Source organism: Rhizobium sp. GCM10022189 (assembly GCF_042656325.1).
Classification (GTDB): domain Bacteria; phylum Pseudomonadota; class Alphaproteobacteria; order Rhizobiales; family Rhizobiaceae; genus Rhizobium.
In genome coordinates this window covers 219073-329126 of sequence record NZ_JBHSOR010000057.1, presented here as the reverse complement: position 1 = coordinate 329126, position 110054 = coordinate 219073, and the positions used below count along the sequence as shown (strand labels likewise).

The window sequence follows — 110054 nt, the reverse complement described above, 5'->3', positions numbered from 1 at the left end:
ATGCCGGGGATCGTCTGGAACTGCTTGATCAGCGGTGTCGCCACCGATGTCGCCATCGTCTGCGGCGAGGCACCGCTCAGCTGCGCCGAAACGTTGATGGTCGGGAAGTCCACCTGCGGCAGGGCCGCCACCGGCACGAGCCGGTAGCCCGCCAGACCCGCCAGGATCACGCCGATCGCAAGCAGGGTCGTTGCGACCGGGCGCTGGATACAGAAATTCGGGATCATTGCTCGGCCCCCACCGCGATCGTTTCGGCCTGCGCATTTTGCCGAGGCTCGTCGGCGGAAGCGACATCGAGTGTCTTGTCGTTGAACTGTTCGTTGATCGCCTGCTGGTCGCTGAGCTGGCCCTGGCCCTCGACGACCACATGCTCGCCCTCCGAAAGCCCGGAGGCGATGGCGGTGAATCCGCCATTGGCGCGCGCGACGGTCACGGGCGTCAGGTGCGATTTGCCGTCCTTGGCGACGAAGGCGAAGAAACCGTCGGGGCCGGGGCTGACGGCGACGGTGGGAACGACCACCTGCTGTTCGTCATTGTTGAAATGCACGACGAGATTGACCGACTGGCCGGGCCACAGGGCGCCGGAGGCGTTTTCGAACTTCGCCTTGGCAAGGATCGTGCCCGAGGCGGTATCGACCGTATTGTCGTAAAAACTGATCTCGCCCTTGCGCACCTGCCCCTTGGTGGAATCGGGCGCCGTGCTGACCTCGACCGGGCCGGAGGCGAGCGCCTTCTTCAGCTCCTGCAGGTAGCGCTCCTGCAGGTGGAACTTCACATAGATCGGATCGTATTTGGCGATGGTGACGATGGCCGCGCCGGCATTGACGAAGGCGCCCTTGCTGAGCGCGATATCGCCGAGCCGGCCGTCGAAGGGGGCGCGGATATCGGTATTTTCCAGCGTCACCTGGTCGGAGGCGAGCGTGGCCTTGTCGGCCTCAACGGTCGCGGCGGCGGTATCGCGGGCGGCCCTGGCCTGGTCGAGGCTCTGCTGCGTGCCGGCCTTCTGGTCGAAAAGGTCCTGCGCGCGGGTCAGCGCCGTCTCGGATTCGGCAAGGGTCGCCGTATCGCGCACGATCATCGCATTGTCCTTGTCGACGGCGGCCTTGGCCGTGCGGTCGTCCAGCTTGGCGATCAGGTCGCCCTGCTTGACGGTGGCGCCGTCCTTGGCCTCGATGCTGACGACCAGCCCCTGTTCCTGCGCGGCGATCGTCGTATTGTCGTCGGCGTCGGCCCAGCCGGTCGCCGTCACGTCCATCGGCAGGGCCGCCTTCACGGCGGCCACGGTCTTGACCATGGTGGGGCCGCCGGCGCCGCGGCGGCGCCCGCCGCCCTGCTGCTGCCCGGACCCGCCCTGGGCCGGATCGGCCTGCGCCTGCCGGCGGCCGCCGTTCTGGCCGGCGTCCGTCTTCTTGATGAACTGCGACAGGTAGGGGATATCGGAAGCATAGGGGACCTTGTCCCCGAACTGCCAGAAGCCGACGGCGGCCACGGCGACAATGCTGACGGTGATCCAAAATTTCTTCATGGGCGAGACCGGTCTTGTCCTCGGAAGATTGCGTGATTTTCGGCTGCGATTGAGCCGCCTATATTGCGGCGCAAAAAAGACATAATCACCCCCCGGACGATCACTAACCGGTTATAACGGCTTAAATTTTCGTAATGAACATTCCGTAATATTCAAACTATACTAATATATAGTCAGACAGGCGGCGTCGCCCATTTGCGCCGCCTGCCGGCGCAGGCTCCATTGGCGAAACACTATTTGATCCGCATCGCAGGCCCTGCGCGAGACAGAAGGTGCAAACCGCGGAGGCAGACAGTCATGGCCGAATTGAATGCCGGTGAACTTCGCTCACTGATTACCAACATTTTTCCGGAGCTTACGGCTTCCGTCTTCAGGCTGGCGACGCCGGGCTGGGATTCGGTGGCCATCGATGTGGACGACAGGCTGATCTTCAAGTTTCCGCGCAATCCGGGCGCGGAGAGGGCGCTCATCAGGGAGGCGGCCCTTCTCGGCATCATCAGGCCGTCCCTGTCGATGACGGTTCCCGACATGCGCATCCATGACGGCCCGCCGATCTTTTCGAGCCATACCAAGATCCAGGGCGAACATCTCATCACCGACGATTACGAGCGCCTGCCGAAAGCGGCTCGCCAGCGCCTCGGCGACGATCTGGCCCGCTTCTACGCCGAACTGCACGGTCTGGACGGCGAGCGCATGCGCGCGCTCGGCGCCGGGACGATCCCGCCCTGGCAGTCGCCCGAGACGGTGCGCGACAAGGCGCTGCCGCTGCTGTCGTCCGACCTCGCCACCTATGCCGAGAGGGTCATCTGGGATTTCAAGGCCCTGCCGCCCGATCCCTACGGCACCATCTACGGCTTCTTCGACGGGCACGGCTGGAACATGGCCTTCGACCATGCCGAGGGCCGGCTGAACGGGCTCTACGATTTCTCCGATTCCGGCTTCGGCCCGCTGCACCAGGAATTCATCTATTCGAACTTCATCTCGCCCGACCTGACCTCGCGCGTCGTCTCGGCCTACGAGACGCTGACCGGCCGCCGGCTGGACCGCCGGCGCATCGCCGTCCTCACCGGCTTCCACCGCCTGTCCGAACTTGCCGAACTGGCCGACGATCCCGCCCATGTCGGCGCCAAGATCGACAGCGTGGCGGCATGGGCGGCCGCCACCGCGCGTGCCGGATGAGGAGGGCTCAGAGCGAGCGCGCCGCACCCCCGTCGCAGCGGATCAGCGAGCCGGTAATATAGCTCGCCGGCTGGCTGCACAGGAAGGCCGCCGTTGCGGCGAATTCCTCGACCTTGCCGTAGCGGCCGACCGGAATGCGCGCCTCCTTCTCCGTGCGGATCTCCTCGATGCTCTTGCCGGTGCGCCTTGCGGCCGCCCCGTCGAGATCGTCGAGCCGCGCGGTGAGGATGCTGCCCGGCAGCAGCAGGTTGGTGGTCACGCCCTGGCCAGCCACTTCCGATGCCAGCGTCTTGCTCCAGCCGGCAAGCGCCGGGCGCAGCGTGTTCGACAGCGCCAGGTTGGCGATCGGCTCGATGACGCCGGAGGAGGCGACCGTCAGGATGCGGCCCCAGCCCTGCGCCTTCATGCCGGGCAGCAGCGCGTTGGTGAGCGTGATGACGCGCGCCACCATCGACAGGAAATAGGTTTCGAGCTTATCCGGCGTCATGTCCTCGGTCGTGCCGGGCGTCGGGCCGCCGGTATTGTTGACGAGAATATCGAGCCCGCCGAATTTCTCCTGCACGGCGCCCGTGACGGTCTCGACGAAATTGTCGTCGGAAAGGTCGGCCCAGATCCAGTCGGCCTTGCCCTTGCCTTGCATGTTGATCGCCTTGCAATTGGCCTCCAGCTGCTCGCCGCTGCGCCCGCACAGAAGAACGTTTGCCCCTTCCTGCGCCAGCGCCCTGGCGATGCCGAGCCCGAGGCCGCGCGAGGACGCCAGGACGAGCGCGCGTTTGCCCTTGATGCCGAGATCCATGTTTTCCTCCAAATCCTGCCTCCCTTCTATAGGGCGCAAGTCTCGGCAAAGAAAAGCCGGAAAGCGGTTTTGCCGCACCCCGATAAATTGACGTTAACGTAAGCGTCATATAATCTTCCGTGCGCAGAAACATCATTGTGCGAATTGGAGGATCGCCTGTCGCTTCCCGGCTCGACAATGTTTTCCGGTTTTGACAAGAGAGTAGCCGACAATGGGGATGAGCGGCCGCGACATGGCCGAGCGGAGACGGATGGATGACCGACATGACTGAGCTGCCGGAACGCGAGAGCATGGAATTTGACGTGGTGATCGTCGGCGCCGGTCCGGCCGGCCTTTCGGCCGCCATCCGCCTGAAGCAGGTCAATCCGGAACTGTCCGTCGTCGTGCTGGAAAAGGGGGCCGAAGTCGGCGCCCACATTCTTTCCGGCGCCGTCGTCGATCCCGTCGGCATCGACCGGCTGCTGCCCGGCTGGCGCGAGGAAAGCGACCATCCTTTCAGGACCGAGGTCACGAACGACCATTTCCTGCTGCTCGGCCCCGCCGGTTCGCTGCGCCTGCCCAACATCATCATGCCGCCGCTGATGAGCAATCACGGCAACTATATCGTCTCGCTCGGAAACGTCTGTCGCTGGCTGGCGGCCAAGGCGGAAGAACTCGGCGTCGAGATCTATCCGGGCTTTGCCGCAACCGAAGTGCTCTATAGTGATGAGGGCGCCGTCATCGGCGTTGCGACCGGCGACATGGGCATCGAGAAGAACGGCGAGCCCGGCCCGAACTATGCGCGCGGCATGGCGCTGATGGGCAAATACGTGCTGATCGGCGAGGGCGTGCGCGGCTCGCTCGCCAAGCAGCTGATCGCCAGGTTCGACCTGCAGAAGGATCGCGAGCCCCAGAAGTTCGGCATCGGCATCAAGGAACTCTGGGAGGTCAAGCCGGAAAACCACAGGCAGGGCCTCGTCCAGCATTCCTTCGGCTGGCCGCTCGGCATGGGCACCGGCGGCGGTTCCTTCCTCTATCACCTGGAAGACAATCTCGTCGCCGTCGGCTTCGTCGTCCACTTGAACTACAAGAACCCTTATCTCTACCCGTTCGAGGAATTCCAGCGCTTCAAGACCCACCCGGCGATTCGCGGCACGTTCGAGGGCGGCAAGCGCCTCTCCTATGGCGCCCGCGCCATCACCGAGGGCGGCTGGCAGTCGGTGCCGAAGCTTTCCTTCCCCGGCGGGGCGCTGATCGGCTGTTCGGCGGGCTTCGTCAACGTGCCGCGCATCAAGGGCAGCCACAATGCCGTCCTTTCCGGTCTGATGGCCGCCGACCGCATTGCGGCAGCGATCGCGTCGGGCCGCGCCAATGACGAAGTGGTCGAGATCGAAAACGACTGGCGCCGGAGCGATATCGGCAAGGACCTGAAGCGGGTGCGCAACGTCAAGCCGCTCTGGTCGAAATTCGGCACGGCCCTCGGCGTAGCACTCGGCGGCTTCGACATGTGGACCAACCAGCTCTTCGGCTTCTCCTTCTTCGGCACGCTGAAGCACGGCAAGACCGACGCCGCCTCGCTGGAGCCCGCGTCGCAGCACAGGAAGATAGACTATCCGAAGCCCGACGGTGTGCTCACCTTCGACCGTCTCTCCTCCGTCTTCCTGTCCAACACCAATCACGAAGAGGACCAGCCGGTCCACCTGCAGGTCAAGGACATGGCGCTGCAGAAATCCTCCGAACTCGGCGTCTATGCCGGCCCCTCGACCCGCTACTGTCCGGCCGGCGTCTACGAATGGGTGGAAAAGGACGGCGAGGAGACTTTCGTCATCAACGCCCAGAACTGCGTCCACTGCAAGACCTGCGACATCAAGGACCCCAACCAGAACATCAACTGGGTGCCGCCGCAGGGCGGCGAGGGACCGGTCTATCCCAATATGTGATCGGCCTATCCGACGCCCAGCGCCTCGGCGATTTTCGCCAGCCGCCTGTCACGGGTCAGAAGCCGGGTGCCTTCGGTCAATTTGGCCGAGGCCAGCAGGTGGACATCGACATAGCCGATGCCGCTTCCCATGAGCGAATGCTGTCCGATCAGGAAGAGGATTTCGGCATTGCTGGCGACCGTCGCCTGCGGCAGCTCGGACAGCGAGCGAAGGACGAGATCGTAATGCGGCATCGAGCCGAGCGCGATTTCTCCGACAATGAAGGGGTGGACCAGAACCTGCTGTCTTTTCAGCAGAAATTCCACCTCCTCCTCCTCGCGCTTTCGCAGATGGCCGATCCAGACCGACGTGTCGAGTATGATCACTCGGAGTGATCCCGCTCCGCTCCGCCCCATGTTCCGTCGCTGTTCCAGCGGCGTCTCGGCGGAGCCTGCAGATCCGGTGCGCTGCCGCCCAGCATGATGAGACGGCGCGCGAAGCCCGCCGCCCGTCGATCTTGCGCCGCCCGTTTAGCATTTCGTTAACCATAATTTCCTTAGCCTACGACATCTTCTTGACGCGCTAAGGACACATTCATGACGATCTCGCGCCGGGGCTTCCTGATCGCTCTTCCCCTCTTTGCCGCCGGCTGCTCTTCGACGACGCTGAACAGCCAGACGAATTATGCAGCCCTGCCGGATGAAAAATTCCCGCTGCGGCAGGTGCCGATCGACCAGATCAGGCCGGAGCTTCGCCGCACCGAAGTCGCCTATGAAGGCGGCTATGCGCCGGGCACCATCGTCGTCGATACGCCGGCGCGGCGCGCCTATTACATCATCGGCAACGGCCGGGCGATGCGCTACGGCGTCGGTGTCGGCCGCGAAGGGCTGGCCCTTGCCGGTAATGCCTATGTCGGCCGCAAGGCGGAATGGCCGAGCTGGACGCCGACCGAAAACATGCAGCGCCGCGAGGAGCGTTACCGCAAGCTCGCCGGCGGCATGCCGGGCGGGCCGAACAATCCGCTCGGCGCGCGCGCCATGTATCTCTACCGCGGCGGCAACGACACGCATTTTCGCATCCACGGCACCAACCAGCCGCAATCGATCGGCCTTGCCATGTCGAGCGGCTGCATCCGCATGATGAACCATGACGTGATCGACCTCTATAACCGCGTCGAAGTCGGCGCCAGGGTCGTCGTCATCCAGGCCACGGCCTGATGTAACGTCACGCAAAAGCCGCCGCAGCGGATGGCTGCCGGCGGCTTTTGCTTTGGGCGGAACGTTTAGTGGCGCCTGGCGGCAATGCCGGTCGAGAGCGCCACGCCGATGCCGGTGATGACGGCCGCGCCGATTTCGGCAAGGCCCATCGGCTCGCCGAGCAGGAAGCCGCCGCCGACAGTTGCCAGAACCGGCGTCAGCGCCGTGAAGGCGGCCGCCTGCGTTCCGCCGAGATTGCGCACCGCCGTGCCGTAGGCCAGCATGGCGACGAGGCCGGAGAGAATGCCCTGGCTCAGCACCTGCAGGCCGATTTCCGGCAGCGCGGCCTGCGGCAGCGAGACGCCGAAGACGAGCGCCAGCGCCGCCATGATGAGGAAGGACCAGACGGCGATCAGCGCGCTCGCCTGGATGGCCGAAAGGCCGGAGCGGCGGAAGGCATGCGTATAGCTTGCCCAGAGAACGGCGCCCGCCGGCAGCAGCGCGAAGCTCGTCCAGGGCAGGGAGGCATCGGCAAGGCTGCGGACAAGCAGGATCATCACCCCGGCGACGATCGCCAGCAGCCCGGCAATGCGTGTGGCGTCAGGCCGTTCGCCAAACAGCAGCATGCCGATCAGCGCTGTCGCCAGCGGCATGGAGCCGCCGAGCAGGATGCCGGACGAGGCGGCCGGCGTCGAATGGATGGCAAGCGTCGTCACCAGAAAGAACACCGCCCCGCAGCCGGCGATCATGATTGCCATCAGATGCAGCGGCAGGCCCTTCGGCTTGAGTCCGGTGCGCAGCCACACCGGCGCGAGGACAAGCGCCGGAATGCCGAAGCGGATCAGCCCGATATCGATCGAGCCGAGCGGCGTTGCGGCACTATGGCGCGTTGCCAGAAACCATGACGACCAGATCAGCACGGTGATCGTGCCGGCGGCATAACCCGACAGTTGCGAAGTCGGCTTTTCGTTTGAAAATGTGATGGTGCTCATCGTCCTGTCCTTTCCTCCGGTCCCGGTATCGACCGGACGGAAAGAACATTAGCGCCGGAGGGCGAGGCGTGTCCTTGCTATCTATGGCTTGGAAAACGTGATATACGCAATGATCTGCCAATTCATACCGATGGATTTCGCAAATATGCCAAATCTCGATAAATTCGATATTGCCATCCTCAGATGCCTGCAGGAGGATGCGCGCGCCACCAATGTCGAGATCGCCGAGAAGGTGAACCTCTCGCCGTCGCCCTGCCTGCGCCGCATCCGCAACCTCGAAAAGCTCGGCGTCATCAGGCGCTACACCGCCGATATCGACCGCAAGGAGGTCGGCCTCGGCCTGACCGTCTTCGTCGAATTCAAGGTCGCCCATCACAGCCGGGAAAATTCCGAGGCGCAGCAGGCGGCGCTGCTCGCCATTCCCGAGATCGTCTCCTGCTTCCTGATTTCCGGCACGGCCGATTTCCTGGCGGAAGTCGTCGTCGAAGATCTCGCGGCCTATGAGCGGCTGCTGACGGAAACGCTGCTGACCCTGCCGAACGTCAGCGACATCCGCTCGAATTTCGCCATCCGCAGCATCAAGACGCATGGGCCGCTGAAACTGCCGGAGCGCGGTTGACGCACCCCGCCCAATAAGATGACTGCAATTGTAAACTTTACTTGAAAAATCCGCTTCACTTCTGTAGTCCGCGTCTCAGCCGGTGAGAGGACCGGCCGATCATTTCAGTATGAGGGACTTTGCCGTGAGCGTTTTTGATATTCCGCTGTCGCGCCGCCAGTTCGGCCTGCTGCTTTCCGCCTGTGCCGCCGCTGCCGCACCCGGCCTTGCCCTTGCCGCCGACGACAGGCGCACGATTACCCACGAACTCGGCACGACCGAGATTGCCGGAAAGCCGCAGCGCGTCGTCGCGCTCGAATTCTCCTTCGTCCAGGCGCTGGACGCGATCGGCGTCGTGCCCGTCGGCATCACCGACGACAACCAGCCGAAGCGCATCGAGCAGCTGCTCGGCAAGAAGATCGACTACAGCTCGGTCGGCACCCGCCTGGAGCCCAATCTGGAGCTTGTCGCGGCACTGGCGCCCGATCTCATCATTGCCGACGAAATCCGCCATTCGGCCATCTACCAGCAGCTCAGCGCGATTGCGCCGACCATCGTGCTGAACAGCTGGGAAGGCAGTTACGACGTCATCAAGGCCTCGGTCGTGACGATCGCCGATGCGCTCGGCGAGAAAGAGAAGGGCGAGCAGGCGCTCGCCGCCCATGAGGCCGTCATCGCCGGGCTGGTGGCAAAGATCCCGATGGGCGAGACGCGCCGCTTCCTGCTCGCCGTCGCCAATCCGGATTCCATGAGCCTGCACACATCGGCCTCCTTCACCGGCTCTGTCTTCAGGGCGATGGGCCTGACGCCGGCGATCGATTCCGCCGATGCCGTCGAAAGCGGGGCGGGGCTGGAACGCCTGATCGCCGTCGATCCGGACGTGCTGCTGGTGGCGACCGATGCCGGCGGCACGGTCTTCGACCAGTGGAAGAGCAACACGGCCTTTTCCAATATTTCGGCGGTGAAGGCCGGCACGATCTACGAGGTCGACCGCAACCAGTTCTCCCGTTTCCGCGGGCTGGCGACGGCGGAAATGATCGCCCGCGAAATCCTCGCCAAGGTCTACAAGGTCGGATAAGCAGCGCGATGACGGCAGGAAGCGGCGCGATGGTGCGGCAGGCAACCGGCAGCCCTGTGCGGCTGGCGCTCGGCCTTGTGCTGGCGCTCGCAGCCGTCGTCCTTGCCGGCATGTCCTTCGGCGTCTCCGGCCTGCCGGTCGCCCGCGCGCTTCGCCTGCTGCTGGCGCCCGACGGTTCGCCCGACAGCGCCCTCGTCTGGGACGTGCGCCTGCCGCGCGCCATGCTTGCCATGCTGGTCGGCGCCAATCTCGCCATTGCCGGCGTGCTGATCCAGACGCTGACCCGCAATCCGCTCGCTTCGCCCCAGACTTTCGGCATCAATGCCGGGGCCTCGCTCGTCATCGTCATCTCCCTCATCGCCGTTCCCGGCCTCGGCGCCGGCGGCACGGTCTGGCCGGCCTTCGTGGGGGCCGCCGCCGTCGGCCTTGCCATGTGGGCGCTGTCGGTCTCCGGCGCCATGAACGAGATGAAACTGGCGCTCGCAGGCATCTCCATCCAGCTCGTGCTTGCCGCCCTCGTGCAGGCGATCCTGATCGCCAACAATGCCGGCCAGGATATCGTCTACTGGCTCGCCGGCTCCATCAACGGCGCGCAGTGGCACAGGGTCTGGATCATCCTGCCCTTCACGATCATCGGCGGCGGCATTGCGCTCGTTGCCGGCCGCCATTTCGGCGTGCTGGCGCTCGACGGGGCGACGGGCGTTTCGCTCGGCCAGAGCGCCCGCCGCGTCGGCGGCCTTGCCGCGGTGCTGATCGTCCTGCTTGCCGGCTCCGCCGTCGCCGTCAGCGGCCCGATCGGCTTCATCGGCCTGCTGGTGCCGCATATCGTGCGGCGTCTGGCCGGCAGCGACCAGTTCACCGTCATCGCGCTCAGCGCCATTGCTGGCCCCCTGCTGCTGAGTGCCGCCGATCTCCTCGGCCGTGTCGCGGCCTTTCCGGCCGAAACGCCGGTCGGCATCGTCACCGCGCTTGTCGGCGCGCCGGCCTTGCTCGTCATCCTCTGGCGGCAGAGGGCGGCATGACGGGCGCTCTCCTGCCGGCACGGAACCTGCGCGCGGCAAGCGTCTGCTGCGCCGTCGCGGCCCTCATCCTCGTCATTGCCGTGCTCGGCATGACGGTCGGCGCCGTCACGCTCTCGGTCGGCCAGGTGTTGGAGGGCATTGCCGGCGGCAAGAGCGCCTTCATCGTCATGCAGTACCGCGCCCCGCGCGTCATCGTCTCCGTGCTTGCCGGCGCCTCGCTCGGCATTGCCGGCACCTTCCTGCAGGGCGCGCTGCGCAATCCGCTGGCCTCGCCCGATGTCGTCGGCATCACCAAATGGGCCGGCCTCGGCGCTTTCCTTGCCGGCCTCTTCACGCCGCCGGCCTGGGCCGTCTGGGCAATCCCGGCCGGCGTCGTCGCCGGTGCCGTTGCCGGCGCGCTGGCGCTGCTTGCCGTCGGCCGCGCCTTCGGCGGCGGCATTGCCGCATTGGCGCTCGTCGGCGTGGCGCTCGGCATGCTCGCCCAGGCGCTGATGCAATATGTCATGGTGCTCTTCCCGACGCGCGCCGACCAGTCGATGGTCTGGCTGGCCGGCAGCGTCTACGGCTCGACGATGAGCGATGTCAGCGCGCTCTCGCTCTGGCTTGCCGCCTGCCTGCCGCTCGTGCTGGTCGCCACGGTGAGGCTCGATGCCGGCGGTTTCGGCGACGATACGCTCGTCAGCCTCGGCCTCTCGCCCGGCCTGCTGCGCGGCGGCCTCATCCTCGTCTCGGTCCTGCTCTGCGCCGGCAGCGTCGCCGCCGTCGGCTCCATGGGCTTCCTCGGCCTGCTTGCGCCGCACGCCGCCCGCCTGCTCGTCGGCCCACGCGCCCGCCACATGGTCCCGGCAAGCGCGCTGATCGGCGCGCTCACGCTTTCAGCCGCCGACCTGATCGGCCGGCTCGTGGCGCTGCCGAACGAGATCCCGGCAGGCATCGTCGCCGCCGTCATCGGCGGCCCCTATCTGATTTTCCTGCTGGTCAAGGAGGCCGGCCGTCATGACTGATGCCGCCCGTTCCCGTCTTTCCGCTTCGGACCTGACGCTCGGCTACGCCGGGAACCAAGTGCTCGGCCACGTCGATATCGCCATTCCCGACGGCAGGATCACCGCCCTGATCGGCGCCAACGGCTCCGGCAAGTCGACGCTGCTGCGCGCGCTCGGCCGCATCATCCAGCCGCTCGGCGGCGCGGTGACGCTGGACGGCAAGGCGATTGCGCAAATGCCCGGCAAGGTGATTGCCCAGACGCTGGCGCTCCTGCCGCAAAGCCCGGTTTCGCCCGATGGCCTCACCGTGCGCCAGCTCTGCCGCTTCGGCCGCCACCCGCACAAGGCCATGCTGTCGCGCACGACGCACCATGACGAACAGATCGTCGAGGCGTCCCTGGCCGCAACCGGCCTGAGCGATCTGGCCGAACGCCCGCTCGACCGCCTCTCCGGCGGCCAGCGCCAGCGCGCCTGGATCGCCATGGCGCTGGCGCAGGAAACGCCGATCCTGCTGCTCGACGAGCCGACCACCTATCTCGATATCGCCCATCAGCTCGAAGTTCTGGAACTGTTGAAGGAACTGAACGGCAAACGCGGGCGCACCATCGTCATGGTCGTCCACGATCTCAATCACGCCGCTCAATATGCCGACCACATCATCGCGGTCGCCGGCGGCGGCATCCATGCGGCCGGCAGCCCCGCCGATATCCTCAAGCCGGACCTGATCCGCGCCGTCTTCGGCATCGACGCCGTGGTCATATCCCATCCGGTCGACGGCACGCCGCTCTGCCTGCCCTTCGTCGGACGCTAGAGCCATCCCGGCAAAAACGTGCAACGGTTCTGCGTTGCAGCGATGAGAGGGAGCTGTTCTTCTACAGAACGAACCAGATCAGTGGAAAGGTGCACAGGATCGGAATTGCATCAGGACAAAGCTCCGGATGGAGATGATTTCAGGCCGACCGGCCTGAAATCGCAAGCAGGATCTAGAGAAGCGTGCCGCTGAGGATGAGCAGCGCCACCGAGAAGTAGATGACGAGCCCGGTCACGTCGACCAGCGTGGCGACGAAGGGAGCCGATGCCGTTGCCGGGTCGAGCTTCAGCTTCTGCAGCAGGAAGGGCAGCATCGAGCCCGACATGGAGCCGAAGGTGACGATGCCGACCAGCGTGGCAAAGACCGTGAGGCTGACCAGCTGCCAGTGCGGGCCGTAATCGTAGAGCCCGGCCGTCTGCCAGAAGATCACCCGGACCATGCCGACGAGCCCGAGAATGGCGCCGAGCACAAAGCCGGTCGGCAATTCGCGCAGCAGCACCCGCCACCAGTCGGTCAGCTTCAGCTCGCCGACGGCCAGCGCCCGGATGATGAGCGAGGTCGCCTGCGAACCGGAATTGCCGCCGGAGCTCATGATCAGCGGAATGAACAGCGTCAGCACGACGGCCTTTTCCAGCTCGCCCTCGAAATGCTGCATGGCGCTCGCCGTCAGCATTTCGCCGAGGAACAGGGCGCAGAGCCAGCCGGCGCGCTTGCGGATCATGCCGCCGAAGCTGATCTTCATATAGGGCTTGCCGAGCGCTTCCATGCCGCCGAATTTCTGCGCGGCCTCGGTCGTGTCCGATATCATCGTGTCGATCACGTCGTCGACCGTGACGATGCCGAGCACCATGCCGTGATCGTCGACGACGGGCAGGGCGAGCAGGTCGTGCTTGCGGATCAGGCGGGCCACGTCCTCCTGCTTCATCAGCGCGTTGGCCGAAACCGGAATGCCCTTCTGCGCCACCGAGAGGATCGAGGCGTCGGGCTCGCCGGTAATCAGGCGGCGCAGGGTCACGACATGCATCAGCGCGCCGGAATTGTGGTCCAGCACATAGATCGCATAGACGGTCTCGCGCGAGCGTTCGACCTGGCGCACATGGTCCAGCGTCTGGGCAACGGTCCAGTCGTCGGGCACGCTGACGAATTCCGTCGTCATGATGCTGCCGGCCGTGCGCGGCGGATAGCCCATCAGGTGCTGGATGGCGACGCGCACCGGCTCTTCCAGGCTGGAGAACAGGCGCACGCGGTCGTCCACGTCGAGTTCCAGGAGAACGTCGGCGACACGGTCGTTCGACATGCCGTGCAGCAGGCGGGCCGAATCCGCGCTGTCCATCAGCGCCAGGATGGCAGGCGCGTTGCGCAGCTCCGGGCGGTCGAGAATGTTGACGGCATAGTCCTGCGGCATCCGCGACAGGATGCGGCCGGCTTCAGCCGGGGCAAGCCCGTTCAGCGATTCCACGCGCTCGGCAATGGTCCCGACACGGCTGTTGTTCATGAAGGCGCGAGCGGCATAGCCGGCCCGCAGGGGGAAGCGATTGATATTCATTGGCTCGCCTTTCCGTCGATCCGCCGTAGCGTCCGGACGGGCGAGCCTGGAGCATCCAGGTCAGCGCGCGACGGCCGCGTACGGCAAAGGCAATCGACTGCTACTGTCGCTTGGCATCTGAGTGATGGCTCCGTTGATATCCGTGGCAGGACATGCGTCATCCACGTGTCACACTAGGTGGTCCCGAATGCGGAAAAAGTCAAGCTGCCTAAATGTTTAACGCCAGAATGCCGCACCCTCGGCGCGGCATTATAGGTCAGCATCCTTTACGCATTGTTTCAAACCGCTGACATGCGGGTTTTGCGCGCCCGCAGGCTTCAGAATCCGGCCAGCACGACCTTGCCCTTCATCCTGCCGCTCTCGACCAGGGCATGGGCCTTTTTCATGTTGGCGGCGTTGATCGCGCCCACGGTCTGCGACAGCGTCGTGCGGATCTTGCCGGCGTCGACAAGCTCCGAAACCCGGTTGAGGATCCGGTGCTGCTCGATCATGTCGGGCGTGCCGTAGAGCGGGCGGGTAAACATCAGCTCCCAGTGAACGGAAGCGGCCTTGCGCTTGAAGGGAACGACATCGAATGTCTTGGGATCGTCGATCAGCGCGAAACGGCCCTGCGGCGCCAGCGCCTCGACGATGTCGGCGACATGCTTGTCCGTATTGGTCGTCGAGAAGATGAAGCCCGGCGCGCCGATGCCGAGCGCTGCGACCTGCGGGGCGATCGGCCGCGAGTGGTCGACGACGTGATGGGCGCCGAGTTCCTTCACCCAGTCCTGCGTTTCCGGGCGCGAGGCGGTGGCGACGATCGTCAGGTCCGTCAGCGCCCTGGCGATCTGGATGGCGATCGAGCCGACGCCGCCCGCGCCGCCGATGATGAGCAGGGCAGGGGCCGCACCCGGCACCGGATCGGTGACGCGCAGCCGGTCGAACAGCGCCTCATAGGCGGTGATCGAGGTCAGCGGCAGGGCGGCCGCGGCGGCAAAATCCAGGCTCTTCGGCTTCCTGCCGACGATGCGCTCGTCCACGAGCTGGAATTCGGCGTTCGAGCCGGGCCGGTTGATGACGCCCGAATAGAACACCTCGTCGCCGGGTTTGAACAGGGTGACATCCGGGCCGGCGGCCTTGACGATGCCGGCGGCATCGAAGCCCAGCACCTTCAGTTCGTCGGCGGGCGGGGCCATGCCGGCGCGCACCTTCACGTCGACGGGGTTGACGGAAACGGCTTTGACCTCGACCAGCAGGTCGTGTCCCCCGGCTTCGGGCGTGGGCAGTTCGACATCGATCAGCGAGGTTTCGGCGGCGATTGGCTGCGGGGTCTTGTAGGCGACGGCGCGCATCTGGGCAAACTCCTGTGTTCATTGCACGAGAGCTAGATGCGACCTATGTTCTGGCAACGCAAGAATGCACAAATTCTGTACGTAGTACCAAAAAGGATACTGTCGATGTCGCTGCCGCGCGCCAAACTCGTCACCAATTTTCCCGGTTGCCCGGTCGAGGCGACGCTGAGCTATCTCGACGGAAAATGGAAGGGCGTCATCCTTTTCCACCTGATGGACAGGACTTTGCGCTTCAACGAGCTGCGGCGCCATCTGCCCGCCATCACCCAGCGCATGCTGACCAAGCAGCTGCGCGAGCTGGAAGAGTCCGGCCTGATCTCACGAACAGTTTACCCGGTCGTGCCGCCGCGCGTCGATTATGCGCTGACCCCGCTCGGCTCCACGCTGAAGCCGGTCATAAGGGCGCTCGCCGCCTGGGGCGACGAATTCGTCTTCTGCAGCCCCGAGGGAAGGGAGCTCAGGGTCGCGAAAGCTCTAGGCACGCCGGCTGCGGAGCTCCAGGCGTAGCGAGGCGGCAAAGACGAACAGGCCGAGGAAGGAAAGCACGGCGCCGACATAGCCGGTTGCCGCAAAGCCGTAGCCCCACGCGATGACGAGGCCGCCGAGCCATGCGCCGAGCGCGTTGGCGATGTTGAAGGCCGAATGGTTGGAGGCGGCCGCCAGCGTCTGCGCGTCGGCGGCGACATCCATCAGCCGCGTCTGCAGCGCCGGGCCGGCCGCAAAACCGCAGCCCACGAGGAAGACGCAGAGCCCGAGCATATAGGGGTTGGCGGCGGTCAGCGAGAAGGTCGTCAGCACGACGATATTGTAGACCAGCGAGCCGCCGATCGTGCCGAGCAGCGATTTGTCGGCCAGCCACGAGCCGATGACGTTGCCGGCATTCATGCCGATGCCGAACAGCACGAGCATGATCGGGACGGCCGTTTCCGGCAGCAGCGCCACCCTGGTCGTCGTCGAGGCGATATAGCTGAACATGGCGAACATGCCGCCGTAGCCGACAGCGGCGATGGCGAGCGTCAGCAGCACCTGCGGGCGGCGGAAGGCGCTGAGTTCGCGCAGCGCGCTTGCCCCTTCCGAAACCTTGTCGTGCGGCACGTAGAACCAGATGAGCACGACCGTCACGAGCCCGATGATGCCGACCGTGAGGAAGGCGATCTGCCAGTCGAGCGCCTGGCCGAAGAAGGTCGTAAGCGGCGTGCCGAGCAGGGTGGCGACCGTCAGGCCCAGCATGACGCGGCCGACCGCCCGCGCGCGCCGGTGCACCGGCACCATGGAGGCGGCAACGAGGGCCGCCACGCCGAAATAGGCCCCGTGCGGCAGGCCGGTGACGAAACGCAGCACCGTGAAGCTTTCGAATGTCGGCGCAACGGCGCTCAGAATATTGCCGACGGCAAAGAGCAGCATCAGACAGAGCAGCAGCGTGCGCCGCGCCATCCGGGCGGCGAGCACGGCAATGACGGGCGCGCCGATGACGACGCCGAGCGCATAGGCGCTGATGACGTAGCCGGCCTGCGGGGTCGTGACCGAGAACGTGTCGGCCACATCGGGCAGCAGGCCCATGATCGCGAATTCGCCGGTGCCGATGCCGAAGCCGCCGGCGGCAAGCGCCAGCTGCACCAAAGCCACGGTCATGGCCGAGGGAAGTGCTACCTCCGGTTCGGAATCGATGGAATCGTTGACGGCAACCTGGCTCACGGGCGGTCCTCGGCGGATCTGTGCTTGGCGACGGCCGCTGGCGGGGCGCCGGGGCCGGTCATTCGGAAATGGCGGGAGGCGGAGAGAGGATCTCCATCGTCCCATCTATCGAACGGGACGCGGGAAGCGTCGAGTGCATTTTTTGCAGTGCAGCGTAGCGCTATCTGCATACGTCCATTGCAATATTTGCGTTTTGCCCGTCCCGGCCGAAAAATCCTCCGGCTTGAAATCGCATGGGGGGCGACCATTTCTTGAAGCAGGGATAGCGAGGACAGGGAACAGGCACCTCATGAAGCTCGTCGGCTTTTTCAATCGCGACGGCGGTACCTTCAGGACGACGGACATGCAGGCCTACGAGAGGCGGGCGGAAGAGGTCTTCCGCGATGCCGGGCATGATTTCGAGGCGATCGTCTTTTCCGGCAGCGAGATCGTTCCCGCCATGGAGCGGGCCGCCCGGCGCGACGATATTGACGGCATCGTCGCCGGCGGCGGCGACGGCACCATTTCGGCCGCCGCCTCCATCGCCTGGAAGAACGGCGTGGCGCTCGGCGTCGTGCCGGCCGGCACCATGAACCTCTTTGCCCGCTCGCTGAAAGTGCCGCTCGATATCTGGCAGGCGCTGGAAGTGCTGGCTTTCGGCGAGCTCGACAATGTCGATATCGCCAGCGCCAACGGCAGGCCCTTCATCCACCAGTTTTCCGCCGGCCTGCATGCGCGCATGGTGCGTTACCGCAATTCCTACAGCTACCGCTCGCGTCTGGGAAAGCTGCGCGCCAGCGCCCGCGCCGCCTTCGGCGTCGTCTTCAACCCGCCGGAATTCGAGGTCGAGTTCGAGGCGGCGGGCATGAGGGAGAGCCGGCGCGTCTCGGCGATTTCGGTCTCCAACAATCCCTTCGGCGAAAACGCGCTGCTTTATGCCGACAACCTGCGCAGCGGCGAACTCGGCTTCTACACGGCAAAACCGCTGAACCCGCTCGGCGTCGCGCGCTTGGCGGTCGACATGCTGCGCGGCAAGTTCCGTGAAAACGACGCGGTCATGGTCATGCATCCGGCCGAGGTCAACCTGCATTTCCCGAAACTGCGGGCCAAGGCCAATTGCGTGATGGACGGCGAGCTTCTGCCGCTGGAGCGCGACGTGACCGTCAAGCTGCATCCGGGCGAACTGAAGGTGCTGGTCCGGCAGGGACTGGCCGCCCAGCAGGGCGAGGGCGAACGGCGCGCGCCGGCCGCCTGAGGCTCACAGCGAAGCGGAGCGCCTGGCCCTGAACGGGACGAGCGCGTTTTCGACGATATCCCGGTCCGCCTCGTCGCCGAAAACGCAGCTGCGGTTGCGGCCCTTCTTCTTGGCGCAGTAGAGCGCCTCGTCGGCCGCCGCGATCAGCTGGCGCCAGCCGCCGGCGCCGCAGGTCCCCGATGCGACGCCGATGCTGACGGTGACGGAGAGATCGATGCCGGTTTCCGCGTCGCGGATGACATGCGCCTCGATGCGGCGACGCAGTTCCTCGGCAAAATCGAGGCTCGCCGCAAGGTCCGACGTGGAGACGAGGACGGCGAATTCCTCGCCGCCGTAACGCGCCACGATATCGGTCGTCCGCATCGCCCCCTGCAGAAGGCTTGCGATTTCGATCAGCACGGTATCGCCCGTCAGATGGCCGTAGGTATCGTTGACCGCCTTGAAGTGGTCGATATCGACCAGCATCAGGCAGACGTCTTCCCCGCCTTCGCCGGGAGCGTTGCCGAAGCCCTCCAGCGCCCGGCGGTTCCACACGCCCGTCAGCCCGTCCTTCTCGGCCTGCATCTTCAGCCGCGCCTCGTAGTCGGCCCGCTCGTCCAGCTTGCCGCGCAAGAGTTCCAGCGCTTCGAACAGGCTGCGCATCTCCGGCGCCTTGGAGATCGCCTCCAGGTCGCCCATCGGGTTGCCGTCTGCGAGCGCGATGATCTGGCGCCGCGCCGTCAGGAGCGGGTTGAGCATGTGAAGGCGGATGGAGCGGAAAAGGGCAAAGAGCACCGCCAGCGCGCAGGCCGTGACCACGCCGATGACCGCCAGCCGATAGGAGGCGGCGCCATGCTGGCTCCGATAGCGCTTGACCACGTCGTCGAGGAAGACCGCGCGCAGCCGTTCGAGCGGCTGCAGCGTCGGAACGAAATCATGCGTCAGTTCGACGGCGGAAACCGAATAGTCCCCGGAGATCTTGCCCTGCGCGATCAATTTCTTGACGAGTTCCAGGCCGGAGCCGAAAAAGATCGTGTCGATATCCTTCATCAGCCGCGCCGACAGCGCATCGTGGTCGCTGACGATTTTCTGGCCCTGCATCAGCCGGCGCAATTCCATGAGCCGGCCGATCGTGCGGCTTGCATCGGTGATGTGGCTGTCGCGCAGCGGCTGGCGCGTGGCGATCGGCCCCATGATCTGCGAGGCGGCCCGCCCGCCATATTCGCGCATGTCGCTGATCATGCGCCCGGTCAGGAAGGGCGCGGTCAGTTCCGAATGGCCGCCGGTAAAGGCCGCCACATGCCAGTCGACCACATGCTGGAAGGTTTCGATCACCCCGATCATTTCGCCGATCGCGTTCTGCACGTCGCCGGGCTGGCGCTCGGCAAGCGGGGTTGCGGCAACACGGTCGACGGCCGCGCGCGCCCGCACAAGCTGCGCCCGCGTTTCGGCGAGCGCCGTCTTGAGATCGGAAAGCGAGGAGGAGAGGCCGACATGCGGCGGCTCGTCGAGCGCGTCCAGCGAGAGATCGGTGATGCGGCGGAAAACCGTCAGGCGCTGCGTTGCCGGCGCGCTGCTGCCGGGCTCGATCGCCATGATGTCGTTGGCCGGCCCGCGCTCCGCCGAGATGCGGCTCGCCGCTTCCAGCACCTGGCGGAACCGTTCCACGGCCAGCAGGTTGCCCTGGGTGGAACGGTAGCTCGCATAGGTCGGAATGAGGGCGCTGGCGGTCAGGATGAGGGTCAGGAATGCTACGATGACGGTCGCAAAGAGCAGCTTTCCCTCAAGCGTGATGCGGTTCATCAAGCCGATCCCCTTCAACAGTCGCCGAATCCGGCCCCGTTGCCGGCTTTACTGAACAGGCTGATATCAGGAATATATTACCGATTTCGAGTATAAATCGCCGGCAATGCTCAACAGGGTTAAGAAAAGCGCTTATATGAAAGTCATGTGACGCGCGGAGTTAACTAGAGCCGCGCGAGATATGTGCGATAATCGAAATCCGACACGGTGCGCAGATGGGTTATTGCTTCCTTGTGCTTCGTGTCGCCGTACAACTTTTGATATCGGTCGCCGAAAATATCGGCGATGAAGGCCGATTGCCGGAAGGCTTCGACCGCCGTCAGGAAATCATGCGTCAGCCGTTCGGCCCCCGGCGGCGTGAAGGCGGGCGTCGTTTCCGCGCCGGGGTCGAGATCGCCGTCAAGGCCGAAGAGCATGCCGCCGAGGATGGCCGCCAGCAGCAGATAGGGATTGGCGTCGGCGCCCGCCACGCGATGTTCGATGCGCGCCGCCGGCCCGTTCGTATCCGGGATGCGGATCGCCGTGCCGCGATGCCCGCTGCCCCAGGTGAGGTCCGTCGGCGCAAACGAGCCCGGCTGGAAGCGGCGATAGGAATTGGCAAAGGGCGCAAAGACGAGCTGCGCCTCCCGCATCGTCCGCAGCAGGCCCGCCGTCACCGATTTCAAAAGCCGGGGCTCGCCGCCCCTGGCGTCGAGAATATTGTTGCCGTCCCTGTCGACGATGCTTGCATGCACATGCAGGCCCGAGCCCGCATGGTCGGAATAGGGCTTGGCCATGCAGGTCGATTTCAGCCCGTGCCGGCGCGCCGCCTGCTCGGCAATGCGTTTCAGGTAGAGACAGTCGTCGGCCGCAGCCAAGGCGTCCGGCCGGTGCAGCAGGTTCACCTCGAACTGGCCGGGGCCGAATTCCGCCGTCGTCGCCTCCGCCGGCAGGTTCATCGCCCTGGCATAGGCGCGCAACGTCTGCAGGTAGCCGTCGAGCGCATCGACGGCGCTCATGTCGTAGAGCTGGTAGCCGTTCGCATCGCCGCGATAGGTGAGGCTTGCCGGCGGGCAGGGAACACCCGTCTCGCGCCAGCTCTCCTCCACCACGTAGAATTCCAGTTCCGTCGCCACCACGGGCGTCAGCCCGCGTTCGGCATAACGGTCGAGCACGGAAGCGAGGATGCCGCGCGGGTCCATGAAGCTGCGGCTGCCGTCGAATTCGTGCATGGTGGCCAGCACCTGCATCGATCCCTCGGGCGCCCAGGGCATCGGCGCCAGGCTGCGCCGGTCGGCAATGACGTTGCCGTCCGGGTCGCCGATCGTCAGCGACAGGCCGGTCATGTCGTCATTGTCGTCGCCCCAGATGTCGAGCGATTGCGTCGAGGTCGGCAGGCGGATATCGCCGGCCCAGACCTTCTTTTCGGCCGAAAGCGGCAGCTGCTTGCCGCGCAGGTCGCCGTTCATGCCGACGATCAGGATCTCGAAACGCGGATCGCCTTCCCGAACCTCTTTGCCCTTGCTCGCCATGACCTTGAAAATCCTCTCGCAGAAGGCCAAGCTCGTAAACCATCATTCAAAGCCTTTCAATCCGAAGGTCCAATCATGTCCGATACTTACCCGCCGTCGAACCTTGCCGCGATCGATGCCGCCCATCACCTGCATCCCTTCTCCGACATGAAGAAGCTGAATGCCGAGGGCACGCGCATCATCGAGCGCGGCGAGGGCGTGCATATTTTCGACTCCAACGGCAAGAAGTATCTCGACGGTTTCGCCGGCCTCTGGTGCGTCAATATCGGCTACGGGCGCCGGGAAATCGCCGATGCCGTGGCACGGCAGATGAACGAGCTTGCCTATTACAACACCTTCTTCGGCACGACCTCGCCGCCGACCACGCTTCTGGCTCAGAAGGTGACGTCCAAGGCCGGCCCGCGCTTCAACCATGTCTTCTTCACCGGCTCCGGCTCGGAGGCGAACGATACATGGCTGCGCATGGCGCGCGTCTATTGGGCCGCTGTCGGCAGGCCGGAGAAGAAGACGGTGATTGCCCGGCGCAACGGCTATCACGGCTCGACGGTCGCCGGCGCCAGCCTCGGCGGCATGAAATACATGCACGAGCAGGGCGACCTGCCGATCCCCGGCATCGTCCATATCGGCCAGCCCTACTGGTACGGCGAGGGCGGCGATCTCTCGTCCGCCGAATTCGGCCTCAAGGTCGCCCGCGAGCTGGAAGAAAAGATCGACGAACTCGGCGAGGACAATGTCGCCGCCTTCGTCGCCGAGCCGGTCCAGGGGGCGGCCGGCGTCATCATCCCGCCTGCGACCTACTGGCCGGAGATCGACCGCATCTGCAAGGCGCGCAACATCCTGCTCGTCACCGACGAGGTGATCTGCGGCTTCGGGCGGCTGGGCGAATGGTTCGGCCATCAGCATTTCGGCGTCGAGCCGGATTTTGCCCCGATCGCCAAGGGCCTGTCCTCCGGCTACCTGCCGATCGGCGGCCTGCTCGTCAGCGACCGCATCGCCGACGTGCTGATCGGCGAGGTCGGCGACTTCAACCACGGCTTCACCTATTCCGGCCACCCGGTCTGCGCTGCCGCCGCGCTGGAAAACCTGCGCATCATCGAGGAGGAGAATCTCGTCGAGCGCGTGCGCGACGATATCGGCCCCTATTTTGCGCAAAAATGGGGCGCGCTCGCCGAGCATGATTTCGTCGGCGAGGCTCAGAGTATCGGCCTGATGGGCGGCCTGCAGCTTGCCGCCGACAAGAAGACCCGCACGCGCTTCGAAAAGCCGGATGCGATCGGCGCGCTGGTGCGCAACCACGCGCTCGCCAACGGCCTCGTACTGCGCGCCACCGGCGACCGCATGCTGGCCTCCCCGCCGCTCGTCATCAGCCACGAGGAGGTCGACGAGATGGCGCGCATCGCCAGGATTGCGCTGGACGCGGCCTGGAAGGAATTGCGCGGCTAGCACAAATCCTTCCTTGTTCGTCGGCAAGGCCGGTTCCCTTAGATTGGGGGACGCATCCAGAGAAAGCCGGGCGCGTCACTGTTCCGCACCCGAAAAGGGATATCCCGATCGGGACACCAATGAGTATCGAGAAACAGGCCGGACTTAAACTGAGGTAACGAACATGCGCAATTATATCGGATTGATCCATAAGGATGCCGACAGTGATTACGGTGTATCCTTTCCCGATTTTCCTGGTCTGGTCACTGCTGGAACCGACCTCGACGACGCGCGAGCGGTGACGTCCAGTTTGTAGCACCGACGGCAGACCTCACGGCTGGCGACGACCGCCGTGAGCTTGCCATTCAACGTCGATCATAGGGGGATATCGACCGATGAAGCAGATCTACACGACACTCGGACCAAGGCGCCGCGAAGAACTCGGCATGATCCTTCCGCACGAACATGTCTTCGTCGACCTTAGAACCCCCGACCGACCCGGCTACGCCGAGGCCGATATAGACGATGTCGTGGCGCTGATGGTCCCGCAGATCGAGGCGATCAAGCGACAGGGCATTTCGCTGCTCGTCGAATGCACGACAGGCGGCGTCGGAAGACGCGCGGACATCGACCTTGCCGTGTCGAAGGCCGCCGATTTTCCGATCGTCGTGCCGACCGGCAACTATCGCGAACCCTGGATACCCGGATGGGTCGCGGAAGCCAGCGAAGCCGATCTCGAACGATGGATGGTGAACGAGCTTGTCGAGGGCATCGAGGAGACCGGCGTGCTTGCCGGATGGATCAAGCTGAGCGCCGGCGACGACGGCATCACGCCGCTGGAGGCCCGCATCCTGCGCGCCGCCGCACGAGCCTCCGTGCGCACCGGCGCGGTCATCGGCTCGCATACGATCCGGGGACGGGTGGTGATGGAGCAGCTGGACATCCTCCAGTCGGAGGGCTGCCCGGCCGGGCGCTTCATTTCCATCCATACCCAGGCCGAAAAGGACTTCCAGCTTCACAAGGCACTGGCGGAACGCGGCGCGTGGATCGAATACGACCATGTCGGCAGGGCACCGGACGAAGAGGTGGTGGCGCTGATCATGGACGCGCTTGAAGCAGGATTGGGCAGGCGGCTTCTGATAAGCCACGATCTCGGCTGGTACGATCCGGCTCAACCGGGCGGCGGAACCCCGAGACCCTATACGCACCTCGTCGGGCGCCTGCTGCCGCAGCTTGAAAGCGCGGGCGTGGGGCGCGACACGGTGCGCCAGCTCACGCAGATCAATCCGTTCGACGCCTTCGCGCGCTAGAGCAATTCCCGCAAAAGCGCGCAGCGGTTTTGTGTCCGCAATTGCGTAAAAACAAGCAGATAGAGCAGCTTCCTGATTCAAGGAATAAGGAAAATGCTCTCAGGGATAGGCCACCGCATAGGCGAACTGGTAGGTGTCGCCCGGTTGCCCGTAGATATAGGGCAGGGTGACGATATGCGTCTCCGGCTGTTTCAGGCCGTTCTGCTTCAGCACATCCGCGAAATAGTCGTTCGGCCATGCGGGCGGCGTTTTGCCCTTGTCGTCGCGCCAGACGAAGACGACCGGGTGTTTGGCGTCCAGCTGGAAGGCCGGCTTGAAATCCGGGTAGAAATAGGACTGTACCGGCGTGCCCGGCATCTGCAGGCGCATATTGCCTTCCAGATGCGGGTCGTAACCGACGATCAGCCCCGGCTCGCCGCCGATATCCTTGCGGATCGCCGCGGCAAAACCGTCATAGGGAATGTTCAGCCGCTGATAGTCGCCGAAGAGCGGCCCCCAATAGGCGCGCATGGCGAGCACGACGAGCACGGCGCCCATGATGACGCCGCTGAGCGCAAGCGAGGCCCGCAGCGGCGCGCCCGCATCGACCTCGGCGCTGTCCGCCTTCATGCAGATATAGAGCGGCAGGATGAGGAAGAGCGGCGTCAGCCAGCGGTCGGCAATATTGTCCACGCCGGCAAACAGGATCATCAGCGCGATGGCGCCGATCTCGATCAGCAGGATGCGGCCCGATATCCGCGACCAGCGGCTGGACGCGCGCCACATGGCCGGCAGCGACCTGGCAAAGAGCGACAGGAAGACGACGGCCGAAAGGCCCGCAATGCCGAGCATGGCAACGACAAGCCGGGCAAGGCCGGCGGAGACCTGCGCGAAATAGCCTTCGTCGCCCGTCATCTTGTGCAGCGTGCGGTCGAGTGCAAGGTCGAGATGATCGAGGAACCAGAGCGCGTGCGGCAGGACGATCGCGACCGAAAGGACGACGGTCAGGCTGAGCCGCCAGTCGAACAGCCGCTTGCGGAAATCGCTGTCGATCAGCGCCGCGACGAAGGCCGCGGCGGGAAGCAGCGCGAAATTGTACTTCGATATCATGCCGATGCCGGTCGCAATGCCGACAAGGGCGTAGGAGGCCGCCGAAGGCGCCTTCAGCGTGCGGAAGAAGCCGTAGAGAAACAGCGATCCGGCAAAGATCGTCGCCACCGAATGGGTGAGATCGCGCTGCGCCTCGAACACGACCTGCGGCACGGTCAAAAGCCCGAGCGTCGCCATCACCACCAGGCTGCCGTTCCTCAAGGTCAGCCGCGCCGCCAGCCAGTAGAAGACGTAGGAGGAGAACAGCATGGTGCATTTGAGCAGCGACAGCGAAAACAGCGACACGCCGAGGAGCGAGGTTACGCCGTACTGCACCCAGTTGTAGAAGGGCGGCTGCGAATTGTAGCCGAAGGCGAACCATTGCGACAGCAGCATCTGCTCCGCCTCGTCCAGCTCCAGCGCGTTGGGAATGCTGAGCCGGACGATCATGTGGAGCAGGAAATAGGCCGCAAGCACCGCCAGGATCAGATGCGGCCGGTGGCTGAAAAGGCCCTGCACGTCAGCTTTCTCGGGAGAAGATCTGGCGCACGATATAGTTCGGCGAAGCGTCGTCGCGATAATAGGTGCGCGCGATCATTTCCGCCAGGATGCCCGTTGTAATCATCTGCACCGAGGAGAGCAGCAGCACGACGCCGACCATCAGCATCGGCCGCGTGCCGATATCGTTGCCCATGATGAACTTGTCGAAGCCGAGATAGAGAAGGATCAGGGCCGCGATGGCGCCGAGGCCGAGGCCGAGCGAGCCGAAGAAATGGCCCGGACGCGCCTTGTAGCGCATGAAGAACATGACCGAAAGCAGGTCGAGGATCACGCGGAAGGTGCGCGAAATGCCGTATTTCGACGTGCCGTGCTGGCGGGCATGGTGGGTGACGACCATTTCGCCGATGCGCGAGCTCGGCACGACGCCGGCGACCCAGGCGGGGATGAAGCGGTGCATCTCGCCCATCAGCTTGACCTGCTTGATGATCGAGGCGCGGTAGATCTTCAGGCTGCAGCCATAGTCGTGCAGCTTCACGCCGGTAATGCGGCCGATCAGGTAATTCGCGCACCAGGAGGGGATCTTGCGCAGGAACAGGCCGTCCTGCCGGTTCTTGCGCCAGCCGACGAGCAGGTCCAGCTCGCGCCGCTCCAGTTCCGCGACCATCGAGGGAATGTCCTTCGGGTCGTTCTGCAGGTCGCCGTCCATCGTGGCGATCAGCCGGCCGCGCGCCGTGTCGATGCCGGCCTGCATGGCGGCCGTCTGGCCGAAATTGCGCTGCAATTCGACGATGCGCAGCGTCAGCCGCTCGCGGTTGACATATTTGCGGGCATTGACGAGCGTGGCGTCCGTGCTGCCGTCATCGACGAGGATCAGCTCCCAGCGATGCGGATAGTCGGCCATGGCCGCGACGATGCGCTCGACGAGCGGGCCGATGCTTTCTTCTTCGTTGAACACCGGAACGACCAGCGACAGTTCGAGCGGTTGGACCGGATCATTCGTCGTGCGAATGGACTCTACCGTTGTCTGCAACTTTCATTTCTCCTAAAAGGCCGAGCGACGGAAGACCCGATGGAAACCAGCCGCAGCCAAACTTAGGAAGCCTGATACATGAAGACCCCGAGCGTTGAAAGCGGGCAATCCTGGTTTCTGCGGAATCGCATGAGCCTGATGACGATCGCGATCGTCGCAGCCTATGCGCTGTTCATCGAATGGTTCTGGGGCTGGTCGGTCATATTGCAACAATGGGCCGCCGTCGGCCCGCGTCCGGTCATCGGCGCGCTGGTCCTTCTCACCAGCACCTATTTCCTGCGTACATGGCGCATCTACGATTATTTCCCGCGCGAGACGGCCGGCCGTTTCGCAACGCTGTTCCGCGTCACCCAGATCCATAACCTCCTGAACATCATGCTGCCCTTCCGCGCCGGCGAGACCAGCTTTCCGGTGCTGATGCGCACGGAATTCGCCATTCCGCTGACCCGCGGCACCTCCGCCCTGCTGGTCATGCGGCTTCTCGACCTGCATGCGCTGCTGGCGGCAGCCGGCCTCGGTTTTGCCGTGGCTGCCCCGAACGCCGCCCTTGCCTGGCTGGTCTGGGTCCTCTTCCTCTTCCTGCCGGTCTTCGCCTTTGCCGCCCGCAAGCCGCTGCTCGGCCTCGGCGCAAGGCTTCTGCCGCGCAAGGCGCAGGCGCTGCTCCATGAAATCGAAAACGGCCTGCCGTTCGACGCCGTCGCCTTCGCCCGCGCCTGGGCGATGACCATCGTCAACTGGCTGGTGAAGGTGCTGGTGCTCGCCTGGGCGCTCGGCCTGATGGGCGTCATGCCGATGGCGGCCAGTTTCGGCGGCGCGCTCGGCGGCGAACTGTCCTCGGTGCTGCCGGTCCATGCGCCGGGCGGCGTCGGCACCTATCCGGCCGGCATCACCGCCGGCGCCATTGCCTTCGGCGCGTCGAGCGAACGGGCGGCACTCGATGCGCTGGCCCAGGCAAGCGTCAACGCCCACCTGCTAATCATCGTCTCCGCGCTGACCGGCACCGCCATCTCGCTGCCGCTCGGCCGTCGCGGCAGGGTCAGGTCGTAAGCTCCAGGATGCGCTTGCGCAGGAAGGCCTGTTCCGGCTCCTGCCGGCAGAATGCCAGCGCCGTCTCGTAAGCCTGTATCGCTTCGGCCCGGCGCCCGAGCCGGCGCAGAAAATCGGCCCGCGCCGAGTGGGCGAGGTGATAGGTCTTCAGGTCCCCCCTGGCGATGACGGCATCGACAAGCGCCAGTCCCTTTTCCGGCCCGTCCGCCATGGCGATCGCCACGGCGCGGTTGAGTTCGGTTATATCGGAAGGGTGGGCGGCAATCAGCAGGTCGTAATAGAAGGCGATGCGCCGCCAGTCCGTTTCCTCGATGCTGCCGGTCCTGGCATGTTCGGCCGCAATCGCCGCCTGAACCGTATAGAGGCCGATCTCGGGCGTGCGCATGGCGCCTGCCAGCAGCGCCAGCCCCTCGGCGATCTTGCCGCGGTCCCATCGCGAGCGATCCTGATCGGCAAGCAACACCAGCGCGCCGTCGCCATCCTGCCGCGCGGCGCGGCGCGAATCCTGCAGGAGCAGCAGCGACAGAAGGCCCGCCACGTCCGGATGCGGCAGCAGCCCTGCCAATAGCCGCGCCAGCCGGATCGCCTCGGCCGTCAGGTCGGCGCGCACGACCGCCTTGCCCGAAGATGCCGAATAACCCTCGTTGAAGACGAGGTAGATGACATGCAGCACGCGGTCGAGCCTTTCAGGCAGCTCCGCCCCGGCCGGCACTTCGTAAGGGATCTTCTCGGCCCTGATGCGGTTCTTGGCGCGCACGATGCGCTGGGCGACGGTCGGCGCCGGCACCAGGAAGGCATGCGCGATCTCTTCCGTCGTCAATCCGCACACTTCGCGCAGCGCCATCGCCATCTGCGCATCGGCGGCAAGGGCCGGATGGCAGCAGATGAAGATCAGCCGCAGCATGTCGTCCTCGATCGGTTCCATGTCGGCGATTTCCGTTTCCGTGCCGTCGGGGTAGAGGCTGTCTTCGATATGCTGCAGCGAGGCGGCAAAGCGCGCCCGCCGCCGGATATGGTCGATCGCCTTGAAGCGGCCGGTCGAAACCAGCCAGGCGACGGGATTGCCGGGCAGGCCGTCTACCGGCCATGTCCGCGCCGCCGCCGCAAAAGCGTCGTGCAGCGCTTCCTCCGCCCGGTCGAAATCGCCGAGCAGGCGGATCAGCGTCGCCAGCACGCGGCGCGAATGCTGCCGGTAGATGTCCTCGATCGCCCGTTCCACAGCCGAACCCTCACTGCGGCAGGGTGAGCAGTCTCACCGGCCGCAATTCGATCGCGCCGACGCGGGCGCTCGGAATGCCCGCAACCACCTTGCGCGCCTCATCCGGATCGGCCGCCTCGATCACGTAGATGCCGGCCAGGTGTTCCTTGGTCTCGACATAGGGGCCGTCGGTCGAGGAGACAATGCCGTCGCGCACCCGCAGCACGCAGGCCCTGTCGGGGCCTTCCAAGGCATCGGAATGGATCATGATGCCCTTGCGCTGAAGCTCCTCGTCATAGCGGAAATGCGCCCTGACGAGTTCGTCGCCCTCGGCCTGGCTCAGCGTGCCGTCCGTATCGGCGCTATTGTAGATGAGGCAGACGAAGCGCATGGCTACCTCCCGTCCTTGATCGAATAGGCGGGGCGGATCTCGATCGAGGCATATTTGAGGATCGGGAAGGTGGAGACGATCGCCTTCGCCTCCTCCATGTCACCGGCCTCGATCACCACGAAGCCGCCAAGATGTTCCTTGATTTCGGCGAAGGGACCGTCGGTTGCGCCGACCGCGCCGTTGCGCACGCGCAGCGTCACGGCCCGTTCCGGCTCGTAGAGCGCCAGCGCGCTCAGCAAATGGCCGCTGTCGCGCCAGCGGTCGTCGCTGACGATACATTCCTGCGTGACCTCGGCCCATTCCTCCTCGCTGACCCTGCTGCTCTTCTCGGTATCCAACCAGACCTGGCCCAGAAACTTCATGGCTTGACCTCCTCAGCCGAATTCGTGGATGGGGCGAACCTCGATCGCGCCGAGCCTGGCCAGCGGAATGCCGGCCGCGACGCGGATCGCGTCGTTGAGGTCCTTGGCGTCGATCAGGATGAAGCCGCCGAGCGCTTCCTTCGTCTCGATGAAGGGGCCGTCCGTGACCGACATCTCGCCGCCGCGCACCCGCACCGTGACCGCCGACAGCGGCGATTGCAGCGCCTGGGCGACGATCATGTGGCCGCTCTCGGCCAGATCGCGGTCATAGGCGAGCGAATCCCGGTCGAGCTTTTCCTTCTCCTGCTGTGACATGGCCGACAGCATCGCACCGTCGAACCAGACCTGGCATAGGTATTTCATCCCTTGTCCTCCACACTCCAATTCTCGGAATTCGCGCATCGGCCTTTGCGAAAATCGGGATCGACTGCCGGGCCGATGCTGTAGAGACGAACAGCCTATGCGCTTTTCGACAGGGAGGAAAAATATCTTTTGAGCGGCCGCAATGTCGAACGGCCGTGGCGGCACTCGACAAGGCTCCATCGGAAACATCAAGGAGATGGAGCAATGAGCATGCTTGAAATCGCGATCGCCCACCTGATCGTCTCGCGCGGAGCGGGCAAGGTGCCGCCGCTGGAAAACGCCGAGGTCGTCAAAGTGCTGGTGAGGACCGCGATCGCGCTGGCCGCTTTCGCCGGCCTTGTCGGGGCGCTGCGGATGGCGGCAGGCGCCTGAGAATGGCGGGCAGCCCGGCCGCGGCGGCGGGGCTGCCCCGGTATCCTACTGGAACGCCGTTTCGAAGAAGCTGCGCAGCTTGCGCGAATGCAGCGCTTCCGGCGGCATGGCGGCAAGCTTCTGGATTGCCCTTATGCCGATCTGCAGGTGCTGGTTCACCTGCGTGCGGTAGAAGGCGGTCGCCATGCCCGGCAGCTTCAGCTCGCCGTGCAGCGGCTTGTCGGACACGCAGAGCAGCGTTCCGTAGGGCACGCGGAAGCGGAAGCCGTTGGCGGCGATCGTGGCCGATTCCATGTCGAGCGCAATCGCGCGGGCCTGCGACAGGCGTTTTACCGGGCCGGCCTGATCGCGCAGTTCCCAGTTGCGGTTGTCGATCGTGCCGACCGTGCCGGTGCGCATGATGCGCTTCAGCTCGAAGCCCTCGTAACCGGTGATCTCGGCAACGGCAGCCTCGAGCGCCACCTGCACTTCGGCGAGCGCCGGGATCGGCACCCAGACCGGCAGGTCGTCATCCAGCACATGGTCTTCGCGCATATAGGCATGCGCCAGCACGTAATCGCCGAGGCGCTGGCTGTTGCGCAGCCCGGCGCAATGGCCGAGCATCAGCCAGGCATGCGGGCGAAGCACGGCCACATGGTCGGTGATCGTCTTGGCGTTGGAGGGGCCGACGCCGATATTGATCATGGTGATCCCGGCATGGCCCTTCTTCTTGAGGTGATAGGCCGGCATCTGCGGCAGGCGGGCGTGCGGCGCATCCGTTTCCGGAACGCTGGAACCGGCCAGCGTGACGATATTGCCGGGCTCCACGAAGGCCGTATAACCGTCGCCGCCGTCCGCCATCAGCTTGCGCGCCCAGGCGCAGAACTCGTCGATATAGAACTGGTAGTTCGTAAACAGCACGAAGTTCTGGAAATGCTCCGCTCCGGTCGCCGTATAGTGCGCCAGGCGGGCGAGCGAATAGTCGATGCGCTGGGCGGTGAACGGCGCCAGCGGCGAGGGCTCGCCCGGCGGCGGCAGGTATTCGCCGTTGGCGATCTCGTCGTCGGTCGTGTTCAGGTCGGGCGTATCGAAGAGGTCGCGCAGCGGGATATCGACGAAAGCCGCAGCCGAGGCTTCCACATGCGCGCCTTCGCCGAACGCGAAATGCAGCGGGATCGGCGTTGCGGATTCCGACACGATGACAGGCACGTTATGGCTCTTCATCAGCAGCGAAAGCTGCTCCTTCAGGTAATGCTTGAAGAGCTTCGGCCGCGTCACCGTCGTCGTATAGACGCCCGGCGCCGTCACATGGCCGTAGGACAGGCGGGAATCGACATGGCCGAAGCTGGTCGTCTCGATGCTGACCTGCGGGTAATAGGCGCGGTAGCGCGAGGTAACGGGCGCCCCCTGGGCGAGCTTGGTGAAGCTGTCGATCAGGAAGGACGTGTTGCGCTCGTAAAGCGCCGTCAGCGCTTCGACGGCCCTTGCCGGGTCATCGAATGTTTGCGGCTCGAAAGGGGGAGGGGACGAGATGTCGAAAGCGGACAGGGGATAGATTCGTTTGCTCATGGCGCATTATAGAGGGTTGTTTTTAACAAGCAAACGACGCGCGAAGGCTGAGACCCAGATATTTTTCCGATCTGCCTCCAGCTCTCAGCGGATGGCGGTGCAATAGCCGCCGCGGGTCTCCAGGCAGGTATAGTTGGCACCGAAATGCGATTGCTGCGCGCCGCCGCCGCTGCCGTTGCGCACGACGACCGCCGAAAACGAAATCGCGAAGATCGCCGCAAACAGCGTTATGATCGTAAACCGTCTCGCCAGAATGAACACGTCCATGTCCTTACCCGATATGCGCCCTTCATGGTGCTGTTGTGCCATGACGTGGCTGAACGGGTGCTGAGACGGCGGTTCATTTTGCATTCAGTTTCGAAGGCCGGCTAAGCTTCTCAAAGCCGGCCCCGGTTTGCCGGAAAAGCCTCAGAGGCGCGTCCATGTCTGCGATTTGCAGAAGACCTTCATGACGCAGCCCTGCATCCTCAGCGACTTGCCGGAAATGCTGCCCGAGCCGCTATAGGTCTTGTCGTCGACGGGATCGGTGATCTCGCCGCTATAGCTGCCGCCGGCGCCGGACAGGGTGCCGATCTTCTTGCCGGCATATTTGCCCGTCTTCAGCGTGATGCAGTAGGCGCCGCCGCAGGGCGCGATCGCCGCCGTGTCGCCGGCCCGCGTCTTCCAGTTGCCGACGATCGGCTCGTCGGCCTGCGCAAGGCCCGCCACCAGTGCCAGCGCGCCGGCGAGAACGAGGGTACGGATCATCTCTTCCTCCTTGAGATAGGGAATGGCGCGAAAATAACTGACGCGAACGTAAAGGTAAATATGCCACACGGGGGACCTGAAAACCGGCTTTCGCCCGGCGTTTTTTCAGCGGATCGTCCGGTGGCTGCTGATTTCACGGTAAACGGATCCTTAATTTCCAGATCTGAATTTTTCGTAAAAGGCGTGCGAAAATCCTTAATTCGCAAGGATTCCGATGTTTAACAAAAACCCAAGTTTACCAAGCATTTGCACTTTGTTTGCGTCAAATTAATCATGCATTTTAGGCGTTTTTTGAAAGCGGTTTGGCATAGTGAACCCATCAAACGAGCGGGGCAAACCCGCCGGACCGGAAAGGCCGCAAGCCGCAGAAGATGGCAAGGCCCGAAGGTAAAACAGGGTACGTCTTGAACAGGCTAACAGGGATAGAACCGATGGCACGCTTTGAAATGCACAATGCTGAAATGGCCACCATGGGTGGCGACAACAACAGCGCCGATGTCTTCTGCGAAATGGGTCTGATGTATGCGACCGGCCGCGGTTGCGAGATCGATCTCGTCGCCGCCCACAAGTGGCTGAACATCGCCGCGATCAAGGGCAACGACCGCGCCGCCGAGCTGCGCGCCGATGTCGCCGCTTCGATGAGCAAGATGCAGCTGGCCGAAGCACTCCGCGCCGCCCGCGAATGGATGACGATCCACTAAAAAGCGTGCGCGATCCGCAGGATCGCGACGCCTCTTGAGAACCGTCTCCAACGGGACGATTGACCGATAACAACCTCAAAAGAGGGGAGCTGGCGGGGCGCTTTGGACGGGGCCGACGCCGGGAGAAGGAAACCGCGACCGGCGCCCTCCCGCCGGCCGCGGTTTACCCGATTTTCTTCAGAACCTGCGGCAGCGCTTCCTCCAGCCGCGCCATGTCGGCTTCCGGCCCGACGCTGATGCGGATGCAGCGGTTGAGCGGGGCCACACCCGGCATGCGGATGAAGACGCCGTGTTCCATCAGCCCGTCGACGATGGCGCGCGCATGGGTGCCGTCGCGCCCGGCATCGACCGCCACGAAATTGGTGGCGGAGGCGAGCGGCTGCAGGCCGTTGGCCCTGGCAATGCCGGCAATCCTGTCGCGCGCGGCGTGGATTTTGCCGATCACTTCGGAAAGATAGGCCTGGTCCTTCAGCGCCGCGAGCGCGGCGGCCGTCGCCAGCCGGTTCATGCCGAAATGGTTGCGGATCTTGTCGAAGGCCTGCGCCGTGCCTGCCGTCGAGATGGCATAGCCGACGCGGGCGCCGGCAAGCCCGTAGGCCTTGGAGAAGGTGCGGGTGCGCACGATGTTCGGCAGGTCGATCAGCGAGGCGATCGACGGCAGCGCCGAGGCCGGCCCGGTCTCGCTATAGGCCTCGTCGAGGATCATCAGGCAGGTTTCCGGCAGGGCGCGCGCGAAGGCGACGATCCTGTCCGCATCCCACCAGCTGCCCATCGGATTGTCGGGATTGGCGAAATAGACGAGCGGCGCGTTCTCGCGCCTGACGGCATCGAGCAGCGCGTCGAGATCCTCCCGGTCGCCGGCATAGGGAACCGTCACCAGCCGGCCGCCGAAACCGTTCACATGGAAATTGAAGGTCGGATAGGCGCCGAAGGATGTGACCACGGCGCCGCCGGGCTCGATCACCAGCCGCACGATCTGCCCGAGCAGTTCGTCGATGCCGCCGCCGATGGCGATATTGGCCGGCGTCACGCCAAGATGGGCGGCAAGCGCCTCGCGCAGCGCAAAATTTTCCGGGTCGTTGTATTTCCAGATGTCGCCCGCCTGCTCGCGCATGGCGGCGATGACCGAGGGAGCCGGGCCGAAGCCGTTCTCATTGGCGCCGATGCGTGCTTCGACCTTCAGGCCGCGCTGGCGCTCGATGGCCTCGGGGCCGACGAAGGGAACGGTGGAGGGCAGGGCGCTGGCAAGCGGCGTGAAGCGCGAGAAGGCAGACATGCGACGGCAATTTCCCGAAACTGTTGAAAAAGCGGCGCAACAATAGGCTCTCGCCTTGCCAAGGCAAGCAAGATTATTTCCCCTTCGGCCCGGTTCAGACGCGGCTGCCGTTGCGGCGCGCGTCGATCGCTTCCGTATTGCCGATCATGAAATCGGCGCGCACAACCTTGCGTAGAACGTCCGGTTCGATCAGGTTGATGAAGCGCACGCCGATGCGTTCGTTGTGGCGGTAGATCTCGGCGCAGCCGATGCGGTAGGCGAGGCCGAGAATGTTGAGGTAATAATGTTTGGGCAGGCCGGCCGTGGTCGATACGACGAAGGTCGCGCCGCCTTGTGAAATATCGAGGATTTCGGCGCTGCGCATCGAAATCCCGGTCAGACAGGGGCGAACGGCCACGATACGGGCCGGCCGCTTGACGTTGAACTCCTCCCAGCGAATGTCGTAGACAGCCGACTTCACCGTGGCGAGGTGCGTTGCGCGGAGCATTTCCATTGTGCATTCTCCGTCAGACAATTCTAATTTTCGGGCTGTACGGGAAGAGGCTCACACGAATGTTTTTCACATTCGTCAAATATAAAATTACCATTTTAACGAGTTTGAAATTTGTGCGTTAGCGGCACATCTATTGTGCCCTCCTGGGAAAAAACGTCCCGCCGCTCAGGCCAGCAACCGTGCCGCGCCGTAGCCCCCGGCCGCCGAGAGCGCCGTCAGGAAGGTGCCCCAGGCCATGTCCACCAGGCTCATGGCGAGCGGCCAGTTTTTCAGTGTCGACAGATTGGTGATGTCGTAGGTGCCGTAGGCCGCCAGTCCCAAAACGGCACCGTGAAGAAGCGCCGTGCCGGCCGAGCCGCCGGAAAGCCCCGGCAGGACCGCGAGCATGACGACGGCGGCCGCGAAGAACAGGTAGAAGAGCGCAGCAATGCCGAGATTGGGCGCGGGCAGCATCAGCGCCCCCAGCTGGTCGCGATAGAAGCTGCGCGCGACGATGCCGAGCCATAGCGCATCGACGACGGCAAGGGTGAGAAGGCAACCGGCATAGGCGGCGAGCGCTGTCTTCATCGTCTTTCGTCTCCCGTTCCGCCCTTCTACGCGGCGGCCCGCCGTTCGGATCGCCGTTGATTCTCCTTGTGCGGAATTTTCCCGAACTCTTTCAATTGCCGGGCGTTTTCCCTTCCGCAAGCTCTGTTGCCAATCATGAAAGCGAGGAAATCAAATGACCGACGTCAAAATCCCATGGGAATCCTGGGTCGTTGTCTGCGATGGGGCAAAGGCCCTGATCCTGCAGAATGCCGGCGACGCCGAGCTGATGAACCTGCAGGTCCGCGAAACCCTCAGCCAGCCCAACCAGCCGACTCGCGAACTCGGCACCGACAAGCCGGGCCGCGCCTATGCCCCGGACGGGTTGAGCGGCAGCGCCATGGAAGAAACCGATTGGCAGGGCCAGGCCGAAGCCGAGTTCCTGAAGGAGGTTGCCGTCAAGCTCGACGAACTCGTGCATGAGAAGGAGGCGAGCCGTATCGTCCTGGTGGCGCCGCCGCGCGCGCTCGGCACATTGCGGCCGAACCTCAGCGCCGATGTGCAGGCGGCGATCTCGGCGGAAGTGGCGAAGGACTACACAAACCTTCCCGTCGATGAGATCGAGCGGCATCTCGCCGCCTGACCGCCGGGGCGGACTTTTCCTGAAATGCGGGTCTTGCGGCCCGCATTTTGCGGCTGTCAGAGGCTGCTTTCGAAGCTCAGCCGCAGGACGTGATGCAGGAATTCCGGGTTCAGCAGCATGTTGAAGCTGATGGTGACGAACTCGCCCTCGCGCTTGACCACGGTCGCGCCGATCTCGTCGCGGATGCCGAGGATTTCGAGGAAGAAATGCTGCGGCATGTCCAGGCTGGGGCTGACTTCCAGGAGCGCGCCGGCAAGCGTGATGGTGCGGATCAGGCAGCGCACCTGCGTGCCCGTGCTGAGGTGGTGGCCGACGAAGATGATGTTGCCCGGCCGGTCGAGATTGAATTCCCGGTAAGCCTGTTCGGGCTTGGGATGTTCTGTGTCGAGGTGCATCTGAAAGGCCATGTGAGCCTCCGCTTGTTGTATGCTCGGACTTTAACGCATGAATACTTACATCTGCTGAACGCCATCCGTAAAATTGAAAGCTTGTGCAAAATCGAACGGCATAACGCTTTTATCGCGGGCAATACTGTTCAGAATCTGCCCAATTTTTCACCATACCTGTGCCGCCATTGACTTGGCGTCCGTCGTCGCGCATAGAGAAGCCGGTTCGAGGCACCGGCCGCTCGCGGATGAAGATCCATGGTGAAGCCCTCGCGATCATGGTCACAGCCCCGTGCATGCTGACTGACGGCAATGCGAGCCCCCCTGACAGTCGAATGGCATGCCTTTGAAAGGCTGAACCCATGACTCGTACCACCATGACCTATCCGCCGGTCGACGAACTGAAGGCCCAGGCAAGGCGCCTGCGCCAGGCCATGACCGAGCGCGGCAGCGAGATCACCCATGCCGCCGCCCTGGAACTGGTCGCCCGCCAGCACGGCGCCCGCGACTGGAACACGCTTTCCGCCCTTGCCGCGAGGCCGAACGACAAGCCTTCGTCGCCGCTCTTCGTCGGCGCCCATATCAGCGGCCGCTACCTGAACCAGCCCTTCACCGGCAAGGTTCTGGCGCTTTCGGCCGTTGCCGGCAGCGAATTCTACAGGATCACCATCCATTTCGACGAACCCGTCGATGTCGTGACCTTCGAAAGCTTTTCGGCCTTCCGCCAGCGCATCCACGCCCAGATCGACGAGAACGGCGTCTCGCCGCGCAGGACCTCCAACGGCCTGCCGCATCTCGTTCTCGATATCTGACCGCCTGCCGCTGCCCGCAACACCCGGAATCCCCCCATGACCTCACCTCCAGAAGCCAATGCCTTCCTGACCGGCCCGCTGCCTTCGGTCTTTGCCCGCACGGCTATGCCGGTCATCCTCATCACCACGGTCAACGGCCTGTTTGCCGTGGTGGACGCCTGTTTCCTCGGCGCCTATGTGGGCGCCGGCGCGCTTTCGGCCGTCACGCTCATCTTTCCCGGCCTGATGATGCTCGTTGCCCTGCAGTCGCTCGTCTCGAACGGCATGGCGAGCATTCTCGCCCGCGCGCTCGGCGGCGGCGATCGCGATACCGCCCGCCGCACCTTCGCGGCCGCCCATGCGCTGGCGATCGCCGTCGTGCTTGTGGTCAACGCGATCTACTGGACCGTCGGCTGGCGCATCGTCGACAATGCGGCGGCAGGCGATCTCGCCGTTGCCGAAAACGCCCGCACCTTCATGGGCATCATGGTGGGTGCCGCGCCCGTCGCCTTCTTCCTGTCGCTCAATATCGACGCGCTGCGCAGCGAAGGCCGGATCGGCGTCATGACCGTGGTGATGCTGGCTGCGACGGCACTCAACATCGCCGCCAACTGGTTCTTCATGGCGATCCTGCAATGGGGCGTGGCCGGCTCGGCGCTGGGCTCCGTGCTGGCGCAGGCGATCTGCCTGCTTGCCGTCCTGGCCTGCCGCTGGCGCAAGGAAGACGCGCTGCGCCCGGCTGCCCGCTTTCCGCTTGCGCAATGGCGGCCGATCCTCGCCCTCGGCGCGCCGATGAGCCTCGGTTTCATCGGCATCTCGCTCTGCTCGGCCGCCGTCATCTTCAACCTGTCGCTCTGGGGCGAGGGGGATTATGTCGCGACCGTCGGCGCCTACGGCATCATCACCCGCGTCATGACCGTCGCCTATCTGCCGCTGCTCGGCCTCAACATCGCCTTCCAGACGATCTGCGGCAACAATTACGGTGCCGGGCTTGCCGGGCGTGTCGGCCGCAGCCTGCAGATCGCGCTCGTCGCGGCGCTCGTCTATTGCACCGGTGTCGAGATTGCGGTGGAACTGCTGGCAGGCCACCTCGGCCATCTCTTCGTCGCCGATCCCGTCGTCATCGCCGAGGTCTCGCGCATCCTGCCCTGGACGGTCGGCGCCTATTTCCTGTTCGGCCAGACGGTGGTGCTGTCAGGCTATTTCCAGGCGATCGGCGATGCCAGGCGTGCTGCGGTCTTCGGCCTGTCGCGCGCCTATCTCTTCACGCTGCCGCTGACCTTCCTGCTGCCGCACGCTTTCGGCGAGATGGGTATCTGGATGGTGCCGGTCTTTGCCGAAGCCTGCATGTTCCTGCTGGCCCTTGCCGTGCTTGCGCGAAACGCGAAACGGCTCGGCTGGCGCTACGGGCTGCTGCCCGCGTGAAACGAGAAAGGGAAAGGCCGCGCTCTGCCGGCGCGGCCTCGCCTTCAATCCTTGGCGGCGGGAGCCGATGCCCTCGCAGCCTCCGCCTTCCCAAGCGCCTGCGCGCATTCCTCGCAGCAGACCTCGACGGTCCTGCCGCCAAGCTTGACGCTGATCGCGTCCGCCCCGAGTTCGCAGTCGCAGGCGGCGCATGTGGTCTTCTTCATCCTGTCATCCTCCGGTTTGCACCCCGTCCGGGGCAGGATGATAAGACCGCGGCTCACCCTTGCGCGCTGTCGAATTCTTTAGAGCCTTTCCCGGTTAGATCGAAGCATTCTGCCGGAGCAGGTCTGTGTCAGGGCAAAGTCGCGCGCTAATGGAAACAGGCGATTAAATACTTTCGTCAGTCTCACGAGGTCTCACGATATCCGGAATTGTCCACAGCTGGCCTAAGCCTTCAGCAGCCACTCGTGCTCGGGCGCATTGTAGAATTTCCAGATGCGCTTCGGCCCGGCCATGACATTGAGATAATAAAGATCGTAGCCATGCGTCGCCGCGCAGGGGTGGTAGCCTTTCGGCACCAGCGTCACGTCGCCGTCTTCCACCACCATCGCCTCGTCGAGCGAGCGGTCGTCGGTATAGACGCGCTGGAAGCCGAAGCCCTGCGGCGGGTTGAGGCGGTGGTAATAGGTCTCCTCCAGCATGCTTTCATGCGGAAGATTGTCCTGGTCGTGCTTGTGCGGCGGATAGGAGGACGTATGCCCGCCGGGCGTGATGACCTCGACGACGAGCAGCGAATGCGCCGAACTGTCGTCCTCCGGCATGATATTGTTGACATAGCGCACGTTGGTGCCCTTGCCGCGCGTCAGCGGCGGATGCGTGCCGGGCGGAATGGCCTTGGCCTCGTAGGTACCGCCGCCGGGGGCCGAGCAGACGGCAAGCTCGAGATCGGTCTCGGCCGTGACGGACCATGCCGATTCCATCGGGATATAAAGCGCGTGCGGCGCCCCGTCGAAGGGGCTCATGCGCTCGCCGAGCGTGCCGAAATCCTTCGTGCCCGCCGAAGCCTTGCCCTTGCCGCTCACCCAGACGAGGCAGATCTCGCGCTCGCCGGTTTCCCCCGAAGCCGTCTCGCCGGGCTTGAGGCGATAGAGGTCGAAGCCGACATAGGTCCAGCCGGCGCTTTGCGGCGTCACATGCGTGACGCGGCCGGTCTTGCCGGAGGGTTTTACCTTGAGGTTTGGCATTGGTGTTTCTCCTCCTGAATTGGTGCGAGCCGCCTCCTTCTCCCCGTCGGGGAGAAGGTGCCCGAAGGGCGGATGAGGGGGCTTCTTGCTCCAGCGATTCCTGTTGGCAGGTTTACCCCTTCGGGAAACCTTCGGTCTCCACCGTATAACCGGCCGCCGTCATCACGCGCATCAGTTCCGCATGACCGATCTCGGCCATTTTCTGCGGCGGCGCCTTGCGCGGGTCCTGCTCGGCCTCGACGACGAACCAGCCTTCATAACCGTAATCGGCAAAGCGCTGGACGATGGCGCCGAAATCGAGCGAGCCGTCACCCGGCACGGTGAAGGCGCCGAGCGCCACCGCGTCGAGGAAGGATTGTTTGCTGCGGTCGAGCCCGTCGACCACGGCCTTGCGGATATCCTTCACATGCACATGGTTGATGCGGGCGTGGTGCTTGTCGATGGCGCGCAGCACGTCGCCGCCGGCAAAGGCCAGGTGCCCGGCATCGAGCAGCAGCGGAATGCCGGCGCCCGAATTCTTCATGAAGGCATCGAGTTCCGGCTCGGTCTCGACGACGGCCGCCATGTGGTGGTGATAGGAGAGCGGCATGCCCTGATCGGCGCACCATTCGCCGAATTCGGTGACGCGGCGCGCATAGGCTTTCATCTCGTCGTCGGCCAGCCGCGGCTTGGTCGCAAGCGGCTTCGAGCGGTCGCCCTGGATCGAGCGGCCGACTTCGCCATAGACGATGCAGGGCGCGTTGACCGCCTTGAACAGCTCGATCATCGGCGCGATGCGGTCCTTGTTGGCGGCAAGCTCCTCGTTGACCAGCGTGCCGGAGAACCAGCCGCCGCAGAGCGTCACGTCGGCGGCGCGCAGGATCGGCAGCATCTCCTCGGGGTTGCTCGGGAAGCGGCGGCCCTGTTCCATGCCGGTGAAGCCGGCGCTGCGGGACTGGCGCAGGCATTCTTCCAGCGAAACGTCGTCGCTGAGTTCAGGAAGGTCGTCGTTCCACCAGGCGATGGGCGACATGCCGAGTTTGGCCTTCATCGATAGTCTCCTCAAATAAAGTGCGCAGGAGCGCTGCCGCCCCTGCGGAAAATGACAGCAAGCGGATCAGCCGACGCGCTGGGCGGTGCGCGCCTTGACATAGGCCTCGTGCGCCCTGTTGACCTCGCCGCGCGGGCTGACTTCCGGCACGGCGACATCCCACCAGTGGCCGCCGGCATCCGTGGTGATGAGCGGATCGGTATCGATCACGAAAACCGAGGTGCGGTCGTTCTTCCTGGAATCGGCAATCGCCTGTTCCAGTTCCGCAATCGAGGAAACCTTCACCGCGATCGCTCCCATCGCTTCCGCGTGCGCCCGGAAATCGATCTCCGGCATGACCTCGTGATAGGCGTCCTTCAGGAGATTGTTGAAGTTGGCGCCGCCGGTTGCCATCTGCAGGCGGTTGATGCAGCCGTAGCCGCGGTTGTCGAGCAGCACGATGTTGAGCTTGAGGCCGAGCATGACCGAGGTGGCAAGCTCGGAATTCAGCATCATGTAGGAACCGTCGCCGACCATGACGACGACCTCCTTGTCCGGATGCGCCATCTTGGCGCCGAGGCCGCCGGCGATCTCGTAACCCATGCAGGAGAAGCCGTATTCCATATGGTAGCTGCCGGGAACGGTGGCCGGCCACAGCTTGTGCAATTCGCCCGGCAGGCCGCCGGCCGCACAAAGCAGCGTGGTCTTCTCGCCGCCGATCGAGCGGGCGACCGCGCCGATGACCTGCGCGTCGGAGGGCAGGGCGGCATTGGTCGTGCCCATCGCCTTGGCGGCGGCCTCCATCCAGACGGCCTTTTCCTTCCTTGCCCTTTCGGCAAGCGCTGCCGGCGCCTTCCAGCCGGAGAGCCCCGCCGAGAGCGCCTTCAGCCCTTCGCGCGCGTCGGCCACCAGCGGATGGCTGTCATGTTTGAGCGCGTCATAGGCGGCGATGTTGAGGCTGAGCAGCTTGAAGCCTTCGTTCTTGAAGAGCGCCCAGGAGCCGGTGGTGAAATCCTGGCAGCGTGTGCCGACGGCAATCACCAGATCGGTTTCCTCGGCGATCGCATTGGCCGCCGACGTGCCGGTCACGCCGACCGAGCCGAGCGCCAGCGCATGGCGCTCGTCGATCGCCGACTTGCCGGCCTGAGTGACGACGACGGGAACGCCGTGCGCTTCGGCGAAAGCCGCAAGCTCCCTGGTCGCCTGCGAATAGAGCACGCCGCCGCCGGCAACGATGACCGGCTTCTGCGACGCCTTGATCAGCGCAATCGCATTGGCAAGCTCGTCGGCATCCGGCTGCGGACGGCGCACCGTCCAGACCTTTTCTTCGAACAGGCTCTCCGGATAGTCGAAGGCTTCCGCCTGGACGTCCTGGCAGAGCGACAGCGTCACCGGGCCGCAATCGAGCGGGTCGGTCAGCACCTGCATGGCGCGCTTCAAGGCCGTGATGATCTGCTCCGGCCGCGTGATGCGGTCGAAATAGCGCGAGACCGGGCGGAAGGCGTCGTTGGCCGACACCGTGCCGTCGCCGAAATCCTCGATCTGCTGCAGCACCGGATCGGGCGCGCGATTGGCGAAGACGTCGCCGGGCAGGAAGAGCACGGGAATGCGGTTGACATGCGCGACACCGGCCGCCGTCACCATGTTCAGCGCGCCGGGGCCGATCGAGGTCGTGCAGGCCATGAAGCGCTGGCGGAAGCTCGCCTTGGCATAGGCGATGGCCGCATGCGCCATGCCCTGTTCGTTATGGGCGCGATAGGTCGGCAGTTCCTGGCGCACCTGATAGAGCGCTTCGCCCATGCCGGCCACGTTGCCATGGCCGAAGATCGCCCAGACGCCGCCGAAGATCGGCACTTTCCTGCCGTCGACGATCGTCATCTGCTTCTTGAGGAAATGCGCGACGGCCTGCGCCATCGTCAAACGGATTGTCTTGCCCATCGGGTCCTCCCGAACCTTCGCTCTATCTGTTTTCCCGCCCAACCCTTCCCCGCGAGGGGGAGGGGCTAACCCGCCGGCTCTCCGCACTTCATGACACCCTCGCATCCGCAAGAACGCTTGCTTGTGACATGAGGCGCCGCCTCAGGTTCAGTCCCTCCCCTTGTGGGGAGGGGTTGGGGATGGGTTTAATCCTCAGTTAAGCCCGCGCGTTTTCAGCCAGGCCTCCGTCAATTGCTTGAAGCGGCCGGCCATGTCGGCAATCGCTTCCTCGTCGTTGATCCTGCCCGAAAGCCAGCCGCGCGCCGCTTCCGCAAAGATCGTGCGGCCGACCGCAAAACCCTTGACCGAAGGGGCGGCCAGCGTCGCCTCGAAACCCTTCACCAGCTCGTCGGCGGGAGCCTCGAGCCCGAGCAGCACGATCCCGCGGCACCATGGATCGTTTCTGGCGATCACGGCATCGATTTTCTTCCAGGCGCCGGCAGACGCCTGCGGCTCCAGCTTCCACCAGTCGGGCTTGATGCCGAGCGCGTAGAGTTCCTCGAGCGCCGTCGAGACCGTATCGTCGGTCAGCGGCCCGTTCTTGCTGGAGATGATTTCCACCAATAGCTCGCGGCCAACCTTGCGCGCGGCTTCGAAGAGCGTGCGCAGCTTCTCCTGCTGCTCGCTCTTCAGCGCGGCCGGATCGTCCGGATGGTAGAAGCACAGGCACTTGATGCAATGGCCGAGCGGCCATTCCACCAGCTGCGAGCCGATATCCTGGCTGAATTCGAAACGCAGCGGCTTGGAGCCGGGAAGCTCGACGGGCCGGCCGATCCAGGTGAAATCCTTCTTGGCCGCATCGAAAAAGGCGTCGCGGCCGAAGCGCTCGTCGATCAGCATGCCGTAGCCCTTGCGGCCGTCGGCGACGCGGGCGGCGGCTTCCACCGCCAGCCGCTTGAACGCGACGATCCGCTTGTAGTCGACGCCGAGTTCGTCGCACACGCTTGTCAGCTGCGAACGATGGTCGATGGCAAGCGCCATCAGCAGCGGGATATCGCCCTTGCGGGTCGAGGCCCAGTGGATGTGGTTGATCGCCTCGTCCTTGCGCAGCGCGCGATGTTTGCTGCCGGTTTTCAGGAAGAAGTCGAGCTCCGCCCAGGTCGGATATTCCGGCGAGCAGAGCAGGCGCGAAACGGCAAAGGCGCCGCAGGCATTCGCCCAGGTCGCGCAGGTCTTGAGCGGCTCGCCTTTCAGCCAGCCGCGCAGCAGGCCGGACATGAAGGCGTCGCCGGCGCCGAGCACGTTGAACACCTCGATCGGGAAACCCTGGCCGACGATCCCGTCTTCGAGATTGTCGCTGATCGGGCCGTCATAGACGATGCAGCCCATCGCCCCGCGCTTCAGGACGATGGTCGCGGGCGACAGGCGGCGGATCTCCTTCAGCGCGCCGAGAACGTCGTCGGCCCCCGACGCGATCAGGATTTCCTCTTCCGTGCCGACGATGAGGTCGCAATCGGGAAGCGTCTCCTTCATCTTCGAGGAAACCCGGTCGGACTTCACGTAGCGCTCGAAACCCTCGGCATGGCCGGCAAGGCCCCACAGGTTCGGCCGGTAGTCGATGTCGAAGATCACCTTGCGGCCGTTGGCCTTGGCAAGCCGGATCGCCTTGCGCTGGGCGGCCTCCGTGTTCGGGCGGGAGAAATGCGTGCCCGAAACCAGCACGGCGCGCGAAGAGCGGATGAAATCCTCGTCGATATCGCCTCCGTCGAGCGCCATGTCGGCGCAGTCGGACCGGTAGAAGATCATCGGCGAGACGCCTTCGGCCTCGACTGCGAGCAGCACCAGCGCCGTCAGCCGCTCCCTGTCGGTCTTGATGCCCTTCGTCTCCACGCCTTCGCGCGCCGACTGCTCGATGATGAAGCGGCCCATCTGCTCGTCGCCGACGCGGGTAATCAGCGCCGATTTCAGCCCGAGCCGCGCCGTGCCGATGGCGATATTGGCCGGGCAGCCGCCGACGGACTTGGCGAACGAACCGATATCTTCCAGCCGCGAACCGATCTGCTGGCCGTAGAGATCGACGGAAGAGCGGCCAATGGTGATCACGTCGAGCGTCGGCTCCGGCTGTTCGCCCGGATTCGATTGTACCATCATGTCCTCCCGCTAGATTTTTACGCGGCCTGGACCGTCCGCGAATTTTGAATAATGAAACATCGGTTCCGTCTCTTTGTCAATTCGGAATGTTTATTCCATTTTGGTCTTTACGGGTTTTGAATGCTGCAATTTGCGCCGCCGCTCGGCAATGGCAACCGGCAGCGCCATGGTCAGCGCCATGGAGGCCGAGAGCGAGCGGAAGCCGGCGAAATCGGCCTCGGCAATTTCGAACCAGTGCGTGGCGCAGGCCGCCAGCGGCGAAAAGGCCGAATCGGTGATGGCGATGACAGGCACGCCGCGATCGGCCAGTTCCTGGCTCTGGTTGAGGCTGTCGGCCGCATAGGGCGAGAAGCTCGCCGCAATCGCCGCGTCGCGCGGCGTGGCGAACTGCACCATTTCCGGATCGACGCCGTTCGGCGAGGCGACGATCTGGTGGCGGATGTTGAGCTTGGAAAAGGCGTAGGTCATGTGCGCCGTCAGCGGATAGGAGCGCCGCTTGGCAATGAGGTAGATGGTTTCCGCAGCCGCCAGGATATCGACCGCCTTGGCGAAAGTATCGGTCTGCACGGTGGCCGCAAGCCGGTTCACCGATTGGCTGGCGGCCGAGATGAAGCCGGTCAGAAGCGTCGCATCCTCGTCGTCCCCGCCCGACTGTTCCAGCGTGACGAGGCGTTCCTCGTAGCTCAGCGTCCGGTCGCGCAGCCGTTCGCGGAAAATGCTCTGCAGGTCGGAAAAGCCCTCGTAGCCGAGATGGTGGGCAAGGCGCACCAGCGTCGAGGGCTGCACGTCCGAGGCGGCGGCAATGCTTGCCGTCGTGCCGAAGGCGATCTCGTCGGGATTGGCGAGCGCAAAGGCGGCGACCTGGGCCAGCCGTTTCGGCATGCTTGCTTTCCGTTCGATGATCGTACTGCGCAGGCTTTCGAAATCGCGCGGCACCCGCGCTCTCTGGGGGTCACTATCCATGCTGGCGGCTCAGAAGATGAAACAAATATTCCATAATTCGGAGCATAAACGATTTCCGCGAAGCCGCCTAATTGTTTTTAATAGGCTGAAAATCAAGGGTTTTGGACAGTTTTACAAGGGGCGGGACGAAATGATGCATCAGGGCCAGCTTGTCAAAATGATCCAAATATTCCAAAAATCCTGCGGATTTGAGGAGGAGACCCTGACATGAAGCCACTCGGCATCGGTTTGATCGGCACCGGTTATATGGGCAAGTGCCATGCGCTGGCATGGAACGCGGTGAAAACGGTGTTCGGCGATGTCGAGCGCCCGCGCCTCGTCCATCTTGCCGAAGCGAATGCCGAGCTGGCAAGCGCCCGCGCCGGCGAATTCGGCTTCGAGAAGGCGACGGCCGACTGGCGGGCGCTGATCGCCGATCCGGACGTCGATGTCGTCTCCGTCACCACGCCCAACCAGTTCCACACCGAAATGGCGATCGCCGCGCTCGAGGCCGGCAAGCATGTCTGGTGCGAAAAGCCGATGGCGCCTGCCTATGCCGATGCCGAGCGCATGCTGCAGGTGGCAAGGCGATCCGGCAAGGTGGCCGTGCTCGGCTACAATTATATCCAGAACCCCCTCATGCGGCATATCAAGAGACTGGTCGGCGAAGGCGCGATCGGCGCCGTCAACCACATCCGCGTCGAAATGGACGAGGATTTCATGGCCGATCCCGACGCGCTCTTCTATTGGAAGAGCGAGCTTGCGGCCGGCTACGGCGCGCTCGACGATTTCGCCGTCCATCCGCTCTCGCTGCTCTGGTATCTCTTCGGCCATGTCGAAGCCGTCGCCACCGATATGGTCAGGCCCTATGCCGATCGTCCCTTGAAGGAAGGCGGCCGCCGGCCGGTGGAGAATCACGATGCGGCCAACGTGCTGATGCGCCTTGGCGGCGGCATCTCCGCCGTGCTGATGGCCAACCGCGCCGCCTGGGGCCGCAAGGGCCGCATCGCGCTGCAGATCTACGGCTCGAAAGGCTCCATTCTCTACGATCAGGAACGCATGAACGAATTCGAGCTCTATCAGGCCGAAGGGCGCGGCTCCGAGCAGGGCTTCCGCAAGATACTGGCAGCCCCCGCCCATCAGCCCTACGATCGCTTCATTCCGGCCCCCGGCCACGGCCTCGGCTTCAACGACTTGAAGATCATCGAATGCCGCGAGCTGATCCGCGCGATTTCGGGAGAGCCGGCGTCTATCGTGACATTCGAAGACGGTCTCAGGATAGAGAAGTCGGTTCATGCCATGGCACAGTCCTTCCATGAGCGCCGCTGGATCGAGATCGGCTGAGGTCGGACCCTCGCTTGCGTTGACGGCGCCTGGGGCAGGGGATAGGCCTTGTCCCTGTTGAAAGGCTGAAATTCGGGAGTGAGATCGTGACGGACAGACTGGTGATCATCGGCGCGGGGCAGGCAGGCTTCGCATTGGCAGCCAAGCTGCGTGCGCTGAAGGATACGCGGCCGATCACGCTGATCGGCGCCGAAGACGTGCTTCCCTACCAGCGCCCGCCGCTGTCGAAGAAATACCTGCTCGGCGAAATGTCCTTCGACCGCCTGCTGTTCCGTCCCGAACATTGGTATCCCGACAATAATGTCGAGATCCGCCTGTCGACCTGGGCCGAGCAGATCCGGCGCGAAACGAAGCAGGTCCTGCTGCAGGACGGCTCCGTGCTCGATTACGGCACGCTGGCAATCGTCACCGGCTCCACGCCCCGGCGCCTGCCGGCGGCCATCGGCGGCGACCTGGAGGGCGTCTATGTCGCCCGCGACAAGCGCGACGCCGATCTTCTGGCCGCGGAAATGCGCCCCGGCCGCCGCGTGCTCATCATCGGCGGCGGTTATATCGGGCTGGAGGCCGCCGCGGTCGCCCGCCATCTCGGCCTCGAAGTGACCGTCATCGAAATGGCCGACCGCATCCTGCAGCGCGTCGCCGCCCCGCAAACCGCAGACATCATGCGCGCCATCCACAAGAGCCATGATGTGACGATTCGCGAAAAGACCGGCCTCAAGCATCTCGTCGGCCGCAACGGCCGGGTGACGGGCGCCGAGCTGTCCGACGGCACGACGATCGAGGTGGATTTCGTCATCGTCGGCATCGGCGTCGTGCCGAACGATCTTCTCGCCAAGGATGCCGGCCTCGACGTCGGCAACGGCATCATCGTCGACGAATTCGCCCGCACGTCCGACCCGTCGATCTTTGCGGCCGGTGATTGCGCGAGCCTGCCCTGGCAGGGCGGCCGCATCCGGCTCGAATCCGTGCAGAACGCCGTCGATCAGGCCGATGCTGCGGCCGCCGTCATCGCCGGCGGCAGCGAACCCTATGACCCGAAGCCCTGGTTCTGGTCGGATCAGTACGACGTGAAGCTGCAGATCGCCGGCTTCAACATGGGCTATGACGATACGCTGCTGCGCCCCGGCGCCCGCGAAGGCGCAAGCTCGGTCTGGTATTTCCGCGAGGGCCGGCTGATCGCCGTCGATGCCATCAACGATGCCAAGGCCTATGTGACGGGCAAGAAGATGCTGGAATCAGGCATCAATCCCGACCGCGCGATCCTTGCCGATCCCGCCGCCGATCTGAAGCAATTGCTGGGCTAAGGCCGAGCCGGCCCGGCCGGGCCGGCAGGCGCTTTCCCTCCGGCACGGCCGCGCGGCATCTGCGCTCCATGGAAAGGACATGTGAAAACTTCAAAAAAAGCTTGATTGCATGGGCGAATACCCATATCAGGGCTCCCACCGGAGAGGTGGCCGAGTGGTCGAAGGCGCTCCCCTGCTAAGGGAGTATACGTCAAAAGCGTATCGTGGGTTCGAATCCCATCTTCTCCGCCATTTCCCAAGTGCCCGACCCGGCGACTGCCGGAAAATAAAACCCGCTCCGATCAAAGCCGGCATCATCTTCATCGACTTGAACGGCAAGGTCTCGCCGATCCGGCTTGCCGCCTCAATAGCTGCAGGAAAGCGCGTTGGTCGGCCTGAAGCCGTCGGCGCACGCGGGATTGACGGAGTCCCCGGGCTGGTATTGAAAGTCGGGGCTATTGGCAGGCCGCTGCGTCGTGCAGGCCGAAACCAGCGTGGTCAGGCCGATCAGCATGCCGCCGATCAAGATAATCCGAAATCTGCTCATCGTGGCCCTCCCATGGCGCGGCGCCTGATGGCAACATGTCGCTGTAGCGGGCGCAGGCAAGGGCCATGCCGCACGCTTGGCCGCCCCGCTTGCCCGGCAACCGCGCCGCAATTGCCTGACTAATGGTGAAAACAGTTCTAGAACGGCTTGGTGACGGCGATCGCGACGATGACGAATGTCGCGATCACGACCGCCGCGCCGGCGTGGCGCAGAAGGGCCGGGGGAGCAGGCTCCTGGCTGTGCGCGAGCCTGCGCAGCCTGCCGGACAGGACGCCGTGAAGCGCCGAGAGCAGCAGCACAAGCGTGAGCTTTGCCAGCAGCCAAACCTGCGGGAACCAGCCGCCCGTCAACGCGAGCGTCAGCCCGAAAATCCAGACGAGCAGCATCGCCGGCGACGTGACGCGCCGGTCCCAGCGGCGCACGCGCTCCAGCAAGGCAGACCGGATCGCGATCTCCTGCTGGCCCCGGGCCTCGGTCACGGCCGCAATGCTCACGGCCGCGACCAGCATGCCGCCGATCCAGGTGACGACGGCGGCGATGTGCAGGGCTTTGAGCCAGAGATAGTCCATCGCCTGCGCCCTCAGTTCGAATCGGCAAGGGCCGACTGGCGCCGCGCCAGTGCCCGCTCGTTGAGGAAGGCCCCGAAGGGGATGAAGGCCGCAAGCACCATCCGGGCCGTTTCGCCGCGCGACCACCCGCCCATCGATACGGTCTGGATGAGCATCCAGACATAGAGAACGAAAGCGATGCCGTGGACCGGGCCGATAAGGCGGGTTGCGATCGGGTAGCCGGCAAGGTGCTTGAGAGGAACGGCCACGCCGACGAGCAGGAGAAGCGTCGTCCCCTCCAGCAGCGACACGGCGCGCATCCTGCGCAATTGCGACAGTTCCTCGGTTCGGGCGGCCGAGAGCATCACTCGACCTCCCTGAGGACCTTTTCGACCCGCTCGAGGCGGCCCTGGATGTCGGCAATGCTGCCGCGCAGGGCCGCCAGCGCGGCGGCACTCTCCTCCTGGGACTTCACGGCGCGCGCAGCAAGATCGCGATAGGCGTCCTCGTCTGCGATCCGCAGGCGCGCCGTGCGCGCGCCGGTGACATATTTCATTGCGAAGATCAGCAGGATCACGGCGAGCAAGAGGACCGTGACGAGGAAGAATATGCTGGTGCGATCGGCCATGGGAGGTCCTTTCAAGGTTCCGAGGTCTTGGAGGAGGGGCTCAGCGAGCGCGCCGCATCGGCAATGGCAGCCGGATTGAGCGCGACATCGAAAGCCGCTGTCTGGAAAAAGTTGAGTGCCTTCCCGTCGCTGGAAAGCTCGAGCTGGCTGGTCACGAGGCCGGCCTCCTCAAGCTTGCGCAGGTGAAGGTGGAGGAGCGGCCGGCTGATGCCGATCTCGCGGGCAAGCTGGCTGACATAGGTGCGGCCGTTCGCATGGAGCGCTGCCATGATCCGCAGGCGGTGCGGGTTGGCGAGCGCGGCCAGCATCTCCAGCAACCGGTCTCCCTGGCTCCTCAATCGGCCCTCTCTTAAAAATTTATAACACCTGTAAGATTTTTCTAACAGGTGAGGAATTCGGCGTCAATCGCCGCCCGCAAGGCAATGCCCCGATCCGCTCCGCCGGCCGGTTGGAGGCGAAGCGCGGATCGCGCGTTAATCCGCGCAACGGCTGCGGACGCCGGAATCGGCCCTTTCGCGCGCCGAATCGCCTGCGGGAATCAACGGTTCCGACCCGCGTGAAAACTGAAATCGGTTTCGGCTCGAAGGACGAGCAGGCTCGCCCGAGCGGTTGCCGATCGTGCCGAACAGCAAGAATCAGGCGCAAAAGTGGTGCCGATTTGGCACAGCGGCGCGCGCCGTCCCTTCGCAAAACCCAATAAATAGCGGGAAAATAAGCGCTTTCTTAATGAAGCCTAAACAAACGGCGGCCCCGCTGCCCAATTTGTGGCCTTTCAGCAACAGGGTTTCGGTAAGGCTTTCGTAAACCCCGCCTGAACACAAGTTGGTGATTGCGTGACAGCCGCCGTCTTGTATTTTCAGCCTCGGAAGCAAGGGCCTGACCGCCCGACTTCTAAAGCACCGGGGGTAAGGCAGGGAAACGTCGCAAGACGTGATCTTACCTCCGATCGAAACTTGAATTGGAGGTCATTATGAACATCAAGAGCCTTCTTCTCGGCTCTGCTGCCGCTTTGGCAGTAGTTTCCGGCGCTCAGGCTGCTGACGCTATCGTTGCAGCCGAGCCGGAACCGGTTGAATACGTTCGCGTCTGCGACGCTTACGGCACCGGCTACTTCTACATCCCGGGCACGGAAACCTGCCTGAAGATCAACGGTTACATCCGTTTCCAGGTCAACGCTGGTCCGGAAGCAAGCGCCAACAGCGCTGACGGTTCTTCCGTTGCAAACGACTCTTCCTGGGATGCCTATACCCGCGGCCAGGTTCAGCTCACGGCTAAGAGCGACACCGAATACGGCCCGCTCACCGGCGTGATCGTTATCCAGGCCAACGCCGACAACTCTTCGGCTCAGAAGACCCAGCTCGACTCGGCTTACCTCGACATCGCTGGCTTCCGCGCTGGTCTGTTCTACTCCTGGTGGGACGATGGTCTCTCCGGCGAAACGGACGACATCGGCTCGCCGAAGACTCTGCATAACTCGATCCGTTATCAGTACGAAACCGGTTCCTTCTACGCTGGCATCAGCCTCGATGAGCTGGAAGACGGTCACTACAATTCGGACGAGACTGCCAACAACTGGGGCGTAGCCTTCGGTATCGGCGGTAAGGCTGGTGCGTTTACCTATCAGGTCACTGGTGGTTACGACACCGACAACGAAGAAGGCGCTGTCCGCGCTATGGGTACGGTTGCTGTTGGTCCGGGCACCCTCGGCCTCGCTGCTGTATACTCCTCCGACCCGAACTCGTACTACGAAGCTTCTGAGTGGGCTATCGCTGCCGAGTACGCCATCAAGGCTACCGACAAGCTGAAGATCACTCCGGCTGTCCAGTACTATGCAAACCGCTACGACTCGAAGGTTTCGAAGAACGACTTCACGGACAACGATGCCTGGAAGGCTGGCGTAACGATCGACTACCAGATCGTCGACAACTTCTCTGCCAAGGTTTCGGTTCAGTATCTGGATCCGGAAAAGGCTGACGACGTTACCTCAGGCTTCTTCCGCCTGCAGCGCGCATTCTAATCTGATCTGACTTCGGTCATTCAGGAGAGCCCGGCTTTCGAGCCGGGCTTTTTCGTTTGTGCCGGCGGCCGGGGCTTTTCGGCAGTCTGGAAAGGGCGAATTCCGCGGCGAACCCTTCGCCCCGGCTCAGTCGAGCCTGCTCACGAAGGCATGGATCGCCTCCGGAATGTCTGCAAGATGCAGAAGCGGTGCGTGTCCCTGGCCCTTCGCGGTGATCTGCATCATCCCCGGATGCCGCCTTTTCATCTCGGCCGCCGTCTCTTGCGAAAGAAGGTTGGAATTCTCGCCCCTGATAACCAGCAGCGGCACGGAGCCCAGCTTTTCGAATTGCGGCCAGAGGTCGGGGAGGGGATTGCCGAAATCGATCGATTTCAGCTGCTCGGCAATGGCGCTGTCGTAGTCGGCGACGGGCATGCCCGCCTCATCCCGATAGATGGCCCGCGCCATGCCCTCCCAGTCGGCGGGCGCGAGTGCGGGAAAGGCAGCGCCGTGATTCTCCTTGAGCATATCGACGGCCTCGCTCCAGCTTTGCGGTTGGCGGCCGCGGTTGAGATAGTCCCTGATCGCCATCAGCCCGGCCGGCTCGATGACCGGGCCGATATCGTTGAAGATGAGGCCTGCGAGCAGGTCCGGCTTTATCGCCGCCATGAGATGCAGGATGAGCCCGCCGCGCGAGGTTCCGATGAAGATGGCGCGGGCGATGCCGAGAGCGGCGCAGGCGGCAATCACGTCGCCGCATTCGACGGCGGGATTGTAGTTCGCCTTGTTGTCGTCCCGGTCGGAGCGGCCGCGTCCGCGATAATCGAGCGCAATGACGCGCCGCGACAAGGCTGCGTGTCGCGACAGGAGCAATGCGAGTTCGTGGAAATCGCGGGCATTGCGCGTCAGGCCCGGCAGGCAGACGACCGGCAGCCTGCCGGGGCCGGCATCCGCCGGCAGGTAGTCGCGCGCGTAAAGCCTCAGCCCGTCGGCCGATCTGTGGAATGTTTCGGTAAAACCGCCTGCGACCACGTCACCCATGATATCTCCGTTCCGTCTATCGGAACGAGATGTAACGCGCTTTCGGCCAATCCGCCAATCGGCTCAGGTCGCGCTGCGGCCGCCGACGAGGTCGCGCTCGATATCGGGCGTCTGCCCGAGGCGGGCCTTGTAGACCTCGTAATTCTCCATCACCCGCTGCACATAGTTGCGCGTTTCGGGGAAGGGGATGCGCTCGATCCAGTCGACGATCTCGTCGACGGGCTTGCCGCGCGGATCGCCGTAACGGCCGATCCATTCCGGCACGCGCTTTGGCCCGGCATTATAGGCGATGAAGGTGAGGATATAGGAGCCGCCGAAAGCTTCGATCTGTTCGCCGAGATAATGCGCGCCGAGCGTCGCGTTGTAGCCGGCATCGGCCGTCAGCTTGTCCTTGGAATAGGTGATGTTGTGCCGCTTGGCGACGGCCTGCGCCGTGCCCGGCAGGAGCTGCAGCAGGCCGCGGGCGTTGGCGGCCGAAACGGCGGCTGGATTGAAGGCGCTTTCCTGGCGGGCGATCGCATAGGCGAGCGCCTTGCCGGAGCCGGAAATATTGGCGTTGGCCGGAATGACGCCGACCGGGAAGGCAAGGGCTGCGACATCGATGCCGCGCCCATAGGCGATCTTGCCGATCTGCAGCGAAAGATGATGGTCGCCCGCCTGCTCGGCCTTGGCCGTCAGGATCGCCAGTTCGCCGGGGCTCTGAAGCTGGTCGGCAAGCGCCAGATAGAGGGCGGCCGCCCGCCAGCCGTGGCCTGCGGCCTCCAGCCGTGCGATCGCCTGCACGGCTTCGCGCTGCTGAAGATTCTGCCGGTCGCGGGCCGTCGGCGACGGATAGGTGACGTCAAGCGTCTTTCGCCCGAGCCTTTCGGCTGCAAGCTGCCCGTAGAAGGTGCCCGGAAAATTCGCGGCCTTGGCGAAGAATTCGCTGGCCTTGCCCGGCCCGCCGGCTTCCGCCGAGCGCCCGAGCCAGTACCAGGCGCGGGAGACCGAAAGCGGGCCGTTCGAAACCTGCAGGATCTTGCGGAAATGCGTCTCGGCCGTCGTCGGGTCCTGCAGACCGCGCAGCGCATACCAGCCGGCATGGAACTGCGCTTCGACGATATCCGTCGGCACCGTGGCGACCGAGGCGGCGACGATCTGGTAGGCCGCCTTGAACTGCCCCTGGTCGACGAGGCCGCGGCTGACGATCCGCTGCTCGTTCCACCATTCGCCCGAATTCATCAGCTCCGTCCGGTCGCGCGGGATCTGCTGCAGCAGCTTGGCGGCCTCGAGATATTTGTCCTGCCTGCGCAGATATTCGATGCGCGCGAAGAGATAGCCCGGATCGCTGCGCCATTTCGCGTCGACCGCGTTCAGCAGCGCGCCGGCATTGCCCGCCTTGGCGTCGACGGCAGCCCAGGCCTTGTAGAGCGACTGCGCCTGGCCCATGTCGCCGAAGCGCTTGGCCTGCGCCACGCGGCCGCGATACATCAGGTAGTCCATGCGCGTCTTGTGGTCGGCGGCGGTCAGCAGGCCGGAAAATTCGCCCAGGATCTTGTCTTCGGTGGCCTTGTCGAGCGCCTGTCCGCGCCAGACCTTGCCGATATATTTCGCCGCCTGCGCCGGCTTGCCGGTCGCCACGAGCGCGCGCGACAGGATGATCGCGCCCTGCCAGGTCTCCGGCGCGGTATCGCCGAAGGCGTTCAGCACGGCGGCGGGCGCGGGGTTCTCGTCCAGGAGCGCGCGCTCGGAATTGCCGCGCAGACGTTCCAGGCCCGGCCAGCCCGCAAGCTCGTCCGAGGCACTGGCGATCTCGTAGGAGGGCACGCCCCTCAGGCCCGATGTCGCGATGGCCCAGGTCAGGATATGGCGATCGAGCGTTCCCGCCGCCATCGTGTTGCGAATGGCGAGCGCCTGTTGCGGGTCCTTGGCCGAAAGCGCGTCAAGCCCGGCCTTCAGGTCGCTGTTGACGGGGGCGATGGCGCCGTTGCGCGGAATGGAGCCGGTGGTGATCGCCTCGGGGAAGGATGCGGTTTCCGGCACGAACCCGAGCGGCTTGACGGCAGGCACGGGGGCGCTTTCGCCGGGAAGCTGCGATGCAGCGCTGCCCCAGGCCGCGGCCACCAGGCCGCAGACGGACAGGATCAGAACGGCTCTCTTCATCCGGATCACTCGCAACGAAAACATGCCCCTCCATTTGGCTGGAGGCATCTTAACGAAAGCTTACCGCATTGGGTAAAATTCATTCACATTTGCTATCGGAATTTGCCCTAAACCGATCCATGCGCGCTTGTCGCGGCCTTTTTGCCGCTCTATGGTGCGCAACTCTTATTCATGGAATGCGGCTGAAGCAAGGATATCGGCCGTGAGGAGCTTTGCATGTTCAATGGGTCCATCCCCGCGCTCGTAACCCCCTTCACCGCTGCCGGCCTGGTCGACGAAGACAGCTTCGCCGCTCATGTCGCCTGGCAGATCGAAGAGGGCAGCAGCGGCCTCGTTCCGGTCGGCACGACCGGCGAGTCGCCGACGCTGTCGCATGCCGAGCACAAACGGGTGGTCGAACTCTGCATCGAGGTTGCGGCCAGGCGCGTGCCCGTCATGGCGGGCGCCGGCTCCAACAACACGCGCGAAGCGATCGAGCTTGCCCAGCATGCGCAGAAGGTCGGCGCCGATGCCGTGCTCGTCGTCACGCCCTATTACAACAAGCCGACGCAGAAGGGCCTGATTGCGCATTATTCGGCGATTGCCGAAGCCGTCGACCTGCCGATCTATATCTACAACATCCCCGGCCGTTCGGTCATCGACATGACGCCGGAGACGATGGGTGCGCTTGCCAAGGCCCACAAGAACATCGTCGGCGTCAAGGATGCGACCGGCAAGATCGAGCGCGTCTCCGAGCAGCGCATCACCTGCGGCAAGGATTTCCGCCAGCTCTCCGGTGAAGATGCGACGGCGCTCGGCTTCAACGCCCATGGCGGCATCGGCTGCATTTCCGTCACGGCCAATATCGCGCCGCGCCTCTGTGCCGAATTCCAGGCCGCGACGATTGCCGGCAACTATGCCAAGGCGCTGGAGCTGCAGGACCGGCTGATGCCGCTGCACAAGGCCGTCTTCATGGAACCCGGCGTCTGCGGCGCAAAATACGGCCTGTCGAAGCTTGGCCGCATGAGCCGCACCGTCCGCTCGCCGCTCATGTCCTCGCTGGAGCCTTCGACGGAAGCGGCAATCGACGCCGCCATGCGTCACGCGGGCTTGCTCAACTGAGGTTGAAAATCGGCCCATCTTCACAAGATCGGGCCGTTCTCTTACATAAAGCAATTCCAGCAAAAGTGGGAACCGGTTTTGCGTCCGGAATTGCGGAGAGAAAGAGCAATTCCAGCAAAAGTGGGAACCGGTTTTGCGTCCGGAATTGCGGAGAGAAAGAGCAATTCCAGCAAAAGTGGGAACCGGTTTTGCGTCCGGAATTGCGGAGAGAAAGAGCAATCCCAGCAAAAGTGGGAACCGGTTTTGCGTCCGGAATTGCGCAGGGAACAGTAGGCTAGAGCATCGAAGGCGCTCCGCTTTCGCCGGAAATGCTCTGGATCACAGGAAATGAGGGCGCGGCATTCGCGCCCCGCGAATGGAATCATCGTCATGGCCCCCAAAGGCAGCCAGCGTATCGTGAAGAAGGTCGTTGCGGAAAACCGCAAGGCCCGCTTCAACTACGAGATCATCGATACTTATGAGGCCGGCCTGGTGCTGAAGGGCACCGAGGTCAAGTCGCTGCGCGAAGGCAAGGCCAATATCGCCGAATCCTATGCTTCGGACGAGGATGGCGAGATCTGGCTGATCAATTCCTATCTGCCGGAATATCTGCAGGCGAACCGCTTCAACCACGAGCCGCGCCGCCGCCGCAAGCTTCTCCTGTCCGGACGCGAGATCAACCGTCTGCGGGCGGGCATCAACCGCGAAGGCATGACGCTGATCCCGATGAAGATCTACTTCAACGATCGCGGCCGCGCCAAACTTGAGCTCGCTCTGGCAAAGGGCAAGAAGCTGCATGACAAGCGCGAATCCGAGAAGGAGCGCGATTGGAACAGGCAGAAGAACCGCCTTCTGAAGGATAACGGCTGACGTTGCCCGCCGTGTCAGGCGATCCGCAAGGGCTCAGTCCTCGAAATCGCTGGCCGGCGCCACTTCGGCAGGCCGGGGCGGACGTTCGGAGGGATCGCGGCCGATCTCGGCTTTCAGCGACAGGAGATCGATGAAGTGATCGGCCTGCCGGCGCAGGTCGTCGGCGATCATCGGCGGCTGGGTCGACATGGTCGAAATGACCGAAACCTTGCGTCCCTTGCGTTGCAGCGCTTCGACCAGGGTGGTGAAATCGCCGTCGCCGGAGAAGATGACGAGATGGTCGACCGTTTCGGACTGTTCCATGGCGTCGATCGCAAGCTCGATATCCATGTTGCCCTTGATCTTGCGGCGCCCCATGGAGTCGGTAAATTCCTTGGCGGGCTTGGTCACGACCTTGTAGCCGTTATAATCCAGCCAGTCGATGAGCGGACGGATGGAGGAATATTCCTGGTCTTCGATTAGCGCGGTATAGTAGTAAGCGCGCAGCAGATATCCGCGTTTCTGAAACGCTTTCAAGAGCTTGCGGTAATCGATATCAAAGCCGAGACTCTTGGATGCAGCGTAGAGGTTGGCGCCGTCTATGAATAGTGCAATTTTTTCGCGTGGGTCAAACATCGCTTACCAATCCAAAGAGAGTAATCGAAATCCATAAGCCACTTAGCCCAATAAAAACAGCGGCTTGTGAATGTGGCGTCGAGCTGTTCCGTACTTTATGAATTATTCATATATGAAAGATTTAGGGCACGATTCGTGATATTCCAAGCAACCTTCGGTGGAAATGTCATATTGTGCATGGAAATTTAGACTGGTCGCGGATAAAGGCGAGGGGACCCTAATGAAAAACTTGAATTTGCCCGGTTTTAATTGTATCGGGCATCCTAATCCCGAAAAGACGACCGCAAAGGACAGGCAATGGCCCGTGTCACAGTAGAAGATTGCATTGACAAGGTAGAGAACCGCTTCGAGCTGGTTCTGCTCGCCAGCCATCGCGCCCGGCTGATTTCCCAGGGTGCGTCGATCACCATCGATCGCGACAACGACAAGAACCCGGTCGTGGCTCTGCGCGAAATCGCCGACGAGACCCTGTCGCCCGACGACCTGAAGGAAGACCTGATCCACTCGCTGCAGAAGCATGTGGAAGTGGACGAGCCCGAGCCCGATCCGGCAAGCCTGATCGCCGCCGGTGCAGCTACCGCCGCCGACAGCGAAGAACAGGACGACCTGCCGGAAACGATCACCTTCGACCAGATGTCGGAAGAAGAGCTTCTGGCCGGTATCGAAGGCCTCGTCCCGCCGGAAAAGAGCGACGATTACTAAGCGCGTTCCCGGCCTTCGAGCGGCCGGGACATCCCGCGCGGCAAAAGATCGACGATTACCAATCATCAATCTTGCGCCTGTAATTCTTAGGCATAATATTGCCCATGTGTGCGCCAATCTGCGATTGGCGCCCTTTTATTTTATTGGAGTGGCTTTGGAATGATGCGGCAGTACGAGCTCGTGGAGCGGGTTCAGAAATACAAGCCCGATGCCAACGAAGCTCTGCTGAACAAAGCCTATGTCTACGCCATGCAGAAGCATGGCCAGCAGAAGCGGGCGAGCGGCGATCCCTATATTTCGCACCCGCTCGAAGTGGCCGCCATCCTGACCGACATGCATCTCGATGAATCGACGATTGCTGTCGCCCTCCTGCATGACACGATCGAGGATACGACGGCCACCCGCGCCGAGATCGACGAACTCTTCGGCGAGGATATCGGCCGCCTGGTCGAGGGCCTGACGAAGATCAAGAAGCTCGACCTCGTCACCAAGAAGGCCAAGCAGGCGGAAAACCTGCGTAAGCTGCTGCTTGCCATTTCCGACGACGTGCGCGTCCTGCTCGTCAAGCTCGCCGACCGCCTCCACAACATGCGCACCCTCGACCACATGTCGCAGGAAAAGCGCGCGCGCATTTCCGAAGAGACGATGGAAATCTATGCGCCGCTTGCCGGCCGCATGGGCATGCAGGACATGCGCGAGGAGCTGGAGGAGCTTTCCTTCCGGCACATGAACCCGGAAGCCTACGAGACCGTCACCAAGCGCCTGGAGGAACTGTCCAAGCGCAACGAGGGGCTGGTCAAGAAGATCGAGGCGGAACTGCGCGACCTGCTGATCGCCAACGGGCTGACGAGCGCCTATGTGAAGGGGCGCCAGAAGAAGCCCTATTCGGTCTTCCGCAAGATGCAGTCGAAATCGCTCTCCTTCGAGCAGCTTTCGGATGTCTATGGTTTCCGCATCATCGTCGAGGATATTCCCTCCTGCTACCGCGCGCTCGGCATCGTCCACACGCGCTGGCGCGTCGTGCCCGGCCGCTTCAAGGATTACATCTCGACGCCGAAGCAGAACGACTACCGCTCGCTGCACACGACGATCGTCGGCCCGTCCATGCAGCGTATCGAGCTGCAGATCCGCACCAAGCGCATGCATGAGATCGCCGAATTCGGCATTGCCGCCCATACGCTCTACAAGGACGGCGCCACCAATGCGGACGGCGATATCCTCTCGCGCGAAAGCAATGCCTATTCCTGGCTGCGCCACACGATCGAGGCGCTGGCCGAAGGCGACAGCCCCGAAGAATTCCTCGAACATACCAAGCTCGAGCTTTTCCAGGACCAGGTCTTCTGCTTCACGCCGAAGGGCAAGCTGATCGCCCTGCCGCGCGGCGCGACCCCGATCGATTTCGCCTATGCGGTGCATACCAATATCGGCGACACGACCGTCGGCGCCAAGATCAACGGCCGCATCATGCCGCTCGTCACCCGCCTCAACAACGGCGACGAAGTCGAGATCATCCGCTCCGGCGTGCAGGTGCCGCCGGCCGCCTGGGAAGAGATCGTCGTCACCGGCAAGGCGCGCGCCGCCATCCGCCGCGCCACCCGCATGGCGATCCGCAAACAATATGCCGGCCTCGGCCATCGCATCCTGGAGCGCACCTTCGAGCGCGCCGGCAAGATCTTCTCGCGCGAGGCCATGAAGCCGGCGCTGCACCGGCTGGGGCAGAAGGACGTGGAAGATGCGATCGCCGCCGTCGGCCGCGGCGAGATGTCCTCGCTCGACGTGCTGCGCGCCGTCTATCCCGACCATCAGGACGAGCGCGTCACCGTCAAGCCGGCCGGCGACGAAGGCTGGTTCAACGTCCGCAGCGCCTCGGGCATGATCTTCAAGATCCCCGGCAAGTCCAAGACCGATCTCGACGGCGAGCGCGCCTCCACCGAGAGCGATCCCGATATCGTGCCGATCCGGGGCCTCTCCGGCAATGTCGACGTCAAGTTCTCGCCGACCGGCGCCGTGCCCGGCGACCGCATCGTCGGCATCATGGAAAAGGGCAAGGGCATCACCATCTATCCCATCCAGTCGCCGTCGCTGCAGCGCTTCGACGACCAGCCGGATCGCTGGATCGACGTGCGCTGGGATCTCGACGAGGCCAACAAGTCCCGCTTCATGGCCCGCATCATGGTCAATGCGCTGAACGAGCCGGGCACGCTCGCCAAGGTGGCGCAGTCGGTCGCCGGCCTCGACGTCAATATCCGCATGCTGAACACGGTGCGCGTGGCCGCCGACTTCACGGAAATGGTGCTGGAAGTGGAGGTCTGGGATCTGCGCCAGCTGAACCAGCTGCTCGCCCAGCTCAAGGATCTGGACTGCATCGCCACGGTCCGGCGCCTCTACGAGTAGGATTCTCTCGAAGTCCCGCGCTTCGCAAAATTGCGTTTTGCATATTTTGTGATCATTTCATGGCCGAAAGGGCATATTGAAATGGCAAGCCATGCGCATATTGCATGGCTGTGTTCAGGTTACAGCGTTGGTAATTAACCATTGCCGCGCCTATCTTCTGGTTATCGGAAAATGAAACGAAGATGAGGCAAAGCAATGTTTGAACCGATCAGGAAGTTCGCCCGCGCCCTTCGCGCTCCGACCGCTCAGGAACGTGAAATGGCATATCTCAACGGCTCGCATGACCGTATTGATCTTGAATACCGTCAGCGCCAGGTCGATCGCGGCATGTTCCGCAATCGCTGACCGTTGAAATATACTTGAAGTAAGGAAGGGGGCGTTATGCATGATCTGCGCCCCTTGGAAGAAGAGTAGAATAGACGGCCTGTCTGTTAAGCGGTTCCATTTGCCGCTCTTGTCATGGTCCGGTGCGCTGCACTAAATACGCGCCATGTTGTTTCGCCGTCGCAAACCAGCGGGTTTTAGAGAGAAGCTGCGAGAGCTCGTATGGCCTCGCAAGGGTTTTCTGCGCCCGCCCAGATATCTCATGATGCGCGTCCTGCGCCTGACGGCCTCGCCGCACGCCGTTGCGGTGGGCGTCGCTGCGGGTGTCTTCGTTTCGTGGACACCCTTTATCGGCGTGCATTTCGTCATGGCCTTCGTCATCACCTATTTCCTGTCGGGCAATATGGTGGCGGCAGCGCTTGGCTGTGCCGCCTTCGGCAATCCGCTGACCTATCCCTTCATCTGGGGCATCACCTGGGAAGTGGGGCATCTGCTGCTCAGCCGGCAGGACCAGATGGCCGGGCAGACGATCGATCTTGCCGAACTCTTCCGCCAGCTGCATTTCACCGAATTGTGGAAGCCGGTGCTGGAGCCGATGCTGATCGGCGCCATCCCGCCGGCCGCCGTCACCTCGGTTGCGCTTTATATCCTGACATTCTACACCGTGAGAGGCTTTCAGGCGCGTCGCCGCGCCCGGCTGATGGAGCGCGCGCGTCTCAGGCTCTCCGATCCCGCCGGCGAGATGCCGACCGTCTGAGCCGCAAGCGAACCGTCCCGAAAGGCTCCCGCATGATTATCGGCATTGGCAGCGACCTCATCGACATCAGGCGCGTGGAAAAATCCATCGAGCGTTTCGGCGACCGCTTCACCCATCGCTGTTTCACCGAGGTCGAGCGCGCCCGCTCGGACCGCCGCGCCAACCGCGCCGAATCCTACGCCAAGCGTTTCGCCGCCAAGGAGGCCTGCTCCAAGGCGCTCGGCACCGGGCTTTCGCAGGGCGTGTTCTGGAAGGATATGGGCGTCGTCAACCTGCCGAGCGGCAAGCCGACCATGAACCTGACCGGCGGCGCCGCGGCCGTTCTCAAGGCCATGCTGCCGGCGGGCCACAAGGCCGCCATTCATTTGACAATAACCGATGATTATCCCTTGGCTCAGGCTTTTGTGATCATCGAGGCGCTGCCGGATGCCGTATGATAGCGACCTCTCGTCGCTTTTAATGTCGTCGTTATTGCCGCAACCGGTCGAAGCCGCTAGAGAGAACGTCAGAAAGTAATGCGCCTTCACGGCGTCTTGAAGGAATAAGACTGCGTGTCCGAAAAAGTCGAAGCCAAGCCGAACGCCCTCTGGGAAAATATCAAGGTCATCATCCAGGCTCTCGTCCTGGCAATGGTCATCAGGACTGTGCTGTTCCAGCCCTTTACCATTCCCTCGGGCTCGATGATGCCGACCTTGCTGGTCGGCGACTATATCTTCGTCAACAAGTTTGCTTACGGCTATTCGAAATATTCGCTGCCTTTCTCGCCCGACATTTTCAGCGGCCGAATTTTCGGCTCCGATCCCAAGCGCGGCGATATCGTCGTTTTCCGCTTCCCGCCCAATCCCGACGTCGATTACATCAAGCGCGTCGTCGGCCTGCCGGGCGACCATATCCAGGTGACGGACGGCATCCTCTACATCAACGGCAAGCCGGTTCCCAAAGTGCCCGATGGCACCTTCACCTCCGACTACAAGCTCGATCCGGGCCAGGACGTGCCGGTCTTCCGCGAGACGCTCGATAACGGCAAGACCTACGACACGCTCGACCAGTCCCCGGTTTCGCGCGGCGACAACACCCGCGAGTTCATCGTTCCCGAAGGCCATTACTTCATGATGGGCGACAACCGCGACAATTCGCTCGACAGCCGCTTCGATGTCGGCTTCGTGCCGGCGGAAAACCTCGTCGGCCGCGCCAGCGTCATCTTCTTCTCGCTCGGCAACGACACGTCCTTCCGCGAAATCTGGAAATGGCCGACCAACATGCGCTGGGACCGCCTCTTCAAGGTTGTTGAATGAGCAAGGCGCAGACGCTCTCGGCGGCGGACCGCGCAAAGCTTGAAGGCCTGATCGGGCATGAATTTGCCGGGAAGGAACGTCTGGACCGGGCGCTGACCCATGCCAGCGCGCGCACCGACAAGGGCAATTACGAGCGGCTTGAATTTCTCGGCGACAGGGTTCTCGGCCTCTGTATCGCCGAGTTGCTGTTCCGCACCTTCGGCACGGCCACCGAAGGCGAGCTTTCCGTGCGCCTGAACCAGCTCGTCAGCGCCGAAACCTGCGCGGCCGTTGCCGACGAACTCAACCTGCACCTCTATATTCGCACCGGCGCCGACGTGAAGAAACTCACCGGCAAGCGCATGATGAACGTGCGCGCCGACGTGGTCGAAAGCCTGATCGCCGCACTTTATCTCGACGGCGGCCTGGAAGTCGCGCGCCGCTTCATCCTGCGCTATTGGGAGGGCAGGGCGGTGCGCGCCGACGGCGCCCGCCGCGACGCCAAGACCGAGCTCCAGGAATGGTCGCACGCCAAATATGGCGTCACACCCGTCTACCGGGTTGAAGAACGCAGCGGACCGGATCATGATCCGCGCTTCAAGGTGACTGTGGAAGTCGCCGGCGTTGCGCCGGAAACGGGCGTGGAGCGCTCCAAGCGCGCCGCAGAACAGGTCGCCGCGACGAAAATGCTCGAGCGCGAAGGCATTTGGCAGCCGACATCTGCCGGAAATTGACGGGATCAATGACAGAAGAAAACGAAATGGCAGCCGTTGGCGCTGCCGAAAGCCATCCGACGCATTCCGGCTTTGTCGCCCTGATCGGCCCGACCAATGCCGGCAAGTCGACCCTGGTCAACCGCCTCGTCGGCGCCAAGGTGTCGATCGTCAGCCATAAGGTGCAGACGACGCGCGCCATCGTGCGCGGCATCGCCATCCACAACAACGCGCAGATCGTCTTCATGGATACGCCCGGCATCTTCAAGCCGCGCCGCCGGCTCGACCGCGCCATGGTGACATCCGCCTGGGGCGGCGCCAAGGATGCCGATCTCATCATGCTGCTGATCGACAGCGAGCGCGGCCTGCGCGGCGATGCCGAAGCCATCCTCGAAGGCCTGAAGGACGTTCCGCAGAAGAAGATCCTCGTTCTCAACAAGATCGACCGCGTCAACCGCGAACTGCTTCTGGCGCTCGCCGCCACCGCCAACCAGAAGATCGCGTTCGAGCAGACCTTCATGATCTCGGCCGAAAACGGTTCGGGCTGCGACGACGTGATGGACTATCTGGCAAAGACCCTGCCGGAAGGCCCCTGGTACTATCCGGAAGACCAGATTTCCGACCTGCCGATGCGCCAGCTCGCCGCCGAAATCACCCGCGAAAAGCTCTTCCTGCGCCTGCATCAGGAGCTTCCCTATTCCTCGCATGTCGAGACGGAAAAATGGGAAGAGCGCAAGGACGGTTCCGTGCGCATCGAACAGGTCATCTATGTCGAGCGCGACAGCCAGAAGAAGATCGCGCTCGGCAAGGGCGGCGAAACGATCAAGGCGATCTCCTCGGCCTCCCGCCGCGAACTGTCCGAAATCCTCGAACAGCCGGTCCATCTTTTCCTGTTCGTCAAGGTGCGCGAGAACTGGGGCGACGATCCCGAGCGCTTCCGCGAGATGGGCCTCGAATTCCCGCATTAGGGCTGCGACAAGCGGCGTCCAGCCCCTTGTTTCCGTGTGAAAATCGCGGCTTGTTGCAGGGAACCATTCGGCCTGCCCGCGCATTGATCCGCCAACGGCGCCGCACCCTGCGGCGCCGGTTTTTGCGACGGCGGGGACCAGATGGCGACGGCAAGACCCACCCATTCCTTCAAGACCCCCTGCGAGCAATGTCCGTTGCGGCCATTGCCGCATTTCCGCGAATTCAGCCGCGATGAGCTGGACTTCGTATCGAAGTTCAAGCGGGGCGAACTGGCCGTCGATGCCGGCGCGACCATATTGGTGGAGGGCGCCCACAGCGCCCATCTCTTCACCCTGCTTTCGGGCTGGGGCTTCCGCTACAAGATGCTGGAGGATGGCCGCCGGCAGATCCTGAACTATGTCATGCCGGGCGACCTGATCGGCCTGCAGGGCACGATCATGGGCGAGATGCAGCATTCGGTCGAGGCCCTGTCGCCGGTGACACTCTGCGTCTTCGAGCGCGACAAGCTGATGAGCCTTTACAACAGGCACCCGTCGCTCGCCTTCGACATTACCTGGATCGCCGCGCAGGAGGAGCGCATTCTCGACGAACACCTGTTGAGCATCGGCCGCCGCACGGCGCTCGAAAGAGCCGCTTATCTCATTGCCTTCCTGTTCGAGCGCGCCAGGAAACTCAGCCTGTTCCACGGCCGCAACGTCATCCCGATCACGCAGCAGCATATTGCCGATACGCTCGGCCTTTCGATCGTCCACACCAACAAGACGCTGAAGAAGCTTGCGGGCCGCAACCTGATCCGCTGGCAGGAGCGCGGCTGCGACGTGCTGGACGGGGAGGGGCTGATGCAGGCGGCCGGCTGGGAAGGGCTGCACGAGGCAAAACGCCCCTTCATCTGAAACAGGCGGCGCGCAGTTGCGAAGCATCGCGACAGGATTCGTAATCTTCCTGTCCGGACCGGCCGGCCCCGATGTCTTTTTTAAATGCAAACCGGCGCCGGGAAAAATAAAGTCGCGTCATCTTTCCTCCGACTTTCGTTTTTATCGACCGGAGGCGAAAATGTGGCTATTCAGTTGAAGGCGGGCAGCCGCCGTCAACGGTCCAGGCGGGGCACCGACGGAATGATGTTTGCAAAAAGGTCGAAGCGCTGCAATTCTTGCGCTTCACGAGGGGCATGGAGATCATGAACGCACGAACCCGTGTTCTGGTCCTGGAAGACAGTCTGATCATCGCCATGGAGGCCGAGGATATCCTGCGTCTCGTTGGCGCCGACACGATCGATATCGCCAACAGCCTCGATCAGGCGAGGGACGCCATCCAGGGCGCCGACTACGATTTCGCGCTTCTCGACGTCAATCTGGGAGAGGCGATGAGCTTCGATTTCGCGCGCGACCTGTCGCTCGCCAATATCCCGTTCGGCTTCGTCAGCGGCTATTCCGATACGCAGGATTTTCCGACCGACCTTCAGGACGTGCCCCTTCTCGTCAAGCCTTTCGACGAGAATGCGATGCGCGACTTCCTCCAGAAGCTTTTCCCGTCGCCGGCCGAATGACAGAGTTCGAGCCGTGTTCTAGAATGAACCGGCGGGGCGGAAGGACGGTTTTCCGATGCAATGGCAGGACCAGGCGATCATTCTTGGCGTCAAGCGCCACGGCGAGACGAGCGTCATCGCCGAGGTGATGACGCGTGAGCGCGGCCGCCATCTCGGCCTCGTCCGTTCCGGCCGTTCGCGCACCATGCAGCCGGTGCTGCAGCCCGGCAACGAGGTGGAAGTCACCTGGCGTGCCCGGCTGGACGAACATCTCGGGGAATTCCGCCTCGAGCCGGTCAAGCTGCGCGCCGCCCGGCTGATGGAAACGGCGACCGCCGTCTACGGCGTGCAGGCCATGGGCGCGCTGCTGCGCCTGCTGCCGGAGCGCGATCCGCATCCGCATCTCTTCGAGGCGCTGGAAATCATCCTCGATCATCTCCACAATCCCGCCGATGCCGGGGAACTGTTCGTGCGCTTCGAGCTGGCGGTGCTCAACGATCTCGGCTTCGGGCTGGACCTGACCGAATGCGCGGCCACCGGCAGCCGCGCCGATCTCGCCTATGTCTCGCCGAAATCCGGCCGTGCCGTCAGCCGCGCCGCCGGAGAGCCCTGGGCCGACAAGATGCTGATTCTGCCGGCTTTTCTGAGCGCGCAGGAAAACCAGGCGGCCGATTTCGAAAGCCTTGCGGCCGCATTCCGTCTGACCGGATTCTTTCTGCATCGCCATGTCTATGAGCCGCGTGGCCTGGAGGCTTCGGCGGCGCGCGAGGGCTTCGTTCAGGCCGCACTCAAGGCATTGAATCCGGTTCAGCGGACGCTTTTGCGACCGGACGAACTTCCTGCCTGAGCGGCTTTTCATCCCTGCAAAACATCTTTCAGTTCTGGCGGTTTACCCTCGGGCAGCCGGCTTCTATCTCTGCCCGGACATGTTTGTTCAAGGAGGAAGCCATGCTGACCAGGCCCGATACATCGACCACCATCACGCTCTGGAACGGGCAGGAGGTTCCCCGCCTCGGCATGGGCTGCTGGGCGATCGGCGGCCCGTTCTTCGCCGGCGACACGCCGCTCGGCTGGGGCGAGGTGGACGACAACGAATCCATTGCCGCGATCAACCGCGCGATCGACCTTGGCATCCGCTTCTTCGATACCGCCTCCAATTACGGCGCCGGCCATTCGGAAGAGGTTCTGGGACAGGCCATCGGCAATCGCGCCGATATCGTCATCGCCACCAAATTCGGCTTTGCCACCGATCCGCAAACGAAGCAGGCGACGGGTGCCTTTGCCGATCCGGCCTTCATCCGCCAGTCCGTCGAGACGTCGCTCCGCCGGTTGAAGCGGCAGCGCCTCGATCTCCTGCAGTTCCACCTCAACGATTTCCCGCTGGAACAGTCCGATGAAGTCTTCGATACGCTGCAGGCGCTGCGGACGCAGGGCAAGATCGACGCTTTCGGCTGGAGCACGGATTTTCCCGATCGCGCCGCCCGCCACGCCGGCCGGCCGGGCTTCGCCTCGATCCAGCATACGATGAACGTCTTCGAGCCGGTGCCGCAGATGATCGAGGTCGTCGAGAAGAACGGCCTGATTTCCATCAACCGCGGCCCGCTTGCCATGGGCCTGCTGACCGGCAAGTTCACGCCGGACAAGGCCGTCGGCGCCAAGGACGTGCGCGGCGCAGCCCTCGACTGGATGGTCTATTTCAAGGACGGCCGCATCGCCCCGGAATTCGCGGCAAGGCTCGATGCCGTGCGCAGCCTGCTCACCTCTGACGGGCGCACGCTGACCCAGGGTGCGCTCGCCTGGCTGTGGGCGCGCTCGCCGCGCACCCTGCCCATTCCCGGTTTCCGGACGGTGGCGCAGGTGGAGGAAAATGCCGGCGCGCTCGAAAAGGGGCCTCTGCCGGCTGACGTGATGGCGCAGATCGACGCCGCGCTGGCAGGCGTCTGAGGCTATCGCTGCGCCCGGACCTTGAAGGGCCAGCCTTCCGGCCGTGCCTCGACGATCGTCACCGCGTCGCCGATCGCGACCCGGCCGGTGCCGCGCGGGGTCACGTTCCAGCCGAAGAGCGGGCCGGGCACGCGCCGGTCGGCCGACATGCGGATGCGGCCCATGGCCGGCATCGGGTTCGCCACGTCGCGCGAACCCGTCAGCTGGTCCTGCGTCGTCATGATGCAGCGGGCGCAGGGCTTGACGAGATCGAAGCGGATGCCGCCGATCTCGATGGCCGCCCAGCGATCCTCGGCCCAGGCCTCGTCCGTGTCGATGACGATATTCGGCCGGAAACGCTCCATGCCGACGCCGCCTTCGGCATGGGCGGCGAGATCGGCGTTGAGCGCCTTCAGCGATCCCGTCGTCGTCACCAGGATCTGGTAGCCGTCGGCAAATGTCACCGGCGTACCTTCGCCCGCCCATTCGGCATTGGCCGTGCGTCTGGCCGCGGCGTCGAAAAAGACGAGCTTCACCTCGCGGCCGAGCCATTGCGAAAGCCTGGCATTGCTGTCGTCGTCGGCAAGGGCGGCGCTGACGAGCGATTTCCAGACCGTCACGTCGAGCCGCCGGTCCGGATGCGGCGGCGCCACGGCGATCTCGGGCCTGCCTTCCATCCGCAGCCGGAAACTGCCGGCCTCCGGCCGTACGTCGATGTGGGCAAGGGCCGGCAATTCGCGTTGCGTGATGAAATGTCCGTCCGGGTCCGTCACCATGGCGCGCCGGTCGCCGGGCAGGCCAAAGGCGTCGATCTCGGTAAAGGGCAGGGCAATGCCGCGGGCGCTCTTGAGCGGGTAGATAAAAAGTTCACTGACGCGCATCAAGGGCTCCTGGGTTTCTTCCGGTCAGATTTCGTCCATAAATGCCGCGAGGAATTCGCGCAGGCTCCTGTCGCGGGCGGCGGCCAGTTCGCGGCCGGTCCGGGTCTGGAAACCGTCCGCCAGTTTGAACAGCTTCGTCTGGAAATGGTCAATCGCGTAACGCTTGTCGTCGAACGGCCGGTCCTCGGCGGCAGGATCGAAAGGATCGTAGAGCCCCGATCCGAGCCGCCCCGCTATATAGAAGCAGCGCGCCGCCCCCACCATGCCGATCGCATCCAGCCTGTCGGCATCCTGCAGGATTTTTGCCTCCAGCGTCTGCGGCGGCACGTTGGCCGAGAAGCTGTGCGCGGTCACGGCATGGGCGACATCGACAATATCCTCCTCGCCCCAGCCAAGTTCCTTCAATATCCGCGCGGCCTTTTGCGCGGCGAGTGCCGAGGCCTGGGCGCGCAGCGGCGAATTCTTCTCGACGGCGACGCAATCGTGCAAAAGCACGGCCGCCGCCAGCACGCGGCCCCTGCCGCCTTCGGCCGCGTGAATGCGCATGGCGTTGCGGAAGACGCGCAGGATATGGGCAAGGTCGTGCGAGCCGTCGTCTCCCTCGGTCGCATGCGCGATCAGTTCCGCAGCCAGCGACTCGTGGGGAGAAAAGGCTTCGGCCTTGAACATCGTCGTCTCCGCCTTTCGAAAGGGATCGTATCCCGTCGATAGCGTCTTGGCCGGCGAGTCGCAACGGCCTGGAATCAGCGCCGGATCTTGGCGAGCGGTGTGACGCTGTCGCTCTTCTTCGGCGGCATGCAAAGCATCTGGGCCACCTCGCCGAAGGGTTTGGGCGGGCTGATGTAATAGCCCTGGATCTCGTCGCAGGCCTCGCGTTCGAGCAGCGTCATCTGTTCGGCGCTTTCCACCCCTTCCACGGTCACGCGCATGCCGAGCGCGTCGCCGAGCAGGATGATCGCGCGCATGATCGCATGCGCCTCCTTGTGGTCGACGATGTCGTTGACGAAGGACTTGTCGATCTTGATCTTGTCGAAGGGAAAGCTCGAAAGGTAGCTCAGCGACGAATAGCCGGTGCCGAAATCGTCCATGGAAATGCGGATGCCGCGTTCCTTGAGCGCATGCAGGATCGGCAATGCCTCGTCGAGATTTTCCATCAGCACGCTTTCGGTGATTTCGAGCTCGAGGCGCGAGGGCGACAGTCCCGCCGCCGCAAGTGCCTCGCCGACATCCTGCGGCAGGTCGCTGCTGGTGAACTGGATGGCCGAGACGTTGACGGCAATCTTGATATCCTCCGGCCATTGCGCTGCATCGTTACAGGCGCGGCGCAAAACCCAGCGGCCGATATCGACGACGAGGCCGACCTCCTCGGCAAGCGGGATGAATTCCATCGGCGAGACGCGGCCGCGAACCGGATGGTTCCAGCGGATCAGCGCCTCGAAGCCGCAGACGCGATGCTGCGTCAGGTCGTAGAGCGGCTGGTAGTGAAGCTCGAATTCCTCGTTCTGCACGGCGGCGCGCAGGTCGGCCTCCAGCGCATGGCGGGCCTGCATCTTCTCGTCCATCTCGCCGGTGAAGAAACGCTCGCGCCGGCGCCCGTCCGCCTTGGCGTGGGAGAGGGCAACGGCGGCATTGCGCAGCAGCTTGTCGGTCTCCACCGCATCCTCGGGGGCGATCGAGATGCCCATGGACACGCTGAGTTCCACCTGCTTGTCGCCGCGGAAGAAGGGCTCGCTGAGTTCGCGGCGGATCTGGTCGGCAAGTGCGGTGATGTTCCACGGCTGCTGGCGGCCCGTCTGCAGGATCGCGAATTCGTCCGAGCCGAGACGGGCAAGGATGTTCTCCGAGCCGGCCGAGGCGCGGATGCGCTCCGCCACCTGCTGCAGGATCTTGTCGCCGGCCGAAACGCCGAGCGTATTGTTGATCGATTTGAACCGGTCGAGGTTGAGATGCACGAGCGCGATCTGCTCGTCCTGCCCGCGCTCGGCAAGGGCAGCATCCAGCTGCTCGCGAAAGCGGATACGGTTCGGCAGGCCGGTCAGCGGATCGTGATGGGCAAGGTAGGTAATGCGCTCGGCCGCCCTTCGGTCTTCGGTCACGTCGGCATGGATGGCGATATTGCTGCCGTCGGCAAGGATGGTGACGACGCTCTGGATGATGCGGCCGTCATCCATCAGCCATTCGCGCCGGCGGATGCGCCGCCCCGCCTTCGAAGCGGCCTGCTGGCCTTCCTTCCTGCCGCGGGGCCGGGCGTCGGCCTGCTCGCTGCCGCGTGTCTTCCGCTTCAGATCGGCAATCGTCGCGCCCGGCGCGACATCGTCGCCGCTGAAGCCGAAGAGCTGGCAGAAGCGCAGGTTGGAAAGGGTCAGCCGCTGGTCGGCGTCGAACACGCTGAGGCCGAGTGGCAGGTTGTTGAGCACGATTTCGAAGAGTTTGCGCTGCTCGGCCAGCGCCTGTGTGGTCAGGCCGAAGGCGTTCTTCAGTTCGCGGTTTTCGGCAAGCAGCGCTTCGGCGCTGCGCTCGATTTCCTCATAGTCGCTTTCATGGCTGCGATAGGTCGCGATGACGAGCTCCATCAGATGCTCTGCATCGATCGATCCGTCGTCGGTGACGGCCTGCGTGCACTGTTGCCAGAAAAGCGACTCAGCTTTCATGCGCGGAAGTCCCCTCGCGGGACGGTTGCGGTGGAAGCATGGCAAAAGGCGAAGGCGTCTTCGATTGGCAAAGGTGCCATATCGCGCCGGGCATAAAAAAGACCTTTCTAAAATGGATGTAAAAATCACTTTTTATAAGCAGCAGGTGACCGTTTCCGGCAACCCGCATACGGCATCTTCTACCGCTCGGATTAATAATCGGTTGCAACCGAGCCTCTCTTTATACCTAGCCGGCAATTAGTTTGTATCTCGCAAACTACTGAAATAACGAGGAAACCCGGTTGCGCCCGCGAGATGGGGAGTGCCGCTGCAAGAGGCGGTTACACTTTGTCAACCATGGTTAATCGGGAGTTAACAGCTTATTGACCGAAGCCGCAAATCAGTTTAACCAACAAGCCGTTCCTAATGTTTTCCACCCGCGTACTGCGTACAGACTCTCACCGGAAGAAGCGGTGAACGGAGGTTTGTATGACTGCTCTTTCATCAGTTTCAGACATCTCTTATGCATATTTGGCAACGCTCTCGCGGCTCGATGCCAATGGTGACGGCGTGTTGAGCCGCACCGAACGAGCGGCGGAGGAAAAGCCCGGCATCATCAGGGAATTTCTCGAAGACGATGATGCCGACAATGCGCAGCCGAAATATCCGAGCAGCCTCGTCGCGCTCATGATGGAATATCGCGACAACGGCTCGGCGGCCGGCACGGCCGTTCCCTATGCGCTGCAGCAGGTTGCCCCTGGGGGCGACGATCCGGCCATGCAGATCTATCGCAACACCTACGGCGAATTCGACCTCGATATCGCCGCGTGACCTTATCCGTCAGCCTGCATGACCAGCCGGCCGCCTGGCCGGCTTTTTCTTGCCTTTTATCCGGGCGGCGCCGGTGGCAGATCGCCTGTGCGCGTCGAGGGTCTGAAGCAATTCCGGCAAAAGCGGGAACCGGTTTTGCGTCCGGAATGCAGAGGAAAAGGCCGGGGGCGTCAGCCGGTCAACGGTCGCTGACAGGCAGCACGAAGGGCGCGTTGCCGTCGGCCTCCGCGCCACGGCCGATCGCCTTGACGGCATCGACGAGCCGGCCGCCCCGGCCAAGCAACGCATCGCCGATTTCGACGATCCGCGCATTCGGCGTCGCATAGGGCGAGGCGCTCCGCAGCCGGCGGGCAAGGGCTGCGTCCTCCTGCTCGGGCGCCAGCGACAGTGCCGCAACCAGCGCGGCGGCGGGCGAGCGCGATACGCCCATCCAGCAATGCACGAGCAGCGGCGCCTCCTGCTGCCAACCGGCGGCAAAATCGATGATCGCCCGCACATGTCTTTCGTCGGGCGCCACGAGATCGCCCGTGCCCTTGAAGGCGATATCGTTCATGTTGAGCAGCAGGTGCCGGTCGGCCTGGATGACGGCAGGCCGGTGAAAGGCCTGCTCCTTCGCCATCAGGCTGATCATTTCGCGCGCCTTGTGCCGCACGGCCATTTCGGCGATGCGCGCCAGCGGGCAGACCACGATCACGCTCACGGCGCCATCCCTCGGGCCGTCTCGATCTCCGCGAAGCGCTCGCAGAAAAGGCGCTGCGCTTCGACCGCCGGCAACGGATCGATCAAAAGCATGTCGCGCGTGATGCCGCGCGGCTGGCCGAAGAATTTCTGCGCTTCCGCCGGCGTGAAGCCGGCAAGCACCGTCGCCTCGAAATAGGCGGCGATCGTATCGGCCTTCTTGATCTTGTCCTTGAGTTCGCGGGAAGGGTGGGGCGGCAGGCCGAAGCGCAGGTGCACGGCCGCCTCCAGCCGTTTCTCGACCGTCTTGTACCCGCCGCCGACGACCGCCTTGAAGGGCGAGATCATGTCGCCGATCACATATTCCGGCGCGTCGTGCAGCAGCGCCATCAGGCAATCGCCGGGTGTCGCCGCATTGAAATGCCGGAAGATGAACTCGACGACGAGGCAGTGCTGGGCGACGGAAAAGGCATGGTCGCCCGAGGTCTGGCCGTTCCAGCGGGCGACACGGGCAAGCCCGTGGGCGATATCACTAAGCTCGACATCGAGCGGCGAGGGGTCGAGCAGATCGAGCCGCCGGCCGGAGAGCATGCGCTGCCAGGCGCGGGGAGGCTTCGCACTTGTCACGCGCTGGCCTCGTCCGCCGAAGTCGGGAAGCTGAGCCCGGACCAGGCGGGCAGGCTGAGCGTGACCGCAACATTGCCGGCCAGCAGCGGCGTGCCCGCGGCCATCGCCTCGCCGGCACGGTCGATACGCACGATCGCCAGTCCGCTTGTTCCCTCGACGGAGCCGAGCGCGCCGACCGGCTTGCCGCCGGCGGTGATTTCGGTGCCGCTGGCCGGCAGTGCGGCTTCGGCCGAAACGGTCACGACGCGGCGGCGCGCCGTGCCGCGATGCTGCATGCGCGACACCACTTCCTGGCCGACATAGCAGCCCTTCTTGAAGGAGAGGCCGCCGTTGAAATCCATCAGCACGTCATGCGGAAAGGCATCCTGCAGCGCATAATCCGGCCCCGACGCGACCACGCCATGGGCAATGCGCAGCGCCTCGTAGAGGCTTGCATCGTCGCTGCCATGCTGGCCGGGGCGGCGCATGAGAGGGATGCCGGCCTTGGCAAAACGGCTGTCCTTGACGCCGTCTCCCGCGTCCTCGCCCCAGGAAACGGTAACGCCGTCCTCGGCCATCGCCGTCAGCGTCACCGGCGCGCGCAGGCGGTACATGGTCAGCCGCTTGAGCAGGGCTTCGCGTTGCGAGGCGTCCGTCTCGATGACGAATCCCTCGCCGTCACGCCAGATCATGAAGTCGAACAGGATCTTGCCCTGCGGCGTCAGCAATGCGCCGGGCCGCGCCTCGTCGCCGGCGAGCGAGACGATGTCGGTGGTAATCAGGTTCTGCAGGAAGGACTGCGCTTCGGCCCCGCCGACGGCAATGAGCGAGCGGTCTTTCAGGAATACGGCTGGCATGGCGGAACCTGTCGCGTTGGTGATCGCTCAGAGGTAAGTCTTTGAAGCGGAAGCTGCAAGCGCCGCAGCGTCAGTCGCCGGCGGTGAAGAACTTCCATTTGCCGTCGGGCGCGATGCCGACGCGATAGAAATTGTAGCCGCCGAATTCCTGCATGTCGGAGAGATCGCCAGCGGTCACGATGCGCAGCAGCTCCACGCGTTCTGGCGGCGTCAGCGATTTCAGGTCCTTTTCGGCGAAATAGGGCCAGACATACATTTCCTCGGGCGTGCCCTGGCCGACATGCACGAAGCCGGTCGAGATCACGTCGAGCATGATGGCAAGGATCTCGTCGCCGTCGGGATCGCCGGAAAGGTCCTTCAGCGTGCCGATCGGATCGTCGGTCGGTTCGCCGACCGTCACCTGCGTCTGGTCGGCACCGGTCCCCATCAGCGGGCGCAGCCGTTCCAGGTCGCCGGAGGCGGCCGCCTCGACGATCTGCTCGCGCATCTTGCGCACCGGTTCCGGCGCCTTGCTGATGTCGTAGATCACCTCGACGGGCTTGGAATCGTCGGATGCGCCGGGCGTCTTGTCGACGCTCTGGCCGCCGTCCTTGTTGACGAGCGGGTCGGGCTGGGGAATGCCGGAAGAGCCGTTCTGGGGCGCTGCCGGCTGCTGGCCCTGCTGCGCCGTGGCGGGCGCGTCGGGCTGGCCAGGGATCTTCTGAAGTTCGGAAAGCGCGTAAGCGGAAGATGCGGACATCATGCTGCCAGCGGCAAGGCCGACGGCAAGCAGGACCGGCGCGAGCAAAATTCGCGAGGAAATATCTTTACCGGTACGCATGAAACTCTCTGTATTTCCTATTGCAGGGTCCTGTTGGTGGAAAACTCACCTGCCAGCATGCGGTCGCGCAGCGAGTCGAGCAAGGTCTCGGCGCTGATTTCTCCATGCAGTCTGATCGTCTCGCGCAACGCATGAGCAATCGCGGCGTCAGCGATGATTTCAGGCTCGATGCCATCGGCCATGCCGTCGGCCCATGCCTCGTTCTGGTATTCCAGAGCCGCCTGCATCTTTTCGTGGACGATCATGTCGTCGATGTCGTTGAGGCTTGGTTCCATCGTCTTTTCCTCAGAACTTCTCATGTCTTACCGCTGCGTTAACAACACTAACAGCCTTTTCCCAAAACGACACGTCCGCATGCGAAAACAGGTTAATTAAACGTTAATTTCCGAAGCGCGAAGTAATTTCTGTGGCAAGTGTTGCACCTTCGTTACGGTAGCGCTCTTCTGCCACGATGGCCGCCTGCGTGCAATCCGTATAAACCGAGGCGAATGCCCGGTAGCCGCGATTGAAGGCTGCGGTCAGTTTTTCCTTGCGCTGCGGCTCCCCGTTCGTTTCAGAATCAAGCAGTTGCTGCATGTCGGCCCGCCATTCGTCCGCCCCCGGCGCCTTGCAGAGCGTGCGCAGGTAATGCACAGAGCCCAAGACCTCCGCCAGCCGCGCCAGCTTCTCGTCATAGGGCACGGCCGCAACCTGCGGCACGATCTCCTCCGGCGGCGGCGCTGCATTCTTGCCGCCCTGTGCCCCGCCTTGCGTCCCGCCTTGTGCCATTGCGGAGCCGGCCCAGGCGAGGCCGGCAAAGACGAATGATGACAAGACAACGCGTCGAACGGGAATCATGCTCCCAGTTGATACAGGGAGCATGACAGGAACAAGGCGGATGCGGCAGTTTCCACTTCTATTCTCGCGCGGGCATCATTTACCGGCCGCCAGCCGCTCGGCGCATTCGAGCACGCTCTGCGGCACCGGCATGCGCCGGATCTCTTCCACGCTGTACCAGCCGAGGTCGGCCGCATCGTCGGCCGCCGCTGCCACCGCATGGCGGTCCGCCTCGACACGGAAGACCGAGAGAAAGAAATGGCTGCTGATACTGCCGTCGGGCGCATGCGTCTTCAGGTCGTAGGTGGAAAACAGGCGCGGGTCGCGCGCCTGGATGCCGGTCTCCTCGAGGAATTCGCGCAGCGCCGTCTCTTCCGGCGTCTCCCCCGGTTCGCCGCGTCCGCCGGGAAAGGCATACATGTCGGCCGAAGGCGGGTTTCGCCTGAGCACGAGGAGGAAACGGCCATCGCGCTCGAGGATGGCGGAGGAGGCGGGTCTGGCTTCTGAGGTCATGGCATCGCACGCTTGGCTGTGATGCCGCCTTATCCCACGGGCGGCTCACCTTGCGCAACCGCCGCCATTGCGTGGAATATGGCGCCACGATTCCCGCGAGACGCCCGTGACCTACCTGATCTACGCCCTTGCCGCCCTCTTCGAAATTGCCGGCTGTTTCGCCTTCTGGGCCTGGTTGCGGCTGGCAAGGCCCGTCTGGTGGCTGGCGCCGGGCATGGTGTCGCTGGCGCTTTTCGCCTGGCTGCTGACGCTGGTGCCGAGCGAGGCTGCGGGCCGCACCTTTGCCGCCTATGGCGGCATCTATATCGTCGCCTCCCTGCTCTGGCTCTGGCTGGCGGAGAGCCGCGTTCCCGACCGCTGGGATATCGGCGGCGCGCTGATCTGCCTCGCCGGCACGGCCGTCATCCTTTTTGCACCGCGCAGTTGAAGCTTTTGGCCGCGCTGCCTTGACCGCTGCCGGGCAGGGTGCAAAGACAGCGGCATGTGTGGACGTTTTGCCCTGACGGAAGCGGTCAAGACTGTCGCCGAAGCCTTCAGCCTCGCCGAGCTGGAGGGCTTTCCGGCGCGCTACAACATTGCGCCGACGCAGCCGATCCTCGTCGTCATCGCCGGCGAGGGGCAGGCGCCGGGCAGCAACCTGCCGGATCGGCGCGCTCTGCTGGTGCGCTGGGGCCTCACGCCGGGCTGGGTGAAAGATCCCAAGGAATTTCCGCTGCTGATCAATGCGCGCGCCGAAACCGCAATCGGCAAGGCTTGCTTCCGCGCCGCCATGCGCCATCGCCGCATTCTCATCCCGGCTTCCGGCTTCTACGAATGGCATCGCCCGTCGAAGGAAAGCGGCGAGAAGGCGCAGGCCTATTGGATCCGCCCGCGCCGCGGCGGCGTCATCGCCTTTGCCGGCCTCATGGAAACATGGTCCTCGGCCGACGGGTCCGAGGTCGATACCGGCGCCATCCTGACAACCAGGGCCAACAGCGCCATCGCGTCGATCCACGACCGCATGCCCGTCGTCATCCAGCCGGAAGATTTTTCCCGCTGGCTCGACTGCAAGACGCAGGAGCCGCGCGCGGTCATGGACCTGATGCAGCCGGTTCAGGAGGATTTCTTCGAAGCGATCCCGGTCTCGGACAAGGTCAACAAGGTCGCCAATATGGGGCCGGACCTGCAGGAGCAGGTGCCGCTCGAACGGCAGCCGAAGCCGCCCGAGAAGAAAGCGCCTGACAAGGCTCAGCTCAGTTTCTTCTGAAACCCGGTTCTGTCGACTGGAACAACGGCAATTTCTGCCCGTCCGGTCTTGGGCCGGGACGGTGTGCGCTTGCCCGTGTTTTTGCCGGACCCGCCATATGGCGGGTTCCGGATATCATGGCAGGCATCCTTGGGCGCCAGCCGGCAACCCGCCGGCTCGCGCGCCCTATGCCAGCTTCTTGACCGGTGCCGGTTTTGCCATCATCGAGGCCGCAGCCACGGCCTTGAGGCCAAGCGGGCGGTAGTTGGTCGCCAGGTCCGGCTTGGCTGCCTGCTGCTGTTCCGACTTCTTCGAGGTCACGATACTCTCCTTACGTGTTTCCCTAGAATCTTATGTGATTTGTTCTTTTGTCTTTAATAGCGACAAAAGAGAGGCATTTCTCATCAGGAAATGTAACCACGAAGCATAATTCGCGAGGCTTAACCGAAGCCTGCGTTCGTTAATACTTACTTAATAAAGTAGACGCTCAGATATGGCGGCCAATATCGTCTTCGCCGACACCGGGTTCCTCGATGGTCAGCGTGCCATATTTGCGCTTCCACTTTCGCGCGCCGAAGGGCAGCGAAACGAGGTAGGCGCAAACGGTGAAGACCATCACTTCCCAGGTGAAGCTCATCAGCAGCGCAACATAGATCACGACGCCGAGCATGGCCGGCAGCACGAGATCGCGCCGCATCCGGCTCTCGGATTTGCCGGACCAGACCGGCAGGCGGCTGATGAGCAGGAAGGCGATGAGGACCGTATAGCCGGAGGAGAGGAAGGCGAAGGTCCGGTCGGTGGCAAGGCCGAGGAAGCCGAGATAGACAGGCAGCAGCACCAGCATGGCGCCCGCCGGGGCCGGCACGCCGACGAAATATTCCGATTGCCAGGGCGCGCGGTTCTCGCGTTCCGACATCACGTTGAAGCGCGCCAGTCTGAGGCCTGCGGCAATCGTATAGATGAGCGCGGCGATCCAGCCGAGCGAGCGCGCCTCGTCGAGCGCGTAGACATAGACGACGAGGGCCGGCGCCACGCCGAAATTGACGATATCGGCAAGCGAATCCATCTGCGCGCCGAATTTCGAGGTGGCCTTCATCAGCCGCGCCACGCGCCCGTCGACACCGTCGAGGAAGGCGGCGACCAGCACCATGGCGACCGCCAGCTCATGCCGGCCTTCGAAGGCAAGCCGGATGCCGGTCAGGCCGGCGCAGATCGCAAGAATGGTGATGAGGTTCGGCACGACGAGCCGGATCGGGATTTCGCGCAGGCGCGGCCCGCGGGCGGAATCGTCGTTCGGGCCGTTCGGTTCGAAGGGCGGAAAGGGAGTTTCCATATCGCGCTTTCCTCGAAATTAGCTGCGGCGGCTGATGACCGGACCCTTTGCCGAGGCGAATTCGGCAATGACAGTCTCGCCGGCAACCGCCGTCTGGCCGAGGGCGACGCGCGGGGCGGCGCCGGCCGGCAGGAAGACGTCGAGGCGCGAGCCGAAGCGGATGAGGCCGAAACGCTCGCCCGCGTCGACGGGTTCGTTGACATGCGAGAAACAGAGGATGCGCCGCGCCACGAGGCCGGCGATCTGCACCACGCCGATCTGGCCGTGGCGGGTTTCGATGACGAGGCCGTTGCGCTCGTTGTCTTCGCTCGCCTTGTCGAGTTCGGCATTGACGAAGCTGCCCGGCCGGTAGTTGATGCTGACGATGCGGCCGCGCATCGGCGCGCGGTTCACATGGCAGTTGAAGACGTTCATGAAGACCGAGATGCGCAGCATCGGCTCGGCTCCGAGGTTCAGCTCGGCCGGCGGCGTCACCATCTGGATCGACGAAACCTTGCCGTCGGCCGGCGAAATGACGAGATCGTCGTCCTGCGGCGTCACGCGCTCGGGATCACGGAAGAAATAGGCGCACCAGAGCGTCAGGATGAGGCCGATCCAGAAGAGCGGCTTGAAGATCCAGCCCAATACGAGCGACGCGACGAAGAAGGCGGCGACGAAGGGATAACCTTCCTTGTGCACCGGAACGATCGTGTTGCGAACCGTATCGAACAAGCTCATGAATGCCGGTCTCCTGTCGTTTTTCGTATCCGCTGGTTACAGAAAAACGACGTGAGGAGCAATGGCGCGGACCTCAGGCCGCCTTCGATGCATCGGTTCTAAACAATAAAACGGCGCTGTTGCCCGCCGTCAACGTCAGCTGGCCGGCGCCAGCCGGTTGACGATGCCGAGTTCGTCGCTCTCGCGCACCTGCTTCAGATGCTCTTCGGCCTGCGTCGCCTCGCGCTGGCGGTTCCACATCGAGGCATAGAGGCCGTTCTGCGCAAGCAGGGCGGCATGCGTGCCGCGCTCGGCGATCTCGCCGCTCTTGAGCACGATGATCTCGTCCGCGCCGATGACGGTGGACAGGCGGTGGGCGATGACCAGCGTCGTGCGGTTCTTGGAAACGACGTCGAGCGCCGTCTGGATTTCCCGCTCCGTCGTCGTGTCGAGCGCCGAGGTCGCCTCGTCGAGAATGAGGATCGGCGGCGCCTTGAGGATGGTGCGGGCAATCGCCACGCGCTGCTTCTCGCCACCGGAAAGTTTCAGCCCGCGTTCGCCGACCTTCGTCTCGAAGCCTTCGGGCAGGGTCTCGATGAAATGCGCGATCTGGGCGATCTCGGCCGCCTGTTTCACCTCCGCCTCATTGGCCGAAGGGCGGCCGTAGCGGATATTGTAGGCAACCGTATCGTTGAACAGCACCGTATCCTGCGGCACCATGCCGATGACGGAACGCAGGCTCTTCTGGGTGACGCTGCGGATATCCTGCCCGTCGACGGTGATGGAGCCGCTCTGGATATCGTAGAAACGATAGAGCAGGCGCGACAGCGTCGATTTGCCGGCACCCGAGGGGCCGACGACCGCGACCGTCTTGCCGGCCGGCACCTCGAAGGAAATGCCCTTCAGGATCGGCCGCGCCGGGTCATAGGCGAAATGCACGTCCTTGAAGGAAATCGCGCCCTGGCCGATGGCAAGCGCCTTCGCGTCGGGCGCGTCCAGCACCTCGGCCTTGACTTCCAGGAGATCGAACATCTGCTCGATGTCGATCAGCCCCTGGCGGATTTCGCGGTAGACGAAGCCGATGAAGTTCAGCGGCACGGAAAGCTGCAGCAGCATGGAATTGACGAAGACGAAATCGCCGACCGTATGTTCGCCGCGCTGCACCGACCAGGCCGAAAGCACCAGCATGATGGTCGTGCCGATGCCGAAGATCACGCCCTGGCCGAAGTTCAGCCAGCCGAGCGAGGTCCACACGTCTGTGGCCGCCTTCTCGTAGCGCTCCATCGACCTGTCGAAGCGCTTGGCCTCCATTTCCTCGTTGCCGAAATATTTGACGGTCTCGAAATTGAGGAGCGAGTCGATCGCCTTGGTATTGGCGTCCGTATCGCTGTCGTTCATCGCCCGGCGGATCGAGATGCGCCAGTCGGAGGCGCGGATCGTGAACCAGATATAGGCCCAGACGGTGAAGGCGGTGACGGCGAGATAAGAGAAGCCGTAGCCCCACCAGAAGATCGCCGCCGTCAGCAGGAATTCGATGACCGTCGGGATCGAGTTCAGGATCGTGAAACGCACGATCGTCTCGATGCCCTTGGTGCCGCGCTCGATGATGCGCGAAAGCCCGCCCGTCTTGCGCTCCAGATGGAAGCGCAGCGAAAGCTCGTGCATATGCACGAAAGTGCGGTAGGCAAGCTGGCGCACGGCATATTGGCCGACGCTGGCAAAGAGCGAATCCCTGAGCTGGTTGAGCCCGAGCTGGATGAGGCGCGTCAGGTTATAGGCGACGACGAGGGCGATGGCGCCGATCAGCAGCGGCGGCAGCGTGCCCTGCAGGTCCATCTTGCCGTTCAGCGCATCGGTGGACCATTTGAAGAAATAGGGCACCAGCAGCAGCACGAATTTCGACACGAGCAGATAGACCGAAGCCCATACGACCCGCATCCTGAGGTCCGGCCGCCCTTCCGGCCACATGTAGGGCCAGAGGTTATAGAGCGTTCCCAGCAGGTTGCTGTCCGAAACTGTCTTGCCGTTTGCCATGCCTGTCTCCAGCCCGCCGGGCCGCTCTTGCCGCGGCCTGTCGCCGTTTCCGCCAGATATGCTACCGGCTGGCCGATTACAACATTGACAGGGATTTTATCGGCGCGCTGTTGCACGCCGGCCCTAAAGAAATCGGCGGCCGATGGGCCGCCGATGTCGCGTTTTAGAGGTGTTCGCCCGAAAGCCGCTTGCGATGCAGCTCCTCGGCATTCGGCAGGGCATCCTTCGGCAGGCCGAAGATCTGGCCGGGGCGGATGCGGTCCGGATTGGTGATCTTGTCCTCGTTGGCGATGTAGATCGTCGTATAGCGCACGCCGAGGCCGTAGACGCGGCGGGAAATCTGCCAGAGCGTATCGCCGCGGCGGATGATGACCGCATTGTTGTTCTCCGTCAGCGGCGCCTGCTCGATCGTCTTCGGCTGGCCGGCGGCCGCCACCTCGTTCGAGGCCGCCGGCGCGGCGTCGGGCACCGTCAGTCCGGCAATGATGGCGCCGAGCCTGTCGAGCGCCGCCCCCACCGATTTTGCATCCTTCGGCAGGCCCTGCAGCAGCGTCAGCGCGTTGGCGGCAACCTGCGAGGCGGAAGCCGATGCCTGCTTGAAGGCGTCGGTCGCATCGATGCCAGGGCGGAAATCGACGAGCGAGCGCAGCGCGAACTCGGTGGCCGAGCGCGCCGCCGCAAGCTGTTCCGTACCCGGCACCTTGCCGTCCGCAAAGAGGCCCTTCAGCAGGCCGAAGGCCTTTGTCGCATCGCCCTTGAGCTTGCCGAGCTGGCCCTCGTCGAGCGGCACCATCGCCTGGCCGGCATTGCCGCCGGACTGGGCGGCAACCGTCACCTGGTCGCCTTCCGGGCGGTTGAAATTGACGGTCGCGCGCACGAGCACCTTGCCCGAGCCATCGACCAGATCGACGCGAACCTTGTGGTCGCCGACCGAAAGGTCCATCGCCCCGCTGATGACGAAGTGCCCGTCCGGCTCGGCCGTATCCTGGCCGATCAGCGCGTCGTCGGCATAACCGACAACCTTGGCATTGGCGCGCGCCGTGCCGGCCACGAAGATCTTGTTGCCCTCGATCTCGACGGCGTTGATGACCACGTCGGCAGCCGTCGCGTCGCCCTGCTGGGTGCCGGGAACGGAAGGCGCCGCACTGCCCGCATCGCTCGACGTCGTCGGCGTCTGCATCGCGACCTGATCGCCCGGCGCGCCGGTGGCGGCAGGCTGCGTGCTGGCGGCGGCGTTGTCGGCGGGCGCCGCGGCTGCGTTGCTGGCGGCCGGCTGGGCGCTGGCGACCTCGGCCTTCGGCGCGGTAATGATGCGGCTTGCCGTGCCGGGCTTGGAAACCATGGCGAGCAGTTCGCTGCCGCTGCCGTCCTTCGGTACGGAAACGGTCGCAACCTCTTCGGACAGTGTGGTCTTGCCGTCCTTGCCGGTGACTTTCAGCACGAGCTGGTGGTCGCCGGCGGCGAGCGGATTGTCGAGCACGGCGGCAAAATCGCCGGTGCCGTCGACATCGGTGGTCACGACGACCTTGTCGCCGTCGAGCACTTCCAGCTTGCCGTGCGGCTCGGCCGAGCCGGCAATGACGGTCGAACCGTCAGGCTCGACGCGCAGCACGTCGAAGGCCGGGATCTTCGGGCCGGTGCCGGAAGCGGTATCGGCAGCCGGAGGCGTCTGGCTGTCGGCCGCGGCCGGCTGGCCGGCCGGTTCCGGCGCGCCGGTCAGCGCGGCTTCGGCCCGTGCGAGCGCAGCCAGCGCATCGGCGGCACTTTCGGGAAGGTTGCGGATGATGTCGCGGGCCTTGCCGGCACCGTCCTTGGCCTTGGAGACGAGGCTTGCCGTCGTCGCGTCGAGGCCTTCGGGTGCCGCAAAATCGGCGACCGCGGTCAAGGCGTCCACGGCCGCGGTCTTGGCGCTGGCAAGCGCGTCGGCGGCGGGCACCTTGTTGTCGGCAAACAGCGCCTTCAACCCGGAAAGGGACCGGATGGCGTCGGCAGTGAGGCTGCCCACATTCTGGGCGGCGGCTGCGGCATCGGCGGCCGCGGAGCGGGAGGTCTTGGACGTTTCGTTAACCGTGTTGTTGACCTCTGTGCCGGCCTGGTTGATGGCGTCACCCACCTTCGCCACATCAGAGCCGAGCCGGGGCATGACGAAAAACACCATCAGTATGATTGCGATTACGAGCACTGCGAGGGCCAGCAAGCCGGCACGGTTTTTCATCATTGCGTCTCCAAAGGCGGCAAATTGCCGTAGTATTCAGAAATTGCTAGCGATTCCCGTGGCCTTGCACAAGCATTCAAAGCAAATACGCAAGCTCCGGACGTCGCTTTTCAGTCAATTTTCTTGACTGCATTGAAATGGAATAGTTGTTTTTCCCTTATGACCGAACAATCTGTATCGATTCGATCCATTTGCGTTTACTGCGGCTCTCGGCCGGGACGCGATCCTTCCCATATGGCTGCCGGCCGCGCGCTCGGAAAAGAGATCGCGGAATATGGCCTTCGCCTGATCTATGGCGGCGGCACAAAGGGCATCATGGGCGCTGTGGCCAGCGGGACCCTATCCAACGGCGGTCAGGTGACGGGCATCATTCCCGAGTTCCTGATTGACATGGAGGCGACTCGCCATTCGCTCGGCCAGCTCAACGAGCTTATTGTAACCCCTGACATGCATGCGCGCAAACACACGATGTTCGAGCGCTCTGATGCTTTCGTGGCCCTGCCGGGCGGTATCGGCACGCTGGAAGAGATCGTCGAGATCATGACCTGGGCGCAGCTCGGCCGTCACGAAAAGCCGATGGTCTTCGCCAATATCAACGGATTCTGGGACCCGATGATGGAGCTTTTGCGCCACATGACCGGCGAGGGTTTCCTGCACACGGCCCATCGCGTCCAGCCGCTCGTCATCGACGAGATTTCGGGCATCATCCCCGCCATCATGGCGCAGGCGGCCGAACTTGCCGCCGACCGCGACGGCGAGGACGACGTGATCTCGAAGATGTAGGCACTCAGCAATTCCAGCAAAAGTGCGTAGCGGTTTTGCGTCCGGAATTGCGTAGAGAGAAAAGCAATTCCAGCAAAAGTGCGTAGCGGTTTTGCGCCCGGTTTGCGCAAGGAAAGACGCCGGCGGGCTAGCGCCCGCGGCTCGTGCGCAGCATCGACCAGCTGTAGAGGAACAGGCCGGCCCAGATCAGCGGGAAGGCGATCATGCGTGCCGTATCCATTTCTTCGTGGAAGACGAAGACGGCAATGAGGAAGATCATCGTCGGCGCGATATACTGCATGATGCCGATCGTCGACAGTTTCAGCAGTTTGGCGCCGTTGGCGTAGATCATCAGCGGTACGGCGGTGATCAGTCCGCAGCCGAGCAGCAGGGCGGTATCGTTGAACCCGGTGCGGTAGAAGTGGCCTTCGCCGCTGACGAATTCCAGGTAAAGGATGTAGAAGAGGGCAGGCAGGCTGAGGATCAGCACTTCCAGGAAGAAGCCCTGGTTCGGCCCGAGCGGCAGCGTCTTGCGCAGCAGCGCATAGAAGCCCCAGCTGATCGCCAGCGTCAGCGCCACCCAGGGAATGCCGCCGCTGTCGAAGGCGAGCACCACGACCGCAAGGCCGGCAAGGCAGATCGCCGCGATCTGCATCGGCTGCAGCTTTTCTTTCAGCAGCACGGCGCCGAGGAAGATGCTGAACAGCGGATTGATGAAATAGCCCATGGCCGCATCGAGTGAATGGCCGGCGCCGATCGCCCAGACATAGGTGCCCCAGTTGACGGTAATCAGTGCCGCTGTCACGACCGCCATGCCGAGCATGCGCGGCGAGCGCAGCGCAACGGCAATATCCTGCGTGCGCCCCAGCGCCAGCAGCACCATGCCGGCGAGCGGCAGCGACCAGAGGATACGGTGGGCGATCACCTCGGCCGGCGAAATATGCGCGACCGCCTTCATGTAGATCGGCAGAAAGCCCCACAGAAGGTAGGCCGTAAGCGCGAAGGCAAAGCCGCGTGGACTGTCTTCGTTCTTGATGATGGTTGCGCTTGCATCGGCAGACATTGGGTGTTTCCGTATTTGTTCTGTTTCTGATCCGCATTAGCTTAAGCGGCGTGAATAGGCCAATTCATTTCCTTGAATGGATCGTCAATCGAACGCCATGAAAGGAGGCAGGCATGGCCGAGACGGAACTGGCGAATTGCCGGCAGGCCTATGCCACCCGGATGCTGGCAAGGATGGGTATTTCCGGCGACGAGAGACTGCGGCAGGCCTTTGCCGCGGTGCCGCGGGAAGATTTTCTCGGGCCGCCGCCGTGGCGCATGGCCAACAGCACCGGCTATCGGGACATGCCGTCCACCGATCCCGCCGTCCTCTATCAGGATATTCTGGTTGCACTGCAGGAAGAGCGGCAGGTCAACAACGGCAGCCCTTCGCTGCATGCGCTCGGCCTTCACTGGCTTGCGCCGCAGCCCGGCGAATCGGCCTGCCATATCGGCGCGGGCGGCGGTTATTATACCGCCATGCTGTCGCATCTCGTCGGCAGCCGCGGCCATGTCACGGCGATCGAATACGACAGGGAACTTGCCGCTCGCGCAACCGCCAGCCTCGCCCCCTACGGCAATGTCGAGGTGATCTGCGGCAACGGCCTGGAATGGCCGAAATCGCCCGTCGACGCGATCTACGTCAATTTCGCCGCCCACAGGCCGGCCGAGGCGTGGATCGACAAGCTTGCTGCCGGCGGCAGGCTGATCTTTCCGCTGTCTGCCCCCTCGCTCGGCGGCAACGACCCCCTGCGGCCGTGCAGCGCCCGCGGCGGATTCTTCCTGATCCAGCGCAGCGACGACGATTTCCGCGCCCGCTATCTCACCGCCACGATCTTCGTCTGGGGCCATGCCGCCTCCGGCACGCCCGAAACCTACAGGGCGCTGGAAGCCGCCTTCCGCAGGGGCGGCATGGAAAGGGTCACGCGGATGCGCTGGAAGGGGCCGAGGGAAGGGGACGAATGGTATTCGCAGGAGGATTGGGGCCTCCTGTAGCTTCCGGCAAAACCGCTGCGCGCTTCTGCCGGAATTGCTTCGCCGCTCACTCCGCCGCGATCTTGCCGGCCAACTGCCGGTTCTTCATCAGCTTGTAGATGACCGAATCCATCAGCGCCTGGAAGGAGGCGTCGATGATGTTTTCCGACACGCCGACCGTCCACCAGCGCACGCCGCTGGAATCGGTGGATTCGATCAGAACGCGGGTGATCGCCTCGGTGCCGCCGTTGAGGATACGCACCTTGAAATCGGCCAGCACGAGGTCGTCGATCTCGTGCTGGTATTTGCCGAAATCCTTGCGCAGCGCCAGATCGAGCGCGTTGACCGGGCCTTCGGCTTCCGCCACCGACATCAGCGTCTGGCCGTCGATGGTGATCTTCACCACCGCTTCCGAGACGATCTTGATGCGGCCGTGGGAATCGAAGCGCCGTTCGATCATCACCCGGAAACCGTCGATCGAGAAGAAATGCGGGATCGTGCCCATGGTGCGGCGCGCCAGCAGCTCGAAACTCGCATCGGCACCCTCATAGGCATAGCCGGAGGCCTCGCGCTCCTTGACGATGGAGATCAGGAGGTCGAGCTTCGGATCGTCCTTGGCGACATCGATGCCGCGCCGCTTCAGCGCATTGATGAAATTGGCCTTGCCGCCCTGGTCCGAGACCATGACCTTGCGGAAATTGCCCACACTTTCCGGCGGCACATGTTCGTAGGTGCGCGGATCCTTGAGCAGCGCCGAGGCATGGATGCCGGCCTTGGTGGCAAAGGCAGAGGCGCCGACATAGGGCATCTGATGATCCGGCGAGCGGTTCAGAAGCTCGTCGAAGGCATGCGACAGGCGCGTGAGGTTGGTCAGCCGCTCGGCATCGATCGCCGTTTCGAAACGGGTATTATAGGCGCTTTTCAGCGCCAGCGTCGGGATCAGCGTCACCAGATTGGCATTGCCGCAGCGCTCGCCGATGCCGTTCAGCGTGCCCTGGATCTGGCGCGCGCCGGCCTCGACGGCGGCAAGCGAATTGGCGACCGCCTGGCCGGTGTCGTTATGCGCATGGATGCCGAGACAGTGGCCCGGCACGCCGAAGGCGATCACCGCCTCGACGATGGCACGCACTTCCGGCGGCTGCGTGCCGCCGTTCGTATCGCACAGCACCACCCAGCGCGCGCCGTTTTCATAAGCTGTCTTGGCGCAGGCCAGCGCATATTCCGGATTGGCCTTGTAGCCGTCGAAGAAATGCTCGCAGTCGACCATTGCCTCCTTGCCGGCGGCAACCGCGGCCTTGACGCTGTCGGCAATCGCTTCGAGATTTTCCTCGTTGGTGCAGCCGAGCGCCACCTGCACGTGATAGTCCCAGCTCTTGGCGACGAAGCAGACGGCGTCGCTGCTGGCCTGCAGCAGGCCGGCAATGCCCGGATCGTTGGAAACGGAAACGCCGGGGCGCTTCGTCATGCCGAAGGCGACGAAGGAGGCCTGCTTCGTGCGCTTTTCGGCGAAGAAGGCCGTGTCGGTCGGGTTCGCGCCGGGATAGCCGCCCTCGACATAGTCGAGCCCGAACTCGTCCAGCATGCCGGCAATCGCAATCTTGTCCTCGACGGAAAAGTCGATGCCGGGCGTCTGCTGCCCGTCCCGGAGCGTCGTGTCGAAGAGGTAGATGCGTTCTTTCATGTCGGTTCCTCCCGGCGAGCGGGTTCCTTGATCTTCGTGAGCGGGCCTTTCGGCGCGTTGCTAGTTCTTCCCGGCAAACCTGTCCGTCGCCCGGATCAGCCTGTCGAGAATGCCGGGCTCCGAAAAGGCATGGCCCGCGCCCTCGATCAGGTGAAACTCGGCTTTCGGCCATGCCTTGTGCAGCAGCCAGGCATATTTGGCCGGGCAGGGCATATCATAGCGCCCGTGCACGATGACGCCCGGAATATCCTTCAGCCTGTGCGCGTCGCGCAGCAGTTGGCCTTCCTCCATCCAGCCGGCATGGACGAAGAAATGGTTCTCGATGCGCGCAAAGGCATAGGCGAACTCGGCTTCCTCGAACTTGCCGCTCGTGGCCTTTTCCGGCAGCAGCGTGATCGTCTCGCCCTCCCAGATGCTCCAGGCCTTGGCTGCCTCGAGCGCCACGTCACGGTCCGCACCGGTGAGGCGGCGATTGTAGGCAAGCATCATCTCATGGCGCTCCTCCGGCGGGATCGGGGCCACGAAACGCTCCCATTTGTCCGGGAACATTTCCGAGACGCCGAACTGATAGTACCAGTCGAGCTCGGCCCGCGTCAGCGTGTAAATGCCGCGCACGATGAGCTCGGAAACGTGTTCCGGATGTTTCTCGGCATAGGCAAGCGCCAGCGTCGAGCCCCAGGAACCGCCGAAGACCTGCCATTTCTCGACGCCGGCCATTTCGCGCAGCCGCTCGATATCGGCAACGAGATGCCAGGTCGTGTTGGCCTCGAGGCTCGCATGCGGGGTCGACTTGCCGCAGCCGCGCTGGTCGAACAGCATGACATCGTAAAGCGCGGGATCGAAGGCGCGGCGATGGACCGGCGAAATGCCGCCGCCCGGGCCGCCGTGCAGGAAGACCGCCGGCTTGGCGCCCGGCGTGCCGCAGCGCTCCCAATAGAGCACATGGCCGTCGCCGACATCGAGATGGCCGCAGGCATAGGGTTCGATTTCCGGATAGAGCGTGCGCAGCACTTCGGTCATATCTTCACGCCTTTCGCCGGCCAGACGGCCGTGTCGTGGTCGGGATGCTGGAAGGAGATGATCGCCTCCTGCCGGGCATAGAAATCCGGGTCCTTGTGAACGGGCGCGTCGAAGATCGTCTCGACCCAGGGCAGGCGGGCCTCGTAATTGACCTGGATCTGCGGGGCGAGATCGCTGCGGTCGTCGAACGTGCCGATCGCAAGCTCCAGCCCGCCCGGATGACGGTAGGTCATCGGCGTGCCGCAATCCCGGCAGAAGCCGCGGTCGATATTGACGGAAGACTGGAAATAGGCCGGCTCCCCGCGCGTCCATTCCATGCCCTCTTCCGGCGCCGTGACAAGCGCGGAAAAGAAGCCGCCGAACTGCTTCTGGCACATGCGGCAATGGCAGATGGACGGACGTCCGAGCTTGCCTGTTATGCGGAAGCGAACGGCGCCGCACTGGCAGCCGCCTGTTCTCGTCGTCTCGGTCATGGATTTGCTCCTGAAGGCCATTGGGCTGTATCGTGGTCCGGATGCTGGCGGTTGCTCGCCGCGATCCTGTCCTCGCGATCGGTTGTTTCCGGTTCCGGCTCGACAGGCAAGCCGTCGAGCGCATGAAACCAGACCATTTTGCTGTCGAGACTGGATTGCATCACCGGCCTTACCGCCTGCGGATCATCCAGCGAGCCGAGCGTGATGTTGATGGAGTCGGCGCCGGGAATATCGTAGAAAAGCGGCGTGCCGCAATCGCCGCAGAAGCCGCGCCGCACCAGACCGGAAGAGTGGAACCATTTCGGCTCGCCGCGCGTCAGCGCGAAATCGCCGCGGCTGGCCGCTGCCAGCGGCAGGAAATAGTTGCCGGCCGCCTTCTGGCACATGCGGCAATGGCAGACATGCGGATAGCCAAGCTCGCCGCGCGCCCGGTAACGAACCGCGCCGCATTGGCATCCGCCGGTCAGGTCCATTTCCGTCGTCACGGGTGATCCTCCGGCGGCCAGACCGGCGTATCGTGGTCCGGATGCTGATAGGAGACGATCTCACGCAGGAAGGAGCCGGCAGCGAGATCCGCCTCGGTGCGTTCTGCCGGCAGCTCGTGCAGGTGATCGACAAAGCCGATCTTGCCTTCCACGCCCCACTGGATGGTCGGCGGCAGCTGCGACGGATCGTCGAAGGCCCCGGCGGAAACCGACATTCCGTCCGGCGCCTCATAGGTCAGCGGCGTGCCGCAATCGCCGCAGAAGCCGCGACTGACGAAATTCGACGACCGGAAGGTCTTGCGCTGCCCCCTGGTCCACTCGAATTCCATCCCGCGCACGGAAACCAGCGGCGCGTAATAGGCGCCGAACGCCTTCTGGCACATGCGGCAATGGCAGATCGACGAATCCGGCGGCGTACCCCGCGCCCGGAACCGGATCGCCCCGCATTGGCATCCGCCGGTGTAAGTCTCGGTCATGGCAGGTCCTTTCCGATGGTGCGGATGATGTGGCTGCATATATTGCCGATATCCTTGAGGATATCGTCGTTCCAGAAACGCAGGACGGTCCAGCCGTCGGACTGTAGGCGTCGAGTGCGCGCGTCGTCCGCCCAAACCATCCTAGCGCTTCACTTCCCACGTCGTCACGCGCTCGCCGGTTGCCGCATCCTTGCCGTCCTTGAGCTGGATGCCCTCGGCTGCAAGCGTCTCGCGGATCTTGTCGGCCTCGGCGAAATTCTTCGCCTTCAGGAGCTCCAGCCGCGCCTTGACCCGCGCATCGATTTCCGCGGCCACCGCCTCGTCGACCTCGGTCTTCTTCGGCAGCACGCCGAGCAGGGCGGCACTGGCGGCGAAGACGGCGTCATTGCCGGATTGCGCCAGCGCATGCAGCGCCTGGACGGCGGCGACCGTATTGAGATCGTCGGCGAGCGCGTTCAGCACCGTCTCGTCCGGCTCGGCATCGCCGGCTTCGGCGGCCGGCCACTTGGCAAGCAGGCGTTCGGCCTCCTCCAGCCGCTTGACCGAAAAGTCGATCGGCTCGCGGTAATGCGTCATCAGCATGGCAAGGCGCAGCACCTCGCCCGGCCATTGCCGGCCGGCGAAGGTTTGCGTGTGCAGGAGCTCGTAGATGGTGACGAAATTGCCTTCCGATTTCGACATCTTGCGGCCCTCGACCTGCAGGAAGCCGTTATGCATCCAGACATTCGCCATCACGTCCGTGCCGTGGGCGCACCGCGACTGGGCGATCTCGTTCTCATGGTGCGGGAAGATCAGGTCCAGACCGCCGCCGTGAATATCGAAGACGTCACCGAGATAGCGCCCGCTCATGGCCGAGCACTCGATATGCCAGCCCGGCCGGCCGCGGCCCCAGGGGCTTTCCCAGCCGGGTTCGTTGTCGTCCGAGAGTTTCCAGAGCACGAAATCGCCGGGGTTTTTCTTGTGCGCATCGACGGCGACGCGGGCGCCGGCCTGCTGCTCGTCGAGATTGCGCTTCGAAAGCTGGCCGTAATCGGCCATCGATTTCGTGTCGAACAGCACTTCGCCCGAAGCCTGATAGGCATGGCCGCGCGCAATCAGCCGCTCGATGATCTCGATCATCTCGGCAATATTGTCGGTCGCCCGCGGCTGCACGGTCGGCTCCAGCGAACCGAGCGCCCTGGCGTCTTCGAGGAACTGCGTCTCGGTCTTTTCCGTCACCGCCCGGATCGCCGCGTTCAGCGGCAGGCCCGGATAGTCGCGCAGCGCCCGCGCGTTGATCTTGTCGTCGACATCGGTGATGTTGCGCGCATAGGTGACGTGGCTTTCGCCATAGACATGGCGCAGCAGGCGGAACAAGACGTCGAAGACGATGACCGGCCGCGCATTGCCGATATGGGCGTAATCGTAGACCGTCGGGCCGCACACATACATGCGGACGTTTTCGGCATCGATCGGCTTGAAAACCGATTTCTCCCGCGTCAGCGTGTTGTATAGCTTCAGTTCCGGCGTGCCGCCCATTTCACTCTCCCAATATGCATAAGCAGAAAATAACCGCCGCCGGCAGGCCGGGGCGTTTCGCATCTTGGACATTTGGGAGACGAAAACGGCCAGGCCAGCTTTGGGCTAGCGAATAATCTTCCGGCAAATAATGCAGGTAACCGTTTTCATGACGCGTTTTATGGCGCGGGATCGGGGTTTGGTCAAGGGAGTTGCCAAGCCATTTCCCACATTGTCGTTTGCGTCACGAAATGTGGGAAGGAGGATCGCCTCAGCCCGGCAGCCGGTAATCCGCCAGCTTGTTCTCGCGCACGATGAACAGCTTGCCGGTCTCGGTCACGCCGGGGCCGAGCAGGGGAAGGATCGCTTTGGCCACTTCGGACGGATGCGGCAGGCTCATCGGGTCTTCGCCAGGAACCGCCTGCGCCCGCATGGCCGTGCGCGTGGCACCCGGATCGACGCTGGTGATGCGCAGCGGCGTCGATTGCGTCTCGCCGGCCCAGGTGCGCGCCAGCGCCTCGACGGCGGCCTTGGAGGCCGAATAGGCGCTCCAGAACGGGCGGCACTTGTGGGCCGCGCCCGAGGACATGATGACGGCGCGGCCGGCATCCGAACGGGTCAGCAGCGGGTCGACCGAGCGGATGAGGCGCCAGGTGGCGTTGACATTGATGTTCATCACCTTCTCGAACACCTTCGCCTCGATATGGCCGATCGGCGAGATGACGCCGAGCATGCCGGCATTGGCGACGAGAATGTCGAGCTTGCCCCAGCGCTCGAAGATCGAGCCGCCGAGACGGTCGATCGCTTCCATGTCTGCGAGGTCGAAGGGGACGAGCGTGGTGGAGCCGCCGACGGCCTTGATCGCGTCGTCGAGTTCTTCCAGCCCGCCGACGGTGCGCGCGCAGGCGATCACATGCGCGCCGGCCTTGGCAAGTTCGAGGGCGGTGAAATAGCCGATGCCGCGCGAAGCGCCCGTCACCAGCGCGATCCTGCCTTCAAGATTGATGTTCATCTGCCCCGGTCCCGCATGTGCTTGATAAGATAAGGGGCGCAATAAGCGCCCCGGATCGGAAAGTCAAAGCGCAACAGCATCGCCTCAGCCGTTGCTGGCGAGCATGGAAATCTTGTTGCCCATGGACTCGCCGTTCTTGTCGAGCAGGCGGGTCGGGTAGTCGCCGGTGAAATAATGGTCGGTGAACTGCGGCCGGGCCGGGTTGCGGTCCTCGCCGCCGACGGCGCGATAGAGGCCGTTGATCGACAGGAAGGCGAGCGAATCCGCGCCGATATATTTCGCCATGGCTTCGACATCGGCATACTGGTTGGCGAGCAGCTTGTCGGCGTCAGGCGTATCGATGCCGTAGAAATCCGGGAAGAAGATCATCGGGCTCGCAACGCGGATATGCACTTCCCTGGCGCCGGCCTCGCGGATCATCTGCACGATCTTCAGCGAAGTCGTGCCGCGCACGATGGAATCGTCCACCAGCACCACGCGCTTGCCTTCGATCATCGCCCGGTTGGCGGAGTGTTTCAGCTTCACGCCGAAGGCGCGGATCTGCTGCGTCGGTTCGATGAAGGTGCGGCCGACATAGTGGTTGCGGATGATGCCGTATTCGAACGGAATGCCGCTTTCCTGCGCATAACCGAGGGCCGCAGGCGTGCCGCCATCGGGAACCGGCACGATCACGTCGGCATCGACGGGCGATTCCTTGGCGAGGTTCATGCCCATGTTCTTGCGCGTCGTATAGACGTTGCGGCCGCCGACGACCGAGTCCGGGCGGGCGAAATAGACATATTCGAACAGGCAGAGCCGCTCGGGCTGCTGCTTGTTCGGCTTGCGGGCATCGATGCTGATCGAACCGTCGGGCTGGATTTCGCAGATGACGACCTCGCCGTTCTCCACGTCGCGGATGAACTTGGCGCCGATAATGTCGAGCGCGCAGGTTTCCGAGCAGAAGATCGGCTTGCCGTCGAGTTCGCCCATGACGAGCGGGCGGATGCCGGTGGGGTCGCGTGCCGCAATCAGCTTCGTGCGCGTCATGGCGAGCATCGAATAGCCGCCTTCCATCTGGCGGATGGCGTCGATGAAGCGGTCGGCGGTGGAAGTGTGGCGGGAACGGGCGATGAGGTGCAGGACGACTTCGGTATCGGATGTCGACTGACAGATGGCGCCGGTGGCGATGATCTGGCGGCGCAGCGTCAGGCCGTTGGTGAAATTGCCGTTATGGGCAATGGCGATGCCGCCTTCTTCCAGTTCGGCAAACAGCGGCTGCACGTTGCGCATCGCCACTTCGCCCGTCGTCGAATAGCGCGTATGGCCGATCGAGATGCTGCCGGGCAGGCGGGCGAGCGTCATCGGATTGGTATAGTGGTCGCCGACGAGGCCCATATGGCGCTCCTGGTGGAAGCGCTTGCCGTCGAAGGAGACGATGCCGGCCGCTTCCTGCCCGCGATGCTGGAGCGCGTGCAGGCCGAGCGCCGTCAGCGCCGCGGCATCGTCATGTCCCAGAATTCCGAAAACGCCGCATTCTTCATGCAGCGTATCTCCGTCGAGCGGATCGTCAATCGGGAAGGAATGGGACTGGTTCATTTCTGCGGGCCTCTGCTCTCACAAGAATGGATCGGCTTTCCTGCAGCATGATACCGGAAATCTCTGCGCTTTCCGATAGGTCATGCCGAACGGCACCTGCCTCAAAGCCCGCTTGCCGGCTCTGAAACGGCTGAGGCCCGGCAGAGCGGAATGCCCGGCCGGACCTTGGTCTTACGTCCCGCTCAAATGGCAATTGCCAGGCCGCGGGTCAAGCTCGTGAACACTGCGTCAATTCGATGGCTGCTGTGCGCCATTGGCAGGCGCGGGTGCTGCGTCTTCCGCCGGAGCCTGATCGCTGGCCGGCGCATTCTCTTCCGTCGTGTGCGCGCCCTGAAGCTTCTCCGTAATGCTCTTCTGGATCATCTGGGCGAATTCATCCGGCAGGACCGCCTGCAGGCGAACGACGAGCGAATCCAGGAACGGCTTCGATTTGGCATTGTTGACCCAGGCCGGGCGGTGGTCGGCATCGACCAGCCAGTTCCAGAAGGCAACGGCGACGACGAGCAGAAGTATGCCGCGCGCTGCGCCGAAGAGGAAGCCCAAAGTGCGGTCGAGCGCGCCGATGCGGCTGTCGATGATGAAATCGGCGATCTTCATCGTGATGAAGGAGATGACGATCAGCGCGATCAGGAAGACGACGGCAGCCGAGCCGACGATGGCGATGCGGTCGTCGTCGGTATATTTCTTCGCATAAGGCACGAGATAGGGGTAGAGATAGTAGGCGGCGGCTGCCGAGCCGCCCCAGCTCGCGATCGAGAGGATTTCGCGCGAGAAGCCGCGGACCATTGCCAATACGGCGGAGAAGAGCACGACGCCGATGACAATACCGTCGAAAATCGTAATGGGCATATAAATTCCACTCCAGACTGCCGCCTTGCGGGCCGCGTCGCGCCTTGTTTTGGCTGATCCTATAGCATCTCCGCTATTGGTGATGAAGGATCAAACGTCTTCTTCCACACGCTGCAGCGCCCCTTTCGATCCGGCAATGCGCGCGACCAGATCCGGCAGGCTCTCGATCTCGCTCCAGCGGCCGCTGCCCTTCGGCAGGTCGGCGGAGCCGGATGGGAGCAGAGCCGCCGAAAACCCCAGCTTTTCGGCTTCTTTAAGGCGCTGGGCGGTTTGCGCAACCGGCCGGACGGCGCCCGACAGACTGACTTCGCCGAAATAGACGCAATCGGCCGGAAGGGCAATACCGGCAAGCGAGGAAACGAGGGCCGACGCCACCGCCAGATCGGCCGCCGGTTCGGAGATGCGAAGGCCGCCGGCAATGTTGAGATAGACGTCGTGCTGGCCGAGCCGCACGCCGCAATGGGCTTCCAGAACCGCAAGGATCATCGACAGGCGGGCGGAGTCCCAGCCGACGACGGCGCGTCGCGGCGTGCCGAGCGAAGTCGGCGCCACCAGCGCCTGCACCTCGACGAGCACGGGCCGCGTGCCCTCCATGCCGGCAAAGACGGCTGCCCCCGGCGATTTTTCGTTGCGCTCGCCGAGAAAGAGTTCGGACGGGTTGGCGACTTCGCGCAGGCCCTTGTCCGACATTTCGAAGACACCGATCTCGTCGGTCGGCCCGAAACGGTTCTTGACCGTGCGCAGGATGCGGTAGTGATGGCCGCGGTCGCCTTCGAAATAGAGCACGGCGTCGACCATGTGCTCGACGACGCGCGGGCCGGCGATCTGGCCGTCCTTGGTCACATGGCCGACAAGCACCATGGCCGCACCCGTCTGCTTGGCGAAACGGATCATCGACTGAACGCCGGTGCGCACCTGCGTCACCGTGCCCGGCGCGGATTCGGCAAGCTCGCTCCAGAGCGTCTGGATGGAATCGATGATGACGAGATCGGGGCGTTTTCCTTCCGCGAGCGTCGCCAGAATGTCCTCGACATTGGTTTCGGCCGCCAGCAGCACATCGGTATCGGCCGCCGCCAGGCGCTGGGCGCGCAGACGCACCTGCGCCACCGCCTCTTCGCCCGAGACATAGATGATCCGATGCCCGCGCCGCGACAGCGCTGCGGCCGCCTGCATGAGCAGCGTCGACTTGCCGATGCCGGGATCGCCGCCGACCAGCACCGCCGAGCCGCGCACGAAGCCGCCGCCGGTGACGCGGTCGAGTTCGGAAATGCCGGTATGGATGCGTGGCGCTTCCTCGATCTCGCCCGACAGCGCCGTCAGCGCCACCGGCCGGCCCTTCTTCGGCGTCTTGGCCGGGCCGCCGCCGATGCCGCCCATCGGGTCTTCCTCGACGATCGTGTTCCACTCGCCGCAATTGTCGCATTTGCCGGCCCAGCGGTTATGCACCGCGCCGCAGCTCTGGCAGATGAATTGTGTTCTGGCCTTCGCCATCAATGACTGCTTTCAGGTAGGGGCACGCAAGCGCCCGAATCGGATTTCCGCCCCAGAGCATATCCGTTTTTTCTTCGAAACATGGACAGCTCCATCTCTTTGCTTTTGCGCAATCCCGGAGGCAAAACCGCTGCGCACTTTTGCTGGAATTGTTTCGAACAATGGCTTCCGGCACCGATCAAAACTAATGATTTTCCCATCAGCGGCCGGGCTGGCAACATCCGCAGACTGATAAAGGATACGTGATGCTCGATTATTCGCTCGCCCACTGGATCGGTTTCTTCACGGCAGCGGTTCTCCTGAACCTCTCGCCCGGTCCCGACATGGCCTTCATCATCGGCCACACGATCAAGAGCGGCACGCGCGCCGGTTTCTCAGCCGTTTTCGGCATCTGGACCGGCGCCTGCATGCATGTGCTTCTCGCCGCCTTCGGCCTGTCGGCGATCCTTGCCGCCTCGGCCATCGCCTTTTCCACGATCAAATGGATAGGCGCGATCTATCTCGTCTGGCTCGGCATCCAGGCGCTGCGCTCGAAAGGCGAGGGCGGTTTTGTTCGTGCGGCGGGCGAGACGCTCGGCTGGCAGCGCATTTATCGGCAGGGCGTGCTGGTCTCGCTGCTCAATCCGAAGGTTGCCATCTTCTTTCTCGCCTTCCTGCCGCAATTCGTCGTGGCGGGCGCAGGCCCGGCATGGCTGCAGCTTGCCGTCCACGGCGGCCTCATCATCGTCGTGGCCGCCTTCATCGAGCCGCCGCTGATCCTTGCGGGAGGGCGGCTTGCCGATCTCTTCAGGCAGAATGCCAAGATCGGCCTGTGGCTCGACCGCGGTCTCGGCGCGTTGTTCGTGGCGCTCGGCGTCCGCCTCGCGCTCACCACCCGCTGAGGCTATTCCTCGGCCGTCACGTATTTGCGCTCGTGGCGCAGGCCGATGCTCGTCAGCATCTCGTAGCCGATCGTGCCCGCGGCCTTCGCCGCCTCGTCGACGGGAATGTTCTTGCCGAAAAGCTCGATATAGTCGCCGGCGCGCACGGCACCGTCCGGCAGGTCGGTCACGTCGAAGATCGTCTGGTCCATGGTGATGCGGCCGGCGACCGGCACCTTGTGGCCGGCAATGAAGCCCTGTCCGCCCTGCGGCACGGCCTGGCGCAACGGCACGCCCCCGCTCGACTGGCTGCGCATATAGCCGTCGGCATAACCGGCCGAAACGATCGCCAGCCGGCTGTCGCGGCCAAGCTCCAGCGCCCGCCCGTAGCTCACGGTTTCGCCGGCCTTGACCGTGCGGACCTGGATGATGCGCGCCTCGGCCGTTGCCACCGGACGCATCGGGTTCGCCATGCCGTTGACGGCCTGCCCGCCATAGATCGCGATGCCCGGCCGGGTAAGATCGAAGTGGTAGTCGTCCCCGAGGAAGATGCCGCCGGAGGCCGCCAGGCTTGAATCGATACCTTCATAGGCGGCGCTAACCCTGCGGAATGATTCAAGCTGCTGCCTGTTCATGGCAGAGGAATGGTCGTCGCCGCAGGCCAGATGGCTCATGACCAGCACGGGCGAAAAACTCGCCGGCCGCGAAACGTCGTCGGCGAGCGCGATGGCCTCGTCCACCGTCAGGCCGAGCCGGTTGAAGCCGGTATCGACATGCAGCGCGCAAGGGTAGTCGCCGTAGTCGGCAAGCACGGCCATCCAGAAGGCAAGCTGCTCTTCCGAGGCGATGATCGGCACAAGGTCGTTTTCGAAGAAGCGCCGCTCGGTGCCGGGCCAGATGCCGGCGAGCACGAAGATGCGGGCCTCGGGGGCAAACATGCGCAGCGTCACGCCCTCATCGACGGTCGCCACGAAGAAATCCCGCGCGCCGGCGAGATAGAGCGCTTCGCCGGCATCCTCGATCCCCATCCCGTAGGCATCCGCCTTGACGACGGCGGCCGTGCGCGCCTTGCCGGAACGCCGCGCCATGTCCCGCCAGTTGTCGGTGAGCGCCGTCAGATCGACGGTCAGCCGCAGGCCGGCGGAAGCAAAAAGGTCGTCGTCTTCGAAGGGGATGGAAAAATCTGTCATGAATCGCCGCGCTGAAAGGGAAAGGAAAATGCTGCCAATACTCTAGAGGCCATTGTGGCAAAGAGAAAGCATGAGGGGGCGACATAGCGGGCTTTCCTCACATGCGATCACTTTTGTTCAAGACGCAGGCAGGCCGCCGCGCTAATCTTGCGGGATGCAGAACGTATCGCAGAAAGAGGCGGCAGAGGCCATGCCGCTTGCCAAGGTGGAAACGGCCCGCTTCTGGCGGGACAGCCGTTTCCGCGACATGGAGTGCCTGAGCGCCAGCTTCCTCACGCATGAATATGCGCCGCACGCCCATGACACGTTCAGCATCGGCGCGATCGAAAGCGGCAGCCAGATCGCCACGCTGGGCGGCAGGCGGGAGGAGACCGGCCCCGGCGACCTCTATCTGATCGATCCCGGCGTCGTCCACGACGGCGCTCCCGGCGGCGAGGGCTATCGCTACCGGATGATCTACCCGGACACGAAGCTCTTCATCGATATTCTGGAAGACGTCACCGGCAAGGCCTTCAACGCGACGCCGTCCTTTGCCGGGCCGCTGCCGCGCGATCCGCAGCTTGCCAAAGCCTTCCACATCGCCCATCGCACCCTTGAAAGCGGTGCCGGCGCGCTGGAATCCGATGAAAGCATGTTCTCGGTGCTGGCCGCGATCTTCGCCCGTTACGGCAGCACGCTTGTCGTGCCCGTCGATACCAAGGAACGCAGCGCCGTCGCCCGCGCCCGCGATTACCTGATCGAGAATTTCGACAGCGATGTCGGCCTTGAGGAACTGGCCGGGGTGGCGGGACTGAGCCGCGCCCATCTGATCCGTGCGTTCCGCCGGGAATATCACATTACCCCGCACGCCTTCCTGACGGACCGGCGCGTGCTCGTTGCCCGGCGGCTGCTGAGGGAAGGCCGCATGCCGGCCGATGTCGCGGTCGAATGCGGCTTTGCCGACCAGGCGCATTTCACCCGCCACTTCAAGTCGCGCACCGGCGTCACGCCTGGCCAGTTCCGCGCCGGTTAGCGCCTCTTCTGGCCGGGATGCTTAAATCCGGCCGCGAAAGACACTAAATCACTTTCGTTCAATACAGGCTTCCATGCTCCCGGCTAGAGCAATTCCAGCAAAGGCGTGAAACGGTTTTGCGTCCGGAATTGTAGAGAAAACAATGAGATGGAGCGTTGAAGGCGACTGCGTTTTCGCCGGAAATGCTCTACGTCTCGGCCATCTTGATGTGGAGGTTGCCAATGCTGCAACAGAGCCGGCCAGCCGGCAAAAGTCCGATCCGCGAGTTTCTGGGCGGCGTGCGCGCCATTTTCCCGCTGATCGTCGCCGTCCTGCCGATCGGCCTCGTCTTCGGCGCCGTTTCGGCCACCAAGGGGCTTTCCGCCCTGGAGACGGTGCTGATGAGCGCGCTCGTCTTTGCCGGCGGCTCGCAATTCGTGGCGATGGATATCTGGACGCATCCGGCAAGCTGGATCGGCGTCGGTTTCGCGGCCCTGCTCGTCAATATCCGCCACGTGCTGATGAGCGCCTCGATCGGCACGAAGATGCAGGCCTTCCCCGGCATCAGGCGCTATGTCGCCATGCTTTTCCTGGCAGACGAACTCTGGGCCATGGCGGAATTCCGCGCCGGCACGACGCGGCTGACGCCGGCCTGGTATGCCGGCATCGTCGCGCCCTTCTACCTGACCTGGGTGGGCTCGTCGCTTGCAGGCGCGCTGCTTGGCGCCTTTCTCGGCGATCCCGCCGTCATCGGCCTCGACTTTGCCTTTCCGGCGGTCTTCATCGTGCTGGTCATGGGTTTCTGGAAGGGGCCGGAAACGGGCGCCGTGCTTGCCGCCAGCGGCCTTGCCGCCGTTGCCGTCCACCAGTTCGTGCCCGGTGTCTGGTATATCGCGGCCGGCGCGCTGGCCGGCCTGGCAATGGCGCTCTGGCGGGGCCGGGCAAGGGAGCAGCACACATGACGCTCGATTTCAACACGCTGCTCGCCATCCTCGCCATGGCCGTGGCGACGATCTTCACCCGCATCAGCGGCCTCGTGCTGATCCGCTACGTGGAGATCGACGAGAACCGGCGAGCCGCGATCGAAGCCATCCCGCCGGCCGTGCTGATGGCCGTCATCGCCCCCACCGCCTTTGCGACCGGCTGGGCGGAGACCCTGGCCTGCGTGGCAACGGCAATCGCCGCAAGCCGCCTGCCGATGCTGGCAAGCGTCGTGGTCGGGGTTGCGACGGTGGCGCTTCTTCGCGGAGCAGGTCTCTGAGAGAGGCAAGGATTGACGCGGAAGACCCGCGTCAATGTTCCTCATACTGGATGAAGGACGGGTCGGCGAGATCGGCAAAGCGCGTGAATTCCGACTGGAAGGCGAGCTTCACCGTGCCGGTCGGTCCGTGGCGCTGCTTGGCGATGATGACGTCGGCCGTGCCCTTGACCTTGTCGAACAGCGCTTCCCATTCCGCATATTTCGGATCGTTGGGATCGCGCGGTTCCATGTTCTTGACGTAATATTCCTCGCGGAACACGAAGAGCACGACGTCGGCGTCCTGCTCGATCGAGCCGGATTCGCGAAGGTCGGAAAGCTGCGGGCGCTTGTCGTCGCGGCTTTCGACGGCACGCGACAGCTGCGACAGCGCGATGATCGGAACGTTCAGTTCCTTGCCGAGCGCCTTGAGGCCCGTCGTGATCTGGGTGATTTCCTGGACGCGGTTCTCGTTGGACTTGCCGGAGCCGGTCATCAGCTGCACGTAGTCGACCACGAGCACGTCAAGGCCGCGCTGGCGCTTCAGGCGGCGGGCGCGCGCCGAAAGCTGGGCGATGGAGATACCGCCGGTCTGGTCGATATAGAGCGGCACCTTCTGCATCATCATCGAGCAGGCGACGAGCTTTTCGAAATCGGCATCGTTGATGTCGCCGCGTCGGATCTTCGAGGAGGAGACTTCCGTCTGCTCGGAGATGATACGGGTGGCAAGCTGTTCGGACGACATTTCCAGCGAGTAGAAGCCGACGACGCCGCCGTTTTTGGCCTTCATGCTGCCGTCGGGCTGCACTTCGCCTTCGTAGGCGGCGGCGATATTATAGGCGATGTTGGTGGCAAGCGAGGTCTTGCCCATGCCCGGACGGCCGGCGAGCACGATCAGGTCGGAGCGCTGCAACCCGCCCATCTTGGCGTCGAGCGAGTGGATGCCGGTGGAAATGCCCGAGAGCCCGCCGTCTCGCTCCTTGGCGACGGCCGCCATGTCGATCGCCAGCGCCACGGCATCGTTGAAGGACTGGAAGCCGCCGTCGTAGCGGCCGTTTTCGGCAAGCTCGAACAGGCGCCGCTCGGTATCTTCGATCTGCGCCTGCGGCGGCATGTCGAGCGGCGCGTCATAGGCGATGTTGACGACATCCTCGCCGATGGTGATCAGCGCGCGGCGGATGGCGAGGTCGTAGATCGCCCGGCCGTAGTCCTCGGCGTTGATGATCGTCACCGCCCCCGTGACGAGGCTTGCCAGATATTGCGAAACCGTGATGTCGCCAACCTTCTCGTCGGCCGGCAGGAAGGTCTTGACCGTGACCGGATTGGCGATCTTGCCCATGCGGATGATATCGCCGGCGACCTCGAAGATCTTGCGGTGCAAGGGTTCGTAGAGATGGTTGGGCTTGAGGAAGTCCGACACCCGGTAATAGGCGTCGTTGTTCATCAGGATGGCGCCGAGCAGTGCCTGTTCGGCCTCGATGTTATTAGGTGCTTCGCGATAGTGCTGCTCTGCGGGAGCAACGGCGGCAATCTTTCGTGCAGCTTCGTTCATCGTCATCCGTACTGTCTTTTTTCCAGAACCCGGATTTGCAGGGCCGGCCGCAAAAATCAAGCCTCGCGCGGCAACTGCGTCCAAGCCGTCGCCAAATGGGCGGCGATGTGCCCATTGTTCGACTTCTCCACAGTCGCAGCGTCCCGTCAGCCGAAAATTTCCGAACTGTCACCCATGCGACACGCTGCCGGCGGCGACTCACTTTGCCGCTTCGGCGCCGGGATATATTAGCGGCGCGGATTGCAGGGCGCAGCAAAAAAGCCGGCACATTGCGCAGGGCCGGCTGTGGACAATCCGCCAACGAAAAAAGCCCGGCGCAGGGCCGGGCTTTGCGATCCGTCCGAAGACAGAAATCATGCTTCGTCTTCGTCGAGGCCGTCGGCTTCCGGATCGAAGAAGTCTTCCGGACGCAGGGCGTCTTCGTCAACGCCGTAGATGGCGTCGACCGAGGTGAGTTCTTCGCCCTTGGCCTGACGTTCTGCTTCTTCGACGGAACGGGCGACGTTCAGCTCGACGTTGATTTCAACTTCGGCATGGAGCTGCAGCTCGACCTTGTGCAGGCCGATCGCCTTGATCGGCGTGTTGAGGTGAACCTGGTTGCGGGAAATGTTGAAGCCTTCGGCGGCCAGGACCTCGACGACGTCACGGGCAGCGACGGAGCCGTAGAGCTGGCCGGTTTCGCCGGCGGAACGCACGACGATGAAGGACTTGCCGTTAAGAACGTCGGCAACCTTCTGGGCTTCGGACTTGCGCTCCAGGTTACGGGCTTCGAGCGTTGCGCGCTCGGCTTCGAAACGGGCCTTGTTGGCGGCGTTGGCGCGCAGTGCCTTGCCGAGCGGCAGGAGGTAGTTGCGTGCGAAGCCGTCGCGAACCTTTACGGTTTCGCCCATCTGGCCGAGCTTGGAGATGCGTTCGAGAAGAATGACTTCCATGGTGTTTTTCCTTTCTTGTTCTCAGATTTCGGTATCGGTCTGTTTGGGGGCATCGGCATCCTTGTTCGGGGTGAGGGCGATCGCCTTGCGGGTATCGGCCAGACCAAGCACGAGGATGAAAAGGGCCGGCAGCATCATGGTGCATGCCAGGTAGCTCAGGATGAGGGCCGGCAGGCGCCAGTCCTTGCCGCGCGTGCGGAAGTGCAGGGCGGCGAAGCCGGACATCAGGAAGCCGGCGCCGAAGGCTCCGACAACGGTGGCGCCGATCATCGCCGGAACGCCGCCCATGAACGTGGCGGCCAGACCGGCGAGGAAGACGAAGATGGAATTGCGGTTCATGCGCAGCGACGAGGGGATATCCTCGCGCGGGCGCAGGGCCTTGCCGGACGCGGTCACGATGCGCGTCGCGACATAATAGGCGGCAAACAGCATCACCACCCAGATGCCGCCCTGGATTGCCGGCAGCATGAGGACGACGAGCGATTTGGTCTGCGCGGTGGCGGCCGGATCCGGAACGAAATCCGGCTGCTGCTCCTGCAGCGAACTCATCAGCGCATCGACCATCTGATTGGTGATGTCGGGTCCGTAGCCGATCATGATGCCGGTCACGATAACGGCGAAGGTGACGAGACCGCACAGATGCAGCAGGATATCCGACAGCGGATACCAGGCGAGCAGGTTGTCCGGGCCGCCGAGTTCGGAAGCCGGCCGCGCGAGATTGGCAAGATGGCTGAGCCAGCCTGCCGGCAGCAGCGTCACCAGCGTCATGACCAGCGCGAAGGACGGTGAGATGGCGATCGCGCCGACGACCGCGGCAGTGACGACGGCGGAAATCGCCGCGAGATTGCCCCAGCCGAGGCCGACCAGCAGAATGGGAAGCGCGGAAGCGGCGTAGAGAACGGCACTGAACGACGGCTGCATGCTCGCGCCAAGCACCAGCAAGGCGGCGGTCACTCCGGCAAGTGCGCCGGTCGCAAGCGTTTTCGGGTTCGGTCGTATCACTTCGCTGTCCTGCTTCATCAAGCAGTTAGAGGGTTTCCCTGAATCTGTCCGGGAGATGCCTCAACATGGGTTTTCTGGTTCCGATCCGCGCCCATCGCGGAAGGGAGGAAGCCCCGGATCGGAAATCCGGGGCTCCGATAGTCAATCAGGCGACGACGTAGGGCAGCAGGCCGAGGAAGCGGGCGCGCTTGATCGCCTGGGCGAGCTCGCGCTGCTTCTTCTGGGAAACGGCCGTGATGCGGGACGGAACGATCTTGCCGCGCTCGGAAATGTAGCGCTGCAGGAGACGGACGTCCTTGTAGTCGATGCGCGGAGCGTTTGCGCCCGAGAAGGGGCAGGTCTTGCGACGACGGTGGAACGGACGACGGACCGGAGCGGAGGAAGATTCAGACATTCTTATTTCTCCTTATGCACGGTCTTCGCGGGGAGCGCGGTCCGGACGCGGAGCGCGCTGGAACTCGCCGTCACGGCGCGGCGGACGGTCGCCGAATTCGCGGCGCGGGCCACGGTCGCCGCCTTCACGCGGGCCACGGTCGTCGCGGTCGCGCTTCTGCATCATGGCAGACGGGCCGTCTTCGTGCTTTTCGACAGCGATGGTCATGTAGCGAAGAACGTCTTCGCTGATGCGCATCTGGCGTTCCATTTCCTGGATCGCAGCTGCCGGCGCATCGATGTCCATCAGGGCGTAGTGCGCCTTGCGGTTCTTCTTGATGCGGTAGGTGAGGGACTTGAGGCCCCAGTTTTCGATGCGCCCGACCTTGCCGCCGTATGCTTCGATCACGCCCTTGTACTGTTCTACGAGGGCATCGACCTGCTGCGACGTGATATCCTGTCGGGCAAGGAATACATGTTCATAAAGAGCCATGACAGCTTTGCCTTTCTTGCGTTGATCAGAACCCGGCATTCGGCGGCTAAGCCTCAACGACTGCTCCTGAGAGGCGTGATACGCCAAGCAAGAAAAGCGTTTCCGAGACGGTCGAGAGCGGAGACACGGGAGGCTGGAACGCTTCCGTTCCGAACGGTTTGCATGAAGCAGACCGGCCCTCCGTTCAGCCACCAGCCAGAAGACCGGGTTAACGAACAGGCGCGCTTATACGGATTTTTGCGCGAAAGGCAAGGGAAGGCGGCAAGAAACCTTCTTTCGTCGCTTCCGGCCGAAAGAAGATGGTCTGTCCCGGCGGAATGCCGATGAAGAACCGGTCGTCGCGATCGGCAGCCGCTGCGTTCGGAAAAATCACGTGCTGAAACTGAAAGTATGGCGCCCGTGACCGGATGGCCGCCACTTACCGGCGAAATGCGAACACAGGGTCGTCGCCTGTCGGACATAAAAAAGGGCGCGATCTCCCGCGCCCTTCGCAAATTCGCAGGCCGTCAGAGCGGCATCGGATACTGCCGGTGAACCTTCTCGATCTCTGCCAGCACCTCGCTGCCGAGTTTGACGCCGGCCGATCCGATATCCGTCTTCAGCTGCGCCATCGAGGTCGCGCCGATGATGACGGACGTCATGAAGCGGCGGGTCAGGCAGAAGGCGAGCGCCATCTGCGAAGGGTCGAGGCCGTGGCGGGCGGCAATGTCGAGATAGGCCCGCGTCGGCGCTTCCTGCAGCGGCTGCAGGCGGCCGCCGAGATCGCCGTTGATCGCGGCGCGCGTGCCCGCCGGCTTTTCGCCGTTGATGTATTTTCCGGTCAGGATTCCCGCGGCAAGCGGCGAATAGGCCAGCAGGCCGACATTTTCGTGATGGGAAAGTTCGGCCAGGTCGAGATCGAAATGGCGATAGAGAAGATTGTACTCGTTCTGCACGCTGGCCACGCGCGGCAGGTTCAGCTGCTCGGACAGCGTCACGTATTTCTGGATGCCCCAGGTGGTTTCGTTGGACAGGCCGAAGGCGCGGATCTTGCCGGCCTTCACCAGTTCGCCCATGGTCTCGACGATCTCGGTCATGTTGGCGACGGCTTTTGCGCTGTCCTGCTTGAACGGGTCGTAGTGCCAGCTCTGGCGGAAATGGAAATGGCCGCGGTTCGGCCAGTGGACCTGGTAGAGATCGATGTAATCGGTCTTGAGCCGTTTCAGGCTGGCGTCGATCGCAAGCCTGATGTTTTTGGCATCGGCGCCTTCGCCGTCGCGCAGATAGGAGCGGCCCGTGCCGGCGACCTTGGTGGCAAGCACGATATCTGCGCGCTTGCCGGTCTTTTCAAACCAGCTGCCGATATATTCTTCCGTGCGGCCCTGCGTTTCGGCCGAAACCGGCGTCGTCGGGTAGAGTTCGGCCGTGTCGAAGAAATTGATGCCTTCCTGGACGGCGTAGTCCATCTGCTCGTGGGCTTCCGCCTCGCTGTTCTGCGTGCCCCAGGTCATCGTTCCCAGGCAAATTTCGGAAACGGAAATATCTGTGCGGCCTAATTTATTGTATTTCATCGGGAACCTTGAACGTCGTCTGAGAAAGGGAAGGGCTTGCGAAGAACCGCGCAAATCTAGGCTGGATTTGCTGAAGCGCAAGAGAAAAAACCGGGCTTTCCCGCTGGCGCGAAAGGCTTTGGAGAGAATCGGCCGCCACTTGACTCTCAAGGAAAGAATGTCAATTGGAGGCGAAATGGCCCGATGGGCGCTATCGAGGGACTGAAAAATGACCGTTGCTTTCACTTTTCCCGGCCAGGGCAGCCAGGCCGTCGGCATGGGCAAGGATCTCGCCGAGAGCTTCGCGGAAGCCCGCGCCGTTTTCGAAGAGGTCGACGAAGCGCTCGGTGAAAAGCTTTCCGACACCATGTTCAACGGTCCCGAAGACAAGCTGACGCTGACGGCCAATGCCCAGCCGGCGCTGATGGCCGTCTCCATGGCCGTCATCCGCGTTCTGGAGGCCAGGGGTCTCGACCTGAAGGCCAGGGTCGCCTATGTCGCCGGCCATTCGCTCGGCGAATATTCCGCCCTCTGTGCCGCCGGCACCTTCTCCATCGCCGATACGGCCCGCCTTCTGCGCATTCGCGGCAATGCCATGCAGGCCGCCGTGCCGGTCGGCGTCGGCGCCATGGCTGCCATCATCGGCCTCGAACATGCCGATGTGCAGGCCGTCTGCGAAAAGGCCGCGGCCATCGGCTCCTGTCAGATCGCCAATGACAATGGCGGCGGCCAGCTCGTCATATCCGGTGAGAAGGCGGCTGTCGAAAAGGCGGCCGGCCTTGCGACCGAAAAGGGCGCCAAGCGTGCCATCCTGCTGCCGGTCTCCGCGCCCTTCCATTCGAAGCTGATGGCGCCCGCCGCCGACGCCATGCGCGAGGCGCTGGCCGGCGTGAAGAAGGCCGATCCGCGCGTGCCGCTCATCGCCAACGTCCGTGCCGCCCCCGTCACGGATGCCGAAGAAATCGCAAGCCTTCTCGTCGCGCAGGTCACGGGTCAGGTCCGCTGGCGCGAGACGGTGGAATGGTTTGCCGCAAACGGCGTAACCACGCTTTACGAACTCGGCGCCGGCAAGGTGCTCACCGGCCTTACGCGCCGCATCGACAAGACTGTCAATGGCGTCCCGGTCAACGGCCCGGCCGATATCGACGCCGCCATTGCCGCTCTCACGGCCTGATTGCCCACTCAAACAAGGAACGTTCCCATGTTCGATCTTTCCGGCCGCAAGGCTCTCGTCACCGGCGCATCGGGCGGTATCGGCGAGGAAATCGCCCGCCTTCTCCACAAGCAGGGCGCCATCGTCGGCCTGCACGGCACCCGCGTCGAAAAGCTCGAAGCTCTGGCGGGCGAGCTTGGCGAGCGCGTCAAGATCTTCCCGGCGAACCTGTCGGATCGCGACGAGGTCAAGGCGCTCGGCCAGAAGGCGGAAGCCGATCTCGAAGGCGTCGATATCCTGGTCAACAATGCCGGCATCACCAGGGACGGTCTCTTCGTGCGCATGAGCGACGAGGACTGGGATGCCGTTCTGGAAGTGAACCTGACGGCGACCTTCCGCCTGACGCGCGAACTCACCCATCCGATGATGCGCCGCCGCTACGGCCGCATCATCAACATCACCTCCGTTGTCGGCGTCACCGGCAATCCCGGCCAGGCGAACTATTGCGCCTCCAAGGCCGGCATGATCGGCTTCACCAAGTCGCTGGCCCAGGAAATCGCCACCCGCAACGTGAC

General features: G+C 63.7%; 115 protein-coding genes, 1 tRNA gene and 4 pseudogenes (2 of these 120 only partly in view). 49 read left to right on the top strand and 71 right to left on the bottom strand.

The annotated features are described in order from the left end of the window. Together ACFPWW_RS28910 and ACFPWW_RS28905 are read right to left on the bottom strand one after the other, a co-directional pair. Positions 1-227, bottom strand: partial view of an efflux RND transporter permease subunit gene (locus ACFPWW_RS28910; RefSeq protein WP_377314597.1) — the beginning only. Its footprint begins 2890 nt before the window's first position; 227 of the gene's 3117 nt are visible here — the first part of the coding sequence; the start codon lies at positions 225-227; the stop codon falls past the left edge of the window. Beyond that, positions 224-1525: an efflux RND transporter periplasmic adaptor subunit gene (locus tag ACFPWW_RS28905; protein WP_377314595.1), complete on the bottom strand. Its 1302-nt coding sequence runs from the start codon at positions 1523-1525 to the stop codon at positions 224-226. Before ACFPWW_RS28905 ends, ACFPWW_RS28910 begins: the two co-directional genes overlap by 4 nt. A gap of 297 nt (positions 1526-1822) precedes the next feature. Between ACFPWW_RS28905 and ACFPWW_RS28900 the strand changes: the two genes are divergently transcribed. Beyond that, positions 1823-2704, top strand: a complete 882-nt coding sequence (locus ACFPWW_RS28900) for a phosphotransferase family protein (protein ID WP_377314593.1) — start codon at positions 1823-1825, stop codon at positions 2702-2704. Positions 2705-2711: 7 nt separating this feature from the next. On the opposite strand, the gene ACFPWW_RS28895 is transcribed toward ACFPWW_RS28900, so the two are convergent. Further along, entirely contained in the window at positions 2712-3500 is a 789-nt protein-coding gene (locus tag ACFPWW_RS28895) for an SDR family oxidoreductase (protein ID WP_112567353.1), read from the bottom strand. Positions 3501-3754: 254 nt separating this feature from the next. On the opposite strand from ACFPWW_RS28895, the gene ACFPWW_RS28890 reads away from it, so the two are divergent. Then, positions 3755-5419 carry an electron transfer flavoprotein-ubiquinone oxidoreductase gene (locus ACFPWW_RS28890; RefSeq protein ID WP_377314590.1) on the top strand — a complete coding sequence of 555 codons (1665 nt, stop codon included), beginning with the start codon at positions 3755-3757 and terminating at the stop codon, positions 5417-5419. A 5-nt stretch (positions 5420-5424) separates the two neighbouring features. Here the strand turns inward: ACFPWW_RS28890 and ACFPWW_RS28885 are convergent, their stop codons facing one another. Continuing rightward, positions 5425-5784: a type II toxin-antitoxin system VapC family toxin gene (locus ACFPWW_RS28885; RefSeq protein ID WP_377314588.1), complete on the bottom strand. Its 360-nt coding sequence runs from the start codon at positions 5782-5784 to the stop codon at positions 5425-5427. A gap of 210 nt (positions 5785-5994) precedes the next feature. On the opposite strand from ACFPWW_RS28885, the gene ACFPWW_RS28880 reads away from it, so the two are divergent. After that, positions 5995-6615 carry a L,D-transpeptidase gene (locus ACFPWW_RS28880; RefSeq protein WP_112705047.1) on the top strand — a complete coding sequence of 207 codons (621 nt, stop codon included), beginning with the start codon at positions 5995-5997 and terminating at the stop codon, positions 6613-6615. Positions 6616-6680: 65 nt separating this feature from the next. Here ACFPWW_RS28880 and ACFPWW_RS28875 read toward each other — a convergent pair whose 3' ends face one another. Next, positions 6681-7586, bottom strand: a complete 906-nt coding sequence (locus ACFPWW_RS28875; RefSeq protein WP_377314586.1) for a DMT family transporter — start codon at positions 7584-7586, stop codon at positions 6681-6683. Positions 7587-7731: 145 nt separating this feature from the next. On the opposite strand from ACFPWW_RS28875, the gene ACFPWW_RS28870 reads away from it, so the two are divergent. The 5 genes from ACFPWW_RS28870 (at position 7732) to ACFPWW_RS28850 (ending at position 12078) form a co-directional block, all read left to right on the top strand. After that, positions 7732-8205 carry an Lrp/AsnC family transcriptional regulator gene (locus ACFPWW_RS28870; RefSeq protein ID WP_112567383.1) on the top strand — a complete coding sequence of 158 codons (474 nt, stop codon included), beginning with the start codon at positions 7732-7734 and terminating at the stop codon, positions 8203-8205. Between the two features lie 124 nt (positions 8206-8329). Then, positions 8330-9262 carry an ABC transporter substrate-binding protein gene (locus ACFPWW_RS28865; RefSeq protein WP_377314584.1) on the top strand — a complete coding sequence of 311 codons (933 nt, stop codon included), beginning with the start codon at positions 8330-8332 and terminating at the stop codon, positions 9260-9262. An 8-nt stretch (positions 9263-9270) separates the two neighbouring features. Continuing rightward, entirely contained in the window at positions 9271-10284 is a 1014-nt protein-coding gene (locus ACFPWW_RS28860) for a FecCD family ABC transporter permease (protein WP_377314582.1), read from the top strand. Then, the gene (locus tag ACFPWW_RS28855) at positions 10281-11288 is read left to right on the top strand and encodes a FecCD family ABC transporter permease (RefSeq protein ID WP_377314580.1); all 1008 of its coding nucleotides are present in this window, start codon (positions 10281-10283) and stop codon (positions 11286-11288) included. Before ACFPWW_RS28860 ends, ACFPWW_RS28855 begins: the two co-directional genes overlap by 4 nt. Beyond that, positions 11281-12078 carry an ABC transporter ATP-binding protein gene (locus tag ACFPWW_RS28850; protein ID WP_377314578.1) on the top strand — a complete coding sequence of 266 codons (798 nt, stop codon included), beginning with the start codon at positions 11281-11283 and terminating at the stop codon, positions 12076-12078. Before ACFPWW_RS28855 ends, ACFPWW_RS28850 begins: the two co-directional genes overlap by 8 nt. Before the next feature lie 172 nt (positions 12079-12250). Here ACFPWW_RS28850 and mgtE read toward each other — a convergent pair whose 3' ends face one another. Continuing rightward, entirely contained in the window at positions 12251-13624 is a 1374-nt protein-coding gene (gene mgtE / locus ACFPWW_RS28845) for a magnesium transporter (RefSeq protein WP_377314576.1), read from the bottom strand. Positions 13625-13941: 317 nt separating this feature from the next. Further along, complete coding sequence (locus ACFPWW_RS28840) at positions 13942-14955, bottom strand: zinc-binding alcohol dehydrogenase family protein (protein ID WP_377314574.1); 1014 nt, start codon at positions 14953-14955, stop codon at positions 13942-13944. A 105-nt stretch (positions 14956-15060) separates the two neighbouring features. On the opposite strand from ACFPWW_RS28840, the gene ACFPWW_RS28835 reads away from it, so the two are divergent. After that, positions 15061-15462 (top strand): winged helix-turn-helix transcriptional regulator, encoded by a 402-nt coding sequence (locus ACFPWW_RS28835; RefSeq protein ID WP_112567324.1) that lies wholly within the window; start codon positions 15061-15063, stop codon positions 15460-15462. Here ACFPWW_RS28835 and ACFPWW_RS28830 read toward each other — a convergent pair. Beyond that, entirely contained in the window at positions 15430-16650 is a 1221-nt protein-coding gene (locus ACFPWW_RS28830) for an MFS transporter (protein WP_112567321.1), read from the bottom strand. The two genes, ACFPWW_RS28835 and ACFPWW_RS28830, sit on opposite strands and share 33 nt — an antisense overlap. Positions 16651-16939: 289 nt before the next feature. Here ACFPWW_RS28830 and ACFPWW_RS28825 point away from each other — a divergent pair, with 289 nt between their 5' ends. Next, positions 16940-17884: a diacylglycerol/lipid kinase family protein gene (locus ACFPWW_RS28825; RefSeq protein ID WP_112705040.1), complete on the top strand. Its 945-nt coding sequence runs from the start codon at positions 16940-16942 to the stop codon at positions 17882-17884. 3 nt (positions 17885-17887) lie between these two features. On the opposite strand, the gene ACFPWW_RS28820 is transcribed toward ACFPWW_RS28825, so the two are convergent. Both ACFPWW_RS28820 and ACFPWW_RS28815 read right to left on the bottom strand, forming a co-directional pair. Beyond that, positions 17888-19666 (bottom strand): sensor domain-containing diguanylate cyclase, encoded by a 1779-nt coding sequence (locus ACFPWW_RS28820; protein WP_377314571.1) that lies wholly within the window; start codon positions 19664-19666, stop codon positions 17888-17890. A 164-nt stretch (positions 19667-19830) separates the two neighbouring features. Next, the gene (locus ACFPWW_RS28815; protein ID WP_377314569.1) at positions 19831-21177 is read right to left on the bottom strand and encodes a glutamine synthetase family protein; all 1347 of its coding nucleotides are present in this window, start codon (positions 21175-21177) and stop codon (positions 19831-19833) included. A 75-nt stretch (positions 21178-21252) separates the two neighbouring features. On the opposite strand from ACFPWW_RS28815, the gene ACFPWW_RS28810 reads away from it, so the two are divergent. The 4 genes and pseudogenes from ACFPWW_RS28810 (at position 21253) to ACFPWW_RS28795 (ending at position 23909) form a co-directional block, all read left to right on the top strand. Next, positions 21253-22620 carry an aspartate aminotransferase family protein gene (locus tag ACFPWW_RS28810; RefSeq protein WP_377314567.1) on the top strand — a complete coding sequence of 456 codons (1368 nt, stop codon included), beginning with the start codon at positions 21253-21255 and terminating at the stop codon, positions 22618-22620. A 53-nt stretch (positions 22621-22673) separates the two neighbouring features. Then, positions 22674-22778: pseudogene (locus tag ACFPWW_RS28805) on the top strand (type II toxin-antitoxin system HicA family toxin); the annotation flags it as partial. A gap of 5 nt (positions 22779-22783) precedes the next feature. Continuing rightward, a pseudogene (locus tag ACFPWW_RS28800) lies at positions 22784-22900 on the top strand (type II toxin-antitoxin system HicB family antitoxin); the annotation flags it as partial. Positions 22901-22994: 94 nt separating this feature from the next. After that, positions 22995-23909, top strand: a complete 915-nt coding sequence (locus tag ACFPWW_RS28795; RefSeq protein ID WP_377314565.1) for a phosphotriesterase family protein — start codon at positions 22995-22997, stop codon at positions 23907-23909. 99 nt (positions 23910-24008) lie between these two features. Here ACFPWW_RS28795 and ACFPWW_RS28790 read toward each other — a convergent pair whose 3' ends face one another. Further along, the gene (locus tag ACFPWW_RS28790; RefSeq protein WP_377314563.1) at positions 24009-25496 is read right to left on the bottom strand and encodes a glycosyltransferase family 39 protein; all 1488 of its coding nucleotides are present in this window, start codon (positions 25494-25496) and stop codon (positions 24009-24011) included. Between the two features lies 1 nt (position 25497). Next, positions 25498-26508, bottom strand: a complete 1011-nt coding sequence (locus ACFPWW_RS28785; protein WP_112567307.1) for a glycosyltransferase family 2 protein — start codon at positions 26506-26508, stop codon at positions 25498-25500. Between the two features lie 78 nt (positions 26509-26586). On the opposite strand from ACFPWW_RS28785, the gene ACFPWW_RS28780 reads away from it, so the two are divergent. Next, positions 26587-27555 carry a lysylphosphatidylglycerol synthase domain-containing protein gene (locus ACFPWW_RS28780; RefSeq protein WP_112705035.1) on the top strand — a complete coding sequence of 323 codons (969 nt, stop codon included), beginning with the start codon at positions 26587-26589 and terminating at the stop codon, positions 27553-27555. Here ACFPWW_RS28780 and ACFPWW_RS28775 read toward each other — a convergent pair. Genes ACFPWW_RS28775 through ACFPWW_RS28760 form a run of 4 tightly spaced genes read right to left on the bottom strand, consistent with a single transcriptional unit; the run spans position 27545 to position 29869 of the window. Beyond that, complete coding sequence (locus tag ACFPWW_RS28775) at positions 27545-28774, bottom strand: RNA polymerase sigma factor (RefSeq protein WP_377314561.1); 1230 nt, start codon at positions 28772-28774, stop codon at positions 27545-27547. The genes ACFPWW_RS28780 and ACFPWW_RS28775 overlap by 11 nt on opposite strands. 10 nt (positions 28775-28784) lie before the next feature. Continuing rightward, positions 28785-29144 (bottom strand): YciI family protein, encoded by a 360-nt coding sequence (locus tag ACFPWW_RS28770; protein WP_112754309.1) that lies wholly within the window; start codon positions 29142-29144, stop codon positions 28785-28787. 2 nt (positions 29145-29146) lie between these two features. After that, positions 29147-29506, bottom strand: coding sequence for a YciI family protein (locus ACFPWW_RS28765; RefSeq protein WP_377314559.1), 360 nt, complete (start codon positions 29504-29506; stop codon positions 29147-29149). A 12-nt stretch (positions 29507-29518) separates the two neighbouring features. Beyond that, the gene (locus ACFPWW_RS28760) at positions 29519-29869 is read right to left on the bottom strand and encodes a YciI family protein (protein ID WP_112755658.1); all 351 of its coding nucleotides are present in this window, start codon (positions 29867-29869) and stop codon (positions 29519-29521) included. A 204-nt stretch (positions 29870-30073) separates the two neighbouring features. Here ACFPWW_RS28760 and ACFPWW_RS28755 point away from each other — a divergent pair, with 204 nt between their 5' ends. Next, the gene (locus ACFPWW_RS28755) at positions 30074-30241 is read left to right on the top strand and encodes a hypothetical protein (RefSeq protein WP_377314557.1); all 168 of its coding nucleotides are present in this window, start codon (positions 30074-30076) and stop codon (positions 30239-30241) included. A 45-nt stretch (positions 30242-30286) separates the two neighbouring features. Here the strand turns inward: ACFPWW_RS28755 and ACFPWW_RS28750 are convergent, their stop codons facing one another. The 3 genes from ACFPWW_RS28750 to ACFPWW_RS28740 form a co-directional block, all read right to left on the bottom strand. After that, positions 30287-31789, bottom strand: a complete 1503-nt coding sequence (locus tag ACFPWW_RS28750) for an AMP nucleosidase (RefSeq protein WP_112567288.1) — start codon at positions 31787-31789, stop codon at positions 30287-30289. 84 nt (positions 31790-31873) lie between these two features. Further along, positions 31874-32056, bottom strand: a complete 183-nt coding sequence (locus ACFPWW_RS28745; protein WP_112567285.1) for a hypothetical protein — start codon at positions 32054-32056, stop codon at positions 31874-31876. Between the two features lie 141 nt (positions 32057-32197). Continuing rightward, the gene (locus ACFPWW_RS28740; RefSeq protein ID WP_112754596.1) at positions 32198-32536 is read right to left on the bottom strand and encodes a DUF2147 domain-containing protein; all 339 of its coding nucleotides are present in this window, start codon (positions 32534-32536) and stop codon (positions 32198-32200) included. 431 nt (positions 32537-32967) lie between these two features. Between ACFPWW_RS28740 and ACFPWW_RS28735 the strand changes: the two genes are divergently transcribed. Continuing rightward, a complete protein-coding gene (locus ACFPWW_RS28735; RefSeq protein WP_112567279.1) occupies positions 32968-33237 on the top strand; it encodes an SEL1-like repeat protein in 270 nt (89 codons plus the stop codon). A 163-nt stretch (positions 33238-33400) separates the two neighbouring features. Here ACFPWW_RS28735 and ACFPWW_RS28730 read toward each other — a convergent pair whose 3' ends face one another. The 3 genes from ACFPWW_RS28730 to ACFPWW_RS28720 all read right to left on the bottom strand — a co-directional run bounded on the left by ACFPWW_RS28730 (position 33401) and on the right by ACFPWW_RS28720 (position 35573). After that, on the bottom strand, positions 33401-34513 hold the full coding sequence (locus tag ACFPWW_RS28730) for a pyridoxal phosphate-dependent aminotransferase (RefSeq protein ID WP_112567277.1): 1113 nt from the start codon (positions 34511-34513) through the stop codon (positions 33401-33403). A 94-nt stretch (positions 34514-34607) separates the two neighbouring features. Next, the gene (locus ACFPWW_RS28725; RefSeq protein WP_377314553.1) at positions 34608-35006 is read right to left on the bottom strand and encodes a PilZ domain-containing protein; all 399 of its coding nucleotides are present in this window, start codon (positions 35004-35006) and stop codon (positions 34608-34610) included. A gap of 165 nt (positions 35007-35171) precedes the next feature. Then, entirely contained in the window at positions 35172-35573 is a 402-nt protein-coding gene (locus ACFPWW_RS28720) for a DUF2177 family protein (protein ID WP_112755661.1), read from the bottom strand. Positions 35574-35727: 154 nt separating this feature from the next. Between ACFPWW_RS28720 and ACFPWW_RS28715 the strand changes: the two genes are divergently transcribed. Continuing rightward, entirely contained in the window at positions 35728-36174 is a 447-nt protein-coding gene (locus ACFPWW_RS28715) for a host attachment protein (protein WP_377314551.1), read from the top strand. Between the two features lie 56 nt (positions 36175-36230). Here ACFPWW_RS28715 and ACFPWW_RS28710 read toward each other — a convergent pair whose 3' ends face one another. Beyond that, entirely contained in the window at positions 36231-36569 is a 339-nt protein-coding gene (locus ACFPWW_RS28710; RefSeq protein ID WP_112567374.1) for a hypothetical protein, read from the bottom strand. Positions 36570-36922: 353 nt separating this feature from the next. Here ACFPWW_RS28710 and ACFPWW_RS28705 point away from each other — a divergent pair, with 353 nt between their 5' ends. Beyond that, positions 36923-37372: a glyoxalase superfamily protein gene (locus tag ACFPWW_RS28705; protein ID WP_112567269.1), complete on the top strand. Its 450-nt coding sequence runs from the start codon at positions 36923-36925 to the stop codon at positions 37370-37372. Positions 37373-37408: 36 nt separating this feature from the next. Then, positions 37409-38776 carry an MATE family efflux transporter gene (locus tag ACFPWW_RS28700; RefSeq protein WP_377314549.1) on the top strand — a complete coding sequence of 456 codons (1368 nt, stop codon included), beginning with the start codon at positions 37409-37411 and terminating at the stop codon, positions 38774-38776. Positions 38777-38820: 44 nt separating this feature from the next. Here ACFPWW_RS28700 and ACFPWW_RS28695 read toward each other — a convergent pair whose 3' ends face one another. From ACFPWW_RS28695 to ACFPWW_RS28670, 6 genes are all read right to left on the bottom strand, one after another. Then, the gene (locus tag ACFPWW_RS28695; protein WP_377314547.1) at positions 38821-38982 is read right to left on the bottom strand and encodes a hypothetical protein; all 162 of its coding nucleotides are present in this window, start codon (positions 38980-38982) and stop codon (positions 38821-38823) included. Positions 38983-39204: 222 nt separating this feature from the next. Beyond that, positions 39205-40002 (bottom strand): 5-deoxy-glucuronate isomerase, encoded by a 798-nt coding sequence (iolB, locus tag ACFPWW_RS28690; RefSeq protein ID WP_377314545.1) that lies wholly within the window; start codon positions 40000-40002, stop codon positions 39205-39207. Between the two features lie 112 nt (positions 40003-40114). Continuing rightward, positions 40115-41032, bottom strand: a complete 918-nt coding sequence (iolE, locus tag ACFPWW_RS28685; RefSeq protein WP_112567262.1) for a myo-inosose-2 dehydratase — start codon at positions 41030-41032, stop codon at positions 40115-40117. Between the two features lie 66 nt (positions 41033-41098). Continuing rightward, on the bottom strand, positions 41099-42949 hold the full coding sequence (gene iolD / locus ACFPWW_RS28680) for a 3D-(3,5/4)-trihydroxycyclohexane-1,2-dione acylhydrolase (decyclizing) (protein ID WP_377314543.1): 1851 nt from the start codon (positions 42947-42949) through the stop codon (positions 41099-41101). Between the two features lie 192 nt (positions 42950-43141). After that, positions 43142-45076, bottom strand: coding sequence for a bifunctional 5-dehydro-2-deoxygluconokinase/5-dehydro-2-deoxyphosphogluconate aldolase (locus tag ACFPWW_RS28675; RefSeq protein ID WP_377314639.1), 1935 nt, complete (start codon positions 45074-45076; stop codon positions 43142-43144). Positions 45077-45169: 93 nt separating this feature from the next. Beyond that, positions 45170-46042, bottom strand: a complete 873-nt coding sequence (locus ACFPWW_RS28670; RefSeq protein WP_112567255.1) for a MurR/RpiR family transcriptional regulator — start codon at positions 46040-46042, stop codon at positions 45170-45172. Between the two features lie 207 nt (positions 46043-46249). On the opposite strand from ACFPWW_RS28670, the gene ACFPWW_RS28665 reads away from it, so the two are divergent. The 3 genes from ACFPWW_RS28665 (at position 46250) to ACFPWW_RS28655 (ending at position 48900) form a co-directional block, all read left to right on the top strand. Beyond that, the gene (locus ACFPWW_RS28665) at positions 46250-47365 is read left to right on the top strand and encodes a Gfo/Idh/MocA family protein (protein WP_377314541.1); all 1116 of its coding nucleotides are present in this window, start codon (positions 46250-46252) and stop codon (positions 47363-47365) included. Positions 47366-47451: 86 nt separating this feature from the next. Continuing rightward, positions 47452-48669, top strand: a complete 1218-nt coding sequence (locus ACFPWW_RS28660; RefSeq protein WP_112567248.1) for an NAD(P)/FAD-dependent oxidoreductase — start codon at positions 47452-47454, stop codon at positions 48667-48669. Positions 48670-48809: 140 nt separating this feature from the next. Then, positions 48810-48900 (top strand) — tRNA-Ser (locus ACFPWW_RS28655). Between the two features lie 112 nt (positions 48901-49012). On the opposite strand, the gene ACFPWW_RS28650 is transcribed toward ACFPWW_RS28655, so the two are convergent. The 5 genes from ACFPWW_RS28650 to ACFPWW_RS28630 form a co-directional block, all read right to left on the bottom strand. Further along, complete coding sequence (locus ACFPWW_RS28650; RefSeq protein ID WP_113497783.1) at positions 49013-49195, bottom strand: hypothetical protein; 183 nt, start codon at positions 49193-49195, stop codon at positions 49013-49015. A gap of 137 nt (positions 49196-49332) precedes the next feature. After that, positions 49333-49764, bottom strand: a complete 432-nt coding sequence (locus tag ACFPWW_RS28645) for a CopD family protein (protein ID WP_377314539.1) — start codon at positions 49762-49764, stop codon at positions 49333-49335. An 11-nt stretch (positions 49765-49775) separates the two neighbouring features. Beyond that, positions 49776-50108: a DUF3817 domain-containing protein gene (locus ACFPWW_RS28640; RefSeq protein WP_377314537.1), complete on the bottom strand. Its 333-nt coding sequence runs from the start codon at positions 50106-50108 to the stop codon at positions 49776-49778. Further along, positions 50108-50371, bottom strand: coding sequence for a hypothetical protein (locus ACFPWW_RS28635; protein WP_377314535.1), 264 nt, complete (start codon positions 50369-50371; stop codon positions 50108-50110). The genes ACFPWW_RS28640 and ACFPWW_RS28635 overlap by 1 nt, the downstream gene beginning before the upstream one ends. A gap of 11 nt (positions 50372-50382) precedes the next feature. Continuing rightward, positions 50383-50679: an ArsR/SmtB family transcription factor gene (locus ACFPWW_RS28630; RefSeq protein WP_377314637.1), complete on the bottom strand. Its 297-nt coding sequence runs from the start codon at positions 50677-50679 to the stop codon at positions 50383-50385. Positions 50680-51341: 662 nt separating this feature from the next. On the opposite strand from ACFPWW_RS28630, the gene ACFPWW_RS28625 reads away from it, so the two are divergent. After that, positions 51342-52388, top strand: coding sequence for a porin (locus ACFPWW_RS28625; RefSeq protein WP_377314533.1), 1047 nt, complete (start codon positions 51342-51344; stop codon positions 52386-52388). 126 nt (positions 52389-52514) lie between these two features. Here ACFPWW_RS28625 and ACFPWW_RS28620 read toward each other — a convergent pair whose 3' ends face one another. After that, on the bottom strand, positions 52515-53408 hold the full coding sequence (locus tag ACFPWW_RS28620) for an alpha/beta fold hydrolase (RefSeq protein WP_377314531.1): 894 nt from the start codon (positions 53406-53408) through the stop codon (positions 52515-52517). Between the two features lie 63 nt (positions 53409-53471). Then, positions 53472-55550, bottom strand: a complete 2079-nt coding sequence (locus tag ACFPWW_RS28615; RefSeq protein WP_377314529.1) for a transglycosylase SLT domain-containing protein — start codon at positions 55548-55550, stop codon at positions 53472-53474. Positions 55551-55766: 216 nt separating this feature from the next. On the opposite strand from ACFPWW_RS28615, the gene dapA reads away from it, so the two are divergent. Next, positions 55767-56651: a 4-hydroxy-tetrahydrodipicolinate synthase gene (dapA, locus tag ACFPWW_RS28610; RefSeq protein ID WP_112754346.1), complete on the top strand. Its 885-nt coding sequence runs from the start codon at positions 55767-55769 to the stop codon at positions 56649-56651. Between the two features lie 369 nt (positions 56652-57020). Beyond that, positions 57021-57500, top strand: coding sequence for an SsrA-binding protein SmpB (smpB, locus tag ACFPWW_RS28605; RefSeq protein ID WP_112565745.1), 480 nt, complete (start codon positions 57021-57023; stop codon positions 57498-57500). Positions 57501-57533: 33 nt separating this feature from the next. Here the strand turns inward: smpB and ACFPWW_RS28600 are convergent, their stop codons facing one another. After that, positions 57534-58115: an NYN domain-containing protein gene (locus tag ACFPWW_RS28600; RefSeq protein WP_112565748.1), complete on the bottom strand. Its 582-nt coding sequence runs from the start codon at positions 58113-58115 to the stop codon at positions 57534-57536. A 297-nt stretch (positions 58116-58412) separates the two neighbouring features. Here ACFPWW_RS28600 and rpoZ point away from each other — a divergent pair, with 297 nt between their 5' ends. From rpoZ to ACFPWW_RS28540, 12 genes are all read left to right on the top strand, one after another. Continuing rightward, entirely contained in the window at positions 58413-58817 is a 405-nt protein-coding gene (gene rpoZ, locus ACFPWW_RS28595; RefSeq protein ID WP_377314526.1) for a DNA-directed RNA polymerase subunit omega, read from the top strand. 159 nt (positions 58818-58976) lie between these two features. Continuing rightward, on the top strand, positions 58977-61211 hold the full coding sequence (locus tag ACFPWW_RS28590; protein ID WP_112565754.1) for a RelA/SpoT family protein: 2235 nt from the start codon (positions 58977-58979) through the stop codon (positions 61209-61211). Positions 61212-61406: 195 nt separating this feature from the next. Beyond that, positions 61407-61556, top strand: coding sequence for a DUF3563 family protein (locus ACFPWW_RS28585; RefSeq protein WP_112565758.1), 150 nt, complete (start codon positions 61407-61409; stop codon positions 61554-61556). 145 nt (positions 61557-61701) lie between these two features. After that, positions 61702-62292, top strand: coding sequence for a DUF2062 domain-containing protein (locus tag ACFPWW_RS28580; RefSeq protein ID WP_112565761.1), 591 nt, complete (start codon positions 61702-61704; stop codon positions 62290-62292). Positions 62293-62324: 32 nt separating this feature from the next. Next, complete coding sequence (gene acpS, locus ACFPWW_RS28575) at positions 62325-62729, top strand: holo-ACP synthase (protein ID WP_112755686.1); 405 nt, start codon at positions 62325-62327, stop codon at positions 62727-62729. Between the two features lie 114 nt (positions 62730-62843). Beyond that, positions 62844-63587, top strand: coding sequence for a signal peptidase I (gene lepB / locus ACFPWW_RS28570; RefSeq protein WP_113412454.1), 744 nt, complete (start codon positions 62844-62846; stop codon positions 63585-63587). Next, entirely contained in the window at positions 63584-64300 is a 717-nt protein-coding gene (gene rnc / locus ACFPWW_RS28565) for a ribonuclease III (RefSeq protein WP_112705014.1), read from the top strand. The genes lepB and rnc overlap by 4 nt, the downstream gene beginning before the upstream one ends. An 8-nt stretch (positions 64301-64308) precedes the next feature. Further along, the gene (gene era / locus ACFPWW_RS28560) at positions 64309-65247 is read left to right on the top strand and encodes a GTPase Era (RefSeq protein WP_112565772.1); all 939 of its coding nucleotides are present in this window, start codon (positions 64309-64311) and stop codon (positions 65245-65247) included. Positions 65248-65388: 141 nt separating this feature from the next. Beyond that, positions 65389-66141 (top strand): Crp/Fnr family transcriptional regulator, encoded by a 753-nt coding sequence (locus ACFPWW_RS28555; protein WP_377314523.1) that lies wholly within the window; start codon positions 65389-65391, stop codon positions 66139-66141. 284 nt (positions 66142-66425) lie between these two features. Then, positions 66426-66794, top strand: a complete 369-nt coding sequence (locus ACFPWW_RS28550) for a response regulator (protein WP_112705057.1) — start codon at positions 66426-66428, stop codon at positions 66792-66794. A 55-nt stretch (positions 66795-66849) separates the two neighbouring features. Then, positions 66850-67620, top strand: coding sequence for a DNA repair protein RecO (gene recO / locus ACFPWW_RS28545; RefSeq protein ID WP_377314521.1), 771 nt, complete (start codon positions 66850-66852; stop codon positions 67618-67620). A 101-nt stretch (positions 67621-67721) separates the two neighbouring features. After that, entirely contained in the window at positions 67722-68717 is a 996-nt protein-coding gene (locus ACFPWW_RS28540; RefSeq protein WP_377314519.1) for an aldo/keto reductase, read from the top strand. Positions 68718-68719: 2 nt separating this feature from the next. On the opposite strand, the gene ACFPWW_RS28535 is transcribed toward ACFPWW_RS28540, so the two are convergent. The 3 genes from ACFPWW_RS28535 to ACFPWW_RS28525 form a co-directional block, all read right to left on the bottom strand. Beyond that, positions 68720-69577 carry an MOSC domain-containing protein gene (locus tag ACFPWW_RS28535; RefSeq protein WP_377314517.1) on the bottom strand — a complete coding sequence of 286 codons (858 nt, stop codon included), beginning with the start codon at positions 69575-69577 and terminating at the stop codon, positions 68720-68722. A 24-nt stretch (positions 69578-69601) separates the two neighbouring features. Continuing rightward, a complete protein-coding gene (locus ACFPWW_RS28530; RefSeq protein WP_113412448.1) occupies positions 69602-70246 on the bottom strand; it encodes an HD domain-containing protein in 645 nt (214 codons plus the stop codon). Between the two features lie 74 nt (positions 70247-70320). Beyond that, positions 70321-72228 carry a putative bifunctional diguanylate cyclase/phosphodiesterase gene (locus ACFPWW_RS28525; protein WP_113412447.1) on the bottom strand — a complete coding sequence of 636 codons (1908 nt, stop codon included), beginning with the start codon at positions 72226-72228 and terminating at the stop codon, positions 70321-70323. Positions 72229-72696: 468 nt separating this feature from the next. On the opposite strand from ACFPWW_RS28525, the gene ACFPWW_RS28520 reads away from it, so the two are divergent. Beyond that, complete coding sequence (locus ACFPWW_RS28520; RefSeq protein WP_112755692.1) at positions 72697-73038, top strand: hypothetical protein; 342 nt, start codon at positions 72697-72699, stop codon at positions 73036-73038. 178 nt (positions 73039-73216) lie between these two features. Here the strand turns inward: ACFPWW_RS28520 and ACFPWW_RS28515 are convergent, their stop codons facing one another. The 7 genes from ACFPWW_RS28515 to ACFPWW_RS28485 form a co-directional block, all read right to left on the bottom strand. After that, positions 73217-73738 carry a tyrosine phosphatase family protein gene (locus tag ACFPWW_RS28515; RefSeq protein ID WP_112755694.1) on the bottom strand — a complete coding sequence of 174 codons (522 nt, stop codon included), beginning with the start codon at positions 73736-73738 and terminating at the stop codon, positions 73217-73219. Next, on the bottom strand, positions 73735-74343 hold the full coding sequence (locus ACFPWW_RS28510) for an HD family hydrolase (RefSeq protein WP_112565799.1): 609 nt from the start codon (positions 74341-74343) through the stop codon (positions 73735-73737). Before ACFPWW_RS28510 ends, ACFPWW_RS28515 begins: the two co-directional genes overlap by 4 nt. Next, positions 74340-75179 (bottom strand): YgfZ/GcvT domain-containing protein, encoded by an 840-nt coding sequence (locus tag ACFPWW_RS28505; RefSeq protein ID WP_377314514.1) that lies wholly within the window; start codon positions 75177-75179, stop codon positions 74340-74342. The genes ACFPWW_RS28510 and ACFPWW_RS28505 overlap by 4 nt, the downstream gene beginning before the upstream one ends. A 70-nt stretch (positions 75180-75249) precedes the next feature. After that, entirely contained in the window at positions 75250-75999 is a 750-nt protein-coding gene (locus tag ACFPWW_RS28500; RefSeq protein ID WP_112565805.1) for a hypothetical protein, read from the bottom strand. A gap of 17 nt (positions 76000-76016) precedes the next feature. Next, entirely contained in the window at positions 76017-76274 is a 258-nt protein-coding gene (locus tag ACFPWW_RS28495; RefSeq protein ID WP_112565808.1) for a hypothetical protein, read from the bottom strand. A gap of 103 nt (positions 76275-76377) precedes the next feature. Beyond that, complete coding sequence (locus ACFPWW_RS28490; RefSeq protein WP_112755701.1) at positions 76378-76860, bottom strand: TIGR02301 family protein; 483 nt, start codon at positions 76858-76860, stop codon at positions 76378-76380. Positions 76861-76911: 51 nt separating this feature from the next. Beyond that, positions 76912-77328 carry an NUDIX hydrolase gene (locus ACFPWW_RS28485; protein ID WP_112565814.1) on the bottom strand — a complete coding sequence of 139 codons (417 nt, stop codon included), beginning with the start codon at positions 77326-77328 and terminating at the stop codon, positions 76912-76914. A 106-nt stretch (positions 77329-77434) separates the two neighbouring features. Between ACFPWW_RS28485 and ACFPWW_RS28480 the strand changes: the two genes are divergently transcribed. Both ACFPWW_RS28480 and ACFPWW_RS28475 read left to right on the top strand, forming a co-directional pair. Then, positions 77435-77755, top strand: coding sequence for a YnfA family protein (locus ACFPWW_RS28480; RefSeq protein ID WP_112565817.1), 321 nt, complete (start codon positions 77435-77437; stop codon positions 77753-77755). Positions 77756-77809: 54 nt separating this feature from the next. Continuing rightward, complete coding sequence (locus ACFPWW_RS28475) at positions 77810-78574, top strand: SOS response-associated peptidase (RefSeq protein ID WP_377314511.1); 765 nt, start codon at positions 77810-77812, stop codon at positions 78572-78574. Positions 78575-78739: 165 nt separating this feature from the next. Here ACFPWW_RS28475 and ACFPWW_RS28470 read toward each other — a convergent pair whose 3' ends face one another. The 5 genes and pseudogenes from ACFPWW_RS28470 to ACFPWW_RS28450 all read right to left on the bottom strand — a co-directional run bounded on the left by ACFPWW_RS28470 (position 78740) and on the right by ACFPWW_RS28450 (position 84834). After that, positions 78740-78874, bottom strand: a complete 135-nt coding sequence (locus ACFPWW_RS28470) for a hypothetical protein (protein WP_018115574.1) — start codon at positions 78872-78874, stop codon at positions 78740-78742. Between the two features lie 166 nt (positions 78875-79040). Beyond that, positions 79041-79886, bottom strand: coding sequence for a CDP-diacylglycerol--serine O-phosphatidyltransferase (pssA, locus tag ACFPWW_RS28465; protein ID WP_377314509.1), 846 nt, complete (start codon positions 79884-79886; stop codon positions 79041-79043). A gap of 18 nt (positions 79887-79904) precedes the next feature. After that, positions 79905-80606: pseudogene (locus tag ACFPWW_RS28460) on the bottom strand (phosphatidylserine decarboxylase); the annotation flags it as partial. A 132-nt stretch (positions 80607-80738) separates the two neighbouring features. Further along, complete coding sequence (locus tag ACFPWW_RS28455) at positions 80739-82616, bottom strand: ABCB family ABC transporter ATP-binding protein/permease (protein ID WP_377314507.1); 1878 nt, start codon at positions 82614-82616, stop codon at positions 80739-80741. A gap of 163 nt (positions 82617-82779) precedes the next feature. Then, the gene (locus ACFPWW_RS28450) at positions 82780-84834 is read right to left on the bottom strand and encodes a LysM peptidoglycan-binding domain-containing protein (protein WP_377314505.1); all 2055 of its coding nucleotides are present in this window, start codon (positions 84832-84834) and stop codon (positions 82780-82782) included. A gap of 156 nt (positions 84835-84990) precedes the next feature. Between ACFPWW_RS28450 and ACFPWW_RS28445 the strand changes: the two genes are divergently transcribed. Beyond that, a complete protein-coding gene (locus tag ACFPWW_RS28445; RefSeq protein WP_029616531.1) occupies positions 84991-85614 on the top strand; it encodes a TIGR00730 family Rossman fold protein in 624 nt (207 codons plus the stop codon). Between the two features lie 127 nt (positions 85615-85741). Here the strand turns inward: ACFPWW_RS28445 and rarD are convergent, their stop codons facing one another. Continuing rightward, complete coding sequence (rarD, locus tag ACFPWW_RS28440) at positions 85742-86656, bottom strand: EamA family transporter RarD (RefSeq protein WP_112565835.1); 915 nt, start codon at positions 86654-86656, stop codon at positions 85742-85744. Between the two features lie 113 nt (positions 86657-86769). Between rarD and ACFPWW_RS28435 the strand changes: the two genes are divergently transcribed. After that, complete coding sequence (locus ACFPWW_RS28435) at positions 86770-87630, top strand: protein-L-isoaspartate O-methyltransferase family protein (RefSeq protein WP_377314503.1); 861 nt, start codon at positions 86770-86772, stop codon at positions 87628-87630. Positions 87631-87676: 46 nt separating this feature from the next. On the opposite strand, the gene cimA is transcribed toward ACFPWW_RS28435, so the two are convergent. From cimA to radA, 11 genes and pseudogenes are all read right to left on the bottom strand, one after another. Then, positions 87677-89290 (bottom strand): citramalate synthase, encoded by a 1614-nt coding sequence (gene cimA, locus ACFPWW_RS28430; protein ID WP_113412438.1) that lies wholly within the window; start codon positions 89288-89290, stop codon positions 87677-87679. 60 nt (positions 89291-89350) lie between these two features. Then, positions 89351-90310 carry a prolyl aminopeptidase gene (gene pip / locus ACFPWW_RS28425; RefSeq protein WP_112754377.1) on the bottom strand — a complete coding sequence of 320 codons (960 nt, stop codon included), beginning with the start codon at positions 90308-90310 and terminating at the stop codon, positions 89351-89353. Then, positions 90307-90783, bottom strand: coding sequence for a GFA family protein (locus ACFPWW_RS28420; protein WP_112565847.1), 477 nt, complete (start codon positions 90781-90783; stop codon positions 90307-90309). The genes pip and ACFPWW_RS28420 overlap by 4 nt, the downstream gene beginning before the upstream one ends. Then, on the bottom strand, positions 90780-91268 hold the full coding sequence (locus ACFPWW_RS28415) for a GFA family protein (protein ID WP_112754379.1): 489 nt from the start codon (positions 91266-91268) through the stop codon (positions 90780-90782). The genes ACFPWW_RS28420 and ACFPWW_RS28415 overlap by 4 nt, the downstream gene beginning before the upstream one ends. Further along, positions 91265-91744, bottom strand: a complete 480-nt coding sequence (locus tag ACFPWW_RS28410; protein WP_112754381.1) for a GFA family protein — start codon at positions 91742-91744, stop codon at positions 91265-91267. Before ACFPWW_RS28410 ends, ACFPWW_RS28415 begins: the two co-directional genes overlap by 4 nt. After that, a pseudogene (locus tag ACFPWW_RS28405) lies at positions 91741-91872 on the bottom strand (DUF559 domain-containing protein); the annotation flags it as partial. The gene ACFPWW_RS28410 and the pseudogene ACFPWW_RS28405, both read right to left, overlap by 4 nt. 13 nt (positions 91873-91885) lie before the next feature. Continuing rightward, entirely contained in the window at positions 91886-93262 is a 1377-nt protein-coding gene (gene cysS, locus ACFPWW_RS28400) for a cysteine--tRNA ligase (RefSeq protein ID WP_377314500.1), read from the bottom strand. A gap of 250 nt (positions 93263-93512) precedes the next feature. Next, entirely contained in the window at positions 93513-94253 is a 741-nt protein-coding gene (locus ACFPWW_RS28395; RefSeq protein ID WP_377314498.1) for an SDR family NAD(P)-dependent oxidoreductase, read from the bottom strand. 84 nt (positions 94254-94337) lie between these two features. Beyond that, the gene (gene purF / locus ACFPWW_RS28390) at positions 94338-95828 is read right to left on the bottom strand and encodes an amidophosphoribosyltransferase (protein WP_112565864.1); all 1491 of its coding nucleotides are present in this window, start codon (positions 95826-95828) and stop codon (positions 94338-94340) included. A 228-nt stretch (positions 95829-96056) separates the two neighbouring features. Further along, positions 96057-96677 carry a CvpA family protein gene (locus ACFPWW_RS28385; protein WP_112565867.1) on the bottom strand — a complete coding sequence of 207 codons (621 nt, stop codon included), beginning with the start codon at positions 96675-96677 and terminating at the stop codon, positions 96057-96059. A gap of 90 nt (positions 96678-96767) precedes the next feature. Continuing rightward, the gene (gene radA / locus ACFPWW_RS28380) at positions 96768-98168 is read right to left on the bottom strand and encodes a DNA repair protein RadA (RefSeq protein WP_112565870.1); all 1401 of its coding nucleotides are present in this window, start codon (positions 98166-98168) and stop codon (positions 96768-96770) included. Between the two features lie 245 nt (positions 98169-98413). On the opposite strand from radA, the gene ACFPWW_RS28375 reads away from it, so the two are divergent. Further along, entirely contained in the window at positions 98414-99049 is a 636-nt protein-coding gene (locus tag ACFPWW_RS28375; RefSeq protein ID WP_377314495.1) for a LysE family translocator, read from the top strand. A 2-nt stretch (positions 99050-99051) separates the two neighbouring features. Here the strand turns inward: ACFPWW_RS28375 and alr are convergent, their stop codons facing one another. Then, positions 99052-100218 (bottom strand): alanine racemase, encoded by a 1167-nt coding sequence (gene alr / locus ACFPWW_RS28370; RefSeq protein ID WP_377314493.1) that lies wholly within the window; start codon positions 100216-100218, stop codon positions 99052-99054. 190 nt (positions 100219-100408) lie between these two features. Here alr and ACFPWW_RS28365 point away from each other — a divergent pair, with 190 nt between their 5' ends. The 3 genes from ACFPWW_RS28365 to ACFPWW_RS28355 all read left to right on the top strand — a co-directional run bounded on the left by ACFPWW_RS28365 (position 100409) and on the right by ACFPWW_RS28355 (position 102470). Then, a complete protein-coding gene (locus ACFPWW_RS28365; protein ID WP_112706145.1) occupies positions 100409-101230 on the top strand; it encodes an AraC family transcriptional regulator in 822 nt (273 codons plus the stop codon). Between the two features lie 221 nt (positions 101231-101451). Then, complete coding sequence (locus ACFPWW_RS28360) at positions 101452-102171, top strand: AzlC family ABC transporter permease (RefSeq protein WP_112706138.1); 720 nt, start codon at positions 101452-101454, stop codon at positions 102169-102171. Next, positions 102168-102470 carry an AzlD family protein gene (locus ACFPWW_RS28355; protein ID WP_112565883.1) on the top strand — a complete coding sequence of 101 codons (303 nt, stop codon included), beginning with the start codon at positions 102168-102170 and terminating at the stop codon, positions 102468-102470. The genes ACFPWW_RS28360 and ACFPWW_RS28355 overlap by 4 nt, the downstream gene beginning before the upstream one ends. A 31-nt stretch (positions 102471-102501) precedes the next feature. Here ACFPWW_RS28355 and ACFPWW_RS28350 read toward each other — a convergent pair whose 3' ends face one another. The 6 genes from ACFPWW_RS28350 to ACFPWW_RS28325 form a co-directional block, all read right to left on the bottom strand. Then, entirely contained in the window at positions 102502-103998 is a 1497-nt protein-coding gene (locus ACFPWW_RS28350; RefSeq protein ID WP_112566408.1) for a replicative DNA helicase, read from the bottom strand. A gap of 353 nt (positions 103999-104351) precedes the next feature. Then, a complete protein-coding gene (gene rplI, locus ACFPWW_RS28345; RefSeq protein WP_112565885.1) occupies positions 104352-104930 on the bottom strand; it encodes a 50S ribosomal protein L9 in 579 nt (192 codons plus the stop codon). Positions 104931-104951: 21 nt separating this feature from the next. Continuing rightward, positions 104952-105950, bottom strand: a complete 999-nt coding sequence (locus ACFPWW_RS28340; protein ID WP_377314490.1) for a DUF2232 domain-containing protein — start codon at positions 105948-105950, stop codon at positions 104952-104954. A 127-nt stretch (positions 105951-106077) separates the two neighbouring features. Next, the gene (gene rpsR, locus ACFPWW_RS28335) at positions 106078-106326 is read right to left on the bottom strand and encodes a 30S ribosomal protein S18 (protein WP_007531286.1); all 249 of its coding nucleotides are present in this window, start codon (positions 106324-106326) and stop codon (positions 106078-106080) included. Between the two features lie 12 nt (positions 106327-106338). Continuing rightward, on the bottom strand, positions 106339-106797 hold the full coding sequence (gene rpsF / locus ACFPWW_RS28330) for a 30S ribosomal protein S6 (protein ID WP_112565888.1): 459 nt from the start codon (positions 106795-106797) through the stop codon (positions 106339-106341). A 506-nt stretch (positions 106798-107303) separates the two neighbouring features. Beyond that, positions 107304-108347 carry an aldo/keto reductase gene (locus ACFPWW_RS28325; protein WP_113412435.1) on the bottom strand — a complete coding sequence of 348 codons (1044 nt, stop codon included), beginning with the start codon at positions 108345-108347 and terminating at the stop codon, positions 107304-107306. Between the two features lie 208 nt (positions 108348-108555). Here ACFPWW_RS28325 and fabD point away from each other — a divergent pair, with 208 nt between their 5' ends. Both fabD and fabG read left to right on the top strand, forming a co-directional pair. Next, positions 108556-109500: an ACP S-malonyltransferase gene (gene fabD / locus ACFPWW_RS28320; protein ID WP_377314487.1), complete on the top strand. Its 945-nt coding sequence runs from the start codon at positions 108556-108558 to the stop codon at positions 109498-109500. Positions 109501-109527: 27 nt separating this feature from the next. Beyond that, positions 109528-110054: the 5' portion of a 3-oxoacyl-[acyl-carrier-protein] reductase gene (gene fabG / locus ACFPWW_RS28315; RefSeq protein WP_112565897.1), read on the top strand. Its footprint extends 211 nt past the window's final position; only the first 527 of its 738 coding nucleotides appear in the window; its start codon is at positions 109528-109530; its stop codon lies beyond the right edge, outside the window.

Coding starts and splice junctions, on each gene's coding strand:
- ACFPWW_RS28755 (WP_377314557.1), top strand. CDS start 30,074: ATGAGCATGCTTGAAATCGCGATCGCCCACCTGATCGTCTCGCGCGGA.
- cysS (WP_377314500.1), bottom strand. CDS start 93,262: ATGGGCGGCACGCCGGAACTGAAGCTATACAACACGCTGACGCGGGAG.
- dapA (WP_112754346.1), top strand. CDS start 55,767: ATGTTCAATGGGTCCATCCCCGCGCTCGTAACCCCCTTCACCGCTGCC.
- ACFPWW_RS28410 (WP_112754381.1), bottom strand. CDS start 91,744: ATGACCGAGACTTACACCGGCGGATGCCAATGCGGGGCGATCCGGTTC.
- ACFPWW_RS28825 (WP_112705040.1), top strand. CDS start 16,940: ATGAAGCTCGTCGGCTTTTTCAATCGCGACGGCGGTACCTTCAGGACG.
- ACFPWW_RS28820 (WP_377314571.1), bottom strand. CDS start 19,666: ATGAACCGCATCACGCTTGAGGGAAAGCTGCTCTTTGCGACCGTCATC.
- ACFPWW_RS28730 (WP_112567277.1), bottom strand. CDS start 34,513: ATGTCTGCCTTCTCGCGCTTCACGCCGCTTGCCAGCGCCCTGCCCTCC.
- ACFPWW_RS28620 (WP_377314531.1), bottom strand. CDS start 53,408: ATGGGTGACGTGGTCGCAGGCGGTTTTACCGAAACATTCCACAGATCG.
- rarD (WP_112565835.1), bottom strand. CDS start 86,656: ATGTCTGCCGATGCAAGCGCAACCATCATCAAGAACGAAGACAGTCCA.
- ACFPWW_RS28325 (WP_113412435.1), bottom strand. CDS start 108,347: ATGAAATACAATAAATTAGGCCGCACAGATATTTCCGTTTCCGAAATT.
- ACFPWW_RS28905 (WP_377314595.1), bottom strand. CDS start 1,525: ATGAAGAAATTTTGGATCACCGTCAGCATTGTCGCCGTGGCCGCCGTC.
- acpS (WP_112755686.1), top strand. CDS start 62,325: ATGATTATCGGCATTGGCAGCGACCTCATCGACATCAGGCGCGTGGAA.
- ACFPWW_RS28340 (WP_377314490.1), bottom strand. CDS start 105,950: ATGAAGCAGGACAGCGAAGTGATACGACCGAACCCGAAAACGCTTGCG.
- ACFPWW_RS28355 (WP_112565883.1), top strand. CDS start 102,168: ATGACGCTCGATTTCAACACGCTGCTCGCCATCCTCGCCATGGCCGTG.
- ACFPWW_RS28540 (WP_377314519.1), top strand. CDS start 67,722: ATGCTGACCAGGCCCGATACATCGACCACCATCACGCTCTGGAACGGG.
- ACFPWW_RS28870 (WP_112567383.1), top strand. CDS start 7,732: ATGCCAAATCTCGATAAATTCGATATTGCCATCCTCAGATGCCTGCAG.
- recO (WP_377314521.1), top strand. CDS start 66,850: ATGCAATGGCAGGACCAGGCGATCATTCTTGGCGTCAAGCGCCACGGC.
- iolB (WP_377314545.1), bottom strand. CDS start 40,002: ATGCCAAACCTCAAGGTAAAACCCTCCGGCAAGACCGGCCGCGTCACG.
- ACFPWW_RS28520 (WP_112755692.1), top strand. CDS start 72,697: ATGACTGCTCTTTCATCAGTTTCAGACATCTCTTATGCATATTTGGCA.
- ACFPWW_RS28580 (WP_112565761.1), top strand. CDS start 61,702: ATGTTGTTTCGCCGTCGCAAACCAGCGGGTTTTAGAGAGAAGCTGCGA.
- ACFPWW_RS28750 (WP_112567288.1), bottom strand. CDS start 31,789: ATGAGCAAACGAATCTATCCCCTGTCCGCTTTCGACATCTCGTCCCCT.
- ACFPWW_RS28670 (WP_112567255.1), bottom strand. CDS start 46,042: ATGGATAGTGACCCCCAGAGAGCGCGGGTGCCGCGCGATTTCGAAAGC.
- ACFPWW_RS28850 (WP_377314578.1), top strand. CDS start 11,281: ATGACTGATGCCGCCCGTTCCCGTCTTTCCGCTTCGGACCTGACGCTC.
- ACFPWW_RS28505 (WP_377314514.1), bottom strand. CDS start 75,179: ATGCCAGCCGTATTCCTGAAAGACCGCTCGCTCATTGCCGTCGGCGGG.
- ACFPWW_RS28625 (WP_377314533.1), top strand. CDS start 51,342: ATGAACATCAAGAGCCTTCTTCTCGGCTCTGCTGCCGCTTTGGCAGTA.
- era (WP_112565772.1), top strand. CDS start 64,309: ATGACAGAAGAAAACGAAATGGCAGCCGTTGGCGCTGCCGAAAGCCAT.
- ACFPWW_RS28715 (WP_377314551.1), top strand. CDS start 35,728: ATGACCGACGTCAAAATCCCATGGGAATCCTGGGTCGTTGTCTGCGAT.
- ACFPWW_RS28530 (WP_113412448.1), bottom strand. CDS start 70,246: ATGTTCAAGGCCGAAGCCTTTTCTCCCCACGAGTCGCTGGCTGCGGAA.
- rpsF (WP_112565888.1), bottom strand. CDS start 106,797: ATGGCTCTTTATGAACATGTATTCCTTGCCCGACAGGATATCACGTCG.
- ACFPWW_RS28615 (WP_377314529.1), bottom strand. CDS start 55,550: ATGAAGAGAGCCGTTCTGATCCTGTCCGTCTGCGGCCTGGTGGCCGCG.
- ACFPWW_RS28640 (WP_377314537.1), bottom strand. CDS start 50,108: ATGCTCTCGGCCGCCCGAACCGAGGAACTGTCGCAATTGCGCAGGATG.
- ACFPWW_RS28855 (WP_377314580.1), top strand. CDS start 10,281: ATGACGGGCGCTCTCCTGCCGGCACGGAACCTGCGCGCGGCAAGCGTC.
- ACFPWW_RS28590 (WP_112565754.1), top strand. CDS start 58,977: ATGATGCGGCAGTACGAGCTCGTGGAGCGGGTTCAGAAATACAAGCCC.
- ACFPWW_RS28695 (WP_377314547.1), bottom strand. CDS start 38,982: ATGAAGAAGACCACATGCGCCGCCTGCGACTGCGAACTCGGGGCGGAC.
- ACFPWW_RS28860 (WP_377314582.1), top strand. CDS start 9,271: ATGACGGCAGGAAGCGGCGCGATGGTGCGGCAGGCAACCGGCAGCCCT.
- fabD (WP_377314487.1), top strand. CDS start 108,556: ATGACCGTTGCTTTCACTTTTCCCGGCCAGGGCAGCCAGGCCGTCGGC.
- alr (WP_377314493.1), bottom strand. CDS start 100,218: ATGACAGATTTTTCCATCCCCTTCGAAGACGACGACCTTTTTGCTTCC.
- ACFPWW_RS28385 (WP_112565867.1), bottom strand. CDS start 96,677: ATGCCCATTACGATTTTCGACGGTATTGTCATCGGCGTCGTGCTCTTC.
- ACFPWW_RS28720 (WP_112755661.1), bottom strand. CDS start 35,573: ATGAAGACAGCGCTCGCCGCCTATGCCGGTTGCCTTCTCACCCTTGCC.
- ACFPWW_RS28350 (WP_112566408.1), bottom strand. CDS start 103,998: ATGAACGAAGCTGCACGAAAGATTGCCGCCGTTGCTCCCGCAGAGCAG.
- ACFPWW_RS28535 (WP_377314517.1), bottom strand. CDS start 69,577: ATGCGCGTCAGTGAACTTTTTATCTACCCGCTCAAGAGCGCCCGCGGC.
- ACFPWW_RS28665 (WP_377314541.1), top strand. CDS start 46,250: ATGAAGCCACTCGGCATCGGTTTGATCGGCACCGGTTATATGGGCAAG.
- ACFPWW_RS28740 (WP_112754596.1), bottom strand. CDS start 32,536: ATGATCCGTACCCTCGTTCTCGCCGGCGCGCTGGCACTGGTGGCGGGC.
- ACFPWW_RS28900 (WP_377314593.1), top strand. CDS start 1,823: ATGGCCGAATTGAATGCCGGTGAACTTCGCTCACTGATTACCAACATT.
- ACFPWW_RS28815 (WP_377314569.1), bottom strand. CDS start 21,177: ATGGCGAGCAAGGGCAAAGAGGTTCGGGAAGGCGATCCGCGTTTCGAG.
- iolD (WP_377314543.1), bottom strand. CDS start 42,949: ATGGGCAAGACAATCCGTTTGACGATGGCGCAGGCCGTCGCGCATTTC.
- ACFPWW_RS28495 (WP_112565808.1), bottom strand. CDS start 76,274: ATGGAACCAAGCCTCAACGACATCGACGACATGATCGTCCACGAAAAG.
- smpB (WP_112565745.1), top strand. CDS start 57,021: ATGGCCCCCAAAGGCAGCCAGCGTATCGTGAAGAAGGTCGTTGCGGAA.
- ACFPWW_RS28450 (WP_377314505.1), bottom strand. CDS start 84,834: ATGATGAAAAACCGTGCCGGCTTGCTGGCCCTCGCAGTGCTCGTAATC.
- rplI (WP_112565885.1), bottom strand. CDS start 104,930: ATGGAAGTCATTCTTCTCGAACGCATCTCCAAGCTCGGCCAGATGGGC.
- ACFPWW_RS28455 (WP_377314507.1), bottom strand. CDS start 82,616: ATGGCAAACGGCAAGACAGTTTCGGACAGCAACCTGCTGGGAACGCTC.
- ACFPWW_RS28780 (WP_112705035.1), top strand. CDS start 26,587: ATGAAGACCCCGAGCGTTGAAAGCGGGCAATCCTGGTTTCTGCGGAAT.
- radA (WP_112565870.1), bottom strand. CDS start 98,168: ATGGCGAAGGCCAGAACACAATTCATCTGCCAGAGCTGCGGCGCGGTG.
- ACFPWW_RS28550 (WP_112705057.1), top strand. CDS start 66,426: ATGAACGCACGAACCCGTGTTCTGGTCCTGGAAGACAGTCTGATCATC.
- ACFPWW_RS28475 (WP_377314511.1), top strand. CDS start 77,810: ATGTGTGGACGTTTTGCCCTGACGGAAGCGGTCAAGACTGTCGCCGAA.
- ACFPWW_RS28835 (WP_112567324.1), top strand. CDS start 15,061: ATGTCGCTGCCGCGCGCCAAACTCGTCACCAATTTTCCCGGTTGCCCG.
- ACFPWW_RS28555 (WP_377314523.1), top strand. CDS start 65,389: ATGGCGACGGCAAGACCCACCCATTCCTTCAAGACCCCCTGCGAGCAA.
- ACFPWW_RS28420 (WP_112565847.1), bottom strand. CDS start 90,783: ATGACCGAGACGACGAGAACAGGCGGCTGCCAGTGCGGCGCCGTTCGC.
- rpsR (WP_007531286.1), bottom strand. CDS start 106,326: ATGTCTGAATCTTCCTCCGCTCCGGTCCGTCGTCCGTTCCACCGTCGT.
- rnc (WP_112705014.1), top strand. CDS start 63,584: ATGAGCAAGGCGCAGACGCTCTCGGCGGCGGACCGCGCAAAGCTTGAA.
- ACFPWW_RS28770 (WP_112754309.1), bottom strand. CDS start 29,144: ATGCGCTTCGTCTGCCTCATCTACAATAGCGCCGATACGGACGGCACG.
- ACFPWW_RS28890 (WP_377314590.1), top strand. CDS start 3,755: ATGACCGACATGACTGAGCTGCCGGAACGCGAGAGCATGGAATTTGAC.
- ACFPWW_RS28710 (WP_112567374.1), bottom strand. CDS start 36,569: ATGCACCTCGACACAGAACATCCCAAGCCCGAACAGGCTTACCGGGAA.
- ACFPWW_RS28745 (WP_112567285.1), bottom strand. CDS start 32,056: ATGGACGTGTTCATTCTGGCGAGACGGTTTACGATCATAACGCTGTTT.
- iolE (WP_112567262.1), bottom strand. CDS start 41,032: ATGAAGGCCAAACTCGGCATGTCGCCCATCGCCTGGTGGAACGACGAC.
- ACFPWW_RS28635 (WP_377314535.1), bottom strand. CDS start 50,371: ATGGCCGATCGCACCAGCATATTCTTCCTCGTCACGGTCCTCTTGCTC.
- ACFPWW_RS28795 (WP_377314565.1), top strand. CDS start 22,995: ATGAAGCAGATCTACACGACACTCGGACCAAGGCGCCGCGAAGAACTC.
- ACFPWW_RS28760 (WP_112755658.1), bottom strand. CDS start 29,869: ATGAAATACCTATGCCAGGTCTGGTTCGACGGTGCGATGCTGTCGGCC.
- ACFPWW_RS28765 (WP_377314559.1), bottom strand. CDS start 29,506: ATGAAGTTTCTGGGCCAGGTCTGGTTGGATACCGAGAAGAGCAGCAGG.
- ACFPWW_RS28360 (WP_112706138.1), top strand. CDS start 101,452: ATGCTGCAACAGAGCCGGCCAGCCGGCAAAAGTCCGATCCGCGAGTTT.
- ACFPWW_RS28700 (WP_377314549.1), top strand. CDS start 37,409: ATGACCTCACCTCCAGAAGCCAATGCCTTCCTGACCGGCCCGCTGCCT.
- ACFPWW_RS28525 (WP_113412447.1), bottom strand. CDS start 72,228: ATGAAAGCTGAGTCGCTTTTCTGGCAACAGTGCACGCAGGCCGTCACC.
- pip (WP_112754377.1), bottom strand. CDS start 90,310: ATGACCGAAGTGCTGCGCACGCTCTATCCGGAAATCGAACCCTATGCC.
- ACFPWW_RS28500 (WP_112565805.1), bottom strand. CDS start 75,999: ATGCGTACCGGTAAAGATATTTCCTCGCGAATTTTGCTCGCGCCGGTC.
- ACFPWW_RS28705 (WP_112567269.1), top strand. CDS start 36,923: ATGACTCGTACCACCATGACCTATCCGCCGGTCGACGAACTGAAGGCC.
- ACFPWW_RS28395 (WP_377314498.1), bottom strand. CDS start 94,253: ATGAACATCAATCTTGAAGGCAGGATCGCGCTGGTGACGGGCGCTTCG.
- mgtE (WP_377314576.1), bottom strand. CDS start 13,624: ATGAATATCAATCGCTTCCCCCTGCGGGCCGGCTATGCCGCTCGCGCC.
- rpoZ (WP_377314526.1), top strand. CDS start 58,413: ATGGCCCGTGTCACAGTAGAAGATTGCATTGACAAGGTAGAGAACCGC.
- ACFPWW_RS28375 (WP_377314495.1), top strand. CDS start 98,414: ATGCTCGATTATTCGCTCGCCCACTGGATCGGTTTCTTCACGGCAGCG.
- ACFPWW_RS28630 (WP_377314637.1), bottom strand. CDS start 50,679: ATGCTGGCCGCGCTCGCCAACCCGCACCGCCTGCGGATCATGGCAGCG.
- ACFPWW_RS28490 (WP_112755701.1), bottom strand. CDS start 76,860: ATGCTCCCTGTATCAACTGGGAGCATGATTCCCGTTCGACGCGTTGTC.
- ACFPWW_RS28735 (WP_112567279.1), top strand. CDS start 32,968: ATGGCACGCTTTGAAATGCACAATGCTGAAATGGCCACCATGGGTGGC.
- ACFPWW_RS28485 (WP_112565814.1), bottom strand. CDS start 77,328: ATGACCTCAGAAGCCAGACCCGCCTCCTCCGCCATCCTCGAGCGCGAT.
- ACFPWW_RS28880 (WP_112705047.1), top strand. CDS start 5,995: ATGACGATCTCGCGCCGGGGCTTCCTGATCGCTCTTCCCCTCTTTGCC.
- ACFPWW_RS28840 (WP_377314574.1), bottom strand. CDS start 14,955: ATGCGCGCCGTCGCCTACAAGACCCCGCAGCCAATCGCCGCCGAAACC.
- cimA (WP_113412438.1), bottom strand. CDS start 89,290: ATGAAAGAACGCATCTACCTCTTCGACACGACGCTCCGGGACGGGCAG.
- ACFPWW_RS28650 (WP_113497783.1), bottom strand. CDS start 49,195: ATGAGCAGATTTCGGATTATCTTGATCGGCGGCATGCTGATCGGCCTG.
- ACFPWW_RS28810 (WP_377314567.1), top strand. CDS start 21,253: ATGTCCGATACTTACCCGCCGTCGAACCTTGCCGCGATCGATGCCGCC.
- pssA (WP_377314509.1), bottom strand. CDS start 79,886: ATGGAAACTCCCTTTCCGCCCTTCGAACCGAACGGCCCGAACGACGAT.
- purF (WP_112565864.1), bottom strand. CDS start 95,828: ATGAACCAGTCCCATTCCTTCCCGATTGACGATCCGCTCGACGGAGAT.
- ACFPWW_RS28645 (WP_377314539.1), bottom strand. CDS start 49,764: ATGGACTATCTCTGGCTCAAAGCCCTGCACATCGCCGCCGTCGTCACC.
- ACFPWW_RS28725 (WP_377314553.1), bottom strand. CDS start 35,006: ATGGAAATGCTCCGCGCAACGCACCTCGCCACGGTGAAGTCGGCTGTC.
- ACFPWW_RS28600 (WP_112565748.1), bottom strand. CDS start 58,115: ATGTTTGACCCACGCGAAAAAATTGCACTATTCATAGACGGCGCCAAC.
- ACFPWW_RS28445 (WP_029616531.1), top strand. CDS start 84,991: ATGACCGAACAATCTGTATCGATTCGATCCATTTGCGTTTACTGCGGC.
- ACFPWW_RS28365 (WP_112706145.1), top strand. CDS start 100,409: ATGCCGCTTGCCAAGGTGGAAACGGCCCGCTTCTGGCGGGACAGCCGT.
- ACFPWW_RS28435 (WP_377314503.1), top strand. CDS start 86,770: ATGGCCGAGACGGAACTGGCGAATTGCCGGCAGGCCTATGCCACCCGG.
- ACFPWW_RS28585 (WP_112565758.1), top strand. CDS start 61,407: ATGTTTGAACCGATCAGGAAGTTCGCCCGCGCCCTTCGCGCTCCGACC.
- ACFPWW_RS28675 (WP_377314639.1), bottom strand. CDS start 45,076: ATGGTACAATCGAATCCGGGCGAACAGCCGGAGCCGACGCTCGACGTG.
- ACFPWW_RS28875 (WP_377314586.1), bottom strand. CDS start 7,586: ATGAGCACCATCACATTTTCAAACGAAAAGCCGACTTCGCAACTGTCG.
- ACFPWW_RS28895 (WP_112567353.1), bottom strand. CDS start 3,500: ATGGATCTCGGCATCAAGGGCAAACGCGCGCTCGTCCTGGCGTCCTCG.